Source organism: Mycolicibacterium sp. MU0053 (assembly GCF_963378095.1).
GTDB lineage: Bacteria > Actinomycetota > Actinomycetes > Mycobacteriales > Mycobacteriaceae > Mycobacterium > Mycobacterium burgundiense.
In genome coordinates, this window is the sequence record NZ_OY726397.1 from 1,586,350 (window position 1) to 1,701,692 (window position 115,343).

The window sequence follows — 115,343 nt, forward strand, 5'->3', positions numbered from 1 at the left end:
AGGCCCGCTGGTAATGTCATTACCCATGATCGAGTACGGCACTTGCACGCCGCGGCCGGCGCGGTCCTCGTGCTGAAGTTCTTGGAGAAAACCCTGGTTCGCGCGGCAGTCCCGCAGCGGATGCTGAAGCCCGGAACGTAACGGAAGGTCCATGATGTCCAGTCAGTCCACCGCAGCCACGCTCTACCCGACTGCCGGTTTCGGAGCCCCCAAAGATCGCCGCGGCCACGCGTCCGGCGATCTCGGCCTGCCCGCGGGCACCGTGGTGTTCTCCGCCGACAACCACATCTCGGTGGCCGAGGACATCTTCTACGACCGCTTCCCCGAGGAACTCAAGGGCGCCGCGCCGCGCATCTGGTACGAGGACGGCGCCTACATGGTGGGGATGAAGGGCAAGGCCTGGACCGGCGGCGATTTCGGCCGCGTGCTGATGCAGTACGACGACCTGGCCGGTGCCGCGACCAACAACATCGAAGCGCGTATCCGGGAGCTCAAAGAGGACGGCATCGACAAGGAACTGGCCTTCCCGAACGCGGTGCTGGCCCTGTTCCACTACCCGGACAAGGCGTTGCGCGAACGGGTCTTTCGCATCTACAACGAGCACATCGCCGATCTGCAGGAGCGCTCGAACGGCCGCTTCTACGGTGTCGGGCTGATCAACTGGTGGGATCCGAAAGGCACCCGCAGCACGCTCGAAGAGCTGAAGGCGTTGGGACTCAAGACCTTTTTGCTGCCGTTGAACCCCGGTAAGGACGACGACGGCAACATCTACGATTACGGCAGCCTGGCGATGGACGCGGTCTGGGACGAGATCGAGGCCGCCGGTCTGCCGGTCAGTCACCACATCGGCGAAACGCCGCCGAAGACTCCGTGCGAACACAACAGCGTCGTGGTCGGCATGATGATCAACGTCGACTCGTTCCGCGAGCAGTTCGCCAAGTATCTGTTCTCCGGAATCCTGGACCGGCACCCGCAGCTGAAGGTCGGCTGGTTCGAGGGCGGTATCGCCTGGGTGCCGACGGCGCTGCAGGATGCCGAACACATGCTCGCGTCCTACCGGCACATGTTCAATCACGAACTCCAGCACGATATCCGGTACTACTGGAACAACCACATGAGCGCGTCGTTCATGGTCGATCCGCTCGGCCTGCGGCTGATCGACGACATCGGGGTGGACAACGTGATGTGGTCCAGCGACTACCCACACAACGAGAGCACGTTCGGCTACTCGGAGAAATCGCTGGCGACGGTGGTCGAGGCGGTCGGCCCCGACAATGCCGTAAAGATCGTCAGCACCAACGTCCAGAAGTTCCTGGGCCTGCAATGACCACGTCGACGCACTCGGGCGTGACCTCGATCATCCGGAACGGATTGAGTCACTTCGAAATTCCCGATGTGCCCGACCTGACCCGGATGCGCCGCGAGATCAGCGCCCGGCTGCGCGCCGCGATGGGCGAGCACGGCGTCGACGCGCTGATCCTGCTGGGCAACGGCAACGTCGTGTACGCGACCGGCGCCAGCTGGCCGCTGCTCGATGCCGGGCTGTCCCATGTCGAGCGGCCGGTGGCCGTCGTGCTCGTCGACGACGAGTATCCGCACCTGTTCATGCCGGTGCGCGAGGGTGCGCCGTTGGAGACCGATCTGCCCGAGGACCATCTGCACCCGGCGGTCTACCTCGAGTTCGAAGAGGGAGTAGCGCATTTCGGCCGGTCGCTGACCGAGCTTATCAGGCTCGGCGCCACGGTCGCCGTCGACGAGTTGACCGGCGCCATGCGCCGCGCCGGGGCCGCGCTGTTCCCGGGTGGCCCGCCCGTGGATGCCGCGCCGGTGGTCGGTACCGCCAAGTTGGTGAAGACGCCCGACCAGATCGCGTGCGTGCGGCGCGCCTGCCGGATCACCGAAGATGCGATGATCGACGTGCAGAGGTCGCTGGTGCCGGGGGTGCGCCAGATCGACCTGTCCGCGCAGTTCGTGCGCCGCGCCTTCGAACTGGGCGCCACCGCCAACATGCTCGAGGCCATCTGGCAGGTCATGCCCACCAGCAAGGCGGCCGGCACCTGGACCACCCACGGTGATCTGGCGCTGCCGCTGCTGACCACCGAACGCGAACTGGACCGGGGCGACGTGCTGTGGACCGACGTGTCGATCACCTACAACGGCTACTGCTCGGACTGGGGTCGCACCTGGGTGGTGGGGCAGGACCCCACCGCACGCCAGCACGCCCAGTTCCACCAGTGGCGGGATCTTCTCGAGGCCGTGCTGTCGGTGACCAAGGCCGGCGCCACCGCCGGTGACCTGGCGCGCGCGGCAATCGCCGCCAACGGCGGCCAGAAGCCATGGCTACCGCACTTCTACCTGGGACACGGCATCGGGTCGAATGCGGCCGAAATGCCGATGATCGGAACCGATCTGGGCGCTGAGTTCGACGACAACTTCGTTTTCCCGGCCGGCATGCTGCTGGTGCTGGAACCGGTGGTGTGGGAAGACGGCACGGGCGGCTATCGAAGCGAGGAGATCGTGGTCATCACCGAGGACGGTTGGATGCCGTTGACCGACTACCCGTACGACCCCTACCGGTGAGCCGAACCATGAGCACCGAAGGCGGCGACGAGTGAGGAACGAGCGAGGCCCGGAGCGAGGCCCGGAGCGAGGCCCGGAGCGAGGAGGAGCCGAGCCATGAGCACCGAGGCGAACTCCCGAGCCCGTACCGAGATCGAAGCCGACGACCCCGCCCTGCGCCACGCCCGGCGCAAGCGTGCGCTGGCCCAGATGACCGCCCACGATCTCGACATCCTGGTGTTGGGCCGGCAAGCCAATGTGCGGTATGTGACGGGGGCGCCGCAACTGTGGGTCGCGGGCACCCGCCCGTTCGGCCCGATCTGCAGCCTGGTCCGCGCCAGCGGCGACATTCATCTCAACAGCACCTGGGACGAGGGTATCCCCGAGGAGATCCCGCACGAGAATCTCTACGGTTTGGCCTGGAACCCCATGACACTGATCGAGGTGTTGCAGGCCATCAGGGGTGCCGAGAGCTTCCGGCGGGTCGGGACCGATGCTCTGACACCGACGTTCGCCAAGCTGCTGCCGATGGCGTTTCCCAACGCCGACCTCGTCGACGGCGAGTACGCGATGCGCGAGGCGCGCCGGATCAAGACGCCGGAGGAGGTCGACGCCTTGCGCGCCGCGCTGCGGGTGGCGGAGCACGGTCTGGCGGCGGCGGTCGCCCAAGTGCGCCCGGGGACCACCGAGCGGGCCTTGGCCGGAGCGCTGATGGAGGCCGAGGCCGCCGGCGGGGTCAGCACGCCGGCGACCCAGGATTCGGCCTGGATCACCGCCAAGGACACCGCCTGGCGACGGGCGGCCGGGGACGGTCGGTTGCGCGACGGCGACCTGGTCGCGGTGTCCGCCGGGGTGCTCGCCGGCGGCTATGTGGCCGAGGTGGCCCGCACCTGGCCGGTCGGCGAGGTCACCGACCCGGCGGCCGTCGAGGCGCTGTATTCCCGCCGGAATCGGCTGTGGGACTTGCTCGTCGAGGCCTGTCGGGCCGGCAATCCGGCCAGCGCACTACTGACCGCCCATGCCACAGCCGGTGAGCCGGTGCCGCCGACTCCGGTGGCCCACGGACTCGGACTCGGCTTCGACACCCCGGTGGTCACCCCACAACTGTCGGCCACCGCCGATGCCGAGGTCCTCGAGGAGGGCATGGTGCTGGCGGTGACCGCGCATGTGTGGGAGCCGGGTATCGGCGCGGTGTTCACGCGCGACGCGGTGTTGATCACCGCCGGCGACGCCGAGGTACTGTCCGATAGTCCATCCTGGTCGCACCCCACCAACTGATCACTGAATCGACCCCGGCACAAAGGAGTTCACGCAATGGCGCCGTCTCAGCAGAGACCTGAGCCCGAGGAGATCATCCTCTACGAGAAGGACCCGAAGACCAAGATCGCGACCATCACCTTCAACCGACCGGAGTTCCTGAACGCACCGACATCGTTGGCCCGGTTGCGCTATGCCGACGTGCTGCGCGCCGCCAACGCGGACAACGACGTCAAGGTGGTGATCATCCGCGGTGTGGGGGACAACCTGGGCAGCGGCGCCGATCTGCCGGAATTCATGGAGGGCAACGACAATCCGGCGGTCCGGCTCGCCGAGTTGCGGCTGGAGGACCCGGACATCGCAGGCGAGGGCGGCGTGAGCTATCCGCCGAAGGGCACGTTCCGTAACGGCGCCACCATCTCGTCCTGGTACGCCAACTCGCAGGCCGGCAACCGCGCCTTGCAGGACTTCAAGAAGATCAGCATCGTCGAGGCGAAGGGGTACTGCTACGGCTGGCACTTCTACCAGTGCGCCGACGCCGACCTGGTGATCTCCAGCGACGACGCGCTCTTCGGGCATCCGTCCTTCCGCTACCACGGCTGGGGCCCGCGAATGTGGACCTGGGTGCAGATGATGGGGCTGCGCAAGTTCCAGGAGATGGTGTTCACCGGTCGGCCGTTCACCGCCGCCGAGATGTACGACTGCAACTTCCTGAACAAGGTGGTCCCCCGGGATGAGCTCGAGGCCGAGGTCACCAAGTACGCGATGGCCTGCACCCGGAACCGCCCGGTGGACACCGTCTTTCAGCAGAAGATGTTCTTCGAGATCTTCAAACAGCAGCAGGGCGAGTACATGGGCAGCCTGCTGTCCGCGTTCTTCGAGTCCATGGGCAACGGCGTGGCCAACGACAGCGACGACGATCTGGACATGTTCGAGTCGATCGACAGCGGCTTGTCGGCCGCGGTGAACGACAACGACAGCAAGTTCCCGCCCGAATTCCGGCTCAGCAAGAAGAACCGCAGCAAGAAGGACTAGAACCGGTGCAGTCACCACTTCACGGCTACACCGTCGTCGACCTGTCGTCCGGGATCGCCGGCGGCTACTGCACCAAACTGCTGGCCGACGGCGGCGCCCGGATCATCAAAGTCGAGCCGCCCGAGGGTGATCCGCTGCGCAGGTGGTCGGCCTCGGGTGCGCAGGTCGACGCCGTGGCCGGGGGACCGCTGTTCAGCTTCCTGGCCGGCGGCAAGCACAGCGTCGTCGCCGACCCCGCGGTGGACGCGGATCTTGCGGTCGTCGAAGGGCTGCTGGCGAACGCCGATGCGGTGGTGACCTCGGACGGTTCGCGGCTGGCCGGCGTCGAGGCGTTGTCGGCGCCGGCGATACTGGCCCGCCACCCGCACCTCGTGGTCACCTCGATCACGCCGTTCGGCCTGGACGGTCCGTGGAGCGGCCGGCCGGCAACGGAGTTCACGTTGCAGGCGTGGTCCGGCGGAGCCCTCGGGATCGGCCGGGGTGAGCAGCACCGCGCGCCCGCACACGTGGGCGGACAGGTGGGGGACTGGCTCGCCGGTGCCTACGCCTCTGCGTTGACCCTGGCCGCGCGCGTGGGCGGGGGTGCCCAGCTGGTCGACGTGTCGATGCTGGAGGCCCAGATCGTGGGGCTGACCTACTATCCCGTCACCTATTTCGAGATGTTGGGCCGGCCGTGGCGCACCGAACGCAGGCCGACGGTGCCCGGCGTGGCGCAGGCCGCCGACGGGCTGGTGGCCCTCGGGTGCGGCACCGCCCAGCAGTGGTGGGACCTGTGCTCGATGTCCGGGCACCAGGAATGGATCGACGAGGAATCCACGCTGACCATCACCGAACAGGCCAACCTGCACGCCGAGGAACTGTTCGAATGGCTGCGGCACGAACAGGTCGACGACATCCGCGATCTCGCCTCGGCCTTCCGCATTCCGAACGCGCCGGTCGGCAACGGCGAAAACGTCACGAAGATGGATCATTTCGTCGAGCGGGGCAGCTTCACCCGCAACCCGCGGGACGGCTTCGTGCAGCCCACCCACCCCTACCGCCTGCACGGTGTGGCGCTGCGGGAACCGGAGGCGGCGCCGCGGTTGGGGCAACACACCGCCGACTATCGGGCCGCCGCGGGGTCGACGACCGCACCGTCGCCGGCGGAACCGAATCCGTTGCCGTTCGCCGGCATGCGGGTGTTGGACATGACCACGTTCTGGGCCGGTCCGTCGTGCACCCACATCCTGGCCATGCTGGGCGCGGACGTGATCCATCTGGAATCGACGCCGCGTCCCGACGGCACCCGGCTGATCGCCGGGATCCCGGCCACCGAACCGCAATGGTGGGAGCAGTCGCCGATCTTCTCCGGCCTGAACACCAACAAGAAGAGCGTGACCCTGGATTTCCAGACCGAACAGGGTCGCAACCTGCTGCGTCGGCTGATCGCGACGTGCGACGTCGTGGTCGAGAACTTTACGCCGCGGGTCATCGACCAGATCGGCCTGAACTTCGAACAGATCCGGGAGTTGCGCCCAGACGTCGTCATGGTGCGGATGCCGGGCTTCGGACTCGACGGCCCCTGGCGCGACAACCCGGCGTTCGCCTACATCATCGAGGACGCCTCGGGCCTGAGCTGGCTCACCGGGTATCCAGATCGCACCCCGTACGAACCGTATTCGGTCGGTGACCCCAACGCCGGCATCCACGCGCTCAACGCGCTGCTGCTGGCGTTGGAGCATCGGCGGCGCACCGGCGAAGGCGTGCTGGTGGAGGCGGCCATGGTCGATGCCGCGCTCAACATCGCCGCCGAGCAGGTGATCGAGTACAGCGCGCACGGCGTGCTGTTGCAGCGTGCCGGCAACCGTGGACCGGCGGCCGCGCCGCAGAACATCTACCAGGCCGACGGCATCGACGAGTTCGGCCGCGACGACACCTGGGTCGCCATCGCGGTGGCCACCGACGCGCAGTGGGCCGCACTGCGCGCTGCCCTCGGATCCCCGGAGTGGGCGTTGGATCCGCAGCTGTCGAGCGCGGCGGGACGGCACGCGCAGCACGACGCCATCGACGAACACTTGTCGGACTGGTGTCGCACCCGCAGTGCCGACCAGATCGTCGAAACACTCTGGCCCGCCGGTGTTCCCGTGGCCAAGGTGTTGCAGCCGCACCGGCAGACCGAGATTCCGCAACTGGCGCACCGCGGCTTCTTCGAGGCGGTGGACCACCCGGTCAACGCCACCGCGCCGCACAGCACGATGCCGGCCCGATTCTCCCGGCAGCCGCTGCACCGCGCGTCGGCCCCGCTGCTCGGCGAGCACAACGCCGAGGTGCTGGGTCAGCTCGGCCTCACCGCAGACGAGATCGCCGGCCTCGAGGCCGACGGCGTGATCGGCACCGAACCGGCGATGGGCGGCCGCAAGAAGGCGTCCACTTAGCGCTCCGCCGACCTAGATCCGCCGAGCAGCGAACCTCCGGCCGAGCGTGCGTGTCCCCGGCCGACACACCGCGCAAATCACCGGGGATGCGCCCGCTCGCGGTGGAACTCGCTCAGTGTTCCCAGCCGGTCGCGGCCTGCGCGTCGAAGGTGGCGTCGATGCGGTCGAACCGACGCCGGATCGAGGTGCGGGCCTCCTGATGCGGCAGCACGTACAACCGGTCGGCGAGCACGGCCTCGGCCGTCAGGCGCGCGACGTCGGCGACGTCGAGCACCCCCTCGCCGGTCATCGAGAGGTCCGCCACCTCGTCGCTGTCGCGGTCCAGCGCACGCGCCGAGGTGGCGAACAGATTGGTGGCCACCATCATCGGGCACAGCACCGAGACGCCGATGCCGTCGTCCTTGACCTCGCGCGAGAGCACCTCGGCCAGCGCGACGACGCCGTACTTGGCCACGCAATACGGCCCGAGACCGACATTGGGCACCAAGCCCGCGAACGACGCGGTGAACAGCACGTGCCCGCCCTGGCCCTGTTCGATCAGCCGCGGCAGGAACACCTCGACGCCGTGGATCGGACCCCACAGGTCGATGTCGATCATCGTCCGCCAATCCTGGTGCGACATCGCCGAAATCGGCCCGCCGAGGGCGATGCCGGCGTTGTTGAACACCACTTGGACGGCGCCGAGCAGCCGGAAGGATTCGTCGGCGAGGTGGGTCACTTGATCGCGTTGGCTGACATCGCACTGCACGCCATGAGCGTCGAACCCGTCGGCGCGCAGCGACTCGACCGCGAGATTCAGGCTCGGCGGGTCGATGTCGGCGAGCACCACACTGGCGCCCCGGGATGCGAATTCGCGGGCGGTGGCCAAGCCGATGCCGCTGGCGCCGCCGGTCACCACCGCGCCGCGGCCGTCAAAGGTGTCCATCCCGCAGATGCTAGTGACGCTCAGCGGTGGATCTCGGCGAAATCGCGACTCTGCCAGAGGTGCAGGAAGTTGGTCAGCATCAGCAGTTGGCTGCGGGCGGCCTCGTTGTCGGCGATCCGGGGGTCATCACGGTCGGCGACGACCGCCAACTCGGGTACCAGCGTGCGGAGGTAGGCCGGCGCGTCCAGCAGCCAGGTCACCCCCATCACCAGGGCGTAGGCGGTCAACTGGCGCCGGATCTCGGCGGGGTCCAGCCGGGGTCCGCCCGCCGCCTCGAATTCGGTCGCGAAGTGCGCCAACAGGTGCTCGAGGTGAGCTTCCCACATCGAGGTCTCCGCGCTGCACAGCGCGCCCCACAACGCCATCGCGACGTTCATCTGGCTGACGCACCCCCAGTCCAGCAGGCCGCAGTGCAGCCGGCCGGCCGTGCGCCAGAACCAGGCGTTGTCGACGTTGGCGTTCCAATGGCACAGGGCCACATAGTCCTTCGTCGAGTTCAAGTCTTTTTGCACCGCGTCCGCGGCGGCCGCGATCCCGGTGACCTCGCGCTGCATGCGGTCGACGAATGCCGTCGAGCGCAGGCGCGCGGGGAGCAGGGCCGGGTGTGCGGCGGCGAACGCGCCGTAGTTCGCGACCCGATCCCGTAGTTGATCGGGGGAGTACACCGGTGGCTTCCCCACGGTGACCAGATCGGGATCGAATTCGAACCCGGCGGCGAAGCCCGGCGCCAGTCGGCCGGCCCGCTGCGCCCCGGCCAGTCGCGCGACAGTGGACAGCAGTGCCTCGTAGTGGGCCAACGGGTCGGGCAATCGGTAGTCCAGGCACTTGTCGTAGTGCGGTTCCACCGGTGCGATGCCGTACGGAATGCGTTCGGTGATCAGCACTCCGGTGCCGGAGGCCTCGTGATAGTCGGCGAAGGCCGCGGTGGGGACCGGGATCGGGAAGTCGCCGCGGGTGAGGACGGCGAAGCGCACCTCGCGCGCCATCTGGGTGCGGCCGCGGTCGCGCCGGGGGTCGTCGAAGTCCCGGGAGAACTTGACGAACAGGTCCTCCGGTAGCTGCGCCTCGGGCCGCGCATAGCGCAGCGACAGCAGCAGCTTGCGGCCGGTGCTGCCGCCGGGACATTCCTCGAACTGCGTGATCGCGGTGACGTGATTGTCTGGACTCAGCGCACCGAATCGGTGAAAGGCGCTGTCCAAGAGGGCAACACCAGCGGACTTCAACGCCCCGGCGTCGGCGGGGATCGCCAGCCCGAAGGCGTCTCCGGGCACCCAGCGCTGCTTGTCCACCGCGCGGTCCTTTCCAGCGCTGCGGACAGCCGAGGCGGGAGTACCTCCCGTACCCCCGGCTCGCTGTCGTGATGGCGTTACTTCAGGCAGCTGCCGCCGTCGACCGGCAGCGTGACGCCGGTGATGAAGCGGGCCTCGTCGGAGGCCAGGAACAGCACCGCGTTGGCGATGTCCTCGGGCTCGACCCAGCCGATCGGCAGCGTGTGCATGAGCTGGCCAACGACCTTCATGTCGTCGGGGCCCGGGTTCTCCAGGTCCGGACGGAACAGCCGCATGGTGGGCTCGTTCATGAACAGCGGGGTGTTCACATTCGTCGGGTGCACCGAGTTGACCCGGACGTTCTGGGCCCCCAGTTCGACGGCGAAGGTGCGCATCAGGCCGACGACGCCGTGCTTGGCGGCGACGTAATGGCCGGTGTGCGGGTAGGCCTTGAGGCCACCGACCGAGCTGGTCAGGATGATCGAGCCGCCGCGACCGCCTTCGAGAATGTGCGGCACACCGGCTTTCACGGTCTTCCACACGCCACCGAGGTTGATGTCGATCATCGCCGTCCAGTCGGTCTCGCTGGTCTTGTCCAGCGTCTGACCGCCGTTGCCGATGCCGGCGTTGGCGACGATGATGTCGAGCCGGCCCAACTGCTCGACGCCGCTGTCGACGGCGGACTTGAGCGCCTCGTAGTCGCGCACGTCGACCTCTGCGGTGACGATGCGTCGGCCGAGATTCTTGACCAGGTCGGCGGTCTCGGCGAGGTCCTCCGGGGTGGATTCCGCGATCATGTCGACGGTGTCGATCTTCTTGCAGATGTCGACGGCGATGATGTCGGCGCCCTCTTCGGCCAACCGCACCGCATGTGCGCGGCCCTGACCGCGGGCCGCACCGGTGATGAATGCGACCTTGTCTGCTACGCGTCCTGCCATGGTTCTCCTTGGTTATGTGGTTTGGGTACGGGTGGGTGATCAGGCGATGGTGGTGGGCATGCTGGCCCAGCCGCGCACCGCCGTGGTGGGCGACATTGTGGCGCCGGCGTAGTCGACCTCCCATTCGGGGAAGCGCTTGAGGATTTCCTCGAGCGCGATTTTGCCCTCCAACCGGGCCAGCGCATTACCCATGCAGAAGTGGGTGCCGGCGCCAAAGGTGAGGTGCTGCTTGGTTTCTCGGTGGATGTCGAAGCTGTCGCCGTTGGGCCACCGGTTGTGATCCCGGTTGGCCGCCGCCAACAGGAACATCATCACATTGCCTTCCGGAACCACCTGGCCGTAGTACTCGACATCGCGGGTGACGTAGCGGGCCACCTGCAGTGCCGGCGGCTCCATCCGGAGGATCTCCTCGACCGCCCCCGGGATCAGGGTCGGGTCGGCGGCCAGCTCGGCGCGCTGATCCGGGTGCTCGGCGAGCAGCTTGCCCGCCCAACCGATCAACCGGGTCGTGGTTTCGGCACCCGCGGTGGCGATCACCGTCAGGTAGAGCAGCAGCTCCTCGCGACCGAGCTTGCGCAACGTGCCGGTCTCGTCCTCGAACTCCGCGTTGAGCAGTTCGGTCATGATGTCGTCGGACGGGTTCTTCAGCCGGTAGTCGATGAATTCCGCGAACACCTCTCCGGTGGCCAGCGCGTCGACCTTCTCCTTCTGCAGAGTGGCCTCGCCGTGATCGGTGATGTGGCGCTGGTGCTCCTCGGGAATGCCGAGCAGCATGCCGATCACCCGCATCGGCATCTGCTCGCCGAGGTCCTCGACGAAGTCGAAGCGTCCGGTGCCCAGCACCGGATCCAGGCAGCGTGCGGTGAACTCGCGGATCCGGGGTTCCAGGGCGAGTACCTTGCGCGGGGTGAACATTCGCGACAGCAGGTTGCGGTGGATGTTGTGAATCGGCGGGTCCTCGAAGATCAGTGTGCCGGAAGGAATTTCCATTCCGGACTTGATGATCTCCATGATCGCCCCGCGCGCCGAGCTGAACGTCTCCCAGTCGATCAGACCGCGGTTGACGTCGTCATACCGGCTCAATGCGTAGAAGTCGTGGGTGGCGTTGTAGTAGAGCGGCGCCTCGTCCCGGATCCGCGCGAACATCGGGTACGGATCCTTGTTCAGCTCCAGGTCGTAGGGGTCGTAGTAGACCTCTGCCGTTTCGGCCGTGGTGGTGGTCACGAAGTGTCTCTCTGCTGGGGGTGGAAGCTAGGCGGATGCGGGCGGCCGACTGGGCGTGAACTCGATGTTGATCTCGGTCAGCCCGCGCAGGATGAACGTGGGCTCGTAGTTGAACCGCCGATCGCCTTCGGGGCCGTGCTTGTCCTCATCGAGGCGCAGATCGGCCATCCGGTCCAGCAGGCGTTCGATCGACACCCGCCCCTCGACGCGCGCCAGCGGCCCGCCCGGGCAGGAGTGGGCGCCGCGGCCGAACGCCAGGTGCTCACGCACATTCGGACGGTCGAAGTTGAACTCGTGCGGGTCGTCGAACCGGCGCGGGTCGCGGTTGATGGCGCCCGGGTTGACCATCACCACGGTGCCGGCGGACAGTTCCACATCGCCGAGCGTGGTGTCCTTCTTGACCAGACGGAAGGCCGACTTGACCGGGCTTTCCATCCGCAGCATCTCCTCGACGAAGTTCGGGATTCGGCTGCGGTCCTTACGCAGGCGCTCGACGATGTCGGGCCGCTCCGTCATCAACCGCATAGCGGCGCTGAGCAGCTTGGTGGTGGTCTCCTGACCGGCGGCGAACAGGAACGTCGCGCTCTTGACCACGTCGATGATCTCCGGGGTGTCACCCTCGGGGTACTTCGCGGTGGCCAACCCGGTGAGAATGTCGTCCTGCGGTGCGGCGCGACGCTCCTCGAGGTAAGCGCAGAACTTGTCCTCGAGCCACTGCAGCGGGTTGTGGTCGAGCACCTCGCCTTCCAGGGAGCCGACGTTGGCGCCGGGCCGCGGTGCACCCAGCATCTCGCGGAACTCGTCGTGGTCCTCCTCGGGCACCCCGAGCAGGTCGGCGATGACCAACAGCGAGAACGGCTTGGCGTACTCGGCGAGGAACTCGCACTTCACCGTCCCGGTCTGGTCACCGATGATCTCGTCGAGTTGCTGGTCGGCGAGCCGCCACATGAACTCCTCGTTCTCCTTGAGCCGCTTGGGCGTCAGGAGGCGGTTGAGCAGGGAACGCGCCCGCGAGTGCTGCGGGGGATCCATGGTGACCATGTGGTCGCTCATCGGCAACTCGGCGCGATGCGCCTCGATCTGCTCGCTGATGTCGCTGCCCTCGGGCGTGAAGGGCAACGGCGGGAACGGGCCGCCCACGGCGATGCAGGACGAGTACAGCTCGGCGTCCTTGTAGACGACCGAGGCTTCCTCGTGACCGGTCACCGCGACCACGCCGTAGTTCGACGTCGGCAGCACGGGGCACTTCGACCGCTGATGGTCGTAGTAGGGGTACGGATCAGGGACCAGGGAGGGGTCCGTGAAGTAGTCGAGATTGTCGAAATCTGCCGCGGTACCGGACTGGGACAACACGAACCTCCTGCAAGGGGCTGACAGATGCTGAGCACTTGCTTAGCATGTGGCCTGGCACACGGTCAAGAAAACGTCCCGGCACTACCATGGCCGACGTGCGGAAAAGCACACCCGAACGATGGGAACAGGAAGGACACCGCCGATGGCATCGCCCGCCGGTACGTCGCGCCGATTGGGTGCACCCGATGCAAAGAATCGGGTCGTGCTCCTCGACGCGGCCGAGGAGTTGATGCGTGACGAGGGCTATGCGGCGGTGACCTCTCGGCGGGTGGCGGACAAGGCGGGCCTGAAGCCACAGCTGGTGCACTACTACTTCCGGACCATGGACGAGCTGTTCCTCGCGTTGTTCGGCCGCCGTGCCGCGCAGATGCAGCACTTCCACCAGCTGGCGCTGAACTCCCCGCAACCGTTGTGGGCGCTGTGGGAGCTGAACACCGACCCGGCCGGCACCGGCATGACGATGGAGTTCATCGCGCTGGCCAACCACCGCAAGGCGCTGCGCACCGAGATCGCGCGCTTCGCGGAGATGTTCCGGCGCGAACAGATCAGGACGTTCACGGCCGCGATGGCGCGCTACGACGTGCCGTTCGAGGAATTCAGTCCCACCGTGCTGATGGTGTTGATGACGGGTGCGACGCAGGTGCTGGTGCAGGAGGAGCTCCTGGGTATGACCGTCGGGCACGAGGAGACCCAGAGTTTCGCCGAGCGCTGGCTGACCTTCCTCGAGGGGGAGCGCATGCTCGACGACAACTGGCGGCGCCCGCTCGACGACCCGGACGCGGCGACAGACCCAAAAACCTAGGGGCTCTTGCTCATCACCCGGTCAGCGGCCGCCCAGTGTTCGTCGGCCACCCATAGCCGCGCAAAGGCCGCGATGGCCTCCTCAGGTGGGACGCCGCCGAGGACCCGCTTGATCTCGCCCGCCGGACGGTTCGTCAGCGATTTGGCCACCGCGCGCCAGCCCTCGTCGAAGCTCGCTCGCGGGAGCACCCGTTCGATTAACCCGACGCGCTGCGCCTCGGCGGCGGCCAGCACGGTTCCGCTGCCGGCCAGCAGCAGCGCCTGGCTGCGGCCCACCAGGGCCGCCAGTCGCTCGGCACCGCCCCAGGCGGGCATGATCGCCAACGAAACCTGATTGAAGCCGATCCGGATGTCGTCAGCGGCAATCCGGATGTCGGCGGCCACGGCCACCTCGGCGCCGCCACCGAGCGCGTGCCCGTTGAGCGCGGCGATCACCGGGGCGGGGAATGCCGCGATGCGGTCGCAGACCCCACGCATCCGGCGCGCCATCGAGGCGGCCTGCTCCTCGGTGCGCAGCTTGGCCAACTCTTTGAGGTCACCGCCGGAGACGAACGCGCGGTCGCCGGCGCCGCGGATCACCAGCGTCAGCGCGCCGGCGGCCGCATCGAGCGCGCTGTCGAGTTGGTCCATGGTCTCGGGCGCAATCGCGTTACGGGCCTGCGGGCGATCGATGGTGATCACTGCCAGGCCGTCGTCCAGTTCAAGGTCGACCATCAGCGCGTTCTCCCATTCTGATATTGGCATTCTCCAAAATTGAGAATAGCATCGGGGCAATCGCCGGATCGCCAGGTCGGCGGTCCGTTGGGGCGCGGGCGGTCAGCCCGTGTCATTGCACGCACGGAGTTGTGAGAATATGATTCTCAGCAACTGCAAAGGAGGATTCCATGGGACAACTTTCGCATAGGGTCGAGATTCCGTTTCCGCTGTTCGACGCGGACAACCACCTCTATGAGCCGCCCGAGGCGCTGACCAAGTACCTGCCCAAGGAGTACAAGGACATCGTCCAGTACGTCGAGGTCAACGGGCGCACCAAGATCGCGATCCGCGGTCAGATCAGCAACTACATCCCCAACCCCACATTCTCGGTGGTCGCCAAGCCGGGCGCCTGGGAGGAATACTTCAAGTTCGGTAACCCCGACGGCAAGAGCAAGCGCGAACTGTTCGGCGAGCCGATGAAGGCCATCCCGGCGTTCTTCGAGCCCGAGCCCCGCCTGAAGGTCATGGACGAGCTGGGCATCGACCGTTCGCTGATGTTCCCGACGCTGGCCAGCCTGATCGAGGAGCGGTTGTCCGACGATCCGGTCGCGATCCACGTCCTCATCCACTCGCTGAACCAGTGGCTCGACGAGGTGTGGGGCTTCAACTACAAGAACCGCATCTTCACCACGCCGGTCATCACCCTGCCGATCGTCGAGAAGGCGATCGAGGAGCTGGAATGGGCGGTCAAGCGCGGCGCCCGCGCCATCCTGATCCGGCCCGCTCCGGTGCCCGGTTTCCGCGGCCCGCGTTCGTTCGCGCTGCCGGAGTTCGACCCGTTCTGGGAGCGTTGCGTCGAGTACGACGTGTTCGTCGGCATGCACTCCTCGGACAGCGGCTACTCCCGCTACACCTCCGAGTGGGACGGCGGCGCGCAGGAGATGCTGCCGTTCCAGACCAACGCGATGTCGATCCTCAACGAGTGGCGCCCCATCCAGGACGCGGTGGCGTCCTGGGTCATCCACGGCGCGCTGTTCCGCCACCCGAAGCTGAAGGTCGGCATCGTCGAGGCGGGCTCCAAGTGGATGTTCCCGCTGCTGGACTCCATGGCCGAGGTGTACAAGAAGGCGCCGGAAGCGTTCTTGGGCAATCCGATCGAGGAGATCAAGAACCGCATCTACGTCAGCCCGTTCTACGAGGAGGGCATCGACGACCTGATCAACCTGATCGGCGTGGACCAGGTCCTCTACGGATCCGACTGGCCGCACCCGGAAGGCCTGGCTGAGCCGACGCACTATGTGACCGCGCTCGAGCACCTCTCGGTCGAGGATCAGGCCAAGATCATGGGCGGCAACCTCGGACGCCTCGTCACGGTGTGACGTACCGAGACTCTGACTGTGCGGGGTCATCCGCGGCGCCGGTGCGGCACGGATGAACCCGCACAGTCGTCCCCGTGCCGACCTGCCCTGGCAGACCATCCCCGAGATGGTTCTCAGCGCCGGCGAGCGCTTCGGCGATGCCGAGGCGCTCGTCGACGGCGCATTGCGGTTGACGTTCAGCGACGTGGTCGATCGGGTGCGTCGGGCCGCCGGCGCCTTCCACGCGCTGGGCATCGCCAAGGGTGACCGGGTCGCCATCTGGGCGCCGAATTCGGCCGAGTGGATGATCGCGGCGTTCGGGCTGCTGACCGCCGGCGGGGTGCTGGTCCCGGTCAACACGCGTTTCAAGGCCGACGAGGCCGCCGACGTGATCACCCGCAGCGGTGCCAAGGCCGTCCTGATCCAGCCGGGCTTCCTGGGCATGGATTTCGCCGCTCCCGCCGGAGTGCGGGTCATCGACCTCAAATCGGACTTCCTGAGCAGTGCCGCACCTTTCGAGGCGCCCGGCCCCGATTGGATCTCCGGCGACGACACCGCCGATGTCATCTACACCTCGGGCACCACCGGGCGCCCGAAGGGCGTGATGATGAATCACCGGCAGACGCTGCGGCTCTACGCCGAGTGGTGCGATCTGGCCGATCTGCGTCCGGGTGACCGCTACCTGATCGTGAACCCGTTCTTCCACACGTTCGGCTACAAGGCCGGCGCGATCGCCGCGATGATCCGGGGCGCGGCCGCGTTCCCGGTGCCCGTGTTCGACGTTGACGACGTGGTGAGTCTGGTTCAGCGCGAACGCATCACGATGCTGCCCGGACCGCCGACGCTGTACCACTCGCTGTTGGCGGTCCAGGACAAGACCAAGCTGGCGACGCTGCGCGCCGGGGTGACCGGGTCGGCCGACATTCCCGTCGAGTTGATCCGGCGGGTGCACGAGGAGTTGCCGTTCGAGACGGTGGCCACCGGCTATGGCCTGACCGAATGCGGCACGGCCACGTTGTCGCGGCCCGGCGACTCCTTCGAAGACATTGCCACCACTGTCGGCGTGCCGTGCGACGGAATCGAGGTGCGCATCGCCGAAGATGGGGAGGTGTTGGTCCGCGGCTACAGCGTGATGCAGGGCTACCTCGACGATCCCGAGGCCACCGCCGAGGCGATCGACGCCGACGGTTGGCTGCACACCGGCGACCTCGGCGAATTCACCGCGGGTGGCCGGCTGCGGATCATCGGCCGCAAGAAGGACATGTTCATCGTCGGCGGGTTCAACGCCTATCCGGCCGAGATCGAGGACTTTCTGCTCGAGCATCCCGGTGTTGCGCAGGCGGCCGTGATCGGCGTCCCCGATGAGCGGATGGGGCAGGTCGGCAAGGCGTTCGTCGTCCGCAAGGGCGCGGGGTCCGCGTTGTCGGAGGCCGATCTGATTTCTTGGAGCAAGCAGCGGATGGCCGGTTACAAGGTGCCGAGGGCGGTGGCGTTCGTCGACGCCCTGCCGCTGAACGCCAGCGGCAAAGTGATGAAGGACCAACTGCGGTGAATCTCGCCGAGGTGTATCGGCATTCGATGGTGATCGCCTCGGACTACCGGATCCCCGACCCCTCGCAAGTGGCCGGCCTGCTGGAGCGGCGTCGGGACGCCCTGGCGCAGATGGGTGCTCACCACGTCCTGGTGTATCGGTCGCTGCGGGAGCCCGGCCGGGTGCTGGTGATGATCGGGGTGCGCAGCCGCGAACCGGTGGTCGACCTGTTGCGCTCGCGGGTGTTCTTCGACTGGTTCGACGCGGTCGGGGTCGACGACATCCCGGCCGTGTTCGCCGGGGAGATCATCGACCGCTACGAACTCACCGAGGCCACCCTGGACGACCCGCCCGGCGTGCTGGTGTCCGCCATCGTCGCGGTCGACGACGCCGCCTGGCTGGTCAGCGAATTACACTCGGCCAAGCCGACTTTCAAGGCCGCCGGGGTCCGCAAGGTGTGGGTGTTCCAGGCGTTCGACGACTCCCGCGAGGTGATGGTGCTGCAGGAGATCGACACCGAGGTCAACGCCCGACGCTGGATTCGCCGACACGACGCGTCGGCCGACTGGATGTCAGACACCGGAACCGGCGTGTACCCGCCGTTGTTCATCGGCGAGTTTCTCCGCATGATCCGCATCGACGAGCCCAGCTGATGGGTCTCGGAACCTCATGTATGTCTGCCTGTGCCTTGGCATAACCAGTAGCACCGTCGCCGAGGTGGTCGCGGCCGGAGCGCGCACCGCCAATGCGGTGGCCGAGGCCTGCGGCGCCGGTTCGGAATGCGCGCGCTGCCGGCGCTCGGTCCGCGCGGTCATCGACGCGGCGGCCGAACCGGCGGAGTAGCCGGCGTCAGACCGGATCGAAGGCCGAGATCAGCCAGTCGCCGTCGACCTTGGTCATGGTCACCAGCACACTGCTGGCGGCCATCGACGGATCCGGCCGGTCGGCGCTGACCGTGGTCTGATTGACGAACAGCAGAACCTTGGCGCTGTCCGGGTTCATCTCCGAGACCGCGGCGCGCACCACCTCGGCGTTGGTCGTGACCTTCTTCTCCTCGACCGCCTTACGCACCACATCGTCGGTGAAGGTCGTGTAGTACGACAGGAAGTCGCCGGTCATGTGCGACTTCGCGGTGGCCAGGTCCCCGTCGAGGTCGTCCGGCGAGTACGTCAGCGCGGCCAGGGTGCCGGTCTTGGCGGCCTCGAGCACCTCGGCCTGGGCCGTGGCTCCGGTGAGCTGATCGGGCCGGTACTGGGTGAAGTACAGCCACGCGGTGGCCGCCGCCGATGCCACCAGCAGGACCGCCAGCGTCGCGACGATCAGCACCGTTGCGTTGCGCCGCGGCGAGGTGGCCGATGGTTCCGCCGGGGTGGCGTCCTCGGTGGCCTCGGTGTCCCCGGCATCCTCGGTGACCGCGGCGTCCTCGCCGGTAGGTGCCGGGGTGGTGCCGTCCGCGGTCTCCGACTGCTCCACCCTGTCGCCCTCGGCACCCTCGGCGACCTCGGTGTCTTCGGTGTGCTCGGTGGTCGGCGATTTCTCGTCAGCGCTCACGGTACGAACTCAACTTTCGACATCTTGACCTGGCCGTTGTCGCGTTCGACATCGATACTGAGTCGCCAGGCGCGTGGTTGCTGTTGTGCTCCAGCGGAATTGGTGACCTGCGAGGTTGCGGCCACCAATACCGTGGCGGAGTCGTCGGACTTCTTCTCGACCGCGGTGGCCCGCACGTCGGCCGCGGTGACGACCTGCGATTCGTTCATCACCGTGATGAAGTCGTCCTTGCTGGCCTCGAAGTCGGCGCGGAACTCGCCGGTGGTGCTGTCGATCAACCGCTGCAGGTCGGCCTCGCCCTGGTTGAAGTCGAGCGACATCAGGTTGATCACGCCCTGTCGCGCGGCGGCCGCGTACTCGGCGTCGGCCGAACGCTGCGCGGTCTCGTGTTGGCTCGACCACAGCATGTAACCGCAGGTCGACAGCAGTCCGACGATCGCGACAATGGCGGCGGCGACGGCCAAGACGGGCCAGGCCGGAATCCAGCTCCCACGCTTGCCCGCGGGGGCGGTTTCGGCGGCGTCGAAGTCCTCGGCCGTCTCGGTGTCGGTTCCGTCGGTCTCGGGTACCGGCTCGGGCTCGGCGGTGCGGTCAGCGCGCAACTCGGCGGCCCGGGCGCGCGCGGTGGCGGCTTCAGCCTCCGCGGCTTCGGCTTCGGCCTCGGCCTGCTCGGCGAGCGACAGCGCCGCTTCCCGATCGTCGTTGGTCGAACTGGATGCCATCACTCTCCTGATATCGACGACGGCCACGCCTGGCTCTGCGGTGTCTTCCCGCGCCGCCCAAGTTGAGAATGACGTTACTCCGCAAATCTGAGACCCCAGCCTATCGCACCCACGATGAGGCTTGAAAAGCGCGGGTAGCTGCGGAAACGGCATTTCCATTTTTGGATAGCGCCGCGGGTGCCTCCGGGTGGATGCCGGTGACGCTCCGGTGCGGAGACCGGCCCATGAGCAGGCAACGCACGATGACGATGACGGCCCTCGACGCAAAAGTCAAGGTGTGTGGCGGCCGTCGTCGCCGGCCACGCTCTGGGAGAACAAGCCGATCAGCCCGAGCGGCAGCGAGGTGTCCTCCGGCGCGCGTCCCGCCGCGTTGGGCAGCGCGCCGTCGCGGGCGAGCACCACCAGGCCGTGCGCCAACGCCCAGCTGAGCAGCGCCAGATCGGGGGTCCCGGACGGTTCCAGTTCGCTGGGTGCCAGTTCGGTGACCGCGGCGCTGAGCACGCTAAGGGAGCGTTGCCGGGACCGGGTCAGGGTGGGATCGTCGGGGTGTAGCTCGGCGGGCCGGAACATCAGGTCGAACAGTGCGGGGTGCCGCAGGCCGAACTGCACGTAGGCACGGCCCAGGGCGGCCAACCGCACGGCCGCCGGCGCGGCGTCGTCGTCCAGGTCGCCCAGCGCCGCGGTGAGTGCGGCGGTCAGCGCGTCGAAGCCCTCGGCGGCGACTGCGGTCAGCAGTCCGCCACGGTCGCCGAAGTGGTGCTTCGGTGCCGCATGCGAGACCCCGGCCCGGCGCGCCACCGCCCGCAGGCTGATGCCGGCGTGGCCGTGTTCGGTGAGTTCGTCGCGTGCGGCGGCCAGCAGCGCCTCCCGGACCGGCGGTGACGATGTCATGGGCAGAATTGTCGACCGACTTCCTTGACAGTGTCAACCCCGGGTGGGACGCTGGGATTATCGGATTGACAGTGTCAAGATCGGAGGAGTCATGACCTACCCCGCCCTCGATCGCCGCGTCCGCGTGGGTGATCGCGAACGCGAACGCAGCATCGAACACCTGGGTCTGGCGATGTCGCAGGGCTACCTGACGCTGCTCGAATACGACCAGCGGGTGGCCCGGGCCGTCGCCGCGGAGACCGCCGACGAACTACACGAATTGGTGGCCGATCTGCCGGTCGGCCGGATAGCCCGCGCCGACCCGCGGACCCGCGACCGTCGCCGCGCCGCCGCCCGACGGGGCGTGAGCTGGCATCTCGCGGCCTATGCGGCGATGCTGACCATCTGCCTGACCGTCTGGCTCGCGGTCGGGTTGACCGCCGGGGCGTGGTACTTCTGGCCCGTCTGGCCGATGCTCGGCGGCGCCATCGGCGTGGTCTCGCACGCCCTGCCGGTCCGGCTGTGCGTGCGCTGACCTACGTGGTGTAGCCGTCGGCGACGGTCAGGGCGGCGTCGAGGATGCGTAGCCCCTCGGCGACCTCGTCGTCGCTGACGTTGCACGGCGGCACGGCGTGGATGCGGTTGTAGTTCGAGAACGGCAACAGTCCGCCGGATTTGCAGGCCGCCAGCGTGGCCGCCATTGCCGGGCTGGACCCGCCGTACGGAGCCAGCGGCTCCCGGGTCTGCTGGTTGGTCACCAGTTCGATGGCCCAGAACACCCCGAGGCCGCGCACGTCACCGACCGCGGGGTGCTTGGCCGCCAGCTCACGCAGGCCGGGCCCGAGCACCTGCTCGCCGATGCGGGCGGCGTTGGCCACCATGCCCTCATCGGTCATCGCGTTGATGGTGGCCACAGCCGAGGCGCAGGCCAGGGGGTGGCCGGAGTAGGTCAGGCCGCCCGGGTAGACGCGCTCGGCGAAGGTGGCCGCGATGGTGTCGTTGATCGCCACGCCGCCCAGCGGCACGTATCCGGAGTTCACGCCCTTGGCGAAGGTCAAGAGGTCGGGCACCACCTCGAAGTTGTCGATCGCGAACCACTTACCGGTGCGGCCGAATCCGGCCATCACCTCGTCGGCGATGAACACGATGCCGTAGCGGTCACAGATCTCGCGCACCCCGGCCAGATAGCCCGGCGGGGGCACCATGATGCCGGCGGTGCCGGGCACCGATTCGAGGATGATCGCGGCGAAGGTGTCGGGGCCCTCCATTCCGATGAGCCGCTCGAGGTACTCCAGCGCCCGCTGAGATTCCTGCTCCTCGGTTTCGGCGTGGAACGACGAGCGGTACAGGAACGGTCCGTTGAAGTGCACGACGCCGCTGTTGCCGTAGTCGTTGGGCCAGCGCCGGGTGTCGCCGGTGAGGTTGACCGCGGTGTCGGTCCCGCCGTGATAGGAGCGGTACCGGGCCAGCACCTTGTAGCGGCCGGTGTGCAACCGCGCCATCCGCACCGCGTGTTCGACGGCGTCGGCGCCGGCGTTGGTGAAGAACACCTTGTTGAGGTCGCCGGGGGTGCGTTCGGCGATCAACCGGGCGGCCTCCGAGCGGGCGGCGTTGACGTGCGAGGGCGCCACCGTGCACAGCTTGGCTGCCTGCTCGGCGATGGCGGCGATGACCTTGGGGTGCTGATGGCCGATGTTGGTGTTGACCATCTGCGAGCTGAAGTCCAGCAGCTTGTTGCCCTCGCCGTCCCAGACGTAGGACCCTTGAGCGGCCAGCACCGTCATCGGCGCCAACTTGGCCTGGGCCGACCACGAGTGGAATACGTGGTGGCGGTCCAACTCGTAGGCCCGCTTGCCCTCGGCGATCGCCGATTCCAGGTCCTGGCCGGACGGCAGCACCTGGGGAGTGGTCGTGGTCATGAGTACTCCTAGTAACGAGGGATCACCGAGACTGTAGTTGTCGAGCGCGCCGCGCGCGATCGTGCCTGACCGCGACAACCTCGGCGCGGATCAATTGTTCTGCGGGAAGCCGAGATTGATTCCGCCGTGGGAGGGATCCAGCCAGCGGGTGGTGACCACCTTGCCGCGGGTGAAGAAGTGCACGCCCTCGGTGCCGTGCGCGTGCGTGTCACCGAACAGCGAGCTTCGCCAGCCGCCGAAGCTGTAGTAGGCCATCGGGACCGGGACCGGGACGTTGATGCCGACCATGCCGACCTCGACCTCGTTCTGGAACCGCCGCGCGGCGCCACCGTCGTTGGTGAAGATGGCCGTGCCGTTGCCGTACGGGTTGGCGTTGATGAGCGCCAAGGCCTCGTCGTAGGTCTGCACCCGCACCACCGAGAGCACCGGCCCGAAGATCTCGTCGGTGTAGACGCTCATCTCCGGAGTGACATGGTCGAGCAGTGTCGGCCCGAGCCAGAACCCCCCGTCCGCACCGTCGGCAGTGACGTTGCGGCCGTCGACGACGACCTTGGCCCCGTCGGTCTCCCCGGCATCGATGTACGACGCGACCCGGTCCCGGTGCGCCTTGGTCACCAGTGGTCCCATGTCCGCATCGCGGGTGCCGTCGCCGGTCTTGAGCGTGCGCGCCCGGTCGCTGATCTTGGCCACCAACTCGTTGGCGATCGGCCCGACGGCCACGCATGCCGAGATCGCCATGCAACGTTCACCGGCCGAGCCGAATCCGGCGTTGACCATCGCGTCGGCGGCCAGATCCAGGTCCGCATCCGGCAGGATCACGGCGTGGTTCTTGGCGCCGCCGAGGGCCTGCACCCGCTTGCCGTGCGCGGTTCCGGTGGCGTAGACGTACTGCGCAATCGGTGTTGACCCGACGAAGGACACGGCCTTGACGGTCGGGTTGGTCAGCAGCTCATCGACGGCCACCTTGTCGCCCTGCAGGACGTTGAACACCCCGGCAGGCAGGCCGGCCTCGGCCCACAGCCGTGCCATCCACAGCGCGGCCGACGGATCCTTCTCCGAGGGCTTGAACACCACGGTATTGCCGGCCGCGATCGCGATCGGGAAGAACCACATGGGCACCATGGCCGGGAAGTTGAACGGTCCGATGATGCCGACCACGCCCAACGGCTGACGGATCGAGGCCACGTCGACGTTGGTGGAGGCGTTCTCCGACATGCTGCCCTTGAGCAGATGCGGGATGCCGCAAGCGAATTCGACGACCTCCTGGCCGCGGCTCACCTCTCCGAGCGCGTCGGAGAGCACCTTGCCGTGCTCGGCGGTGATGATCGTGGCGAGTTCGTCCTTGCGGGCGTTGAGCAGTTCACGGAAGTTGAACAGGATCGCGGTCCGCTTGGCCAGCGAGGTGTCCCGCCAGGACGGAAACGCCGTCGCCGCCGAGGCGATGACCGTGCGGGCGTCCTCGGCGGTGGCCAGCGCGACCTGGCCGCTGACCGCGCCGGTGGCGGGATTGGTGACCGGGGCGGTGCGGTCGCTGCCGCCTGCGAAATCGGTGCCGTCGGCCCAGTGTCCGATGGTGCGTGTGCTCGTCATGGGCTCGAGTCTGGGTGTGCAACGCTGCCGCAAGGCCCGACGTGTCGTAACGAATCTGCCATCATGGCTTACGGTATGTAAATGCTGCCGACGGTGGGTGAGGTGCTCGCACTGCCGGTTCTGCAGGCCGGTCGGCCCGAGATCGTCAGCGAGGGACCGCTGGACCGCGCGGTGCGCTGGGTCCATGTCAGCGAGCTGGCCGACCTGTCCAATCTGCTCGAGGGCGGCGAGTTGGTGCTCACCACCGGGCTCGCGTTGACCGACGTAGAGCGCCGCGACGACTATCTGCCCGGGCTCGCTGCCGCCGGCGCGGTCGGAGTGGTGCTCGAACTGGGCGTCCATGTCGGCGCGGTGCCGGACTCGGTGCTGAGCTCAGCGGTCGGACTCGGGCTGCCGGTGGTGGTACTGCACCGCGGGGTTCGATTCGTCGAGATCACCGAGCAGGTGCACCGGCGCATCGTCACCGAGCAGTACGCCGAGGTCGACCACGCCCGTCGCGTCCATCAGACGTTCACCGACCTGAGCATGCATCGACCCGCTCTCGAGGAGATCGTCGCGGTGACCGCCGATCTGCTGCAGGCCCCCGTCGTGCTCGAAGATCTCACCCGCCAGGTGATCGCGTTCGCCGGCGACGTTCCGGCGGCCACGCTGCTGGCGGACTGGGAGCGCCGCTCACGATTGGCCGGCCGCTCTGCGCGGGGTTGGCTGCATCGGCCGGTGGGGCCATACCGCCAGGAGTGGGGCCGGCTCATCGCGCCGACGAGCGAGGCCACCAGCGGTGCGGTGATGATTCTCGAACGCGCCGCACAGGCATTGGCCCTGCGGCGGATGATCGAGCGGGACCGGGTGTCGCTGGAACTGCGGGCCCACAGCGGCCTGGTGGACGAGTTGCGGCGCGGCCGGATCCGCGACGAGGCCGAGGCCACCTCCCGCGCCCATGCGCTGGGCTTGCGACCGGCGCTGACCTACCTCCCGATGACAGTCCGGCTGGCCGAGACCGGGGCGCCGGATCAGGTGGTGGTGCAGCAGCGCCGGGCCCGCGCCGTCGACGCCGTGGTGCATGCGGTGCGCGCCGGCGGTCATTCCGTGCTGGCTGCCGGGCGCGACGACGGGCAGCTCGATCTGCTGCTCGCAGTGCGCCGCGGCGCGGCCGACGATGCGGTCGAGGAGTTGTGCGCGCAGATGCGCCGCGCCGTCCTGCGTCTCGACGGTGTCACCGGGTGCAGCATCGGGGTCGGTCCGGAGTCCGGTCGTCTGGTGGAGGCCGCCGGGGGACTCGCCGAGGCGGCGCATGTCGCCGAGGTCGCCGCGGCCATGCCGAACTCCACGCGGTCGTTTCATCGCGCCGCGGATGTCCGGCTGCGCGGGCTGGTCGCGTTGATTCGATCCGACCCCCGCGTGCAGGCCTTCGCCGAAACCGAGTTGCGCGCCGTGCTGAGCGACCGCGCCGAACACGGCTCCGCGATGTTCGATCTGCTGCGCGCATTCGTCGAGGTCGGCGGCAACAAGACCGAACTGGCCCGGCGGCTACACCTGTCCAGGCCCACGCTGTACGCGCGGTTGGCGACGCTGCAGAGCCTGCTCGGTGTCGATCTGGACGACGTGGAATCGCGGACCTCGCTGCACGTCGCAATGCTTGTCATGCTCAGCGGCGACACCATGATGAGATAGCGGCGTGAGCGAACCTTCACCAGAGCCGCCCGAACTGGCCGTCCACGCAAGCGGTCTCAGGATGCGTGGCCCCTGGGGCCCGGTCTACGGGCCCATCGACCTCGACATCGAGGCCGGCGGCGTGACCGTGCTGGTCTGCCCCGCCGGGTCGGGCCGTACCGCGTTGTTGATGACGTTGGCCGGCCGAATGGCCCCGGACAGTGGTGATCTCACAGTGTTCGACCGCCGGCGCGCCAAGGACATCTTCGACGTGGCGGCGCTGGCGGGTATCGACGAACTCGACACCGTGGCCGAGTCGGTCACCGTGCGCGACCTGATCACCGAGAAACTGCGCTGGGACGCCCCGTGGTACCGGCTGGTCCGGCGCGCCGACGAACGCGATCTGCATGCGGTGTGCGCGCCGGTGTTCGGCGACCTGCCGCTGCCCCCGCTCACCGAGTATGTCGAGGAACTCACCGAACTCGATCGGTTGCTGTTGCGGATCGCGTTGGCCAACACCGCACGTCCACCGCTGCTCGTGGTGGGCAACCTCGACTACGTGACCAGCGACCGCAACCGGGACAGCTTGATCGAGCGCCTGATCGCCCTGGGTTCCCGGCAGACCGTCATCACCGCCACCGTCAACGGTGTCACCGGCCACGACGTGCGCGCTCAACTGCCGGTCGCCAACACCACCCGGGCCGAACTGGCCAGCCACCAGAAAGGTGACCAGTAACCATGCTTGCCGGAATGTCGCTCGGTACCGATCTCAAGCGGTACTCCCGCGGAGCGCTGCCCCGGATCGCCCTGATCACGGTGATCGTGATGCCGCTGTTGTACGGCGCGATGTATCTGTGGGCGTACTGGAACCCGTTCGGCGAGGTGGACAAGGTGCCCGTCGCCCTGGTCAACGAGGACACCGGGGCGGTGGCCGACGGCCGGCCGCTGCGCGCCGGCGATGAGGTGGCACAGGCCCTGATCGATTCCAAACAGCTTGATCTGCATCCGGTTTCGGCCGACGACGCCGCGGCCGGGGTGGCCTCGGGCCGGTATTACTTCTCGGTGACCCTGCCCCAGGATTTCAGCACTGCGATCGCCTCCCCGTCCGGGGGTGATCCCGAGCAGGCCAAGATCCGGTTCACCTTCAACGACGCCAACAACTACCTGGGTTCGATCATCGGCCAGAACGCGGCCCGCGAGGTGATCAACCAGGTCAACGCCAGCATCGGTGAGCGCACGGTGGGTACCGTGCTGACCGGCCTCACCGACGCCGGCGCCGGTCTGCGGCAGGCTGCCGACGGCGCCGAGCAGCTCAGCGCCGGGATGAGCGCCGCCGACGACGGCGCGCAGCAATTGGCTTCCGGCTCGGCCACACTGGCCGGTGGGCTGGTGACGGCGAAGGACGGATCCGCCCAGCTGGCCGCCGGCACCCGCCAGCTCTCGACAGCCGTGGACACCGCCATCGATCCGTTGATCGACGTGCTGGACCAGGTCGGCGGCCTCGGCCTCGATCCCGACGAGGTGGGCCGGGCCGCGCAGCACCTCAGCGGCGCGGTGCGCTCCACCACCGACCGCATCGCCGCGCTGCACCTCGACACCGCACACGCGGCCTCGATCGTCGACCAGGCCGTCGGCGTGCTGCGGGCCAGCCCCGACCCGGCGATCCGGGACCTCGGCGGCTTCCTGGCCGGCGCGCAGCGGCTGTTGGACGCGCGGGGGATCGACCCGACCACCGACGAGGGGCTGATCCGGCTGCGCGACAGCGCCACTCAGCTGGAAAACGACCTCGGCGACCCGAACAGTAAGCTTCGGACCTTCCTGACCAAAGCCCTCACCGGCGGCTTGCGCGCCGACGTCGTCAAGCTGCGCGACGGGGTCGATCAGCTCGACGACGGCGCGCAGCGACTCGCGGCCGGGCTGGTGCAACTGAGCGACGGCGGCAGCCGGCTGGCCACCGGTGCCGCCGAACTGGCTGCCGGGACCGAGCGGCTGGCCGACGGCAGCCAGGAGCTGGCCGGCAAGCTGCGGGAGGGCTCAACCCAGGTGCCGTCGTGGACCCCGCAGCAGCGTGACGAGGTGGCCCGCACGCTGGCCGCACCCGTCGGGCTGGATCTGGTGACCAAGAATCAGGCCGCCACCTTCGGCACCGGCTTCGCGCCGTTCTTCCTGCCGCTGGCGCTGTTCATCGGCGCGCTGATCATCTGGATGTTGTTGACGCCGTTGCAGTCCCGGCCGATCATCAACGGTCTGGGGGCGCTGCGGGTGGTGCTGGCCTCGTACTGGCCGGCCATCCTGATCGCGATCTGCCAGGTGCTGGTCATGTACGTGGTGGTGCACTTCGGGGTGGGACTCAAGGCCATGTACCCGCTGGCGACCGTGGCGTTCCTGATCCTGGTGGCCGCGGCGTTCCTGGCGCTGATCCAGGCCTTCAACGCGCTGTTCGGCGTGGCCGTCGGCCGGGTGGTGACGCTGGCGTTCCTGATGTTCCAGCTGGTGTCGGCCGGCGGCATCTATCCCGTCGAGACCACCGCCAGACCGTTCCAGATCATCCACCCGTTCGACCCGATGACATACGCGGTCAACGGATTACGACAGCTGATCGTCGGCGGTGTCGATTCCCGGCTATGGGTCGCCATCGCGGTGCTGTCCGGGGTGCTGGCGGTGTCGCTGGCGGCCAGTGCGTGGGCGGCCAAACGCAACCGGCAGTACACGATGGAGCGCTTACACCCGCCCATCGAGGTGTGATTTCGGTGCGCGCAGGCGCGCTCAGCGCGCCTGCGCGCACCCAAATCACTGGCTGATCAGGCTGAGCGCCTCGTTCTGCCGGTGCCGGGCGGCGTTCTTGGCCTTCCTTCCGCCGCTGCGGCGTGCCTGCCGACGGAACCGTCGCCGGTTGCGCCAACTGCCCAGCGAGTCCAGCACCTCGCCGTCGACACCGCGCAGCGGTTCGGTGTGGCGGCCCTCGGCGATCCGTCGGCGGACCCGATCTCGCTCGTCGCGGATCAGCAGCAGCGCCGCGGTGAAGAAGATGGCCAGGTTGATCGCGAACTTGGTCAGGACACTGTCGGGTTCGGGGGCGTTCCAGATGAAATGCATGAACACCGCGCCGAACATCAACGCGGTCGCCACGGCCAGCCGGCGGCCGCGGGTCCAACGGTCGCGCCCGGCGAACGACGGCAGGAGCAGCAACACGCCGACGGTGAACAGTCCGGTGTAGGCCCAGTGCGCCGGAATCGCGGTGAGGATCCGGGCCACGAGATTCTCGCCGGCGCCGGCGAGATCGGAGTCCAGGCTGCTGATCGCGGAGCTGGTGGCGTAGGCCAGATCCTCGCTGATGTCGAAGCCGAATCCGACGAACATTCCCACCATCAGGGCGTGCGCGATCCGGTTGTAGACCGCGGCGCACAGCACCAGGATGACGGTCGCGCACAGCCCCTTTGCGCACTCCTCGATGATCGGCGCGGTCAGTGCCGGGGCCCGCGCCGCGAGGGTGTCCGGGTCGAGCACCCGCGACCACAGCTCCGCCATGGCGTCGTTGCCGTACATGGCCAGCACCATCGCCGTGGTGGCACCCAGGGCCGCCCCCGCGACCAAGCCCTGCGGATAGCGGCGCACGCTGCGGTACGGGTCGAATTTCAATATCAGCCACAGCAGAAAAGCGATGAACCCGAGCCAAACCGGTGCCAACGCGAGCTGGGTGTTGAGGGTGTCGCTGATGGCCGGGCCGAAATCCCCCAGCAGCCCGAGGATTCCGACCACCAGGGCCGCGACGAAGAGCCAGAATACCGCGGAGTCCGGCCGATATAGCACGGGCCGGGGTGCGGCCGGGGTCGTCTCGTCGGCGAGTGTCGCGATCACCGTGGGCTCCTCGTCATCGGGCCGACGACGTCGGCGATCGGCGGAGCGGTCAAGCCCAGCGAGACCACGGACACGATCATGTCGTCGTCGGCCAGGAAGGCGCAGCTGCCGGCGACGGCATCGGTGACCGCCAGACAGGTGCTGCCGGCCAGCACCCCATCGGCGGACTCGACCCGACCGCCGTCGAGCGCCGAGCTGATGCCCTGCACCCGGTTGAGCCGGATCAGCCGTCGGGCAACCGCTTCGGGATCGCGGCCCTCGAGGTCGAAGGCGTGGATCAGCACCACGGCGTCCTCGGTGCGCAGCACCGCGCTGTCGCCGAGGTCTTGGGCCAGCCAGCCATCGGGTGCCACGATCGTCATGCTGTGGCCGTCGGGAGTGGAGATGTCGATCTCGCTGATGTCCTCGGCTGCGCGCCAATCCTGTTCCGGCAACGCAGCGTTGGCCAGCATCGGGACGCCGGGAACGGCCAGCAGGCCCACGGTCAAGGCGATTGCGGCCCGCCGCTGAGAAAGCCTGCGGCGCCGCACGGTTGGTTCGGTGACGGTCACGGGAGGAGCATATGGGCGAAAGTGCCCGGCCCGGTGCGATTTCGGTGCGTTCGGTGGCGCTGAGCGCACCCGCGCGCACCGAAGTCACCTGCGATCGTCGAAGAACTCCAGCAGGTATTTGCTCTCGTCGATGTCGCCGATGGTGCGGCGAGCCTTGCGGCGGGTGATCAGGATGGCGGTCGCCGCGACGATCCAGACCACGTACTGCACCGCCCAGGCGTAGCGGAAGGCGTCGAACGAGAAGCCGCCGGCGGCGTCGATGATCATGCCCATCACCTGGATGACGAGCAGCGAGGCGAGGAAGCCGCCCATGTTGACGATCCCGGTGGCGGTTCCCAGCGTGCGACTGGGATTGAAGGTGCGGGCGAAGTCGAAGCCGACCATCGATCCCGGACCGCCCACCGAGATCACCACAATGAGCACCACCAGCAGCCACAGCGGGGCGGGGTCGTCGAGGGCGAGCACCACCGTCCAGATCGCGGCGTTGCTGGCGACGATGCCCAACACGAGGCGGGAGCGCCGGTGTGGATTGCGCGCCGTGACGACGCCGATCAGGACGCCCGAGGCGATGGCGGCGGCCACCGACACGGTGAGCAGGGCGCCGGCGGTGCCGCGGGACAGCCCCTGGGCCTCGGTCAGATACGGAACGCCCCACATGAGCGCGAACGCGGTGACCGAGAACTGCGTGCCCATGTGGGTGAAGAAGCCCAGCCGGGTGCCCGGTCGCAGCCAGACGGTTTTCAGGCTCGTGAACACTTCGGCCAGGTCCGCGGAGCGCACCACTTGGGCGCGCCCGCGCGGGGTGTCACGGACCACCAGGATCGTCAGGATCACACTCAGGACGCCGATGCCGGCCACCGACAGATAGGCGGTGCTCCAACCGGCCCACCCGAGCAGCGTGAGGAAGGGCAGTGCGGACAGCACCTGACCCAGCTGACCGCAGATCCCGGTCAGTTGCGTGACCATCGGGATCTGGCGTTCGGAGAACCAGTAGGGGACCAGTCGCAGTACGGAGATGAACGTGAAGGCGTCACCGAGGCCGAGGACGGCGCGGGCGCCGATGGCGGTGGGCAGCGATTCGCTGAACGCGAGCGTGAACTGGCCGCCGGCCATCAGCAGGCCGCCGGCGACGATCATCGTCCGCGAACCGAAGCGGTCCAGCAGCAATCCGGCCGGCACCTGCGCGGCGGCGTAGACGATGATCTGCAGCACCACGAAGGTGGACAGGATCGCCGGGCTGGCGTTGAACCGGGCTGCCGCGTCGAGTCCGGACACCCCCAGCGTGGTGCGGTCGAGCACCGCGACGATGTAGGCCAGAAGCCCCACGGACCACACGATCCAGCGCCGCACTGTCTGCTCTGCCTCTCCTGGCTCTAGACCCGCCGCATCCGCGATCGGCCTCGTCCGATCATGCCAGCCAGGCGGGTACCCGGCGACGCGGTTTTCACGCCGGGGCGGGTGACCGAGGGCGGCGAGACGACCGTGAGGACGGTCTCGGCGGCGTCGGCGTCGAAAACGTCGCCAGGGGGCACCGGCGACATCGGATCCATTCGCTACGTCTCGGACCGGCGCCGGGCGGACAGTGAATGTTGGGCACGCGATGCAGCTGGTCGACGCCCGCGACTTCGATCAGCCCGGGTTGAAAATCGTCTCGAACTACCAGTACGGAAAGGCCGACACCGCCGACTGGCTCGGTGGTCCCGCCGCGGGTCTCCGGCCCGCCAACCGCGGCTGGGAACTCCACTTCGCCGCGGGGGCTCCTACGGTGCCGCGATCTACGCCTCGATCGACGACGACCCCACCTGTGAGCAGGAGAAACAGCTGGTCGCCCCATACATCCGGGGGTGGGAGTCGGTGCTGGGGCGCCACCGCGTCGGCCGGTACGCCAACTCGAAGGCCATCGAGTCGGCGCTGCAGGACGGTCTGGGGTCGTGGTTCTGGCAGCACAACTGGGGTCCGCCGGGTCGGGTCGCGCACCCGGCCGCGCACCGGCACCAGGTCGAGGTCGACCCGCGCCAGGTGGCCGGGGTGGGGTCGACATCAATCACATCCACACGCCCCGTTTCGGGCGGTGGGACTGCCGAACATTACCGACCAGTAAGATTTGCCAGCAAACTTCCCGTCGCGGCCGCCGCGGCGGGTTGCGTCGGCCCGGCCCGCGCCGGCCCTCGCGTGGACGCGCCGAGATGTCGCTGACGAGTCCAAATTCACAGATAACGATTAGATAACAATCGTGCCGTGATCTGCGAACTTGGAGCTACTCAACCGTAACCACCCGTCAGCAGGACGTTTGTCCTCCATGCTGACATCGCTGGTTCAACGCCACGTTACGGAACCGCGGGTTACTGGTCCGTAGAACTCGTCAGTAACCGATTTGGGCCGAAAAACCGCCCCTGGCCTTATGACACTCTTAGTACAGCCGGTGCAACGCGAACGGCAGTGATCCAATGCCGATCGGCGGCACCAGGCCGGTCCAAAGTCGGACCGGCGCCGGTTCAGCGGGCGCGCTCACCGAGGAGTCGCCGACCACCTCCGCTGGAACCGCGCGGACCACCAGACCCAAGAACACATGCGATGAGCAGTACAGACGATGTAGTACAGACAGGGAGATACAAAACGTGACGATCTTCGAGCACGACAGGGTTTCCAGCGACCAGAATGGCAGCCCTGCCGGGCCGGCAGCGTCCACTCACGCCCTCGTCGACCGGCTGTCCGCCGGCGAGCCCTACGCCGTCGCGTTCGGCGGGCAGGGCAGCGCATGGCTGGAGACCCTCGAAGAGCTGGTGTCCTCGGCGGGCATCGAGGCCGACCTCGCGACGCTCGCCGGCGAGGCCGACCTGTTGCTCGAACCGGTGGCCCGCGAACTCGTCGTGGTGCGTCCCATCGGCTTCGAGCCGCTGCGTTGGGTGCGCGCGCTGGCCGCCGAAGAGCCCGTTCCGACCGGCAAGCAGCTGACGTCGGCGGCCGTCTCGGTGCCCGGCGTCCTGCTCACGCAGATCGCCGCTGTGCGCGCGCTGGCGCGCCAGGGCCTGGATCTGGGCGCCGTTCCGCCGGTGGCCGTGGCCGGGCACTCCCAGGGCGTGCTGGCCGTCGAGGCCCTCAAGGCCGGCGGCACCAAGGACGTCCACCTGCTCGCGCTGGCGCAACTGATCGGCGCGGCCGGCACGCTGGTGGCCCGCCGCCGCGGCATCATGGTGCTCGGGGACCGCCCGCCGATGGTGTCGGTGACCAATGCCGACCCCGAGCGCATCTACGAACTGCTCGAGGAATTCAGCCAGGACGTGCGCACCGTGCTGCCCCCGGTGATGTCGATCCGCAACGGCCGCCGCTCGGTGACCATCACCGGCACGCCCGAACAGCTGTCCCGCTTCGAGCTGTACTGCCAGCAGATCGCGGAGAAGGAAGAAGCCGAACGCAAGAGCAAGGTCCGCGGCGGCGCCGTGTTCGCGCCGGTGTTCGACCCGGTGCAGGTCGAGGTCGGCTTCCACACCCCGCGGCTGTCCGACGGCGTCGAGATCGTCGGGGCGTGGGCCGAGGCCATCGGCATCGATGTGGAGCTGGCCAAGGCGATGACCAAGGCCATCCTGATCGATCAGGTCGACTGGGTCGACGAGATCACCGCCCTCAACGACGCCGGCGCCCGCTGGATTCTGGATCTGGGCCCCGGAGACATCCTCACCCGCCTGACCGCGCCGGTGATCCGCGGTCTGGGCATCGGGATTGTCCCGGCGGCCACCCGCGGCGGACAACGCAACCTGTTCACCATCGGTGCGGTTCCCGAGGTGGCCAAGCCGTGGTCGAGCTATGCGCCGCGCGTGGTGCAGCTGCCCGACGGCTCGGTCAAGCTGTCCACCAAGTTCACCCGGCTCACCGGGCGCTCGCCGATCCTGCTGGCCGGGATGACCCCGACCACCGTCGACGCCAAGATCGTGGCCGCCGCGGCGAACGCCGGGCACTGGGCCGAGCTGGCCGGTGGCGGTCAGGTCACCGAGCCGATCTTCGCCGACCGCATCGAGGAGCTCACCGAGCTGCTCGAGCCGGGTCGCGCCGTCCAGTTCAACTCGTTGTTCCTCGACCCCTACCTGTGGAAGTTGCAGGTGGGCGGGAAGCGGTTGGTGCAGAAGGCGCGTCAGTCCGGAGCACCGATCGACGGGCTCATTGTCACCGCGGGCATCCCGGAACTCGAAGAAGCCGTCGAGCTGATCGGCGAACTCAACGATCTGGGCATCAGCCATGTGGCGTTTAAGCCGGGCACCGTCGAGCAGATCCGTGCGGTCATCCGGATTGCCGCCGAGGTCCCGACCAAGCCCGTCATCGCCCACGTCGAGGGCGGCCGCGCCGGTGGCCACCATTCCTGGGAGGACCTCGACGATCTGCTGCTGGCCACCTACTCGGAGCTGCGTGGCCGCTCCAACATCACCATCTGTGTCGGCGGCGGCATCGGCACCCCCGAGCGCGCGGCCGAATACCTGTCCGGCCGATGGTCGGAGGCCTATGGCTTCCCGTTGATGCCGATCGACGGCATCCTGGTCGGGACCGCGGCGATGGCCACGCTGGAGGCCACCACCAGTCCGCAGGTCAAGCAGATGCTGGTCGACACCAATGGCACCGAGCACTGGGTTGGCGCCGGAAAAGCCCAGGGCGGCATGGCATCCGGGCGCAGTCAGCTCGGCGCCGACATCCACGAGATCGACAACACCGCATCGCGCTGCGGCCGCCTGCTCGACGAGGTGGCCGGTGACGCGGATGCGGTCGCCGAGCGCCGCGACGAGATCATCGCCGCGATGGCCAACACCGCCAAGCCGTACTTCGGTGACGTGGCCGAGATGACCTACGAGCAGTGGCTGCGCCGCTACGTGGAGTTGGCCATCGGTGACGGGAACTCCACCGCCGACTCGCGACGGGCCGATTCGCCGTGGCTGGACATCACCTGGCGCGACCGCTTCCAGGAGATGCTGCAGCGCGCCGAGGCCCGTCTCAACGACGCCGATTACGGCCCCATCGAAACCCTTTACGGCGCAACCGAAGCCGGGGAGGCGCTGCTGGAGAACCCCGAGCACGCCATCGCCGCGCTGCTGAGCACCTACCCGGATGCCGCGACCGTGCAACTGCACCCGGCCGATGTGCCGTTCTTCGTACAGCTGTGCAAGACGCTGGGCAAGCCCGTCAACTTCGTTCCGGTCATCGACAAGGATGTCCGGCGTTGGTGGCGCAGTGACTCGCTGTGGCAGGCCCACGACGCGCGTTACCCGGCCGATCAGGTGTGCATCATTCCCGGCACCGCCGCGGTGGCCGGCATCACCCGCGTCGACGAGCCGATCGGCGAACTGCTGGACCGCTTCGAGCGGGCCGCCGTCGACGATGTGCTGGCCTCCGGCGCCGAGCCGACCCGAGTGATCGCACGGCTGGCCGACGTCACCGGTCTGCTGGCGCTGGTGCTCGACGCCCCGGACGTGCTGTGGGCCGGTCGCATCGCGACCAACCCGGTGCACCGGATCGCCCCGCCCGCGCAGTGGCAGGTGCACGAAAAGGGCACCGCCACCAACCATGCCACCGGGGCCCGCCTTGAAGTCGTGGGCGGCGAGACGGTGGTCCTGAGCCTGCCGCTGTCGGGCACCTGGATCGAGATCAGGTTCAGCCTGCCGGCCACCACGGCCGACGGTGGCGCGCCGGTGGTGTCGGTTGAGGACGCCTCGGCCGCAATGCGTTCCGTGCTGGCCATCGCCGCCGGCGTGGACAGCCCCGCGGACCTGCCCGCGGTTCGCGTTGCCGACGGGCGGGCGACCACGACGGTCACCGTCGACTGGGATCCCGAGCGCGTGGCCGACCACACCGGCGTCACCGCGACCTTCGGCGCGCCGCTGGCACCCACGCTCACCGTGGTGCCCGATGCCCTGGTGGGCCGCTGCTGGCCGGCGGTGTTCGCCGCGATCGGTTCGGCGCTCACCGAGTCCGGCTTCCCCGTGGTCGAAGGCCTGCTGAGCCTGGTCCACCTCGATCACGCCGCACAACTGGTGCGCGCGCTGCCGGAGGACCGCACCGAACTGACCGTGACCGCGACGGCCGCGGTCGCCTATGACACCGAGGTCGGTCGCGTCGTCCCGGTGACCGTCAACGTCTCCGACGCCTCCGGGGCGGTGCTGGCCGCGCTCGAGGAGCGCTTCGCGATCCGCGGTCGCACCGGTGCCGCCGAACTGACCGACCCGGTCCGCGCCGGGGGAGCGGTGTCGGCCAACGCCACCGACACCCCGCGCCGCCGTCGCCGCGACATCACCATCACCGCTCCGGTCGACATGCGGCCGTTCGCGGTGGTCTCCGGTGACCACAACCCGATCCACACCGATCAGGCCGCGGCGCTGCTGGCCGGCCTGGAATCGCCGATCGTGCACGGCATGTGGCTGTCGGCCGCCGCGCAGCACGTGGTCACCGCGACCGACGGCAAGCCGGTCCCGCCGGCCAAACTGCTCGGCTGGACCGCACGGTTCCTGGGCATGGTGCTGCCGGGCGACGAGGTCGAGTTCCGCGTCGATCGCGTGGGCGTCGACCTGGGCGCCGAGGTGCTGGAGATCTCCGCGCGGGTGGGTTCGGATCTCAAGATGTCGGCCACCGCGCGACTGGTCGCCCCCAAGACCGTCTACGCCTTCCCCGGCCAGGGCATCCAGTCCAAGGGCATGGGCATGGAGGTGCGCGCCCGCTCCAAGGCCGCCCGCAAGGTCTGGGACAACGCCGACAAGTTCACCCGCGAAACACTGGGCTTCTCGGTGCTGCACGTGGTGCGCGACAACCCGACCAGCCTGATCGCCTCGGGTGTGCACTATGAGCATCCCGAAGGCGTGCTCTACCTGACGCAGTTCACCCAGGTCGCGATGGCCACGGTGGCCGCGGCGCAGGTCGCCGAGATGCGCGAGCAGGGTGCGTTCGTGGAGGGTGCCATCGCCTGCGGTCACTCCGTGGGTGAATACACCGCGCTGGCTTGTGTTTCCGGCGTCTACCCGTTGGAGGCGCTGCTGGAGGTGGTGTTCCACCGCGGCAGCAAGATGCACGACATCGTGCCGCGCGACGAGCGCGGCCGGTCCAACTACCGGCTGGCCGCCATCCGGCCTTCGCAGATCGACCTCGACGACGACGACGTGACGGCGTTCGTGGCCGAAATCGCCGAGCGCACCGGCGAATTCCTGCAGATCGTGAACTTCAACCTGCGCGGCGCGCAGTACGCGATCGCGGGCACCGTCCGCGGGCTGGAGGCGCTCGAGGAAGAGGTCGAGCGGCGCCGCGAGATCAGCGGCGGCAAGCGGTCGTTCATCCTGGTGCCCGGCATCGACGTGCCGTTCCACTCGAGCGTGTTGCGGGTGGGGGTGGAGGACTTCCGGCGCAGCCTGGAGCGGGTCATGCCACGCGACGCCGATCCGGCACTGCTGATCGGCAAGTACATCCCGAACCTGGTGCCGCGACCGTTCACCCTGGATCGCGACTTCATCGAAGAGATCCGGGAGCTGGTGCCCGCCGAGCCCCTCGACGAGGTGCTCGCCGACTACGACACCTGGCGCAACGAGAAGCCGATGGAGCTGTGCCGCAAGGTCGTCATCGAGTTGCTGGCCTGGCAGTTCGCCAGCCCGGTGCGTTGGATCGAGACCCAGGACCTGCTGTTCATCGAGGAAGCCGCCGGCGGCCTCGGCGTGGAGCGCTTCGTCGAGATCGGCGTCAAGAACGCGCCGACGGTCGCGGGCCTGGCCACCAACACGCTCAAGCTGCCCGAGTACGCCCACAGCACGGTGGAGGTGCTCAACGCCGAGCGTGACGCGGCGGTGTTGTTCGCCAGCGATGAGGATCCGGCCACCGATTCTGATCTCGACGACTTCGGCGACGCGCCCGGTGCCGTCGCGGACGCCCCGGCACCCGCCGCCGAGGCGGCGCCGGCACCGGTGGCCGCCCCCGCGGCGCCGTCCGGTGGCCCGCGGCCCGACGACATCGGGTTCGACGCCTCGGACGCGACGGTGGCGCTGATCGCGCTGTCGGCCAAGATGCGGCTGGACCAGATCGAGGCCCTGGACTCCATCGAATCGATCACCGACGGTGCCTCCTCGCGGCGTAATCAGCTGCTGGTGGACCTCGGTTCCGAGCTCAACCTCGGCGCGATCGACGGTGCCGCCGAGGCCGACCTGGCTGCGCTCAAGGGCCAGGTCACCAAGTTGGCCCGGACCTACAAGCCGTTCGGTCCGGTGCTCTCCGATGCGATCAACGACCAGTTGCGCACAGTGCTGGGGCCCTCCGGCAAGCGGCCGGCCTACATCGCCGAGCGGGTCAGCAAGGTCTGGGAACTCGGACCCGGCTGGACCAAGCACGCCACGGTCGAACTCGCGCTCGGAACCCGGGAGGGCTCCAGTGTTCGCGGCGGCGCCCTCGGGGGCCTGCACGACGGCGCGCTCGCGGATGTCGGTGCGGTCGACAAGGCCGTCGATGCCGCGGTGGCAGCCGTCGGTGCCCGCAAGGGCATCGCGGTCTCGCTGCCCTCGGCCGGCGGAGCCGCCGGTGGGGTCGTCGACTCCGCGGCACTCGGTGAATTCGCCGAGCAGGTAACCGGCCCGGACGGGGTGCTGGCCAGCGCCGCCCGCCAGGTGCTCAACCAGTTGGGTCTGGACAGCCCGGTCACCGCGCCCGAGCAGGCCACCGACGCCGAGCTGATCGACCTGGTGTCCAGCGAACTCGGTTCGGACTGGCCGCGTCTGGTGGCCCCGGCGTTCGACGGCAAGAAGGCCGTCGTGCTCGACGACCGGTGGGCCAGTGCCCGGGAAGACCTGGTCAAGCTGTGGCTGACCGACGAGGGCGATATCGACGCCGACTGGCCGCGCCTGTCGGAACGCTTCGAGGGTGCGGGCCATGTCGTTGCCACCCAGGCCAATTGGTGGCAGGGCCGGGCCCTGGCTGCGGGTCGTAACGTGCATGCCTCGCTGTTCGGCCGGATCGCCGCGGGTGCGGAGAACCCGGGCCGGGGCCGCTACAGCGACGAGGTCGCCGTGGTCACCGGCGCGTCGAAGGGATCGATCGCCTCGGCGGTGGTCGGTCAGTTGCTCGAGGGCGGTGCGACGGTCATCGCCACCACGTCGCGACTCGACGACGATCGGTTGGCGTTCTACAAGGACCTCTACCGCAGCAACGCGCGGTTCGATGCGACGCTGTGGGTGGTGCCCGCGAACATGGCCTCCTACGCCGACATCGACGCCCTGGTCGAATGGGTGGGTGCCGAGCAGAGCGAAAACCTTGGGCCGCAAGCGATTCACATCAAGGACGCGCAGACTCCGACGCTGCTGTTCCCGTTCGCCGCGCCGCGCGTGGGCGGGGATCTCTCCGAGGTGGGCTCCCGCGCGGAGATGGAGATGAAGGTGCTGCTGTGGGCCGTGCAGCGGCTCATCGCGGGCCTGTCCACGATCGGCGCCGATCGCGACATCGCGTCCCGCCTGCACGTGGTGCTGCCCGGGTCGCCCAACCGCGGCACCTTCGGCGGCGACGGGGCCTACGGCGAAGCCAAGTCCGCGCTCGACGCGTTGGTCAACCGCTGGAGTGCCGAGTCGTCGTGGTCCGAGCGAGTCACGTTGGCGCATGCGCTGATCGGCTGGACCAAGGGCACCGGCCTGATGGGGCACAACGACGTGATCGTCGACGCGGTCGAAGAGGCCGGCGTGACCACCTACACCAGCACCGAGATGGCAGCGATGCTGCTCGAACTGTGCACCCCGGAGTCCAAGGTGACCGCGGCCGCCAAGCCGATCCAGGCCGACCTGACCGGCGGTCTCGCCGAGGTCGAACTCGACATGGGTGCGCTGGCCGCCAAGGCCCGTGAGGAAATGTCCAGTGGTGCGGTCGATCCCGACGCCGACGAGGACGACGGCAGCATTTCCGCGCTGCCGTCACCACCGCGCGGCTACACCCCGGCACCCCCGCCGGTGTGGGACGACCTCGATGTCGACCCGGCCGATCTGGTGGTCATCGTCGGCGGCGCGGAACTCGGGCCGTACGGCTCGTCGCGCACGCGCTTCGAGATGGAGGTCGACAACGAACTGTCGGCCGCCGGCGTGCTCGAGTTGGCCTGGACCACCGGGCTGGTCAAGTGGGAGGACGATCCGACGCCGGGTTGGTACGACGCCGACTCCGGTGACCTGGTGCCCGAGGCCGAGTTGGTCGAGCGCTACCACGACGCGGTGGTCGAACGGTGCGGCATCCGCGAATTCGTCGACGACGGCGCGATCGATCCGGATCACGCCTCCCCGTTGTTGGTCAGCGTCTTCCTGGACAAGGACTTCTCGTTCGTGGTGTCCGGGGAGGCCGAGGCCCGGGCGTTCGTCGAGTACGACCCCGAGCACACGGTGACCCGCCCGGTGCCGAACTCCTCGGACTGGGAAGTGATCCGCAAGGCCGGCACCGAGATTCGGGTGCCGCGCAAGACCAAGCTGTCGCGCACGGTCGGCGCCCAGATCCCGACGGGTTGGGATCCGACGGTGTGGGGCATCAGCCAGGACATGGCCAACTCGATCGACCGGGTGGCGCTGTGGAACATCGTCGCCACCGTCGACGCGTTCCTGTCCTCGGGCTTCACCCCGACCGAGCTGATGCGCTGGGTGCACCCGAGCCTGGTGGCCTCCACCCAGGGCACCGGCATGGGCGGCATGACCTCGATGCAGACCATGTACCACGGCAACCTGCTGGGCCGGGCCAAGCCGAACGACATCCTGCAGGAGGTGCTGCCGAATGTTGTTGCGGCCCACGTCATGCAGTCCTACGTCGGCGGTTACGGCGCGATGGTGCACCCGGTCGCGGCGTGCGCGACGGTGGCGGTGTCGGTCGAGGAGGGTGTCGACAAGATCCGGCTCGGCAAGGCCGAACTCGTGGTGGCCGGCGGCTTCGACGATCTGACGCTGGAGGCGATCATCGGCTTCGGTGACATGGCGGCCACCGCCGACACCGAGGCGATGCGCGCCAAGGGCATCAGCGATTCCAAGTTCTCCCGCGCCAACGACCGGCGCCGGCTCGGCTTCGTCGAAGCCCAGGGCGGCGGCACGATCCTGCTGGCCCGGGGCGACCTGGCGGTCAAGATGGGTCTGCCGGTGCTCGGCGTGGTGGCCTACGCGCACAGCTTCGCCGACGGTGTGCACACCTCGATCCCGGCTCCCGGGCTCGGTGGCCTCGGTGCCGGTCGCGGCGGCAAGGATTCGGAACTGGCGCGCTCGCTGGCCAAGCTGGGGGTCGGCGCCGACGACATCGCGATCGTGTCCAAGCACGACACGTCGACGTTGGCCAACGACCCCAACGAGACCGAACTGCACGAGCGGCTGGCCGATTCGATGGGCCGGTCACCGGGCAACCCGCTGTTCGTGGTGAGCCAGAAGTCCCTCACCGGGCACAGCAAGGGCGGTGCGGCGGCGTTCCAGCTGATGGGGCTGTGCCAGATGTTGCGGGACGGCGTCGTTCCGCCCAACCGCAGCCTGGACTGCGTCGACGACGAGTTGGCTCATGCGGGTCACTTCGTGTGGGTGCGCGACACGCTGCGGCTGGGCGAGAAGTTCCCGATGAAGGCCGGTCTGGTGACCAGCCTGGGCTTCGGGCACGTCTCGGGCCTGGTGGCGCTGGTGCATCCGGAGGCCTTCCTGGCCACGCTGGACCCGGCGCAACGGGACGATTACGTCGCTCGCGCCCAGCAGCGGGTGCTGGCCGGGCAGCGGCGGCTGGCTTCGGCGATCGCCGGCGGCCGGCCGATGTACGAGCGGCCCGCCGACCGTCGCTTCAGCAACGACGGTCCGGAGAAGAAGCAGGAAGCGGCCATGCTGCTGAATGCGGCGTCGCGCCTTGGCGACAACGACGTCTACATCCGGTGATGACCCGATGACCGCAGTCCGCGCGATTCGGTTACTGTTCACGCCGTGGCGATAGTCGGAGTGGGGATCGACCTGGTGTCCATCCCGGAGTTTGCCGAGCAGGTCGACCAGCCTGGAACGGTGTTCGCGGAGACCTTCACGCCGGGGGAGCGCCGCGACGCCGCCGACAAGAGTTCGGTGGCGGCGCGGCATCTGGCGGCGCGGTGGGCGGCCAAGGAAGCGGTCATCAAGGCGTGGTCGGGATCTCGGTTCGCGCAGCGACCGGTGCTGCCGGAGGCCATTCACCGCGACATCGAGGTGGTCACCGACATGTGGGGCCGGCCCAAGGTCCGCCTCACCGGCGAGATCGCCACGCATCTGGCCGAGGTCACCATTCATGTGTCGTTGACCCACGAGGGCGACACCGCGGCCGCGGTCGCGATCCTGGAGAGCTAAACAACCCGCGCCGCCGCCCCCCGCCCCCCCACACACACATTGCGCGAGCGGGCGGGTCCCCGGCCGACACGCCGGGCTTTTCACCGGTTCTTCGCACGCTCACACGGGCAACCGGGGCGGCGTTAACCTGGCGGCATGAACGATCTGGAAAACCGTGTCCGCGAGGTGCTCCCGTCGGTGCGTGCCGATCTCGAGGATCTGGTCCGCATCCAGTCGGTATGGGCCGACCCGGGCCGCCGCGACGAAGTACACCGCAGCGCCCGTGCCGTCGCGGACCTGTTCACCGGGGTCGGGTTCGACGACGTCCAGATCGTCAGCGAGGGCGGTGCTCCGGCGGTCATCGCGCGCCGGCCCGGCCCGCCCGGGACGCCCACGGTGCTTCTCTATGCCCATCACGATGTGCAGCCCGAAGGTGATCCGGCACAGTGGATCTCACCGCCGTTCGAACCGACCGAACGCGACGGCCGGCTTTATGGCCGCGGCAGCGCCGACGACAAGGCCGGGATCGCGGTCCATCTGGCGGCGCTGCGGGCGTTCGACGGGCAACCGCCGGTAGGGGTCACGGTGTTCGTCGAGGGTGAGGAGGAGTCCGGCTCGCCGTCGCTGGGGCGGCTGCTGGCCGCGCACCGCGACGCGCTGGCTGCCGATGTCATCGTGATCGCCGACTCCGACAACTGGAGCACCGAGATCCCGGCGCTGACGGTGTCGTTGCGCGGGCTCGCCGACTGCGTCGTGGAGGTCTCGACGCTGGAGCATGGGTTGCACTCGGGGCTGTGGGGCGGGGTGGTTCCGGATGCGATCAGCGCGCTGGTGCGGCTGCTCGCGACCCTGCACGACGACGACGGCAACGTGGCCGTCGCGGGTTTGCACGAGGGCACCGCCGCCGACGTCGACCGCGGACCGGATTGGGTGCGCGCCGAGTCCGGCCTGCTGCCGCAGGTTTCCGAGATCGGCTCCGGCTCTGTGGTGCAACGACTTTGGGCAAAGCCCGCCATCACGGTGATCGGGATCGATACGACGCCGATTGCGAAATCGTCGAACACCTTGGTGCCGAGCGCCCGGGCCAAGATCTCGCTGCGGGTCGCCCCCGGCGGGGACGCGGCGGCGCACCTGGACGCGCTGCGGCGCCATCTGGAAACTCATGTGCCGTGGGGCGCGAAGGTCACTGTGACGCCCGGGGACGTGGGCCAGCCCTATGCGATCGACGCCAGCGGGCCGGTCTACGACGCCGCGCGCGGTGCCTTCGCTCAGGCGTGGGGCAGCGCACCGGTGGATATGGGCATGGGCGGATCCATTCCGTTCATCGCCGAATTTGCCGCGGCGTACCCGGCGGCGACGATTCTGGTGACCGGCGTGGAGGATCCCGGCACCCAGGCGCACAGCATCAACGAAAGTCTGGACCTGTCGGTGTTGGAGAAGGCCGCGATCGCCGAGACGCTGTTCTTGGCCGCCCTGGGCGCTGACTAGACCGAGATGTCGCGTCGCAGCTTGGCGACGTGCCCGGTGGCCTTGACGTTGTACTGCGCCACCTCGATGTTGCCCTGCTCGTCGACGACGAACGTCGAGCGGATCACGCCCTGGACGGTCTTGCCGTACATCTTCTTCTCGCCGAACGCGCCCCACGCGCTCAGCACTTCCTTGTCGGGGTCGGACAACAACGGAAATGTCAGCCCCTCGGCGTCCCGGAACTTCACGAGCTTCTGGGGCTTGTCCGGTGAGATGCCGATGACATCGAGTCCGGCCTCGTTGAGTTCGGCCAGGCTGTCACGAAAGTCACAGGCTTGTTTGGTGCAACCCGGGGTGGAGGCCGCCGGATAGAAGTACACGATCACCTTGCGGCCGCGGTAGTCGGAGAGCTTCACCGTCTTGCCGTCGGCGTCGGGCAGTGCGAACTCCGGTGCTTTGTCACCTGCGGTGAGGCGTGCTGTAGCGGTCAACTTTGTTCCTTCCAGTCCACCGGTGGTGGAAATCGGTCCCGGCTGCTCTAGGGTAATTCGGCAGGTACTGCAGCAGTCAGACTGCCTGGACATGGAGGACAGCGTGGCGGATCGGGATCCGGAAGAGATCATGAAGGAGATCGATCGGGCTCGCGATCAGTTGGCGGCGACGGTCGACTCGCTGGCTGAGCGTGCGAACCCGCAGCGGATCGCCGACGACGCCAAGGCGCGCGCGCTGGCGTTTGTGCAGAAGCCGGCGGTGACGATCTCGCTGGCCGGCATCGGTGTGCTCACCGTGGTGCTGGTGATTCGCAAACTCCGCAACCGGTAGGCCGCGCCGCTCAGCGGCGGAAAAGCCAACCAAACCCGCGGGGCGCCGCCGGGGGGTTTGCCCCCATGCCGAGGCGGCTGCAGTTCAGTACCCGCGTGGGCGCCGTTGCTGTGAGGCGGGCAGGGATCCCGGCGGCGACGTCAGCAACAGGTAGTTCGGGTCGAAACGACAGTTCAACCTTATCCATAGCTAATGCCCTTACCTGCGATATTCCGTCTGTCCGTTAACCCTGCAGCGGCGAAGGTTGCCACAACTGTAGCAGGAAAGTCACCGATTACTGCAGTAAGAACGGCATATTGTGCGCGGAATCCGCGCAAGAACCGGTACCCGAGGGTTCCATTTGGCAAATATGCACAACCGAAAATATCGCTGTGGTCAGCAATCTGGGTGCACCGCGGGAGCTGCAGACTGCGCCCGCGCCCCGAGCGGCACACGAGACCAGTCGGGCATTGCTGCCAGGGATCCGCACCGTCGTCGTGGGGGCGTGGTTTCGCGTGTTGGTCTCCCTACCCGCGCCCTGATTCGCTAACGTCCACAGGGCAACCAACGAATGTGCTCGAGCTCAGGCAACGAGAGGCAACGTGAAGTCGCAAGGTACGCGCAGCGGTCGCGTGGTGTTCAGATCGGTTCTCGTCGGGACGGCGATCGCGTTGGCGGCGACCGGTTGCACCTTCACCGAACCGGGCACGGGCAAGTCCCTCGGCGGCACCAACACGTTGGAGCGCGTCAAGGACGAGCGCAGCATCAACGTCGGTTTCGCCAACGAACGGCCCTACGCCTACCGTGACCGCGGTGACCTGGTCGGTCAGTCTCCGGCGGTGCAGGGTTACATCTTCGAGCAGATCGGCGGAATCGCCCTCAACCCCACGATGTTCGAGTTCGGCTCGCTGATCCAGGCGCTCAACTCCGAGCGGGTCGACGTGGTGACCGCCGGCATGTTCATCACTCCGGACCGGTGCAAGCAGGCCGCCTTCAGCAACCCGGTGTACGTGGCCACCACGTCGCTGTTGGTGCCCGCCGGCAACCCCAAGGGTCTGATCGACTATCGCTCGGTGATCGACACCGGCGCCCGCCTCGCGGTGATGAACGGCGCCGCCGAGGTGGGCCAGGCGACCGGATCGGGTGTGCCGGACGGCCAATTGCAGCTCGTCGCCGATCAGCAGGCCGGTCTGGACGCGGTGAAGTCCGGGCGCGCCGACGCGTTTGCGTTGACCAGCATCTCGTTGCGGGCATTGGCGGCTGGGGACAGCGGGCTCGAAGTGGGCGAGGCCTTTGTCCCTGTCATCGACGGCAAGGAACAAGTCAACGCCGGGGCGGCGGTGTTCCGTCAGCGCGACGTGGCCCTGCGCGAGGCATTCAATGCTCAACTCGCCGAACTGATCAGGAGCGACAAGTGGCTCGAACTCGTGGAACCCTACGGTTTCACCGAGGCCGAACGGCCGGACCCGGGAATCACCGCCGAACAGCTCTGCCGAGGTTGACGCCGTGACCGAACAGTTCGTCGAGACGGCGCCCTTCTTTCTGACGGGTATCGGCGTCACGTTGCTGTACACGGTGCTGGGTGCTATTGCCGCGCTGGTAGTCTCGTTTGTCCTCGGGTTGATGTCGCTGTCGCGAGCTGTCGCCGTGCGCGGGTTCTCCCGGCTGGTGGTGGAGTTTTTCCGCGGTACGTCGCTGGTGATCCAACTGCTGTGGATATTCTTCGTGCTGCCCCAGCTTGGTATCCGCTTCGAGCCAATTGCCGCGGCTACCATCGCATTCGGGTTGAACTTCGGGGCCTATGGGGCCGAGATAGTCCGGGGTGCGGTGATGTCGGTACCCAAGGCCCAGTGGGAGGCGACGGTCGCGCTCGGTATCGGCCGGGTCCGGCGGATGCGTCGCATCATCTTGCCCCAGGCGCTGCCGGAGATGATTCCGCCCTTCGGAAACCTGTGGATTCAGATCCTCAAGAGCTCCTCGTTGCTCTACCTGATCGGGATCACCGAACTGACCTACGAGGTCAAACAACTCCAGTTCGACATCGGCAGCCTGCCCGCGTTCAGTATCGCGCTGGTGGTCTACTTCCTGATCGCCCAGCTGCTCGTCGTGGTGATCCGCGGGGTTGAGAGTCGGGCCGCGGCGCGGGTGGGCCGAGGGCCCAGGGCCGTTGTCATCGAAGGGTCGCAGGCGGTGGGGGCGCCATGAACGGCGATGAGCGGCAGCTGTGGGATTGGGATTACACCTGGGAGGTGCTGCCCGATCTGGTCTCGGCCTTCTTGAAGCTGACGTTGGGCATCACCGCGGCGGCAGCGGTGGTCGCGATCATCCTCGGCCTGATCTTTGCGCTCGGTCGGCGGGCAGAACCACCGTGGGTGTCCTGGCCGACGTACTGGGTGGTCGAGTTCATTCGCAGCACACCGATCCCGATCCAGTTGTTCTTCGTCTACTTCGGGCTGCCCGTGGTCGGGATTCAGCTCAGCGCGATGGTGACCGGCATCGCAGTGCTCGGTGTGCACTACGCCGCCTACATGTCCGAGGTGTACCGCGCCGGCATCGAGGCGATCCCGAGGGGGCAGTGGGAAGCGTGCACGGCGCTCTCGTTGTCGCCGCGTCGAACCTGGATCGGCGTGATTCTTCCGCAGGTGGTTCGGCGCATCCTGCCCTCGACCGGGAACCAGATCATCGCCCTGTTCAAGGAGACTCCGTTCCTCATCGTCATCGGGGTCGCCGAGATGGTCACCGTCGCCAACCAATTCGGCGGACAGAACTACCGCTATATCGAACCGATAACAATTGCCGGCTTGATTTTCCTGCTGGCGAGTTACCCCACGTCGGTCCTCATGAGAAGACTGGAGACCCGCCTTGTCCGCTGACAAATCCTCCGCCGTTGAGCCGATGATCCGGTTCGAGGACGTGGTCAAGCGCTTCGGCGACAAGACCGTCCTGGATGGCATGAATTTCTCCGTCGCGCAGGGAGAGCGGGTGACGCTGATCGGGCCATCCGGTTCGGGAAAGACCACCATCCTGCGCCTGCTGATGACCTTGGAACGGGTCAGCGGCGGTGTCATCTGGGTCGACGGCCGACCGCTGACCCACGAGCGCAAGGGCGATCGGTTGGAGCCCGCGTCGGAAAAGTATCTACGCACGGCGCGTCAACGCATCGGGATGGTCTTTCAGCAGTTCAACCTCTTTCCCAATATGACGGTAATCGAGAACTTGATGGAGGCGCCGGTGTCGGTGCTGGGTCTGAGCAAGGACGAGGCCCGCGCCCGCAGCACCGAGCTGCTGGACAAGGTCGGCATGCTCGACTTCGTCGACGCACACCCGACCAAACTGTCCGGCGGACAGCAGCAACGCGTCGCGATCGCCCGCGCGCTCGCGATGGAGCCCGACATTCTGCTGCTCGACGAGGTGACCTCGGCGCTGGATCCCGAACTCGTCGTCGACGTGCTAGGTGTACTGCGCGAGATCGCCGAGACCACCGATATCACCATGCTGATCGTGACCCACGAAATGCATTTCGCCCGGGACGTTTCGCATCGGGTGATGATGTTCGACCAGGGCGTGATCATCGAGGACGGACCGCCATCGAAGATCTTCAACGATCCGGACAACGATCGAACCCGGACGTTTCTCAAGGCGGTACTGGACGAGCGCTGACGCGCGGACTGCACGGGCCGGGGATAACGGCTTGGGCCATATACATATATGTGCTATGCATATTTGAAGCGGTGACCAACCGGCGTCGAGGCGCGGTCACCGCCGTCGTCGCGGAGCGGCCGAGCACCAGAACGACACCCTGGTCGGGCCGCTCGGCCGACTCGCCAGCGACTCCGAGCGAGGGGGTGGAATCCGTTTGAGCGCCTCCACCGCAGCCGCGACGCGGCCCCGGGGCGCGCTCGGCCTGATGTTCGACCGGGTGTTCGGGACGCTGTTCTGGGGCAAGGTCCTCTCCGTTGTCGGAGTCTGGACGCACGGCATCGTCGCCGCGATCGTGATGTACGACGCCACGGGTTCGGCGCTGATGGTCGGTCTGGTCGGCGTGGTGCAGTTCGCCCCGCAGCTGATCCTGAGCCCCATCACCGGAAAGTGGGCCGACCTGGGCAATCCGGGCCGGCAGATCCTGCTCGGCCGGGTGTTCTGCGTGGCAGGTTCGGCCTCGATCGCGGTGTGGTTCGCGATCACTCCGGACTTGGAGAGCGGCCGTGCCGCGGCCGCGATCCTGCTCGGGACGCTGCTGGTGGGCATCGGCTTCGTGATCGGCGGCCCGGCCATGCAGTCGATTGTGCCCAGCCTGATCCGCCCGGGTGAGCTGTCCACCGCGATGGCGCTCAACAGCATCCCGATGACCGTCGGCCGGGTGGCCGGGCCCGCGGTCGGAGCGTACTTCGCGGCGCACCTGGGGGCCTCGGCGGCGTTCGCGTTCAGCGCCAGCCTGCACTTGATCTTCGCGATTTTTCTTGTCCTGATTCGCTTTCCGGCCCCGCCCGTGCGGCGCCCGAACACCGATTACCGGGTGCGCGCGGCGCTGCGCTACGTCTGGCGCGACCGGCCACTGCTGCTGGCACTGCTGGCGGTGGCCACGGTCGGATTCGCCGCGGACCCGTCGATCACCCTGACCCCGGTGATGGCCGATGCGCTCGGCGGCGGGGCCCAGCTGGTCGGCACCCTGTCGGCGGCCTTCGGCATCGGCGCGGCCGTCAGCATGGTCGTGTTGGCGGTCCTGCGCGGCCGGGTGGTTTCGGCGTGGGTGTCCTCGATCGGGCTGGGCCTGCTCGGGGCGGGATCGGCGCTGCTGGCCGTCGGCAGCGGCACCACCGCGGCGGTGGCCGGGTTCGCGGTGGCCGGTCTGGGCTTCGGGTGGGCGATGACGGGATTGAGCACCGTCGTGCAGGAGCGCGCGCCCGATGAGTTGCGCGGCCGGATCATGGCGTTGTGGCTGGTGGGCTTCCTGGGCTCCCGACCGTTTGCGGCGGCGATCCTGGGCGGCGCCGCGGACTGGCTCAGTGTGCAGGTCGCGTTCGTCATCGCCGCTGCTGCCGTGGGAGCCGTGGCGGTGTTGGCCCGGCCCAGCACGCTGGCGGGCCCGATGCCGGCCCGAAACGACGAAACTCGGCCGGTTCGACGAGCGGTGTAGTTCCGCGAGGAGGAGGCCGGGCGACGACGAGATCGGCCGGTTCGACGAGCGGTGTAGTTCCGCGAGGAAGAGGCCGGGCAAAGAAGAAATCGGGCCGCATGCGACCCGATCTCGGTGAACTGTGCGCCGTCAGGGTTTCGAACCCCGGACCCGCTGATTAAGAGTCAGCTGCTCTACCAACTGAGCTAACGGCGCGTTTGGTGCGTGAGCGACAATAACAGGCGAAACCGCGCGACACGAAATCACCACCCCCGGTCGGTATGCTCGGGGAAGCGACGGCGTGGTCGCGAGGGGCCTCAGTTGCCCTTAGACTATTGCCAAGATTTCGTGTGATCCCCGGTTGTGAGGTGTGCGTAAGTATGTGGCAGGTCCGTTCTGTGGCCCGTCCGCGTGGTTTTCGGTCCTGGTTGGCGGTCCTGCTGCTGATCCCGGCCGTCATCCTGGGAGTCAGCGCGTGTGGTGCCACCACCGATTCCGCGTCCGAACAGCGCATCGCCGACAAGGGCACCCCGTTCGGCGACCTGTTGGTGCCGCGGGTAACCGCCTCGTTCAGCGACGGGGCGGTCGGCGTCCCGGTCGACAAGCCCGTGACCATCACCGCCTCGGCCGGTGTGCTCGACTCCGTGGTGATGACCAACGAGAGCGGCACCGTGGTGGCCGGTAAGTTGAGCTCCGACGGTTTGACCTGGGAGACCGCCGAGCCGCTCGGCTTCAACAAGACCTACACCGTCAACGCGCGCTCGCTGGGACTCGGTGGTGTGACCACCCGTCAGCTCAGCTTCGAGACGCACTCGCCCGAGAACCAGACGATGCCCTACCTGATGCCCAACGACGGGCAGACCGTGGGCGTGGGACAGCCGATCGCAATCCGGTTCGACGAGAACATCCCGAACCGGGTGGCCGCCGAGCGGGCCATCAAGGTCACCACGAAGCCGGCCGTCGACGGCGCCTTCTATTGGCTCAACAACCGTGAAGTCCGTTGGCGCCCAGCCCAATACTGGAAGCCCGGCACCACCGTGGAGGTGGCGGTCAACACCTACGGCGTCGACCTCGGTGACGGTCTGTTCGGCCAGGGCAACGCCAACTCGACGTTCACGATCGGCGACGAGGTCATTTCCACCGTCGACGACAACACCAAGACGTTGACCGTCCGGGTCAACGGCGAGGTGGTCAAGACCATGCCCATCTCGATGGGAAAGAACTCGACCCCGACACCCAACGGGGTGTACATCATCGGTGACCGCTACGAGGAGTTGGTGATGGATTCCTCGACGTACGGGGTCCCGGTCAACTCGCCGAATGGCTATCGCACCGAGGTCGACTTCGCGACCCAGATGTCCTACAGCGGCATCTACGTCCACGGGGCACCGTGGTCGGTGGGCAGCCAGGGCTACGACAACGTCAGCCACGGCTGCATCAACGTGACCACCAGCAACGCGCAGTGGTTCTACAACAACAGCAAGCGCGGCGACATCGTCGAGGTGGTCAACAGCGTTGGCTCCACGCTGCCCGGCACGGACGGACTGGGCGACTGGAACATCCCGTGGAAGCAGTGGCAGGCGGGTAACTCCAGCGCGTGATCGGGACGCTCAACACCCGCGGTTGACCCGCCGCGACACCAACCCACGCCACCGGGCGCGCGGGTTACCGGTACTTCGACGCGCGCTCGTGGCGTGTTGCATCAGCCGGGGCAAGCTACGCTGACCCCGGAATCAACGGCAAGGAAAAGTGCATATGGTCAGGAAATTGTCCGATTTGGCGATACTCGCCGAGCTGGAGCCGATTGCGGAGAGCAATCTCAACCGGCATCTGTCGGTGACCACGGACTGGAATCCACACGACTATGTGCCATGGGATCGTGGCCGCGGCTACGCGGGCGCAGGCGGCAAGGCGTGGTCCGAGGAGGAGTCGCAACTCAGTGCGGTCGCCCAGGCCGCGATGATCACCAACCTCCTCACCGAGGACAACCTGCCGTCCTACCACCGTCAGGCCGGCGCGTACTTCTCGCTGGATGACGCCTGGGGTACCTGGGTGGGTCGGTGGACCGCCGAGGAGAACCGGCACGGCATCGTGCTGCGGGACTACCTGCTGGTGGCCCGCGGTGTCGACCCGGTAGCGCTGGAGCGGGCCCGCATGGAGCACGTCACGAACGGCTTCGGGCCCACCGCCGAGGAGGAGGAGCGCCACAAGACGGACTTCCTGCTGTCCATCGCCTACGTGACGTTCCAGGAGCTCGCCACCCGCGTCAGTCACCGCAACACGGGCAGGGTGTGCAACGACCCGGTCGCCGATCGGCTGCTGCAGCGGGTCGCGGCCGACGAAAACCTCCACATGATTTTCTATCGGAACATGTGCGCCGCGGCCATCGACCTGGTCCCCGATCAGGCCCTGGAGGCCGTTGCGAGCGTCGTGGAGAACTTCCGGATGCCCGGCCAGGGCATGCCGAACTTCCGCCGCAACGGCGTGATGATGGCCAAGCACGGCATCTACGACCCGCGCCAGCATCTCGACGACGTGGTCAAGCCCGTGCTGCGGCAGTGGCGGATCTTCGAACGCACAGACTTCTCGGCCGAGGGTGAACAACGCCGGGAGCAGCTCGCGGCCCACCTCGAAGACCTGCAGCGGCAGGTGTTCAAGTTCGAGGAACAGCGCGACCGGTTGCTCGCCCGTGAGGCGCGGAAGCTGGAAGCCCAAGCCGTCTAACGGTTTCGCGGCATCGGCGTATATCGGCCGCCGAGAGCCGCATGTCATACTTCTCCAGATAGGCGATGACGATGTAGGAAGCCGGTGCGAATCCGGCGCGGTCCCGCCACTGTCATCGGGGAGCGACCCTCAACCGCCACGGCTGCGAGCCGGAAGGCGAGGCGAGCTGTGATCCGAGAGCCAGGACACTCGCGTCGTCGCATCCTGCTACCCGGGGCGGTGCACCCCGAGAAAGCCGATGAGCGCCAGTGTCATCCGATACCTGGTGCGGTCGATGACCGCGCCCATCTACATGTCCTCGCCGCCCGAAGTCTGGTCGGCGCTGTTGTCCGCGGGGCCGGGGCCGGGTCCATTGCTGGCCGCCGGCGGCGCGTGGAGCGCCTTGAGCGCCGAATACGCCGAGGCCGCAACTGAGCTGACAACGGTGCTGTCCGACGCCCATGCCGGCGCGTGGGAAGGGCCGAGCGCCACCGCGTACGTCGGTGCGCATGCCCCGTTTGTGACGTGGCTGCTGCAGCAGAATGCCGAGAGCGCGCTACGCGCGACGCAGCACGAAACTGCCGCCGCGGCGTACAGCACCGCGCTGGCCGTGATGCCGACGCTGGGGGAGTTGGCCGCCAACCATGCCACCCGCGCGGCTTTGGTGAGCACCAACTTCTTCGGCATCAACACCATCGCGATAGCCCTGAACGAGGCCGACTACGTGCGGATGTGGGTGCAGGCCGCCACGGCGATGGCCACCTACGACGGCGTCGCGACGTCGGCACTGGCGGCCTCACCGGAAAGCGTTGCGGCACCGCAGATTCTGCGATCTATCCCGGTGACATCCGCGCGTTCATCGGCGCTGGCCGCTTCCGAACCGCCGCCCGACAAGCAGAACGAATATCTGGATTGGTTCGATCAGATCGGGTATTCCGACTTTTACAACGAGGTTCTGGATCCGCTGATCCAAGGGCTGTACAACGATCCGTTCTTCGCCGACTTGTTTGCCGGCATCGATCCGTACCTGCCTTGGACCGGTAATCCGCTGAGCTTCTTCAGCCCCTACAACCTCGCCTTCGCGCTCGGCTATCCGATGGACATCTCGCAATACGCGCTCTACCTGTCCCAAACCGCCAGCTTCGTCGCGGCGGACATCGGCCTGGCCTTCGCCTCGGGCAATCCGACGGCCATCGCCTACACGCTGCTCTTCGGTGCCGGGGCCATGTTCGTCGCGATCACCACCGATACCATCGCGCTGCTCAAGACGACGCTGCCGCAGGTGCTGCTCGCGGTCCTGCCGGCGCTGCTGCCGATCGTGGCCGCGGCAATGGCCACCGCACCGTTTGCCGCCGGCGGCCTGCTGGGCGCGGCCGCCCTTTCGGGGCTGGAGAACGCCGTACCTGCGGTACCCGCCTCTCCTCCCGTACCCCCGCCCACCGCCCTGGTGCCGACTTCCAGCCCAGCCTCTACGCCGGCGTCGTCACCCACCTCGACCCCGGCTCCGTCGGCTCCGGCACCCGCGCCTACCACCGCCACCGGGGCCCCGCCGCCCACAGCCTCACCGCCGACGCTGGGGAACATGGCCGCCTTCGGTTACCTCGTCGGCGGTGTGGCCGCCGACGCCCGAAACAAGACCAGCACCAGGGCTCGTCGGAAGACCGCCGAACCCGGGGACGACGAACTCCCGGACGAAGCGGCGGCGGCCGACGAAGACCAGCAGCGTCGGGCCCACACCCACCAGCTCGGCCGGGGCTACGAGTACCTCGACCCCGAATCCGGAGCGACGCCGTCGGAACGCGGCGCCGGTCCGATGGGATTGGGCGGTACCACGCCGCGCAAGACCGGCGCCCAGCCCGCCGGGTTGACGGCGCTGGCCGCCGACTCGTTCGGCACCACCGCGATGACGCCCCTGCTGCCGAGCACCTGGGGCGACCAACGCGGCTGACGCGGCACGCCGGTAGCTGAAAGAACACTGCCCCGCCTGCGGCTTGCAGGCGGGGCAGTGCTCATCTCGGGGTGGCTGACGGGGCTCGAACCCGCGACTTCCAGGATCACAACCTGGTGCTCTACCAGCTGAACTACAGCCACCATTGCGGCCCGGTCGGGACGAACCCGGTCAGGCAGCGTGGTCGATCTTAGCCGGTCGGATCCGCTGTCGCCGAATCGGTTTCCCTTGGCGGCCCCAGTTCGGCCGCAATTGCCGCGATATCGCTGGTAGACGGACCGGGCTGGGGCACGAACGCGGTGCTGCGGTAGTACTTCAGCTCCCGAATCGACTCGTGGATGTCGGCCAGCGCGCGGTGCGCCAGACCCTTCTCCGGCTGGCCGAAGTAGATCCGCGGGTACCAGCGTCGGCACAGTTCCTTGATGGAGCTGACGTCGATCATCCGGTAGTGCAGGTAGTCGTCGAGGGCGGGCATGTCCCGGGCGATGAAGCCGCGGTCGGTGGCAATCGAGTTGCCGCACAGCGGAGCCGTCTTGGCCTGCTTCACATGCTGTTTGATGTAGTCGAGGACCATCTTCTCGGCGGTGGCCAGATCGACGGTGGAGGCCCTGACCTCGTCGATCAGTCCGGACCTGGTGTGCATCTGGGTGACGATGTCGATCATCCCGGTCAGCGCATCCTCATCGGTGTGGATCACCACATCGAGGCCGTCGCCGAGCACGTTGAGCTCGGCGTCGGTGATCAGCACGGCAATCTCGATGAGCCGATCCGACTGCAGATTCAGCCCCGTCATCTCGCAATCGATCCACACCAATTCGTCACGCACAGCGAACAACGATAGGCCCACAGCGCCGCGCGGCTGCGACGTGGACCCCTGACAGGCCGTCCGGGGCCGTGGTTCGCCAAGTAGTGTCGTGGGTTGCTGGGCCCGGATAAGTGGCGAGAGGATTTCGGCTGTGAGCACCCCACCGACCGGTTCGACGAGCGGCGTAGTTCCGCGAGGAAGTGCGATGACCCCCGCGCAACACATTGCCGGGGGCTATGCCGTCGACGGCGCGGCTCTCGAACTGGGCTCGGTGATCGTCGACGGCACCGTCGACCCGAAGGCGCGGGTCCGGATCCCGCTGGCGACGCTGAACCGGCACGGCCTGGTCGCCGGCGCCACCGGCACCGGCAAGACCAAATCGCTGCAGGTGATGGCCGAGCAGCTGTCGGCCGCCGGGGTGCCGGTGCTGATGGCCGACGTCAAGGGCGACCTGTCCGGGCTGTCCCGGCCGGGTGCGACGGGGGAGAAGGTGACCCAGCGCGCCGCCGACACGGGCGACGACTGGACACCGACGCAGTTCCCGGTGGAGTTTCTGTCGCTGGGCACCTCCGGCATCGGGGTGCCCATCCGTGCCACCATCACCAGCTTCGGTCCCATCTTGTTGTCAAAGGTGTTGGGCCTGAACCAAACCCAGGAATCGACGCTGGGCTTGATCTTTCACTGGGCCGACCAGAAGGGTTTGCCGCTGCTGGACCTCAAGGATCTGCGTGCGGTCATCCAGTACCTGACCGGCGACGAGGGCAAGGCCGAGCGCAAGGCGCTGGGTGCGGTGTCGACCACCACCGCCGGGGTGATTTTGCGCGCCCTGGTCAACCTCGAGGCCGAGGGCGCCGACACGTTCTTCGGTGAGCCGGAGCTCGATCCCGCGGACCTGATGCGGCTGGACGCGCAGGGCCGCGGCATCGTCACGCTGCTGGAGTTGGGGAACCAGGCCACCCGCCCGGTGATGTTCTCCACCTTCCTGATGTGGGTGCTCGCCGACCTGTTCACCTTCCTGCCCGAGGTCGGCGACATCGACAAACCCAAGCTGGTGTTCGTCTTCGACGAGGCGCACCTGCTGTTCAACGACGCCTCCAAGGCGTTCCTCGAGCAGGTCGAACAGACCGTCAAGCTGATCCGTTCCAAGGGCGTCGGCGTCTTCTTCTGCACCCAGTTGCCCACCGACATCCCCAACGCCGTGCTGTCACAGCTCGGGGCCCGGGTCCAGCACGCGTTGCGCGCGTTCACCCCCGATGACCAAAAGGCGCTGTCGAAGACCGTGCGCACCTATCCCAAGACCGAGGTGTACGACCTCGAGGAGGCGCTGAAGTCGTTGGGAATCGGAGAGGCGATCGTCACGGTGCTCTCGGAGAAGGGCGCGCCGACGCCGGTGGCCTGGACCATGATGCGGGCACCGCGCTCGCTGATGGACACCATCGGCACCGACGCCATTGCCGCGGCCGCCAAGGCCAGCCCGCTGCAGGCCGAGTACGGCCAGACGGTGGACCGGGACTCGGCCTATGAACGGTTGATGGCGACCATCGCCCCGCCGGCCGCCGCGGATGAGCTGCCCGTGCCGACCGGAATCGAGATCCCGCCGATGCCCGCCCCGACCGCGCCGCCGGAGCCCGGTTTCATGGAGAAGATGATGGACAGCCCGGCTTTCAAGAGCGCGATGCGCTCCGCGGGCACCGTGATCGGCCGCGAGATCACCCGCAGCATCTTCGGCACCGGGCGCCGCCGCCGGCGCTAGCCGGCGCTACTCGCCGCCCAACTTCTTGTACACCGCACCGACAATCGGTGCGACGATGCCGCGCGGGGCGTACCCGGCGGCCACCGACATCGCCTTCGAGGTCAGGCCCGGCACGACCCGCATCCGGTTGCGCTCCAGCGCGTCGAGCGACACCTTCGCGGTGTATTCGGTGTTGATCCACAGGAAGTCGGGGATCACCTTCTCGACCAGCGAGCGTTCCGAGGGGTCGGGCAGGTCGGTGCGTACCGGCCCCGGTGCCAGCACGGTCACGTGCACACCGGCCGTCTTCAATTCGCCGCGTAGCGATTCGCTGAACGTGTTGGCGAACGCCTTGCTGGCGGCATAGGTGGCGTTGTTCGGAATCGGCGAGTTGCCCGCGGCCGACCCCGAGGTGAGGATCCCGCCGCCGCCGCGCTCGATCATCCCGGGGAGCACGGCAAGGGTGAGGTCATGCACCGCAATCACATTGAGCTGCACCTGGGCCTGTTCGTCGGCGGGGTCCAGGTCGGCGACCGGCCCGAACGTGGCGGTGCCGGCGTTGTTGCACAGAATCGAGATGTTGCGGCTGCGCAGCTCGTCGGCCAAGGTGGCGCGATCCTCGGCATCGGTGAGGTCCACCGCACGCACCTCGACCACCACCCCGTGGCGCTCGGTGAGGCGGGCGGCCAGGTCGGCGAGCACCTCTTCGCGCCGGGCCGTGATGATCAGGCTGTGTCCGCGGGCGGCAAGTTCGGCGGCCAGGGCCTCGCCGATGCCCTGTGAGGCACCGGTGACGACAGCGCGGGCATCCGGACTGGGAGAGGGTACGGGCATGCGGTCATGGTACGAGGGGCGGGACCGGTCCGCGGACGCGGCCGGGAGCCGTAGAGTGCCGGACATGACCCAGGCGCCGGCCTTGACGAAATCGCGGGTTGCGGCCTGGGCGCTGTGGGATTGCGGCTTCGTCGGCCTGAATGCGATCGTCGTGACCTTTGTGTTCTCGGTGTACCTGACCGAGTCGGTGGGCGAGGGGATGCCCGGCGGTGCGTCGCCGGCGAGCTGGCTCGGGCGCGCGCTGACCATCGCCGGCCTGACCGTCGCCGTGCTGGCGCCGGTGACCGGGGTGTGGGTGCAGGCCCCGCATATGCGACGCCGCGCACTGACGGTGCTCACCGGTCTGGCGGTGCTGTTGACCGCGTCGATGAGCATGATCCGCGACGACTCGTCCTATCTGTTCGCGGGCCTGGCGCTGTTGGCCGCGACCGCGGCGTGCGGCGACCTCGCCGGCGTGCCGTACAACGCGATGCTGCGACAGCTCTCGACGCCGGCCACCTCCGGGCGGATATCCGGATTCGGTTCGGGCGCCGGGTATCTGGGCAGCGTGCTGCTGTTGATCATCGTGTACGTCGGATTCATCATGGGCGACGGACCCACCCGCGGACTGCTGGGGCTGTCGGTCGACGACGGGTTCAACGTGCGCATGGTGATGCTGGTCGCCGCGGCCTGGTTCGCGCTGTTCGCGCTGCCGTTGCTGCTGACCGCGCAGCACATCACGCCCGCCATCGTGGCACCGCATGAGCCCGTCAGCATGCTCGGCGCGTACCGCCGGGTGTGGGCCGATCTGAAGCTGGAGTGGCAGCGCGACCGCAACCTGGTCTACTACCTGCTGGCCAGCGCCGTCTTCCGCGACGGACTCGTCGGTGTCTTCACCTTCGGCGCGGTGCTCGGCGTCAAGGTGTACGGCATCTCACCCGCCGACGTGCTGCTCTTCGGGATGGCCGCGCTGGTGATCGCGGCCTCCGGCGCGGTGCTGGGCGGGCACGTGGATGACCGGGTGGGTTCCAAACCCGTCATCGTGGGATCGCTGTCCGTCATGGTCGTCGTGGGCCTGGTGATGCTCATACTGTCGGGGCCGACGGTCTTCTGGGTCTGCGGGCTGATGCTATGCCTGTTCCTCGGACCGACCCAGGCCGCGGCGCGCAACCTGCTGCTGCGGATGTCCGCGGACGGGCGCGAGGGCGTGGCCTTCGGTCTCTACACGATGACGGGCCGCGCCGTGTCATTCCTCGCGCCGTGGCTGTTCTTCCTGTTCGTGGACGCCTTCGGCACCGACCGCGCCGGACTCGGCGGCATTCTGGTGGTGCTGACGGCCGGTCTCGCCGCGATGCTGTTCGTGCGCACCCCCGGCCGCTACCGGACCGACGCACCCGAGGCCAAGCCTGCCGCACTCGAGGGTTAGCTACCGCACGCCCGCGCACATCGTGATGCCCGAACCGGTGCGCTGCTGCACCCGTTCGCCGTCGACGCTCACCGAACATGTCACGTCCCGGCCCACGTTGAACACCGTCACGCTGGCGGTGCTCGATGCCGGCGAGGACAGCGTGACCTGCTTGCTCCACGGCAACGCCACGTTGAACTCCATCTGCATCATGGCGCCGGAATCGACGTAGGTGATGCTGATGGCCCGGCCTTCGCCGGTGACGCTGTAGGTCACGGTCTCGGTGGCGCCCGACGGCGGCGCGGACGGCGTCGTGGTGGGCGATTCCGAGGGTGTGCTCGGGGGGAACAGCGGTCGGGTGGTGGTGCTCGGCGCCCGCGTCGTCGTCGGCGGGGCGATCCCCGTGGGCTCCGGCATCGGCGGCAGCGGTGCCACCGCGGTTTCGCGCTCGGAGGAACCACCGGCGATCACCATCGCGACCACCAGGCCGATCACCAGCAGGACGGCGGCGCCGGCGAGAAACCACAGCCAGCGCGGTGAGCGCGGCGGTTCCGGCGGCGGTGCGGGGGGCGGGGGTCCGCCCGGGGTCTCATACTGCGTCTGCGTCCAGTACGGGGGCAGCTCGCGGGTGGCGTCCGTCGGCGGGTTGTAACTGGGGTAACTGAACTGACCCGCGTACGCGGGATCGGTGTACGGGGGGTTCCGGTCACCCAGCGGCTCGGTCGGGGGTGACCAGCCGGCTTGGTTCGGGTCGGACCCATAGGGTCGACGGGGATCGCTCATGCCCACCTCATGATTGCAGGTTACCTGCGGAGCCGAAGTTGCCGGGCGCCATGTCGGATCTGAGCGGCGTCCACTGTTTTGCGGAGCCGGTACGCGGGTAGCGTGCGGGACGGGTGGGGCGGCAGGCGGAGGTAGAAGGGATGGCGGTGCGGGCGCAGGTGCGCGCGATCTACGGCGCGTCGCTGTCCCCGGATGCGACGGCGTTCGCCCACATCGTCGACGACGGCGGCTACCCCCGTGCGGTGCAGCGGTTCCTGCGCGGCTGGCGGGCCAGCTCCTCGCGCGATGTCGAACTGCCCGTCGACGGTCCCGTCACCCGCGTGCTGCATTCCGCCGACGGACATTGGCTGGCCTGCGAGGTGGCGCCCGACGGCCGGGAGCGGACCCAGATCTGGGTGGTGACCACCGATCCCGACGACCGCGACGCGCGTCGCATCGACGCCTGGAGCACCCAGACCGACGACAGCCGAGGCGGCACCGCGGAGCTGGTCGGATGGGACGGCACCCGGGTGGCCGCCATTCTGACCGGCGAAGACGGCGTCGGACAGTCGTGTCTGATCGACCCCGCCACCGGGGCGCGGGTGGTCCTGGACCGCCGCTCGGCGGGCCGGCTGGTGGACTCCTGGGCCAACGCCGCGCTGATCCGAGTCGGCCCCCGCGGCTACCGAGAACTGCTGATGTTGCGCGGCGGCACCGAAATCGCGCTGCTGCCCTACGATCCCGGCTCCGTCACCGATGCGGGTGTCATCCTCGACGATCATGCGCCGCGGCGGTTGCGGCATGGTTCCGACAGCGAAGCCACCAAGCTGTACTACCCGGCCAAGCAGTACGGGCCCGACAGCACAGCCGGTTTCGTGCGGGCGTTGATCCGCAGCGACAACGGCACCGGCCATGCGCGCCTGCTCGAAGTCACGGTGACCGCCGACGGCGTCTCCTATCAGGTGATCGCCGAGCGGCCCGGATTCGAACTCGACGAGTTCGTCATCAGCGATGATCTGTCGACCGTGGCGCTGCTGTGGAATCTCTACGGCTGCAGCGAACTTCAGATCATGCGCTACACCGACCGGGTGCTCGGCGACCCGATCCCGCTGCCCGGCCTGGTCGCCAGCCAGTTGTCCATCAGTGCCGGCGGCGCGATGGTGGCGATGACGGTGGAAAGTCCGTCCCAGCCCCGCACCGTGGAACTGGTGGACACCCACACGTTGGAGTGGGAGCCGGTGGATCGGGTGCCGATGTCGGGCCCCGTCGGCACCACGCCGACGTTGGAAACGCTGACCGCCCGGGACGGGCTGACGCTGACCGGCTGGCGCTATGCGCCCCCGCCGGGCGTGCACGACGCCGGGGCGCTGATCTATCTGCACGGCGGGCCGGAGGGGCAGTCCCGGCCCGATTACAGCGAGGTCTTTCCGCCGCTGCTGGACGCCGGCATCACGGTGTTCGCTCCCAATGTGCGGGGGTCCGGGGGCCTGGGCCGGGAATTCATGCACGCCGACGATCGCGAGAAGCGGTTCGCCGCGATTGACGACGTCGCCGACTGCGTGAAATACCTGATCTCGTGCGGGTACGCCGATCCGTCCCGGATTGCCTGCGGCGGCTGGTCCTACGGCGGCTACCTGACCTTGGCCGCGCTGACCTTTCACCCCGAACTGTTCGCCGCGGGCGTGAGTATTTGCGGGATGAGCGATCTGAACAGTTTCTACCGCAATACTGAGGCCTGGATTGCGGCCGCAGCTTATCCGAAGTACGGCCATCCCGTCAGTGATTACGAATTGCTGGAGAGTCTTTCTCCGCTGTCCCGGGTCGATGCGCTGACCGCGCCACTGCTGCTGGTGCACGGCGGGAATGACACCAATGTTCCGGTCATCGAGTCCGAACAGATGTATGAGGCGCTGCGCGAGCGCGGCCGTCCCGTGCGCTATCTGCTCTTCGAGGATGACGGCCATGAGATCGCCAAGCGGGAGAACCGCGCGCGGATGGCCGAGGCTGTGCGGAACTGGTTGGGGGCGGCGTTCTCGCGGCCTCCCGGTGCCTAGTACAGCGGCTATGACGAAATTGTGATGTTTGAGGATTTGTCGGTCGGGTAAACCTGTGTCCGCCAGTTAGTGCGGGATCGGACGGAGGGATCACATGCGATTGCTCACCGTTGTAGCAGTGGTTTGGATGTTGATCGGAGCATTCGCGACCTTCCAGCGCGGGTATTTCGAAAGCAGCGACACCAATTGCGCGACTGCGGGAACTATTGCGTTGACGGTTATCGCTGGGCCATTGAACTATGCCGGCGTCAACCCGAAAGTAGAGGATTGCAGATTGCCGCAACCCAGCCAGTAATCGGTTACATTAAACAACACACCTATCGAATGGAGTTGCCATGATTGTCCTCGGCATTATTTTGCTCATCCTCGGATACGTCTTACATATCAGCATTCTGACCACCATCGGGATCATCCTGCTGGTGATCGGCGCCGTGCTGTGGATCCTGGGTGCGGTCGGTCGCCCGGTGGGTGGTCGAAAGTATTGGTATTAAGTCCCGCGTAGCGCAGCGAGCGTCATAGCCCGCAGCACTGCTCTGGAGCGCAAGCCGGCCGGTTTCCCACCGGCCGGCTTTGTGCTGTACGGAGTCGAGTTCATCAGCCCGAACGCCGCGTGGGCCATCAGCCGGGCATCGGCCTCGTCGAGCGCCGGGTCCAGCTCACGCAGCACTCGAACCCAGATCTCGACGTATTGCCGTTGGCTGCGGCGCACCTGCCGGGTGGCGGCGGCCGGCAGATGAATCAGGTCGCGGTCCTGGATCCGGATCAAATCGGGTTCGCCGAAGGTGAAGTCCAGGTGGAAGTCGATGAGCCCGTCGAGCGCCGCCACGGGATCGCAGGCCGCGGCGACCACCGCCCGTCCGCCGGCCAACAGGCGGGTGCTGATCTCCACCAGCAGTTCCACCAGCAGCGCTTCTTTGTTGGGGAAGTGACGGTAGATGGCCGGTCCGCTGACGTCGGCGGCCGCGCCGATGTCCTCGAGACGCACGGCCAGGAATCCACGTTCGGCGAACTGGCGCTCCGCGGCCGCCAGCAGCTGGGATCGCCGGTCGGACTTCAACCGGGAGCGGTGGCTGGTGGCCGCAGGCTCCTGCTCCTGTGCTGGGGGCACCGGCATCGCAGCCTCCTGGAGCGCGTCTAGACGTTTGAGTTAATCACGACTAACATACCATCAGTTAGTCGTCATTAACTCAATTGATGGGATGCCCCATGACATCCGCGACGTCACACCGCGACGAGCACCTTGCATTGGTGGCACAGCTGCGTTCCAAGCTGGCCGCCGTCGCACTGGGTGGTTCCCAGCGCACCCGAGACCGTCATGTCGAGCGCGGCAAACTGCTGCCACGCGACCGCGTCGACGGCCTGCTGGACCCCGGCAGCCCGCTGCTGGAGATCGCGCCGCTGGCCGCCGACGGCATGTACGACGACGAATCGCCGGGCGCCGGGATGATCGCCGGGATCGGCCGGGTCTCGGGCCGGGACTGCATGATCGTGGCCAACGACGCCACGGTCAAGGGCGGCACGTACTACCCGATCACGGTCAAGAAGCACCTGCGGGCCCAAGAGATCGCGTTGGAGAACCGGCTGCCCTGCCTCTATCTCGTCGACTCCGGCGGCGCGTTCCTGCCGCGTCAGGATGAAGTGTTCCCCGACCGGGACCACTTCGGCCGCATCTTCTACAACCAGGCGACCATGAGTGCGGCCGGCATCGCCCAGATCGCCGCGGTGCTCGGCTCGTGCACCGCCGGCGGCGCCTACGTCCCGGCCATGAGCGACGAGGCCGTGATCGTCCGCAACCAGGGCACCATCTTCCTCGGCGGCCCGCCGCTGGTGAAGGCCGCGACCGGTGAGGTGGTGACTGCCGAGGACCTCGGCGGCGGCGACCTGCACTCGAAGGTTTCCGGGGTCACCGACCACCTCGCCCACGACGACCGCGACGCGCTGCGCATCGTGCGCCGAATCGTCTCGACGCTGGGACCGGTGTCGGCGCCACCCTGGGAGGTGCGGCCCACGGTGGCGCCGATCGCCGACCAGACCGAGCTGTACGACGTGGTGCCCACCGACTCCCGCGTGCCGTATGACGTGCGCGAGGTCATCACGCGGATTGTCGACGGCGGACAGTTCAGCGAGTTCAAGGCCGAATACGGCACCACGCTGGTCACCGGCTTCGCCCACATCCATGGCCATCCGGTCGGGATCGTCGCCAACAACGGCGTGCTGTTCGGCGAATCAGCGCTCAAGGGAGCACATTTCATCGAACTGTGCGACAAGCGCCTGGTACCGCTGATATTCCTGCAGAACATCTCCGGCTTCATGGTGGGCCGGGATTACGAAGCCGGCGGCATTGCCAAACACGGCGCCAAGATGGTGACCGCGGTGGCGTGCGCCCGGGTGCCCAAGCTCACCATGGTCATCGGGGGCTCCTACGGGGCCGGCAACTACTCGATGTGCGGCCGGGCCTATTCGCCGCGCTTCCTGTGGATGTGGCCCAACGCCCGGATCTCGGTGATGGGTGGGGAACAGGCCGCCTCGGTGCTGGCCACGGTAAGCGGCGACATGACCCCGGATGAGGAGGAGGCGTTCAAGGCGCCCATCACCGAGCAGTACGAGCATCAGGGCAATCCCTACTATTCGACCGCCCGACTCTGGGACGACGGGGTCATCGACCCCGCCGACACCAGAACCGTTCTAGGCTTGGCCCTTTCAGCCGTCGGTAACGCACCGGTCCAGCCGGTGTCCTACGGCGTATTCCGGATGTGAGACGCGATATGTCCTTTGACACCGTTCTGATTGCCAACCGCGGCGAGATCGCCGTGCGCGTCATCCGCACCCTAAAGCGGATGGGTATCCGCACCGTCGCGGTCTTCAGCGAGGCCGACGCCGGCGCGCGGCACGTCGCCGAAGCCGACACCGCGGTGCTGATCGGTCCGGCCCCGGCCCGCCAGAGCTACCTCGACATCGAGGCCGTCATCGCAGCCGCGGTACGCACCGGAGCCCAGGCCGTCCACCCCGGTTACGGATTCCTGTCCGAGAACTCCGAATTCGCAGCCGCGCTCGACCGGGCCGGCCTGGTGTTCATCGGCCCGCCCGCCGCAGCGATCTCCACCATGGGCGACAAGATCACCGCCAAGGCAACCGTGTCACGGTTCGACGTGCCGGTGGTCCCCGGCATCGCCCGCCCGGGCCTGGCCGACGCCGACCTGATCGGCGCCGCCGAGGACATCGGCTACCCCGTCCTGGTCAAGCCGTCGGCCGGCGGCGGTGGCAAGGGCATGCGGCTGGTACACGCACCCGCCGAACTGCCCGAGGCGCTGGTGAGCGCGCGCCGCGAATCCGCGGCCGCCTTCGGCGATGACACCCTGTTCCTGGAGCGGTTCGTGCTGCGCCCCAGGCATATCGAGGTTCAGGTGCTCGCCGACGCCCACGGCAACGTGCTGCACCTCGGCGAGCGCGAATGCAGCCTGCAGCGCCGGCACCAGAAGGTGATCGAGGAGGCGCCGTCACCGCTGCTCGACGCCAAGACCCGGGCCCGCATCGGCGCCGCGGCGTGCGACACCGCCCGCAGCGTCGATTACCGGGGTGCGGGTACCGTCGAGTTCATCGTTTCGGCGGACAAACCCGACGAGTTCTTCTTCATGGAAATGAACACCCGACTGCAGGTGGAACATCCGGTGACCGAAATGGTCACCGGCTGGGACCTGGTGGAATGGCAGGTCCGCATCGCCGCGGGGGAACCGCTGCCGGCAGCCCAGGACGACATCCAGCTGCACGGGCATGCGATCGAGGCGCGGATCTACGCCGAGGATGCCGCCCGCGGCTTCCTGCCGACCGGCGGTCCGGTGCTGGGCCTGTCCGAGCCGGTGTCCGAGGGCGTGCGGGTGGACTCCGGTCTGCGGGTGGGCACCGTGGTCGGCAGTGACTACGACCCGATGCTGGCGAAGGTGATCGCGCACGGCCCCGACCGGGCGGCGGCCCTGGCCGGTCTGGATCGGGCACTGACCGCCACGGCGGTGCTCGGGGTCGTCACCAACATCGACTTCCTGCGCTTCCTGTTGGCCGATCCCGAGGTCCAGGCCGGCACGCTCGACACCGGCCTGCTGGATCGCCGCGTCGGTGACTACCACGCCCCGGCCCCCGACGATCAGACACTCATCGCCGCCGGCGCCTACCGCTGGCTGCAGCGCTGGGCCGCCGCCGACGACGACCTGTGGAGCGTGCCCTCGGGCTGGCGGATGGGGGGCCCGGCGCCCACTGTGTTGCGGCTGCAATCCGGGGAGCGCACCGACCACGTCGCGATCACCGGCACCCCCGCGGCCGCCACGGCCACCGTGGAGCACGGCGAAAGGCATTCCCTGACGGCCACCCTCGACGGGGACCAGCTGATCCTGGTGATCGATGGGCTGCGCACCACGTACCGGATCGCCGAAACCGATCATCAGATCTGGCTGGCCGGCGGCGGCGGCGTGACGGTGGTCCAGGAGGTCCGGGAGGCTCCCGTACGTCCCGATGACGAGCACAGCGGCGACGCGGAGCTGATCAGCCCGATGCCCGGTGCGGTCGTCGCGGTCAACGCCGCCAGCGGCGACACCGTCACCGCCGGCACCGTGGTGGTCGCGGTCGAGGCCATGAAGATGGAGCACTCGTTGACCGCGCCGGTCGACGGTGTCGTGGAAGTACTTGTTGCCGTAGGCGATCAGGTCAAGGTGGGTCAGCCCCTGGCCCGAATCTCCGCTACCGAGAAAGAAGCAACCGATGACTGACTATCTGTCCACCGGAAACCTGCCCGGCGACTACGCCGACCTGGCCAAGACGGTGCGCGACTTCGCGCAGAACGTTGTCGCACCGGTGTCGGCCAAACACGATGAGGAGCACAGCTTCCCGTACGAGGTGGTGGCCGGCATGGCCGAGATGGGCCTGTTCGGCCTGCCGTTTCCGGAGGAGTACGGCGGCATGGGCGGCGACTACTTCGCGCTGTGTCTGGCGCTGGAGGAACTCGGCAAGGTCGACCAGAGCGTGGCCATCACGCTGGAGGCCGGGGTGTCCCTCGGCGCGATGCCGGTGTACCGGTTCGGCAACGAAGAGCAGAAGCAGGCCTGGCTGCCGAAGCTGACCAGCGGCAAGGCGCTGGGCGCGTTCGGGCTGACCGAGGCCGGCGGCGGCAGCGACGCCGGGGCCACCAAGACCACCGCGAAGTTGGACGACGGCCACTGGGTGATCAACGGCTCCAAGCAGTTCATCACCAACTCCGGCACCGACATCACCGAGCTGGTCACCGTCACCGCGGTCACCGGCGGAACGCCGGACAAGCCCGAGATCAGCTCGATCCTGGTGCCGGTGCCCACCGCCGGCTTCACCGCCGAACCGGCCTACAACAAGGTCGGCTGGAATGCCTCCGACACCCACCCGTTGAGCTTCGACGACGTCCGGGTTCCGCAGGAGAATCTGCTCGGTGAGCGGGGCCGCGGCTACGCCAACTTCCTGCGCATCCTCGACGAGGGCCGGATCGCGATCGCGGCGCTGTCGGTCGGGGCTGCGCAAGGGTGTGTGGACGAGAGTGTGAAGTACGCCAAGGAGCGGTCGGCCTTCGGTCAGCCGATCAGCAAATATCAGGCCATCGAATTCAAGCTGGCCCGGATGGAAGCGCGCGCCCACGCGGCCCGCACCGCCTACTACGACGCGGCGGCGTTGCTGCTCGCCGGTAAGCCGTTCAAGAAGGAGGCCGCGGTGGCCAAGATGGTGGCCAGCGAGGCGGCGATGGACAACGCCCGCGACGCCACGCAGATTCACGGCGGCTACGGTTTCATGAACGAGTACTCGGTCGCGCGTCACTATCGCGACAGCAAGATCCTGGAAATCGGCGAGGGGACAACGGAAGTGCAGCTGATGGTCATCGCTCGACAGATGGGGATCTGAGATGTCGGAGGAGACCTCGGAGAAGGTCGTCCACCAGCGTGGCCTGTGGTTCGAGGAGTTCGAGATCGGTGTGCGCTACGTGCACGCACCGGGCCGGACCATCACCGAGGCCGACAACGTGCTGTTCACCACGCTGACGATGAACACCCAGGCGCTGCATCTGGACGCGGCGTTCTCCGATGCGCTGCCGCCGTTCAACCAGCGCCTGGTGAATTCGATGTTCACGCTGTCCACGCTGGTGGGCCTGTCGGTCACCCAGTTGACGCAGGGCACCATCGTCGGCAACCTCGGATTCTCCGACATCGCCTTCCCCAAACCGCTGTTCCACGGCGACACCCTGTATGCCGAGACCGTCGTCACCGACAAACGCGAGTCCAAGAGCCGCCCCGGTGAGGGCATCGTGACCTTCGCGCACACCGCGCGCAACCAGCATGGCGACATCGTGGCCACCGCATCGCGGAAAACGATGGTGCGCATGAAGCCACAGGAGGATTAGTGTCACTCGACAACGCCGGACCGGCCTGGTTGTTCTGCCCGGCGGACCGGCCCGAGCGGTTTGAAAAGGCCGCCGCCGCAGCCGATATCGTCATCCTCGACCTCGAGGACGGCGCCGGCGACAAGGCGGCGGCGCGGGACGCGTTGCTCAGCACGCCGCTGGATCCCAGCCGAACCGTGATCCGGATCAACGCCGGTGATTCGCCCGAGCAGAAACTCGATCTCGAGGCGCTGGCCCGCACCGAGTACACCTGCGTCATGTTGCCGAAATGCGAGTCCGCGCAGCAGGTCAGCGCGTTGGCGCCGCTGGAGGTGGTGCTGATCGTGGAGACCCCGCTCGGTGCGCTGAAGGTCGACGAGACGGCCGCTGTCGCCAACACCGTCGGGGTGATGTGGGGCGCCGAGGATCTGTTCGGCTTCCTGGGCGGAACGGCGAACCGGTTCCCCGACGATTCCTACCGCGATGTCGCCGAGTACGTGCGGTCGCGGTCGCTGCTGGCCGCCAAGGCGTACGGGAAGCTGGCGCTGGACTCGGTGTACATCGATATCAAGAACCTCGACGGCCTCCGGGTCGAGGTCGAGGACTCCGTTGCGGTGGGCTTCGACATCAAGGTTGCCATCCATCCCAGCCAGATTGCGGTCATCCGGGAGGGTTACGCGCCGTCCGCCGAACAGGTCGAATGGGCGCGACACGTTCTGGCCGCCGCCGAAGAACAGCGCGGTGCTTTCGCTTTCGAGGGCATAATGGTGGATGCGCCAGTGCTAAGGCGAGCCGAGCGAATCGTGCAGCTCGCGCCCTGACACTCGGACGCTGGCTGGGCAGCCGCCACAAGCGGACTGCTCGACTGGCCCCCGCGCTGGAGCTGACCTAAGGGTCTGACGGCCAAACATGCCGTCGGCGACCTAAAGGAGGCGCTATGGCTGGGTCTGCTCACGCACCGGTGCCGCCCGGCACCGTCGAGGTCGAACCGGTGCAGCTCGTCGCACCAGATGGCGCGCCCACTTCCGAGCGGCGCTTCAGCCGCGATCTTCCGCCGGAGACGTTGTCCTGGCTCTACGAGATGATGGTGGTCACCCGCGAACTCGACATCGAGTTCGTGAATCTGCAACGGCAGGGTGAGCTCGCGTTGTACGCCTCGTGCCGGGGCCAGGAGGCGGCGCAGGTCGGCGCGGCGGCCTGTCTGCGCAAGAGCGACTGGCTGTTTCCGCAATACCGCGAGCTGGGTGCATTCTTGGTCCGGGCCATCACACCCGCGCAGATGAGCGCCGTGTGGCGCGGCAGTTGGCACGGCGGACTCGGTTTCACCGCCAAACAGTGTGCACCCATCTCCATCCCGATCGGCACGCAGCAACTGCACGCCGTCGGTGCCGCGATGGCCGCCCAGCGGTTGGGGGAGGATTCGGTGACGGTGGCCTTCCTCGGCGACGGGGCCACCAGTACCGGCGATGTGCACGAGGCCCTCAACCTGGCGTCGGTGTTCGCCGCGCCGTGCGTGTTCTACGTGCAGAACAACCAGTGGGCCATCTCGGTGCCGGTCGGCCGCCAGTTGAACGCGCCCACCATCGCCCACCGCGCGCTGGCGTACGGCATGCCCGGCATTCGCGTCGACGGCAACGATGTGCTGGCCTGCTACGCGGTGATGGCCGAAGCCGCGCGCCGCGCGCGCGACGGTGGCGGACCGACCCTGATCGAAGCCGTCACCTACCGCATGGGCCCGCACACCACCTCCGACGATCCGACGCGCTACCGCGACGATGCCGAACTGCAGGGGTGGGCGCAGCGCGACCCGATCACGCGGTACCGCAACTATTTGGCGCACGTCGGGTTGTGGAACGAGCGGCTCGAGCGGCGGGTCGACGCCCGCGCCCGGCGGCTGCGCACCGAACTGCGGGAGGCGACCGTGGACGCCCCCGACCTCGACATCACCGAGATGTTCGACACGGTCTACGCCGAGATCACTCCGGCGCTGGCGCAGCAGCGTGAGCAGCTGCGCACCGAATTGGCAAGGGAGGCATGAGATGACCCAGATCTTCGAACGTCCCCCAGCGGCCGGTGACGAGGTACCGGCGCCGCGCGAACCGTTGTTGCGCGCCATGCCCACCGAAGGCGAGGTGCCGATGGTGACCGCCATCAACCGGGCGTTGCACGACGCGATGGCCAACGACGACCGGGTGCTGGTGTTCGGCGAGGACGTCGCCCGGCTCGGCGGAGTGTTCCGGGTGACCGAGGGACTGGCCGAAACCTTCGGGGAGTCACGGTGTTTCGACACCCCGCTGGCCGAGTCCGCGATCGTCGGGGTGGCGATCGGAATGGCGATCCGCGGGTTCGTTCCGGTACCCGAGATCCAGTTCGACGGCTTCAGCTATCCCGCCTTCGACCAGATCGTCAGCCATCTGGCGAAGTATCGGATGCGCACCCACGGCGATGTCGACATGGCCGTGACGATTCGGATCCCGTCCTTCGGTGGTATCGGTGCCGTCGAACATCATTCCGAGTCGACCGAGACGTACTGGGCGCACACGGCCGGACTCAAGGTGGTCGTGCCGTCGACGCCGTCGGACGCCTACTGGCTGCTGCGGCACGCGATCGCCAGTCCCGACCCGGTCATCTATCTGGAACCCAAGCGGCGGTACTGGACTCGTGGCGCGCTGGACACCGCGACGCCGGGGGCTCCCATCGGGCAGGCGGCGATCCGACGGCCGGGTACCGATGTCACGGTCGTCACGTATGGGCCGCTGGTCGACACCGCGGACAACGCCGCGACGCTGGCGGCCGAGCAGTACGGGTGGAGCCTCGAGATCGTCGATCTGCGTTCGTTGAACCCGCTGGACTTCGACACTGTGGCGGCCTCGGTGGGCAAGACCGGCCGATGCGTGATCATGCACGAAGGCCCGCGCACCCTAGGTTTCGGTGCCGAGTTGGCGGCCCGGGTGAGCGAGGAGCTGTTCTACGACCTGGAGGCTCCGGTGCTGCGCGCCACCGGCTTTGACACCCCGTATCCGCCGGCCCGGCTCGAGCGGCTGTGGCTGCCCGGGCCGGACCGATTGTTGGACTGTGTCGAGAAGGCGATGGGCATGCCGTGAGTGAGTTCCTGGTACCGGACCTCGGCGAGGGCCTGGAAGACGCGACGGTGATCGAATGGCACGTCGCCGTCGGCGACGAGGTCGAACTCAACCAGACGCTGTGCACGCTGGAAACCGCCAAGGCCCAGGTGGAGATTCCCAGCCCGTACGCGGGCCGGGTCACCGAACTCGGCGGCGCGCAGGGCGACGTGCTCGCGGTGGGAGCGCTGCTGGTGCGGATTCACACCGAGGCGCCCGCCCCGGGGCCCGCACCAGAACCGACGCGAAACCCGGTCCTGGTGGGCTACGGCGCCGACACCGGCTTCGACACCAGTCGGCGTCACGACGGCAGGCCCCGCGCGAAACCTGCGGTCCGGAAGCTGGCCGCCGAACTGGGCGTCGACCTGTCCGGGTTGGCGCCCGGCGACGACGGCGTGATCTCGCGGGAGGCGGTGCTGGCCGCAGCCGGTAATGCCCCCGAGGGTGAGGCCACCCAGGTGCGCGGCGTCCAGGCCGAGATGGCCAAACGGATGACACTGTCGCGCAGTCAGATTCCGGACGCCCACGGCAGCGTGGACGTCGATTGCACGCGGCTGCTGGAGCTCAGTGACCGGTTGGCGCTGACGCCGTTCGTCGTGACGTTACGGCTGCTGGTGTTGGCGTTGACACACCATCGGGTGTTCAACTCCACCTGGGTCGACGGACCCGACGGGCCGCGGTTGCACACGCACGGCGGGGTGCACCTGGGCATCGGGGTGGCCGCACCGCGCGGGCTGTTGGTGCCGGTGCTGCGTGACGCGCAGCGGATGACCACCCGGGAGCTGGCCGAGGCGGTCCGTCAGCGCGTCGAGAGCGCCCGCGCCGGCACCCTCAAACCCGGTGAGCTGCAAGGATCCACCTTCACCGTGTCGAACTTCGGTGCGCTGGGGCTGGATCAGGCGGTGCCGGTGATCAACTACCCGGAGGCCGCGATCCTGGGCATCGGTTCGATCAAGCCGCGCGCGGTGGTCGTCGACGGTGCGGTGGCGGCCCGCTCGACCACGACCCTGACGTGCGCGTTCGACCACCGCATCGCCGACGGCGCCCAGCTGGGCGCGTTTCTCGGTGAGCTGCGGGAGTTGCTCGAGGCGCCCGAGACCGCGCTGCTGGACCTGTAGCTACTTGCGTTGCGCGGCCTGCAGGCGCGCCTGGAACTCCGGTGACTGGATGGACGTGGCCTGCGGGCCGAGTTCGGTGCGCATCGCGGCGTGGTGCAGGTCGGTGTCGACGGTGCCGGGGGAGAAGGTGGCACGCATGGTCGCCTTGGTCGCCAGCACCACCTCGCGCGGTGCGGCCGCGGGACCGGCGGCCAGCTCCAGGGCCGCGGCGACGGGATCGTCGGCCACCTGCAGGGCCAGGCCGTGCGCGACGGCGGCCTCGGCGTCGAAGCGCATCCCGAACAGCAAGGCGGCCCGGGCGGCCTGAGGCCCCACGCCGCGCTGCAACATCCAGGTGGCGCCGCCGCCGGGATGGATGCCGAGCTTCTGAAAGCGCGGGTCGAAATTGGCGTGCGGACCGGCGATGCGGACGTCGGCGGCCAGCGCGAGGTTGAGTCCGGCGCCGACGGCGGCCCCGTTGACCGCGGCGATGGTGGGCAGCGAGCAGTTGCCGATCGCCATGAAGCCGTCGTAGATGCGCAGCAGGCCCTCCTCGGCGGCCGACCCGAGCGCGCTGAGGTCGGCGCCGGCGCAGAAGGCCTTGCCGGCGCCGGTGATGACCAGCGCGTGCACGCCGGTGTCGGCCTCGGCCTGCTCGACCGCGGCGCGCAGCTGCGCCGACATCGCGTCGGTGACCGCGTTGCGCCGGTCGGGATCGTTGACGGTGACCAGCGCGACGCGGTCGGTGACGGAGTAAAGCACCAGCTCAGAACTCATGGCGGAGACGTTACTCGGGGCGGGTGCGCGCCCAGAGTCGGGTTGTTACCGGGTCCACTCGCGAAACGCATACAACAACACAACTTTCGACCGAAAAATGCGCCCCCGGCAGGAATCGAACCTGCGACCTAGAGATTAGAAGGCTCTTGCTCTATCCAACTGAGCTACGGAGGCAACGTGCAGCTAGTTTAACCAACCGCATGCTCCGGTCCCCGGTCGCGCCACGCGCGGGAGAAATGCGTTTGGAACACAAGATATTTGGATACTGTGTGATGCACGGCACATCGCGATCCGGTAGCTACACCGGAGTCGTAGCGGGCAACGATGCCCAGCCCCGAAGGTGAGGTTGTACTGCGATGACTCTGGTGACGGACGCGGTTGCGGCTGTGCCCCGTCCCGGGCCACTGAAGGCAGCGTTGGGCCTGATCAGCGACCCGGTAGCGACGCTGGGGGCCGCGTCGGTGTTGTTGCGGGGCGGCCCCTCGTTGGCCGGTTGGCTGGCCGGCTGGGCGCTGACCGAGTTCCCGTTGCGGGTCCTGACCGGGCACGCGCTGTCCTCGGTGGACATCGCCCCGGTCAACCGTTTCATCAACGGCCTGGCGGCCCAACGCGCCGACAGCGTGCTGCAGGAGGCGCTCTCCGAGGCCTATGGAACCGACTACTCCGACCACATCAGCCATCCGGTCACCGATCCCGCGGTACGCAGGCACAGCGTCGCCGGGGTGTGGCACGCCGCGCAGCGCAGCCGGTACGCCACGGTGACCCGCAACCTGTCCTACGGTCCGGGCGGACGGGACAACCTGCTCGACATCTGGCGTCGGCCCGATGTGGCCCCGGGCGCCCGCGTCCCGGTGCTGCTGCAGATTCCCGGCGGCGCCTGGGCGCTCAGCGAGAAACGTGGGCAGGCGGTGCCGCTGCTGAGCCGAATGGTCGAACTCGGCTGGATCTGCGTGACCATCAACTACAGCCGCAGCCCGTTCAGCGCCTGGCCGGCGCACATCGTCGACGTCAAACGCGCGATCGCCTGGCTACGGGAGAACATCGCCGACTACGGCGGGGACCCCGACTTCATCGCGGTCACCGGCGGCTCCGCCGGCGCGCATATCGGTTCGCTGGCCGCACTGACCGCCAACGACCCAGCGCTGCAGCCCGGATTCGAGCAGGTGGACACCAGTGTGGCGGCCGCGGTGCCCTACTACGGCGCCTACGACCTGACCGATCCGGACAACATGTGCGAGCTGATGCTGCCGTTCCTGGAGCGATTCGTCATGCGCGCGCGGCTCGCCGACGATCCCGCGCTGTACCGGGCGGCGTCTCCGATCACCCACGTGCACCGGGACGCGCCGCCGTTCTTCGTGCTGCATGGCGCCAACGACGCGGTGATTCCGCACACCCAGGCGCAGGCCTTCGTCGGTGCGCTGCGCGCGGCCGGTGCCCCCACCGTCGCCCACGCCGAACTTCCCAACGCGCACCACGCTTTTGACGCCATCGCCACGGTGCGGTCACAGCTGGTGACCGACACCGTCGCCGACTTCCTCGGTGTCACCTACGGCAATCACCGGATGGGACTCGGCGACCTCGTCCACGACGTCGGGTGAGCGCGGTACACCAACGCGCGCCGCGGCGCGACGATCCATGAATCGGCTGCCGCCGACGCATCGCTGAGACTAGCGTGGGGTGGACGCTTGGGGCGCTGGCAGCGCCGGACGGTATGGAGGGTTGAGGGACCGTGGTGAGTGACTCCTTCGATGCTTCGGCGTTCTCCGACGAACTCAGCGCCGTCGATCAGTTGCTGCACCGCGGGGAGGCCAACCCTCGGACTCGCTCGGGGGTCATGGCGGTCGAACTGCTGGACACAGCACCGGATTGGGAGCGCTATCGCGCCACCTTCGACAATGCCTCCCGGCGGGTGCCGCGGCTGCGTCAGAAGGTGGTCATGCCGACGTTGCCCACCGCTGCGGCCCGCTGGGTGGTGGACCCCGACTTTGATCTGGACTTCCATGTCCGACGCGTGCGCGCGCCCGAGCCCGGCACCCTGCGCCAGGTATTCGACATGGCCGAACTCGTCCAGCAGTCGCCCCTGGACATCACCCGGCCGTTGTGGAGCGCGACGCTGGTCGAAGGACTCGAGGACGGGCGCGCCGCGCAAATCCTGCATCTGAGTCACGCCGTGGCCGACGGGGTGGGCATCGTGGCGATGTTCACCGAAATCTACGACCTGGAACCCGAGGCGGCGCCCCGGCCGCCGGCGCCCCTGCCGATCCCGCAGGACCTCACGCCCAACGATCTGATGCGGGCCGGGATCAATGCGTTGCCCGGGTCGATCGTCAGCGGGGTGCGCGGGGCGCTGCTGGGTGCCATCGGGACGGTCGGCAAGGCCGTCAGCCGTCCCGGCTCGGTGGTCTCCGGCGTCCTCGATTACGCCGGCTCGAGCCGCCGTATCGTGCGCCAGGCCGCGCCGCCGTCGCCGCTGCTGCGACGGCGCAGCCTCTCGACCCGGACCGAGGCCATCGACATCCCGCTTTCGGACCTGCATCGGGTGGCCAAGACCGCGGGCGGGTCGATCAACGATGCGTACCTGGCCGGGCTGTGCGGGGCGTTACGCCGCTACCACGACGCGCTCGGGGTGCCCGTGCAGACGTTGCCGATGGCGGTCCCGGTCAACCTGCGGGCCGACTCGGACCCGGCCGGCGGGAACCGCTTCGCGGGGGTCAACATTGCTGCGCCGATCGGCACCGTCGACCCCGTGGCGCGGATGCAGAAGATCCGCGCGCAGATGACACAGCGGCGCGAGGAGGCCGCCCTCGACGTGTTGGGCGTGGTGGCGCCGGTGCTGTCGCTGCTGCCCGACCCGGTGCTGGAACAGATGACCGGCTCGGTGATCGCCTCCGATATCCAGGCCAGCAACGTGCCGGTCTACCCGGGCGACACCTACATCGCCGGATCACAAGTGTTGCGGCAGTACGGGATTGGGCCGCTTCCCGGGGTGGCGATGATGGTGGTGCTGGTATCGCGCAGCGGTTACTGCACCATTTCGGCGCGCTACGACCGGGCCGCGATCACCGACGAGGCGCTGTTCGCCCGCTGCCTGGCCGCCGGGTTCGACGAGGTGCTGGCGCTGGCGGGCGATCCGAACCTGCGCGCCCAGCCGGTGTCCTTCGCGGGACCCGCGCCGGCTCCTGAACCGACAGACCCCACGGACAACGGATCGGCGGTTTCATGACGACATCACGGGATATGCGGCTGCCCGGCTCGGTGGCCGAGGTCAAGGCCAGCCCGCGCGGCCCCAAGATCGGGGCATTCTTCGACCTGGACGGCACGCTGGTCGCCGGGTTCACCGGGGTGATCCTGACCCAGCAGCAGTTCCGGCGCCGCGAACTCGGACTCGGGGACCTGATCGCCATGATTCAGGCCGGTCTGAATCATCAACTCGGCCGTTCGGAGTTCGAGGACCTGATCATCTCGGCGACCTCGGCGATGCGCGGCCGGTCGATCACCGATATGGACCAGGTGGGCGAGCGGCTGTTCCGGCAGCAGATCGAGTCGCGCATCTATCCGGAGATGCGCGAACTGGTCCGGGCCCACCTCGACCGCGGTCACACGGTATGCCTGAGTTCGTCGGCGCTGACCATCCAGGTGGAACCGGTGGCGCGTTTCCTCGGAATTCCGAACACGCTGACCAACCGGTTCGACCTGGACGAGGACGGAGTGCTCACCGGGGACGTCGTCCGCCCCATTCTGTGGGGTCCCGGCAAAGCGAACGCCGTGCAGAAATTCGCCGCCGACCGCGGAATCGACCTGAAGGACAGCTACTTCTACGCCGACGGCGACGAGGATGTCGCCCTGATGTACCTGGTGGGCCACCCCCGGCCCACCAACCCCGAGGGGAAGATGGCCGCGGTGGCCCGCCAGCGCGGCTGGCCCATCCTGAAATTCACCAGCCGCGGCGGCACCGGGATCACCGGCACGCTCAAGACATTGGTCGGCGTCGGATCCGTCGTCCCGATCGCCGCCGGCGCCATCGGCTGGGGCCTGCTCACCCGCAGCCGTCGTCGCGGCATCAACTTCTTCACCGGTAACTGGGGTGCGATGCTGCTGGCCTCCAGCGGCGTGAAACTCAACGTCCTCGGCAGGGAGAACCTCACCGCGCAACGGCCCGCGGTGTTCATCTTCAACCATCGCAACAACTTTGACCCGGTCATCACCAGCGCGCTGGTGCGCGACAACTTCACCGGGGTGGGTAAGAAGGAACTTGAAAGCGACCCGATTGCCGGCACGCTCGGCAAGTTGATGGACGCGGTGTTCATCGATCGCGACGACACCCAGTCCGCGGTCCGGTCGCTCAAACAGGTCGAGGATCTGGTCCGCAAGGGACTGTCCATCGTGATGGCCCCCGAGGGCACACGGCTGGACACCACCACCGTCGGCCCCTTCAAGAAGGGTCCGTTCCGGCTGGCGATGGCGGCCGAGATCCCGATTGTCCCGGTGGTCATCCGCAACGCGGAGGCCATCGGGTCTCGCGACGCGACGATCATGCACCCCGGCACCGTCGACATCGTGGTCTATCCGCCGATTTCGGTGCAGGACTGGACCGTCGACAACCTCGACGAGCGCATCGCCGAAGTGCGGCAGCTGTATCTGGACACCCTGGCGTCCTGGCCCGAGGGCGAGGTGCCCAGCGTCAAGCTCGGTGCTCCGAAGAAGGCGGCCAAGAAGGCACCCGCCAAGAAGGCACCCGCCAAGAAGTCCGCGGCGAAGAAGTCCGCTAAGAAGGCCACCAAAAAGGCTGCCGCCAAGAAGGTTCCGTCGAAGAAGGCGGCTTCGGCTGAGGCCGGCGAGAACGGCGCGGCACAGCCCGCCCGGGGCCGGCAATGAGCGGTCCCAAAGACGCCGGCGGGCTGCCGGAGGTTACCATCGACGGCGACGCGCTGGTCCTTGCCTCGGTGGCCTCGCCTGCGGAACTCGACCTGCTCACCGACTGGTTGCGCGCGCAGCGTGCGGCGCACCCCGAGGCGCGCATCGAAGTGATCGAACTGCCCGCGGACGAGCCGCCACCCGGGGTGATCGCAAGCCTGGTCGAAGAACTCGAGTCCGGCGACGACCGCGCGGTAGTGCCGGCGCGGGTGTTCTGGGTGCCGGGCGGATTACCGACCCGCGTCAAGATCGTCGGTCTCATTTCAGGGCGTGACACCTACCGCCCACCCGAAATGCTGCAACGACGCATCCTGCGCCGGGACCGATCCCGGGCCAAAGTCGTCGCCGGCGAACCCGCGAAGGTATCCGAACTGCGCCAACAGTGGCAGGACAACACCGTCGGTGATTCCCCGCGCGAGTTCGCCCGGTTCGTGCTGCGGCGTGCGAGCCTGGCCATCGAACGCATGGAGTTGCGGCTGCTCGGACCCGAATACAAGTCGCCGCGGCTGATCAAACCGGAGATGTTGGCCTCCAGTCGGTTTCGGGACGGCCTCGAGCAGATCCCGGGGGCCACGGTCGACAAGGCCGGTGAGATGCTCGACGAGTTGGCCACCGGGTGGAGCCGGTTCTCGGTGGACCTCATGCCCAACCTGGGTCGAGCGATCTTCAGCCGCGGCTTCGACCCCAACGTCGACTACGACCCCGCCGAGATCGAGACGTTGCGGCACGCGTTGGAACGACATCCCGCCGTGCTGCTGTTCTCGCACCGCTCCTACCTCGACGGCGCCATCGTTCCGGTGGCGATGCAGGAGAACCGGCTGCCGCCGGTGCACACGTTCGCCGGGATCAACCTGTCCTTCGGGTTCATGGGGCCGCTGATGCGGCGTTCGGGTGTCATCTTCATTCGGCGCAAGCTCGACGATCCGCTCTACAAGTACGTGCTGCGACAGTTTGTCGGCTACATCGTCGAGAAGCGCTTCAACCTGAGCTGGTCGATCGAGGGCACCCGGTCCCGTACCGGAAAGATGTTGCCGCCCAAGCTCGGTCTGCTGGCCTACGTCGCCGATGCCTATCTCGATGGTCGCAGCGACGACATCCTGCTGCAACCGGTGTCCATCAGCTTCGATCAGCTGCACGAGACCCGCGAATACGCGGCCTACGCCCGTGGTGGGGAGAAAACCCCCGAGGGTCTGAGCTGGCTGTACAACTTCATCAAGGCGCAGGGGGAGCGGAACTTCGGCAAGATCTACGTCCGGTTCCCCGCGGCGGTGTCGATGCGGGAGTACCTCGACGTCCCGCAGGGCGACGGCGATCACGACGAGTCCGTCAAACGCCTTGCGCTGCAAAAGATGGCCTTCGCCGTGGCCTGGCGCATCCTGGAGGCCACCCCGATCAACGCCACCAGTTTGGTCTCCGCGCTGCTGCTGACCACCCGTGGCGTCGCGCTGACACTGAACCAGGTGCATCACACGCTGCAGGACTCGCTGGATTACCTGCACCGCAAGGGCACCCCGGTCACCGAGTCCACCCGCCGGCTGCGCACCCTCGACGGCGTCCAGTCGGCGCTGGACGCGCTGTCCGGGGGCAACCCCGTCACCCGCATCGACGGGGGCCGCGAACCGGTCTGGCGGATCGCGCCGGAGGACGAGCACGAGGCGGCGTTCTACCGCAATTCGATCATCCATGCGTTCCTGGAGACCGCGATCGCCGAACTGGCGCTGATGTATGCCTGCCGCGCCGAGGGGGACCGGCTCGAAGCGTTCTGGTCGCAGGCGATGCGGCTGCGTGACCTGTTGAAGTTCGAGTTCTACTTCGCCGACTCGGGGGCCTTCCGCGAGAACATCGCCGCGGAAATGGCCTGGCTCGACGACTGGGAGGCGCGCGTCTGCGCCGGCGGGGCCGATCTGGACGCCATGCTGCATGAGATGCGGCCGCTGATGGCCCACGCGATGCTGCGACCGTTCTTCGAGGCCTACGAGATTGTCGCCGACGTGCTGCGCGAGGCCCCACCGCAGATCGACGAGAAGGATCTGACCCAGCGCGCCCTCGGGGTGGGCAGCCAGCGCGCCGCGCAGCGTCTGGTGCGCAGCAATGAAGCGGTGTCGGCGCTGCTGTTCGCCACGGCCCGCCAGGTCGCCGCCGACCAGGGACTGCTGGATCCGGCGCCTGATCTGACCGAACGGCGCGAGGCGTTCCTGGTCGAATTGCGCGGCATTCTCGGCGACATGAACCGCGTACACCTGATCTCCCGGCAGCACTTCCTCGAGCGTGAAGCCGCAGCGCAGGCCGCCGCTGACCCGACCGTTTAGCGGCGCGGCCCGGTCGGGCCATACTCTGGTGCGGTGACCTCCTCAGTTACCGGACAGCGCACCGCGGTGTGGCCGGTGCTGCTCGGAGTCGGCCTGCTCGCCGGATGTACCGCCGCCGGTCTGGCCGCACTCGCGCTCGCCGATGCGCTGACCGCGACCGGTCTGCCCGACCCCGGCCCAATCACCACGGTGGGTCTGCCGTTCGTCCGCGCCGCCGGCGAGGTGGCGGCCGTCCTGGCGGTCGGCAGCTTCCTGTTCGCGGCCTTCTTCGTCCCGCCGCAGAAATCCGGGGTGCTCGACGTTGCGGGGTACCGCGCATTGCGCACGGGTTCGGTGGCCGCCGGCGTCTGGGCGGTGTGCGCGGCGCTGCTGGTACCGCTGACGATCTCCGACGTGTCCGGTCAGCGCCTGCTCGATCACCTGGGTCCGATGGAGCTATGGTCGGCGGCCGGCCTGGTCGACACCGCGGACGCGTGGCGGTGGACGGCGTTTCTGGCCGCGGCGCTGACGCTGGTCAGCATTCCGGTATTGCGCTGGTCGTGGACGCCGACGCTGTTCATCGGCAGCCTGGTGACGCTGATCCCGCTGGGACTGACCGGCCATTCCGCCGCCGGCGGCTCACACGACCTGGGCACCAACAGCCTGCTGATTCACCTGGTCGGTGCGGCCCTGTGGGCCGGGGGTCTGCTCGCCCTGCTGGCCCACGCGCTGCGCAGCGGTGAGCACGGTGCGCTGGCCGCCCGCCGGTTCTCGGCGGTGGCGCTGTGGTGTTTCATCGCGATGGCCCTGTCCGGGGTGCTCAACGCGCTGATCCGGGTGCGGCCCGCCGACCTGCTGGACAGCAGCTACGGCGCGCTGGTCGGGGCCAAACTGGTGGCGCTGTGCCTGTTGGGAATCCTCGGCTGGCGCCAACGGCGGTCCGGCCTGGTGGCCCTGGACGCCGACCCCGGGGCGCGCGGACCGTTGATTCGGCTGGCGCTGACCGAGGCCGTCATCTTCGGACTGACCTTCGGGGTGGCCGTGGCGCTGGGGCGCACGCCGCCGCCCCCGCCGCGGGTGCTCAACCCGTCGATCCCGGAAGTCGAGATCGGCTACAACCTGGACGGGCCGCCCACGCTGGCGCGGATCCTGTTCGACTGGCGGTTCGACCTGATCTTCGGCACCGCGGCGATCGTGTTCGCGCTGCTCTACATCGCCGGGGTGTGGCGGTTGCGCAAGCGCGGCGACGCCTGGCCCACCGGTCGCCTGGTGGCGTGGCTGTCCGGTTGTGCGGTGCTGCTCTTCGCGACGTCCTCCGGGCTGGGCCGCTACATGCCGGCGATGTTCAGCATGCACATGGGCGCGCACATGATGCTGTCGATGCTGGTGCCGATCCTGCTGGCGCTGGGCGGGCCGGTGACGCTGGCGCTGCGCGCGTTGCCCGCCGCCGGTAAGGGGCAGCCGCCGGGCTTGCGGGAATGGTTGCTGGGGGCGTTGCACAGTCGGGTGTCGAAGTTCTTCACCAACCCGATCATCGCCACCGCGCTGTTTGTTGCCGGTTTCTACGGCCTGTACTTCGGTGGCATCTTCGACTCGGCCGCCAGCGACCACGCCGGGCACGTGGCGATGAACCTCCACTTCCTGGCCACCGGCTATCTGTTCTACTGGTGCGTCATCGGGGTGGATCCGACGCCTCGGCCGCTGCCGCCGCTGGGCAAGCTGGCGATGGTCTTCGGATCGCTGCCGCTGCACGCGTTCTTCGGCGTGGTGCTGATGGGGATGAACACCGTGCTTGCGGAGCCCTTCTACCGATCCCTGCAATTGCCTTGGCACACCGACTTTTTGGCTGACCAGAAACTCGGCGGTGGCATCGCGTGGGCGGCCGGCGAGGTGCCGCTGGTGATCGTGATGTTGGCCTTGCTGATCCAGTGGTCGCGGACCGACCGGCGGACCGCCAAACGGTTGGACCGCGCCGCCGAACGCGACCACGACGCCGATCTGGTGGCCTACAACAACATGCTTGCGGAGTTGTCGCGGCGGGAGAAGCAGGGGCAGTAAAGCCCTCCATGGTGCAGACCTCGCCAGAGGTGGCGATCGCGGCTCTTCCATCATCATCGATGTCAGACCCCGTGGTTACCCTGATTTCGCCCTGCAGATAGGGCGGTTAAACAGAAAATTGGGGGGACTCATGACACAGCCAACAGCGGGTTGGTTTCCGGATCCATCTGATCCGAGCCGCCAGCGCTATTTCGACGGCACGGCGTGGACCGACAACTACGGCCCAGTCGGCGCACCGACACCAGGCACCGGTGGACAGCCGAAGGCCGGTATGTCCGGAGGGCTGAAGGTCGGACTCGGGGCGGGGGCGGTGGTCCTGGCGCTGGCCACGTTCGGCTCGTTCGGTGACAGTGACACGAGCACCGAGAGCAAGTCCAGCTCAGCCTCTGCGTCCATCTCGTCGTCCGAGCCGCTCACGTCCGATGTGGTAAAGCCGGTGTCCGATGCGGACACCCCGGCGCCCGTCGGCTCGACTGTCCGAGACGGCAAGTTCGAGTTCAAGGTGCTAGACGTCGAGCGCGGGGCCACCACGATTGACGATGTGTTCGGGCCAGAAGTGGCCAAGGGGGAATTCTTCACCGTCAGGCTCCGTGTGACGAACATCGGGGACGACGCACGAAGCTTCTCCGCCACCAACCAGAAGCTGATCATCAACGGCAACGAATACGAGGCCACCAGCATCATGGATGACGGCTGGATGGAGGACATCAATCCTGGCCTCGGGATCGAAGCCTCGGCTACGTTCGACATCCCGCCAGGCACGATGCCGTCGGCCATCGAGTGCCACGACTCGATGTTCTCTGGGGGAGCGCTGCTCGCACTGTGAACCCGAGTTGACGGACCGAACGCCGGGCGCAGTCCTCGGCTGATAGGGCAAAAGATGCTGGGTGGGCTCCCGAAGCGGGGTCCGCCCAGCATCTTTCGATTTTGCAGCAGTGGGTGGTCGCCGAACGCGGCATCCTTCGAGTTCCGCCATCCACAGTTCCGATTTCCTCCACAGCACCGACGCGCGCCGCACGTGCTTCGCTAAAGCTGTCGGTCCGGCAGGGCTAGCTGGGACTCGCACAAACCAGTGCAATCCCGCATCGAAAGGACCCTGCCATGTACGAAACCACGCTGACCATAGTCGGTCGCCTCGCCACCGCACCCGTCTTGAAGCGCGTCGGCGACAGTCAGGTGGCCACGTTCCGGTTGGCCACCAACTCGCGCAAGCGCATGCCGGACGGCAGCTGGGAACCGGGCCGCTCGCTGTTCCTGTCGGTCAACTGCTGGGGCAAGCTCGGCACCGGCGTCGCCGGCAGCCTGGGCAAAGGCGATGCGGTGATCGTCACCGGACACGTCTACACCAGCGAGTACGACGACCGGGAGGGCATTCGGCGCTCGTCGCTGGAGATGCGTGCCAACGCCGTGGGCCCTGATTTGTCCCACTACGTCGTCAAGGTCGGCCGCGTCGTCGACAACGATCGCCCCGGCCTCGACGAGGATCGCGCCGACGATGCGGTATCCGAGGACGCCCAACCGTCGGGCTACGACCTGGACGCCTACGCCGATGACCTCGCGGAGCAGCCGGATCCGGTCCCGGCGTAGCGCCCGCTGAGCCGGCTGCCCACCGGCGATTACCTCGTCATATCGCGGCGCGCCTAGGATGGTCGGGATCGTTGCTTGAAGCAACCAGACAATTTTGCACGACCAGAAAGGCGACACTGCGGCATGGCTGAGTTCATCTACACGATGAAAAAGGTCCGCAAGGCGCACGGCGACAAGGTCATCCTCGACGACGTCACGCTGAGCTTTCTCCCCGGAGCCAAGATCGGTGTGGTCGGCCCTAACGGGGCGGGCAAGTCGAGCGTCTTGCGGATCATGGCGGGACTGGACAAACCCAACAACGGCGAGGCTTTCCTGGCCAACGGCGCCTCGGTCGGCATCCTGTTACAGGAACCGCCGCTCGACGAGGACAAGACGGTGCGCGAGAACGTCGAATCCGGCGTCCCGATCAAGGCGAAGCTCAACCGGTTCAACGAGGTCGCCGAGCTGATGGCCACCGACTACTCCGATGAGCTGATGGAGGAGATGGGCAAGCTCCAGGAGGAGCTCGACGCCGCTGACGCGTGGGACATCGACTCGCAGCTCGAACAGGCAATGGAGGCGCTGCGCTGCCCGCCGCCGGATGACCCCGTGAACCACCTCTCCGGTGGTGAGCGGCGCCGGGTGGCCCTGTGCAAGCTGCTGCTGTCCAAGCCGGACCTGCTGCTGCTCGACGAGCCCACCAACCACCTCGACGCCGAGAGCGTGCTGTGGCTCGAAAACCACCTGGCCGCCTACCCGGGCGCCATCCTGGCCGTCACCCACGACCGGTACTTCCTGGACAACGTGGCCGAGTGGATTCTTGAGCTCGACCGCGGCCGCGCCTTCCCGTACGAGGGCAACTACTCCACCTACCTGGAGAAGAAGGCCGAACGGCTCGAGGTGCAGGGCAAGAAGGACCAGAAGCTGCAGAAGCGGCTCAAGGACGAGTTGGCGTGGGTCCGCTCCGGCGCCAAGGCCCGGCAGGCCAAGAGCAAGGCCCGCCTGCAGCGCTACGAGGAGATGGCGACCGAGGCGGAGAAGACCCGCAAGCTCGACTTCGAGGAGATCCAGATCCCGGTCGGGCCGCGCCTGGGCAACCTCGTGGTCGAGGTCGAGCATCTCGACAAGGGCTTCGACGGCCGCCAGCTGATCAAGGACCTGTCGTTCACGCTGCCGCGAAACGGCATCGTCGGCGTCATCGGCCCCAACGGTGTGGGTAAGACGACACTGTTCAAGACCATCGTCGGTCTGGAACAGCCCGACAGCGGCATCGTCCGGGTCGGCGAAACCGTCAAGCTGAGCTACGTCGACCAGAACCGGGCCGGTATCGACCCGAAGAAGAATGTGTGGGAGGTGGTCTCCGACGGTCTCGACTACATCCAGGTCGGCCAGAACGAGATCCCGTCACGCGCCTACGTGTCCGCGTTCGGGTTCAAGGGCGCCGATCAGCAGAAGCCGGCCGGGGTGCTCTCCGGCGGTGAGCGCAACCGGTTGAACCTCGCGCTGACCCTCAAGCAGGGCGGCAACCTGATCCTGCTCGACGAGCCCACCAACGACTTGGACGTCGAAACGCTGGGTTCGCTGGAGAACGCGCTGGAACAGTTCCCCGGTTGCGCGGTGGTCATCAGCCACGACCGGTGGTTCCTGGACCGCACCTGTACCCACATCCTGGCGTGGGAGGGCGACGACGCCAACCCCGCCAAATGGTTCTGGTTCGAGGGCAACTTCGGCGCCTACGAGGAGAACAAGGTCGAACGACTCGGCGAAGATGCGGCGCGTCCGCACCGAGTGACCCACCGCAGGCTGACCCGCGACTAGTCTGACGGCTGCGTGCCGACGAGCCGCATCAGCGGCCACTTCCAATGGCGGAACGGCACGGCGCTGAGTCAGGAGTGTCCGGATGACGGTGAATCAGCCCCATGACCACGGTGCGAAACCGCACGGCGCTGATTCACCGAGACGGACCCGGCTGGCCCCCGACACCGACACCAACGCGGCGACCTTGCGCGCCGCGTTGGTGCGCACCTATCGGGGCCCGCACGACGAAGCGCCGGTCACCGATCCCGACGTGGCCGATACCGGCGGGCTGCGCCGCGCCGCCGGCCAAGAGGTCATCGACGAGTCGGCGCTGACGGCGCAATTGGAGCTCGGTAGCCAACGCGGCCCCGGCGAAACCAAGGTCGCGTTCAACCCCGGACCGGGCGCTGCTTTGCAGATCGTCACCGACCAGTCGGCCATGCTGATGGATTCGGTCACGGTGCTGATGCACCGGCTCGGCGTGTCTTACACCGCGATCATGAATCCCGTCCTGCGGGTCGAGCGCGACGAGACCGGTCGGTTGCGTCGGCTCGAACTCGCCGACGACGCCGGCGGCGACGACATCGAAACCTGGATCCATATTCAGCTGGCCCCGGCCGTGGACCGCAAGGCCGTCGCCCAGGTCGAAGACCTGATCCCGCGGGTGCTCAACGACAGCCGTCAGGTGGCGGCGGACTCGGCCGCCATGGCCGCCGAATTGAGTCGGCTGGCGGAGAGCCTCAACGACGACGGCCCCGACCGCCGCGACGTCGCCGACCTGCTGCGATGGCTTGCCGACGGTCATTTCGTGCTGCTCGGTTACCAACGCTGCCCGGTCAGCGACGGTAAGTCCTCGGTCGAGGAGTCCAGCCGTCTCGGCGTGCTGCGGTGGCGCAACGAGGTCCTGCCCGAGCTCACCGGCAACGGGGAGCCGTTGGTGTTAGCGCAGGCGACCATGCCCAGCTACCTGCGTTACGGGGCCTACCCCTACGTGGTGGTGGTGCGCGACAGCGCCGCCGACCGCAACGTCGAGCACCGCTTCGTCGGCTTGTTCACCGTCGCCGCCATGAACGACAACGTGCTGGGCATCCCGCTGATCTCCCGGCGCGTCCACGAGGCGTTGGCGCTGGCCGGTCGCGACCCCGGCCGGCCCGGTCAACTGCTGCTCGACGTCATCCAGACCGTCCCGCGCGCGGAACTGTTCGCGCTGTCCGCGCAGCAACTGCACGATATGGCACTGACGGTGATCGATCTCGGATCGCGCCGTCGCACCCTGCTGTTCGCCCGCGTCGACAAGCTCGGTCATTTCGTCACGAGCCTGGTCTATCTTCCGCGCGACCGCTACACCACCGCCGTGCGGCTCGAAATGCAGGACATCCTGGTCCGGGAGTTTGGCGGCATCGGAATCGAGTATTCGGCTCGGGTCAGCGAATCACCCTGGGCCCTGGTCTATTTCACCGTGAAGCTGCCCGACGGTACCCGACCCGGCGACGTCGATGTCTCAGTGCAGAACACCACGCGGATCCAGGGCCTACTGACCCAGGCGGCCCGCACCTGGGGTGATCGGCTGCTCGGAGCCGTGGCCCAGGGCGCCATCGACCAACCCACCGCCGAGCATTACGCGACGGCCCTGCCCGAGGCCTACCGCCAACTCGTCACACCGGCCGATGCGATCGCCCATATCGGCGTCATCGAGGGCCTCGACGACGGCGGGGTCCAATTGGTCTTCGCCGGCGACCCCGAAACCCGCATCCATCAACTGACCTGGTACCTCGGGGGACGTTCGGCCTCACTGTCGGAACTGCTGCCGATGCTGCAGTCGATGGGGGTGGTGGTGCTCGACGAACGGCCCTTCCGGGTCAAGCGCCCGGACGGGCTCCCGGTGTGGATCTACCAGTTCCGCATCTCGCCGCATCCCACCGTCCCGACCGCCGGTCCCGACGAAATCGAGGACGTCGCGGCACGATTCGCCGACTCGGTGACGGCCATCTGGAAGGGCTGGGTGGAGATCGACCGGTTCAACGAACTGGTGTTACGCGCCGGGCTGACGTGGCAGCAGGTCGTGGTTCTCCGGAGCTACGCAAAGTACCTGCGGCAGGCCGGCTTTCCATACAGCCAGGCTCACATCGAGGCCGTGATGAACGACAACGCGCACACCGCGCGATCGCTGATCGAGCTGTTTGAGGCGGTGTTCGATCCGAGTATGGACTCGGCCGGATCGGACAGCGCGAAATCCCGTGCCGCACAAGCTGCCGCGGCGGCCGTGGCCGCCGACATCGACGCCCTGGTGAGCCTCGACACCGACCGGGTGCTGCGGGCCTTCGCCTCGCTGATCCAAGCCACCTTGCGCACCAACTACTTCGTGACCGCCGAGGGTTCGGCGCGCGGCCAAGGCGTGCTGGCCACCAAACTCAACCCGACGCTGATCGACGAATTGCCTTTGCCTCGACCCAAGTTCGAGATCTTCGTCTACGCGCCGCGGGTCGAGGGTGTCCATCTGCGGTTCGGTGCCGTGGCCCGCGGCGGGCTGCGGTGGTCGGACCGTCGCGAGGACTTCCGCACCGAAGTGCTGGGCCTGGTGAAGGCGCAGGCCGTCAAGAACGCCGTCATCGTCCCGGTGGGCGCCAAGGGCGGCTTCGTCGTGAAGCAACCGCCGCTGCCCACCGGCGACGCCGCCGCCGACCGCGACGCGACCCGCGCCGAGGGCGTCACGTGCTACCGGTTGTTCATCGGCGGCCTGCTGGATCTGACCGACAACGTCGACACCGCCACCGGTGCCGTGGTGGTCCCGCCGCAGGTCGTCCGCCGCGACGGCGACGACGCCTATTTGGTGGTCGCCGCCGACAAGGGCACCGCCACGTTCTCCGATATCGCCAACGAGGTCGCGAAGTCCTATGACTTCTGGCTCGGCGACGCCTTTGCCTCCGGCGGGTCCGTCGGCTATGACCACAAGGCGATGGGCATCACCGCCAAGGGCGCCTGGGAGAGCGTCAAACGGCACTTCCGGGAACGCGGACTGGATACCCAGGCCGAGGACTTCACCGTCGTCGGCATCGGCGATATGAGCGGCGACGTCTTCGGCAACGGCATGCTGCTCTCCGAGCACATCCGCCTGGTCGCGGCGTTCAACCACCTGCACATCTTCATCGACCCCGAACCCGAGGCGGCGCGGTCCTGGGCGGAACGCCGGCGATTGTTCGACCTGCCCCGCTCCAGCTGGGACGACTACGACAAGTCGCTGATCTCGGCGGGGGGCGGCGTGTTCAGCCGCCAGCAGAAGTCGATCCCGATCAGCGCCGAGATCCGGGCCGCGCTGGACCTCGCCGACGACGTCACCGAGATGACGCCGCCGGCCCTGGTCAAGGCCATCCTCAAGGCGCCGGTGGACCTGCTCTGGAACGGCGGCATCGGCACCTACATCAAGGCCGAGGCCGAGTCTGACGCCGACGTCGGCGACCGGACCAACGACCTGCTTCGGGTCAACGCAAATCAAGTGCGCGCCAAGGTGATCGGCGAGGGAGGAAACCTCGGCGTGACGCCCCGGGGCCGCGTCGAGTTCGACCTGTCCGGTGGTCGGATCAACACCGACGCGCTGGACAACTCGGCCGGCGTGGATTGTTCCGACCACGAGGTCAACATCAAGATCCTGGTCGACTCGCTGGTCACGCAGGGCAAGGTGCAGCCGGATCAACGCTCGGCGCTGCTGGAGTCCATGACCGACGAGGTCGGAGCGCTGGTGCTGGCCGACAACGCCGCCCAGAACGACCTGATGGGCACCAGCCGCGCCAATGCCGCCAGCCTGCTCAACGTGCACGCCCGCCAGATCAAGGAACTCGTGGCGACTGTCGGGCTCAACCGCGAGCTGGAGGTGCTGCCCAGTGACAAGGAGATTCGTCGACGCACCGACGCCGAGATGGGCCTGACCTCGCCCGAACTCGCCACGCTGATGGCGCATGTGAAGTTGGCCCTCAAGGACGAGGTGTTGGCCTGCGAGCTGCCCGATCAGGATGTGTTCGCCGCACGGTTGCCGTGCTACTTCCCGGCGCAACTGCGCGACCGCTTCATCCCCGAGATCCGTCACCACCAACTCCGGCGCGAGATCGTCACGACCATGTTGATCAACGACGTCGTCGACACCGCGGGGATCAGCTACGCCTACCGCGTCACCGAGGACACCGGGGTCAACTACGTCGACGCGGTACGCGCCTTCGTGGCCACCGACGCGATCTTCGGGATCGGCGACATGTGGCGCTGCATCCGGTCCACATCGCTGGAAACCGGTATGGCGGTGGAGGTTTCCGATCGGATGACGCTGGACCTGCGCCGCCTCATCGACCGCTCCGCGCGGTGGTTGCTGAACAACCGGCCGCAGCCGCTGGCCGTCGGCGCCGAGATCAACAGGTTCGCCGCCAAGGTGGCCGCCCTGACGCCGAAGATGTCGCAGTGGCTGCGCGGCGACGACCGTGCGATCGTGGCGAAGGAGGCCGGCGAGTTCACCGCGCAGGGCGCCCCCGAGGACCTGGCCTACCTGGTGGCCACCGGCTTGTATCGCTACAGCCTGCTCGACGTCATCGACGTGGCCGACATCGTCGACCGTGACGAGGTCGAGGTGGCCGACACCTACTTCGCGTTGATGGACGCCCTGGGCGCCGACGGGCTGCTGACCGCGGTGTCCGACCTGGACCGGGATGACCGCTGGCACGCGCTGGCCCGCTTGGCGATTCGGGACGACCTATACAGTTCACTGCGGCTGCTCACGTTGGACGTCCTGGCGGTCGGTGAACCGGAGGAAAGCGGTGAGGAGAAGATCGCCGAATGGCAGCACACCAATTCCTCGCGGCTGGAACGCGCGCGGCGCACGTTGGCCGAATTGCGGGGTCTCGAGGGGCACGACCTCGCGACGCTGTCGGTGGCCGCACGCCAGATTCGTAATATGACTCGAGGAACTGCGACGGGAGCTTCCGGATAATGGGCGAGCGCTACATCACACCGGTCACGGTGCGCTGGTCGGACATCGACATGTATCAGCACATCAACCACGCCACCATGGTGACCATCCTCGAGGAGGCCCGGGTGCCGTTCCTGTCCGAGGCCTTCGGTCCCACCATCACCACCACCGGGCTGTTGATCGCCGAGGTCAAGGTGGCCTACAAGGGCCAGCTGCGCCTGGTGGACTCGCCGCTGCAGGTCACGATCTGGGTGAACCGGCTGCGCGCGGTGGACTTCACGCTGGGCTACGAGGTCCGCTCGGTCACCGCCGATCCCGATTCGCGGCCCGCCGTGATCGCCGAAACCCAGCTGGCCGCCTTCGATATCGACGAGCAGAAGCTGGTCCGGCTGTCCCCGGACCACCGTGATTATCTGCAGCGGTGGCTGCGATGACGTTGCCCCCGGCGGGCGCGGAGCCCGGCACCGCTGCTGAACAGGAACGTGGCATCTGGCTGACCGGCGCCCACGACCGCACCGACCTGGCGACCTTCGCCGAGCGCGCGCTGCGGCTCGACGACGCTGCGGTGATCCGGCTGCGGACCCGCTCGTCGTCCAGTCTGATCGCCTGGGTGGCAACCGGTTTCGATGTGCTGGCCAGTCGGGTGGTGAACGGTCGGGTGAAACCCGCGGACTTGTCCGCGGGGGCGGATGCGCTGGCGCGGGGTTTGGCCGCCGGGGTGGGCGCCGGCTATGTCGATCCGGGGTTCGCGATGGACTCCGCGTGGCACGGGGTGCTGCCACCCGAGTCCGGATTCGTGCACCTCGACGACGTTCCGGTGTGGGTGATGTTGGAGTTGGCCGACCGCGGTGTCGAGCTGGCGCGCGAACACGGCAGTGCGCACGGCCCGCCGGTATCACTGCTGGAGCAGGATGTGGTCGAGGTGAGCTCCGGTGACCTCACCGTCGGTGTCCCGATGCGCTGCGTTTTCGCGTTGACGGGCATGGGATTTCTACCGCAGTCGGCTCAGGACGTTCCGGAAGACGAGATCGTGCGTGTTCGTGCGTCGCCGACCTGGCTGCGCATCGACGCCCGGTTCGGGTCGGTGTACCGCCGTCGCGGTGACCCGTCGGTGGTGCTGCGCTGACCCGAGCCTGGGTCGCGGCCTGCGGGAGGGCTCAGAACGGGGCGTTGACCAGCGACTCGGCCGCCATCTGCAGATAGTTCAGCAACTGCTGGCGGTGCTCGTCGTCCAGTGTCGTGGAGTCGATCTCGGCGATGGCGATGTGCATGCAGCGCAACCACGCGTCGCGTTCGATGAAGCCGATCTTGAACGGCACGTGGCGCATCCGCAGCCGCGGGTGGCCGCGCTGATCCGAGTAGGTCCGTGGCCCGCCCCAGTACTGCTCCAGGAACATCCGCAGCCGGGTCTCGGCGCCGTCCAGATCGTCCTCGGGGTAGAGCGGCCGCAGGATCTCGTCGTCGCGCACCAACTGATAGAACCGGGAGACGATCGCGTCGAAGGTCTGGTGACCGCCGACGGCGTCATAAAACGACTGTGCTTGTTCCACCTCTCCCATTGTGGCTCAGGACGGAATTCGCGCCAGGACACGGTCCGCGATCACACTGGCCTCCTCGGAGACAGTGGGCGACACCAGGCTGACCTCGATCACCGTCTTGCCCCGCACGGCCATGATTCGCGCCTGCGGCACACCGGGTCCGGTGGTGATGGTGTTCTCCAGGGTCACGCGGTCCGCCGTGCCACCCGGGGTGCCGATATCCCATGTCAGCGAACCGCTGGACGCGGTGACGCTGAACCGTTTGCCGGCGCACTTCTGCCACTGCTCCCGGCTGTCGGCGACGAACGCGCGCGCCGCCGATGCGCTGCGGAACTCGGCGGCCACCTGTTCGACCATGGTGGCGGTGCTCGAATCGCTGAAGCTAGCTCGTTGGAAACCCGACGCGCCGCTGTCGTCGTAGACGGTGTCGATGCCCGGGGCCACCGCGCCCACGCACTCGGCCGGGTCCGCGCTCGCGTCGCCGCCGGCCTCGCCGGAGCCGCCGGAACCGGACTTCGTCTCGGCCAGCCCCGGCATGTCCAGGATGGAGCGCACCTCGTCGAGGCCCAGCAGCACCGGTGTCATCGCCGGCCGCGGTCGCCCGGGTGACGGCGCTGCCGGGTCGGTGGGCGCGACCACCCGATCCGGTGGCGTGGCGGTGACCGACGACCCGTCCCGCGGCCCGGCCGACATGACCAGCGACAGCGTCAAGCCGACGACGGCCACCGCGATCAACACGTACGACAGGGTCAGGCCGATCAGCGCGCGATCACGACCCCGTTGGCCGGTTCGGGCGATCTGACCCAACGCGAGATGGCCCAGCACCGCGCCGGCCGGGGCGAACAGGAAGGCGAAGACGATCGACAGCGTCGCCAACGGGTTGGTGGGGCTGGGCGGATACGGCGGGGGATAGCCACCCGGCACCGGCGGCGGCCCGTACGGGCCGTACCCGCCATACGGCTGATGCGGCTGGTAGGGGGCACCGGCCGGGGGCGGCCCGTACGGATACTGGGGTCCCGGCGGGCCCGTGAAGTCAGACCCTCCCGGGTTGTAATTGCCGTAGGTCATATCCGCCATTCAAGCGGATCGCGTTCCAGCAATCGACACCGGGCGAGAATCTGCGATACCCATTGTTCACTCGATTGACCTGCGAACTCGATTCAAAATGTCGTGCGTTCGGGCCGAATCCATGGTGGACTGTCCGACGGAGGACCTATGGCGCAGCGCAAACGCAACCTGGCTAAAAGAGTGGGCCACCGTTCGTCGGCCGGCTCGACCGGGCCCAGTACCGGTGCGGCGCTGCACAGTGTCGAGACCGCCGCGGCGCCGCCCCGCATCAGCCATGACAGCGTGTCGCTGTGGAGTCGGCGGCGCGTGCTGCTGCTCAATGCCACCTACGAACCTCTGACCGCGCTGCCCATGCGGCGGGCGATCATCATGGTGCTGTGCGGCAAGGCCGACGTGGTGCACGACGATCCGGCCGGACCGATCATCCACTCCGCCACCCGGGCCATCCCCGTCCCGTCGGTGATCCGGCTGCGTAGCTACGTGCGGGTGCCGTATCGAGCCCGGATCCCGATGACCCGTGCCGCGCTGATGCACCGCGACCGGTTCTGCTGCGCATACTGCGGCAGCAAGGCCGACACGGTCGACCACGTGGTGCCACGCAGCCGCGGCGGCCAGCACACCTGGGAGAACTGCGTGGCCTGCTGTTCGACGTGCAATCACCGGAAGGCCGACAAGCTGCTCTCGGAGCTGGGCTGGCATCTGCGGTTGGCGCCGCGGCCCCCGAAGGGGCAGCACTGGCGGCTGCTGGCGACGGTCAAAGACCTCGATCCGGCCTGGATGCGCTATCTCGGCGAGGGCGCGGCCTGACTTTTGCCTGCCTTGCGCAGCCCGGCGAACGGCCGTGGGATAAGTTGATCGGCGTGAGTACCACGCTTACCTTCACGCTCCTGATCGGCGTGCCGCTGGCCGTCTCGGCGTTCTACGCTCTGGTGACGTTGACCAAGAAGGGCCCGCGGCCCCCGTCCTACAAGCTGCCCGACGAGTGGACCCACGGTTCGCTGCTGTGGGCCGCCACCGACGAAAAGGTCGGTAAAGAGGGTCATGGTCACGGCCACGATGCCGAGTTCAAAGTTGGAGGTGGCGCAAGTGGCAAGTGGTGAGCACGGAACGCAGGTAGTCCCGGTCGACCCGGATTCGCTGCCGGTCGGCTGGGTGGTCACCGCCAGCGGGCGGGTCTCCGGTGTGGCGGAGCCGGGCGAGATCTCGCAGCTCGACCCCTTCTCGATCAAGGAACTCGCCGAGGTCGACGAGGCCCTCAAGTGGGGTTCGCGCGCATCGAAGGCCCGGTTCGCGATCTATCTCGGCGATCTGGGAACCGAGCCGGCTGCCGAGGCCCGCAAGATCCTGGCTCGGGTGCCCACCCCGAACGACGCCGTACTGCTGGCGGTCTCGCCGAACCAGAAGGTGATCGAGGTCGTGTACGGCGAAGGTGTCCGGGGTCGCGGCGCGGAGTCTGCGGCGCCCCTCGGCGTTGCCGCGGCCGCGTCGTCCTTCAAGGAAGGCAACCTGATCGACGGTCTGGTCAGCGCCATCCGCGTGCTCAGCGCGGGCATCTCCCGCCCGTAGCCTCCCTTCGCCGCGAGCGTGCGGCTCCCTACGCCGTGCCTCCCTTCGCCGCGAGCGGGCGTGTCCCCGGCCGACACGCCGGGCAATTCACCGGGTCTGCGCACGCTCGGCCAATGGGTGGACGGGCGAGCGGCGCCCGGTGGACGAATCCACCGGGCCGAACATCGCCCATCCGATCTCAGCCCGCGTCGAACCCGCGCGCCTTCAGGGCCCGCACCACACCCGCACGGCCCTCGAGCACCAGTCGGCGCAGCGCCGACGGCAGTTCGGGGTCGGCGAGGAATCGATCCGCGCTGTCGATCGCGTCCTGGCTGATGTCCCAGGCCGGGTACAGCCCGATGACGACGGTTTGGGCCACCTCGCTGGAGCGCCGCGCCCACACACCGCGAATGGCCTCGAAGTAGCGCTGCGTGAACGGTCGCAGCAGCTCAGCCTGCCCGGGCGCGACGAATCCGCCGATGATCGACCGGGCGGTGATGTTGGCCAGGGTGTCGTCCTCGATCACCTGTTGCCACGCCGCGTCCTTGACCGCGGCCTGCGGTCGCGCCGCCGCCGCGGCCGCGGCATTGCGTTGGCCCGCGGCCGTGGGATCGCGCTGCGCCTCGGCGTCGATGAACGGCGTCGCCGGGCCGTCGGCGTCGAGATCGCCGCTGCCCGCCAAGGCGGTCACGATGCGCCAGCGCAAGTCGGTGTCCAACACCAGACCGGGCAGGTTCACCTCGGCCGGCTCGTTGTCCAGCAGGGTGGCCAGCACCGCGACGTGGTTGCGCGAGAGCACCGAGGTGCACAGCGCATTCACGAACGCCAGCTGGTGATCCGAGCCGGGGGCCGACTCGCGCGCCAGGTCCAGTAACCGGTCCCCGAAGGCCGGCCAACCACTGCTGCGGGCCCACTCGGGATCGGCGTAGGACCCCAGCGCGGTCTGGGCCTGCAGCAGCAGCCGTTGGGCCACACCGACTTCGGTTTCGGCGCCCACACCGCCGATCACCAGCTGCACGAAGTCGCGGGCCTTGAGTTCGGCGTCGCGGGTCATCTCCCACGCCGCCGACCAGGCGAGCGTGCGGGGCAGCGGCTCCGCGATGTCGCCGATGCGACCCAGCAGTGTGTCGAGCGACTGCGGGTCGAGCCGCAAGGAGCAGTAGGTCAGGTCGTCGTCGTTGACCAGGATCAGCTTCCCGCGCGAAACGCCTTGCAATGCAGGAACTTCGGTAACAGGACCGGCCACGTCGAGCTCTTCGCGGTGGATGCGCACCAGCTTGCCGGAGTTGTCGTCGTCATAGATGCCCACGGCCAGTCGGTGCACCCGGGTCTCGCCCGCGCCGGGAGCGGCGCCGCTCTGCAGCACCGCGAACCGGGTGAACTTGCCGTCCGCGTCGACGTCGAAGTCGGCGCGCAGCGTGTTGAGCCCGGTGGTCTTGAGCCACTGCTTACCCCAGTCCGACAGGTCGCGTCCGGACGACTTCTCCAGCGCGCCAAGGAGATCGGCGAAGGTGGCGTTGCCGAAGGCATGCTCACGGAAGTACTCCCGTAGGCCCGCCAGGAAGGCGTCCGAGCCGACGTAGGCCACCAACTGCTTGAGCACGCTGGCGCCCTTGGCGTAGGTGATGCCGTCGAAGTTGACCTCGACGGCGGCCAGGTCCGGAATCTCGGCGGCCACCGGATGGGTCGACGGCAGCTGATCCTGACGATAGGCCCAGGACTTCTCGACGTTGGCGAAAGTCGTCCAGGCTTCGGTGTATTCGGTTGCCTCGGCCTGGCACAGCACCGAGGCGAAGGTGGCGAACGACTCGTTGAGCCACAGGTCGTCCCACCAGGTCATGGTGACCAGGTCGCCGAACCACATGTGGGCCATCTCGTGCAGCACAGTTTCGGCGCGGCGCTCGTAGGAGTACCGGGTCACCTTGGACCGGAACACGTAATCCTCGAGGAAAGTCACCGCACCGGCGTTCTCCATGGCGCCGGCGTTGAACTCCGGCACGAACAACTGGTCGTACTTGCCGAATGCGTACGGCATGCCGAAGCTCTTGTGGTAGAAGCCGAATCCCTGTTTGGTCTCGGTGAAGAGCCGCTCGGCATCCATGTACTGCGCCAGTGAGGCGCGGCAGAACAGGCCCAACGGGATTTCGCCGTGATCGTCGGTGTACACGTCGCGCCACACCGCATACGGGCCGGCGATCAGCGCCACCAGGTAGGTGCTCATCCGCGGCGTGGTCGCGAAGCTGTGCACCTTCGCTGCGTCCGCGTCCTCGGTCAAAGTGGTTGCCCCGTTGGAGATCACTTCCCAGTGCGCGGGCGCGGTGACCGTGATGTCATACGCGGCCTTGAGGTCCGGCTGATCGAAGCAGGCGAACATCCGCTTGGCGTCGGCGGTTTCGAACTGGGAGTACAGGTACACCTCGCCGTCGACCGGGTCGACGAAGCGGTGCAGGCCCTCACCGGTGTTCGAGTAGCGGCAGTCCGCGTCGACGACGACGACGTTGTGGTCGGCAAGTCCGTGCAGCGGGATGCCGGTCGACTCGTCGTACCCGGAGACGTCGATCTCGTGGCCGTTGAGGGTCGCGCTGCGAATGGTCTCGGCGGCGATGTCGAGGTAGCTGTCGGCGCCGGCGAGGGCGTCGAACTCGACGGTGGTGACCGACCGGAACGTCCCCTCGCCTGGCGCGCCGTTGCCGTCGGTGAGGTCCAGCGAGATGCGATAGCTGTCGACGGTGATCAGCGCGGCCCGCTCGATGGCCTGGTCTTGAGTCAGATTGGGAAGTGCCACGCTGGCCAACATTAGTCGCCGGTCGGGAACACTGGCTGGGTCCGCCAAGTTGTGTTCAACAGGGGAGTGGCCCCTATCTCGCGGAAAGGATGCTCTCGTGCCTGCCAAAGACGTCGCTGAATTCTGGTTCGATCCGTTGTGCCCGTGGTGCTGGGTCACCTCGCGTTGGATCCTCGAGGTGGAGAAGGTCCGCGATATCGAGGTGAAGTTCCATGTGATGAGCCTCGCGGTGCTCAACGAGGGCCGGGATCTGCCCGAGGATTACCGGGAGGGAATGAAGAAGGCCTGGGGGCCGGTGCGGGTGGCGATCGCCGCCGAGCAGGCCAAGGGTCCGGAGATCCTGAGCCCGCTCTACACCGCGATGGGCACTCTGATCCACAACAAGGACAACAAGGACTTCGACGACGTCATCGCCAAGTCGCTGGCCGAGGTTGGCCTGCCGGCCGAGTTGGCGCAGGCGGCCACGTCCGACAAGTACGACGAGGCGCTGCGCAAGAGCCACCACGCCGGGATGGATCCCGTCGGCGACGACGTCGGCACGCCCACCATCCATGTCAACGGGGTGGCGTTCTTCGGGCCGGTGCTGTCGCGGATTCCACGCGGGGAAGAGGCCGGCAAACTCTGGGACGCCTCGGTGATCTTTGCCTCCTACCCGCACTTCTGGGAACTGAAGCGCTCGCGTACCGAAGCGCCCGAATTCGACTGAGCCAGCCGGCCGCCGGTGCACCAAGCGCCGGCGGCCCGAACTGGTCATTGACAGCCGCAGCTAATTCAGCACACAATCTGACAACTTTGGTTATCAGATTGTGAGGACACCATGAGCGTGCCGATCCGCGACCGTACCGGCGCCCGTGGCAAGCGCCGGGCGCCGCGTGAACTGCGGGATCTGATGACCACGGTGGGTCTGACCAACGGCGTGGCGAACATCATCATGCAGCTGTCGCTGCCACCGGTCGGCCACGGCGTCAGCGAAAGCCGAGTACAATCGGGCAGCCCGCGGCGGTATCCGCTAAAGCGGGCGCGGACCACGGGCCAGTACCTGGCGCTGTCGGTGATGGGTAGCGACGAGGACCGCGACGTCATGCGCAGCGCGGTCGCCGAGGTGCACAAGGCCGTGCACTCGCGGTCCGACAGCCCGGTGAAGTACAGCGGAAACAGCCGTGAGCTGCAGGTCTGGGTCGCGATGTGCCTGTTCAAGTATTACCTCGACCAGTACACGTTCGTGTACGGACCGCTCGAGGAGGCGACGCTCGACCACCTGACCAAGGCGGCCGAACCATTGGCCACCGGCGTCAATGTGGAGGCCGCCGAGTGGCCGCAGACCTGGGCGGAGTTCTGCGCCCGGTGGGAGGCGACGGTCCCGCAGCTGGCCATCGACCCGGTGGTGCACCGCGAGTTCGAAACGCTGTCGGACCTGACCTTCGTCGGCGAAGCCTGGGGGGTCATCGGCTACGCGCTGGCCAAAGTGCCCGGGCCGGCCTACCGGTTCATGACCCGCGCGACGTTGCCGCCCGAGTTTCGCGAGTTGATGGGCTGGGACTGGACCGCGGCCGATCAACGCAAGTTCGATCGGGTGCTGGCGGTCCTGCGCCGGATCGACCCCGTGATCAATCCGTTGGCAATGCAACTGGGTTACCGCTTGCAAGTGGCCGATTTCCGCCTGCGCCGACGACTCGGGCTGCCCGTGTTGGGCACGCTGAAGGTCAGCGCAACCCCGATCCGCGACGGTGGCGGGTTGCGCCGGCTGGCGAGGCGGCGCAGGGCCAGCTGATCTCGAAACGCGGGCGGGGTCGAGCGTGCGCAGATCTGAGGAATTCCTCGGCGTGTTGGCCGGGGACCCGCACCCTCGCGGTTAAGGGGAGGGGCCTGGGGCGGCTGACGGGAGGGCTCAGGGCGCTCGCGCGGTGAACCGTTAGGGTTACCGCCATGCGCGTCTACCTCGGTGCCGATCACGCCGGATACGAACTCAAGCAGGCCATCATCGATCACCTCAAGACCAACGGTCACGAGCCGATCGACTGCGGTGCCTTCGACTACGACGCCGAGGATGACTATCCCGCGTTCTGCATCGCGGCCGCGGTCAAGACCGTCGCCGACCCCGGCAGCCTGGGCATCGTGCTCGGCGGTTCGGGCAATGGCGAGCAGATTGCCGCCAACAAGGTGCCCGGCGCCCGGTGTGCGCTGGCCTGGAGCGTGGAGACCGCGGAACTCGCGAGGCAGCACAACAACGCCCAGCTGATCGGGATCGGCGGACGCATGCACACCGAGGAGCAGGCGTTGGCGATCGTCGACGCATTCCTTGCCACACCGTGGTCGGAGGCCGAACGCCACCAGCGTCGCATCGACATCCTGGCCGACTACGAAAAGAACCACGTGCCGCCCGCAGTCCCCGGCGCCTGACCTCACTCCATGCCCGAGGGCCACACCCTGCACCGGCTCGCCCGGTTGCACCAGCGCCGGTTCGGTCGGGCGGTCGTGCGCGTCAGCAGCCCGCAGGGCCGTTTCGCCGAGGGTGCGGCGCTGGTGGACGGCCGGGTGCTGCGCAAGGCCGACGCCTGGGGCAAGCACCTGTTCCATCACTACGCGGGCGCCAAGGTGGTGCACGTGCACCTCGGCATCTACGGCACCTTCACCGAGTTTCCGGCCTCGGACCCGCTGCTGATCCCCGAACCGGTCGGCCAGGTCCGGATGCGGATGGTCGGCGCCGAATACGGCACCGATCTCCGCGGCCCGATGATCTGTGAGGTGATCGAGGAGGCGCAGGTGGGTGACGTGGTGGCCCGCCTCGGCCCCGACCCGTTGCGCCCCGACGCCGACCCGTCGTCGGCGTGGGAGCGAATCAGCGAGTCCCGCAGGTCTATTGCGGCGCTTCTGATGGATCAGTCGGTGTTGGCCGGGGTGGGCAACGTGTACCGCAGCGAGCTGCTGTTCCGCCATGGCATCGACCCGTACCGGTTGGGCACGGCGATCACCCCCGACGAGTTCACCGAGATGTGGGCGGACCTGGTCGCGTTGATGAAAATCGGGGTGCGGCGCGGCAAGATCATCGTGATCCGGCCCGAGGACGACCACGGCGCACCGGCCTACGGCCCGGGCCGGCCACGGACCTACGTGTATCGCCGCGCCGGGGAGGCCTGCCGGCTCTGCGGCACCAAGGTCCGCACCGCGGTGCTCGAGGGCCGAAACCTGTTCTGGTGCCCGACCTGTCAGAGCTGACGCGCCCTCCCAGGATCAGTAGCGAATATCACTCTGGAGCAGCGGCGGATACACGGCCGACGGTTGACCGTCCACGGTGGTGCCGGCGAACTGCAGCATCGTCCTCAGATCGCCGTGCATGGGAGCCGGATAGTTCAGCGTCGGAGCCGACACCTCGTCGAGGACCTGCAGGTCTTCAGGCCGCAATTGCACGGCCAGGGCGTCGAGGTTGGTCTCGAGATGTTCCAGCCGCCGCGCGCCGAGAATCGGGATCACCGTGCCCTCCCGCGCGCGTAGCCACGCCAGCGCGACCGCCGACGACGTCGTGCCGAGGTCCGCGGCGACGGCGGCGACGGCATCGATCACCGTGAACTGCTCCTCGGACGGGCCGCCGACGAAGGCGGCCCGCGCCGAGTCCGTGACCGCGGCCCCGCGCCGGTACTTGCCGGACAGGAAGCCGTTCTTCAGCGGACTCCACGGGACCAGCGCCATGCCCTGGTCGTGTGCCAGCGGCGCGAGTTCACCCTCGACGGTGCGGGCCAGCAGCGAGTACTCGACCTGCAGGGCCACCAGCGGTGTCCAGCCCCGCAGCGTCGCCATGGTCTGCGCTTGGGCGGTCACCCACGCGGGCGTGTTGGAGAAGCCGAGGTAGCGAATCTTCCCGGCCCGCACCAGGTCGTCGAGGGTGCCCATGGTCTCCTCGATCGGGGTGTGACGGTCCCAGTTGTGCAGCCAGTAGAGGTCGATGTAGTCGGTTTGCATCCGGCGCAGGCTCTGATGCAGCTGGTTGACGATCGACGAGCGACCCGCGCCGCCGCCGTTCGGATCCCCGGGATAGAGGTTGGTGAAGAACTTCGACGCCAGCACCACGTGCTCGCGCCGACCCGGCCGGTGGGCGAAGTAGTCACCGAGGATCTTCTCCGAGTGGCCGTTGGTGTAGAAGTTGGCGGTGTCGATGAAGTTCCCGCCGCGATCCAGATACGTGCTCAATATTTTTTCGGATTCCTCGATGCTGCTGCCGGCGCCGCCGGCGTCCTCACCGAAGGTCATCGCACCCAGGGCGAACGGGCTGACCCGCAGGCCGGAGTGGCCGAGGGTGCGGTAGTGGTCAAGTTGCATTGATCTGCCTCTGATCTGGTGAAGATGGTTGAATCTGACGGTTCAATACAACCCCGAGTAGCTGCTCAGCGGTAGATCGTTTGAGCCGCGGTCTTGCCTGATTCTCTTGGATTCGCCACTAATGCCTTGCTTGGGATCGGTCGGAGTGTTCTGCTGGGCTATGCGCACCCAAGGCCAACTGCTCGAGGAGATCCGCGGCCACATCGCCGCACACGCCCGGCCGGACATGCGCACGTCGATCGACGGGTTGCTGTTGTCGAAGACGGCCGGCGGGCCGTCGAGCCCCGACCATTCGCTGACCGAACCGCTGCTGGTGGTCATGGCGCAGGGCGGCAAGCGGCTGCTGCTGGGGGAGCAGACCTATGAGTATCGGGCGGGTCAGTGCCTGGTCGTCACGGCGAGCCTGCCCGTGACCGGGCACTACATCGACACCGACCCAAGCACGCCGGCGCTGGGGTGGGGGCTGGTGCTGCGGCCCGAAGCCGTCGCGGAACTGATGCTGACGGCCCCGGCCCCGGCCCCGCGCCGGCCCGGTCCGTCACGCCCGCCGGCGATGGCGACCGCCGCGGCCGATGTGGAACTCCTGGACGCGGCGGCCCGCATGCTGCGACTGCTCGACAGTCCCGCGGATGCCTCGGTGCTCGCTCCGCTGATCGAGCGGGAGATCCTCTGGCGGTTGCTCACCGGCCCGATGGCCGACACCGTCCGCCAAATCGGGCTCGCCGACAGCGACTTCTCGCATATCAGCCGGGCGATCGGCTGGATGCGCGAGAACTACGCGGAACCGATGCGGGTCGATGACCTGGCCGGGCTGTGCGGCATGAGCACCTCGGCCTTTCATCGACATTTTCGGTCGATCACGGCGATGAGCCCGCTGCAATTCCAGAAGCGCATTCGGCTGCAACAGGCCCGAACCATGCTGGCCGCCCGTCCCGGGGATGTCGCCGGCGTCGGGCACCGCGTGGGCTACGACAGTCCCTCGCAGTTCAACCGCGAGTATCGGCGCCTATTCGGCGACCCGCCGGGTCGCGATACGGCCCGGTTGCGCGAAGTGGCGATGTCGGCCCACGGCCCGCTGTGAGCTGCGGGTCAGAAGTCGAAGCCCCCGAAGTCGCCGCCGCCGAAGTCACCCCAGCCGCCGCCGTCGCCGCCGCTGTCCCAGCCACCGCCGCCGTCGCCACCGAAGTCACCGCCGGCGTCGCCACCGAAGTCACCGCCCTGATCGACACCGGATCCGGCGCCGCTCTCGAAGGCCTGGGCGTCGTAACCCACCCCGCTCATACCCGAGAACATCGCGTTGAACAGCAGCACCGAACCCATGCCCCAGGCGCCGGCCACGAGCGCGGGCTTCCACCACGGCTCCGAATACCACCCCGCCGGCACCGGCCGACCCGCCACGCGCCCGCCGGGGTAGTAGTTCGGGGTGCGGGGCGTCGGGCCCGGGGACGCCTCGATCTCGCGGCCCTCGACCTGCACGCGGCGGTCCTCGGTGACCGCGCCCGCCGCGGCCTGCCCATCCAACCTCTCCAACTCCGGACCGGGATCCATGCCCATCGCCACCCGCGCGGCGCGCACGTAATACAGCCCCTCCAAAGCGCTTTCCTTGGCCAGCATCGCCTGTTTGGGCGTGGTGGACTGCTCGATCGCCGACGAGGCGGCGGTGTAGCGCTCGGAGGCGTCGGCCATGGCCTGCTTGGAGGCGTCGTCGTTGCCGGACAGGTTCAGCACCTGCCCGCCGAGGCGTTCGATGACCCGGCGTGCATCGGCCTGGGCGTCGGCCAACGTGGTGGCGGTGCGCTTGCCGGTGGCCTGGGAGGAGGTGTAAACGACCAGCCCGATCGCAGCGACGACAACAAGGATCAGGATCAGCAGGGCGCCGTTCATGGGTCCACACTACCGAGCGCCGCCGTCGGTTCGCTGACCGCGAACACGGTCTCGAACGTCAGTCCGGGGTGACGCCGAGCGCGGCGTAGACCTCGTCGGACAGCGCCACCGCGCGCGGATCGGCATTGCACTTGGTGGCGTCGAAATGGTTCATCACGTACGCAAAGCCGATCCGGTGTTCGAGATCGACGAACGCCAACGAACCACCCGATCCGCCGTGGCCGAAACTCAAGCGGTTGGGGCCCGCCACACCGCGCTGGTTCAGCATGTAGCCCAGTCCCCAGCCGTGGTCTGCCACCCGCGGGCCGAGCACCACATCCGAGTCAAACCCGCCCTGCGACAACCGAACTCGGTGCATCAGTTCGCGGCTGAGCAGCTTTTCGCACGCCAGCGCGTTGTAGAACGTCGCCATCCCCAGCGCCGACACGTGCGCATTGGTGCTCGGGAATTCCGCGCTGCGCCACACGTCGAGGGCGCGCGCGCCCAACTCGTCGTCGGGCAGGAAGTTCATCGACACCGCCCAGCCGGCCATCGGATGGTCATCGACGGAGCGGGGCGGATCGGACACGCCGGCGTCGGCCAGCAGGTCGCGCACCGTCGGCTTGTTCACCATCTCGGCGCAGCGGTGGTGCTCGCGGGGCGGCAACCCGATGTGCACGTCGGCACCGATCGGTTCGGCGATCTCGGTGCGCAGGTACTGGCCCAGCGTTCGGCCCGTCACCCGCCGCACCACTTCGCCCAGGATGAAACCGAACGTCACCACCTGGTAGCCCTGCGCGGTGCCCGGCTCCCACCACGGTTCGGCGGCGGCGATCCGCGCGCAGACCGCATCCCAGTCACCGACCTCGTGCCAGTCCATGGGCTCGCGCGGGCCGATCGTCCCGGAGCGGTGGGCGAGCACCATCGCGATGGTGATGCCGTCCTTGCCGGCCTGGCCGAACTCCGGCCAGTACCGGGCCACCGGGGCATCGAGGTCCAGCTCGCCGCGCTCGGCCAGCAGGTGCACGCAGGTGCTGGTCAGTCCCTTGCTGCCGGAGTACACGCTGGCCAGGGTGTTCTGCTGCCAGGGCCGACGGGCGGCGGCATCGCAGTGCCCGCCCCACAGGTTGACCACGAGTTGACCGTCGACCCACACGGCGACGGCCGCGCCGAGCTCGTTGCGCTGGGTGAAGTTGCGTTCGAAAGCCGCACGGACACCTGCGAATTCAGGTGCGCAAGCGCCGGCCGTGCTGACTGGGTCAGGCATCCCACCGAATGTACGGGTGGTGGCGGCGGTACACGACTGCTCGCAGCCAATCGCAAGCGTTTCGAGACGCCGCCGTGACCGTGTCGAGCGGGATCGGAGACCGCGCCCGATGACCGGCGCGCGGAAAACCCGGGCATTCGGCACGGTGTTGATCACGAATTCGGCGCGCGCCGCACAAGACATTGCTCTAAATTCAGCGAGTGATTTCTGGTGTCCCGCCGGCGAGGATAGCCCGGCTAGCAGAGCGTTTCCGGCACGTGTTGTCCCGCTTGCATCAACGCAGCGCACCGGCACCGGCGGCGATGTTGGAGTTGATCTTCAGCGCCTGGGTAGCCCAGGGCATCACCGTGGCCGCCGAGTTGGGTGTCGCCGACGCACTGGCCGACGGACCGCTGCCGATCGACGAGTTGGCCCGCCGCGTCGAGGCGGACCCCGACGCGTTGGGTCGGTTGCTGCGGGCCCTGATCGGCGAGGGCATCTTCAAGCAGCGGCGCGACGGTCGCTACGCCCTCAACCCACTGGCCGACGCACTGCGCCGCGATGCGCCGGTGTCCGTCGCCGGAATGGCGCGGTTCGTGGGGTCGCCCGAACACCGCGAGCACTGGAGCCATCTCGCGACCGCGGTCCGCACCGGCGACGCCGTCGTTCCCGCGTTGCGGGGCAAGCCGAGCTTCGAGTACCTCCTGGAAGAGCCCCGACTCTCGGGGATCTTCAACGACGCGATGACAAGCATCTCGGAATTGGCGATCGCGCCCGTCCTGGCGGCCTACGACTTCACCCCCTACCCGACGATCGTCGACGTCGGCGGCGGCCACGGCCGACTGCTGGCCGCCATCCTGGCCGCGACACCGGCATCCCGCGGCGTGCTCTACGACCTGCCTTCGGTGGTCGACGGCGCGCCGGCCCTGCTGCAGGAACACGGTGTGGCCGACCGGGTCCGCATCGAGGGCGGATCCTTCTTCGAGGCCGCACCCGGGGGCGGCGACCTCTACGTGCTGAAGAGCATCATCCACGACTGGCCCGACGACGAGGCCGTCACGATCCTGGGCAACGTCCGGGCCGCGGTTGCTGCGGGAACCACGCTGGCCTTGGTCGAAGCCGTGATCCCGGCGCATCAGCGGGCATTTCCCGGAAAGTGGACCGATCTGGAGATGCTCGTCAATCTCGCGGCGCGCGAGCGGACGGCCGACGAGTACCGGGCGGTGTTGCAGCGCGCCGGATTCCGGATGACCCGGGTGGTCCCGACGGCCTCGCCGTTCAGCGTGGTCGAGGCCAAGGCGGTGTAGCGCTGCCAATCCGGCCCGGCAAAACAACAGGTCAGGCCGCAAAAACGGCCTGACCTGTTGGTTTCCTGGAGCGGGCGACGGGAATCGAACCCGCGTAGCTAGTTTGGAAGACTAGGGCTCTACCATTGAGCTACGCCCGCGTGTACTGCTCGAGCCAAAACTGTACGGCCCGGCCAAGATCATATCCAATCCGGTCCAGGACAGATCCCGGCTGTCCGCTGTGACTTGGCCTTGGCCCGCATGTAGGCCGTAGGATGCCGAGGGCTTTTGACTACGTTGAAGGCCGGATCGGGGTGTAGCGCAGCTTGGTAGCGCATCCGCTTTGGGAGCGGAAGGCCGCAGGTTCAAATCCTGTCACCCCGACCAGAGCACCACCCGGAAGAACACAGACGTTTTAGGAGCACCCGTGAAGAGCACCGTCGAGCAGTTGAGCCCCACTCGGGTACGCCTGAATGTGGAGGTGCCGTTTGCTGAGCTCGAACCCGATTTCGATCGCGCGTTCAAGGAGCTGGCCAAGCAGGTCCGGATGCCGGGCTTCCGGCCGGGCAAGGCGCCGCGCAAGCTGCTGGAGGCCCGCGTCGGCCGCGGCGCGGTGCTCGAGCAGGTCGTCAACGACGCGCTGCCGAGCCGCTACAGCGAAGCCGTCACCACCACCGACCTCAAGCCGCTCGGCCAGCCCGAGATCGAGATCACCAAGATCGAGGACGGCGAAGAGCTGGTCTTCACCGCCGAGGTCGACGTCCGTCCCGAGATCACGCTGCCGGACCTGAGCGCACTGAAGATCACGGTGGACCCGATCGAGATCACCGACGAGGACGTCGACAAGGAACTGCAGTCGCTGCGTGCCCGCTTCGGCACGCTGACCGGCGTCGAGCGTCCCATCGCCGAAGGTGACTTCGTCTCGATCGACCTGTCGGCCACGGTCGACGGCGAGGACGTCCCCGAGGCCAAGACCGAAGGGCTGTCCCACGAGGTCGGTTCCGGACAGCTCATCGAGGGCCTCGACGAGGCGCTGATCGGGCTGTCGGCGGGGGAGACCAAGACGTTCACCACGACGCTGGTCGCCGGGCCGCACGCCGGCCAGGAGGCCGAGGTCACCGTCGCCGTGGGGTCGGTGAAGGTGCGGGAGCTGCCCGAGGCCGACGACGAGTTCGCGCAGCTGGCAAGCGAATTCGACACCATCGACGAGCTCAAGGCCGACCTGACCGAGCAGGTCAAGCGGCTCAAGCGCATCCAGCAGGCCGAGAAGATCCGGGACAGCGCGCTGGAAACGCTGCTCGAGCAGGTCGAGGTGCCGCTGCCGGAGAACATCGTGCAGGCCCAGGTCGACGACACTCTGCACAGCGCGATCCACGGACTGGACCACGACGAGGCCAAGTTCGAGGAAGCGCTCAAGGAGCAGGGCAGCTCGCGCGAGGAGTTCGACGCCGACACCCGCACCAACGCCGAGAAGGCCGTCAAAACCCAGCTGCTGATGGACGCGCTGGCCGACGATCTGGAGATCCAGGTCGGCCAGAACGACATCACCGAGCGGCTGGTGCTGATGTCGCGTCAGTACGGCATCGAGCCCCAGCAGCTCATCCAGGTGCTGCAGCAGAACAACCAGCTGCCCGCGATGTACGCCGATGTCCGCCGCGGCCTGACCGTGGCCGCGGTGGTCGAGGCGGCCACCGTCACCGACACCGACGGCACCGTCATCGACACCACCGAGTTCTTCGGCACCGCGGACGGCGAAGAGGACTCCGAGGACGTTTCCGAGGACGACTCGGCGGCGGCCGAAAGCGCTGACGCCGACTCCGAGGACGCCGAGGCGAAATAACGCCCACAGCGAAAGGGCGCCTCCTGCGGAACGCGCGGCGCCGCTGGTTGGTTAGTGTCGTGCAATACCCCTACGAGAAAGCAGGTAACCCGTCGTGACTGACATGCGTTCCGGTGGCATGGGGCTGAACCTCACCGATTCGGTCTATGAGCGGTTGCTGGCCGAGCGGATCATCTTCCTGGGCACCCAGGTCGACGACGACATCGCTAATCGGCTCTGCGCGCAGATTCTGCTGCTTGCGGCCGAGGATCCGACCAAGGACATCAACCTCTACATCAACTCGCCGGGCGGCTCCGTGACCGCCGGCATGGCCATCTACGACACCATGGTGCTGGCGCCGTGTGAGGTGGCCACCTATGCGATGGGGCTGGCGGCGTCGATGGGGCAGTTCCTGCTCGCGGCCGGCACCAAGGGCAAGCGCTTCGCGCTGCCGCACGCGCGGATCATGATGCACCAGCCGTCGGCCGGTATCGGTGGCAGCGCCGCCGACATCGCCATCCAGGCCGAGCAGTTCGCGCTGACCAAGAAGGAGATGAACCGGCTCAACGCCGAGTTCACCGGCCAGACCCTGGAGCGGATCGAAACCGACGCCGACCGCGACCGGTGGTTCACCTCGCAGGAAGCCCTGGAATACGGCTTCGTGGACCACATCATCACCCGCGCCCACCTGAACGGGAGTGCCTCATGACCCAGTCTGCCCACGGCGCCGCCGTGCACCAGCCGCAAGCCCGCTACATCCTGCCGTCGTTCATCGAGCACTCCAGCTTCGGCGTCAAGGAGTCCAACCCGTACAACAAGCTCTTCGAGGAACGCATCATCTTCCTCGGCGTGCAGGTGGACGACGCGTCGGCCAACGACATCATGGCCCAGCTGCTGGTGCTGGAGTCGCTGGATCCCGACCGCGACATCACCATGTACATCAACTCCCCGGGTGGCTCGTTCACCTCGCTGATGGCGATCTACGACACCATGCAGTACGTCCGGGCCGACATCCAGACCGTCTGCCTGGGCCAGGCGGCCTCGGCGGCGGCGGTGCTGCTGGCCGCGGGTACCCCCGGCAAGCGGATGGCACTGCCGAACGCGCGGGTGCTGATCCATCAGCCGGCCGTCGGTGGAGCCATCCAGGGTCAGGTCTCCGACCTGGAGATCCAGGCCGCCGAGATCGAGCGGATGCGCAGCCTGATGGACACCACGCTGGCCCGCCACACGGGCAAGTCCCCGGAGCAGATCCGCAAGGACACCGACCGGGACAAGATCCTCACCGCGGCGGATGCCAAGGAGTACGGGATCATCGACACCGTGTTGGAGTACCGCAAGCTCTCCGCGCAAACTGCCTGACCCCGGGCGCGCGCCGCTCATCCCATTCGGATAACTGCGGCGACACGCCAGGGACACGGCAGCGCGTTGCGCACCCCCCGGGGCACTCGAGGCGCTATGTTTCGTGCCACAGAGGAATCCCACCGGCGCTATTCGCTTTATCGGTCGCCCCTTACCAGTCGTAGCGGGTAGCGTCGGGATGAAGACCTACCGACATTCGGCTACAGGAAGTAGGACACCACCACTATGGCGCGCATCGGAGACGGCGGTGATCTGCTGAAGTGCTCGTTCTGCGGAAAGAGTCAGAAGCAGGTCAAGAAGCTCATTGCGGGGCCCGGCGTCTACATCTGTGACGAATGCATCGACCTGTGCAACGAGATCATCGAGGAGGAACTGGCCGACGCCGACGACGTCAAGCTCGATGAGCTGCCGAAGCCGGCCGAGATCCGCGACTTCCTCGAGGGTTATGTGATTGGCCAGGACACCGCCAAGCGCACGCTGGCGGTGGCCGTCTACAACCACTACAAGCGCATCCAGGCCGGCGAGAAGGGCGGCCGCGACTCGCGGTCCGAGCCCGTCGAACTGGCCAAGTCCAACATCCTGATGCTCGGCCCGACCGGCTGCGGCAAGACGTATCTGGCGCAGACGCTGGCCAAGATGCTCAATGTCCCGTTTGCCATCGCGGATGCGACGGCGCTGACCGAGGCCGGCTATGTGGGCGAGGACGTCGAGAACATCCTGCTGAAGCTGATCCAGGCCGCCGACTACGACGTCAAGCGCGCCGAGACCGGCATCATCTACATCGATGAGGTCGACAAGATCGCCCGCAAGAGCGAGAACCCGTCGATCACCCGCGATGTCTCCGGCGAAGGCGTCCAGCAGGCGCTGCTGAAGATCCTCGAGGGCACCCAGGCTTCGGTGCCCCCACAGGGTGGACGCAAGCACCCGCATCAGGAGTTCATCCAGATCGACACCACCAACGTGTTGTTCATCGTGGCGGGTGCGTTCGCGGGCCTGGAGAAGATCGTCTCCGACCGGGTCGGCAAGCGCGGACTGGGCTTCGGCGCCGAGGTGCACTCCAAGGCCGAGATCGACACCCAGGACCACTTCTCCGAGGTGATGCCCGAGGACCTGATCAAGTTCGGGTTGATTCCGGAGTTCATCGGCCGCCTGCCGGTCGTCGCGTCGGTGACCAACCTGGACAAGGAATCCCTGGTGCAGATCCTGTCCACCCCGAAGAACGCTCTGGTCAAGCAGTACACCAGGCTCTTCGAGATGGACGGCGTCGAGCTGGAGATGACGCCGGAGGCCCTCGAGGCCATCGCCGACCAGGCGATCCTGCGGGGCACCGGTGCCCGTGGTCTGCGCGCCATCATGGAAGAGGTGCTGCAGCCGGCGATGTACGACATCCCCAGCCGTGACGATGTCGCCAAGGTCGTGGTGACCAAGGAGACCGTGCAGGACAACGTGCTGCCGACGATCGTGCCGCGCAAGCCCCCGCGGGCCGAGCGTCGCGAGAAGAGCGCCTAACCGGCTCTAGCCCGCGAGTTTCAGCCGCGTTCGATGCGATCGGGCCGGCTGTAGATGTTCATCGAGTCGCCGCGCAGGAACGCCACCAGGGTCAGCCCGGACTGCCGGGCCAGGTCCACGGCCAGCGACGACGGCGCCGAAACCGCGGCCAGCAGCGGCACCCCGGCCATCACCGCCTTCTGCGTCAGTTCGAACGAGGCGCGGCCGCTGACCAGCAGAACCGTGCCCGACAGCGGAATCCGGTTCTGTTCCAAGCCCCAACCCAAAACCTTGTCGACGGCGTTGTGCCGGCCGATGTCCTCGCGGACGGCCAGGAGTTCCCCGTCGGCGGTGAACAGTCCCGCCCCGTGCAGGCCGCCGGTGCTCGCGAACACCTTCTGCGCGCGGCGCAACTGATGGGGCAGATCGGCCAGGGTGGCACTGGCCACGACGGTGGGATCGTCCCCGGGGCCGTGCCTGCTCACCGTCGCGATCGCGTCCAGTGCGGCCTTGCCGCAGACCCCGCACGACGAGGTGGCGTAGAAGTTGCGGCGCATGTCCACCTCGGGCAGCGGCACTTCGGGCGCCAGGGTGACGTCGAGAACGTTGTAGGTGTTGGCGCCGTCGACCTCGCCGCGGCAGTACCGCACGGTGGCCACGTCGTCGCGGCCACCGATGATGCCCTCGGTGAGCAGAAAGCCCTGCGCCAGTTCGACATCCGAGCCGGGGGTGCGCATGGTCACCGTCAGCGGCGTGCCGTTGAGCCGGATCTCCAGCGGCTCCTCGACGACCAGCGTCTCGGGCCGCTGGGTGCTCTGCGTCGACGACAGGTGCGATACCCGTCGCCGGGTGGTTACCCGTCCCATGACGTTCCCGCCGCCGGTTCCAGCCGAATGACGACGGCCTTGGACACCGGGGTGTTCGATTTGGCCGCGGTGTGATCCAGCGGTACCAGCGGGTTGGTCTCGGGGTAGTACGCGGCGGCGTTGCCCACCGGCGTCGAAAACGGCACCACCAGAAAATCTTTGGCGTGCCGCTCCTGCATCGTGCCGTCGGCCCCGGTGAACTCCGAGACCAGGTCGACGCGGGCGCCGTCGTGAATGCCCAGCGCGGCGATGTCGGTCGGGTTGACGAAGACGACCCTGCGCCCGCCCTTGACGCCGCGGTAGCGGTCATCGAGACCGTAGATGGTGGTGTTGTACTGGTCGTGGCTGCGCAGGGTTTGCAGCACCAGCCGTCCCGGCGGGACGGGCACCCATTCGAGTGGATTCACCGAGAAGTTGGCTTTTCCTGTGGCGGTGTGGAATTCGCGGGAGTCCCGCGGTGGGTGGGGGAGCTGGAAACCGTCGGGTTGGCGGACCTTGGTGTTGTAGTCGGCGCAGCCGGGCACCACGTCGGCGATGGCGTCGCGGATCACGTCGTAGTTGGCGATGAACGATTCCCACGGCACGGGATGGTCAGCGCCCAGCACCGTGCGGGCCAGCTGGCAGACGATGGCCACCTCGCTGCGCAGTTCGTCGCCGGCCGGGCGCAGGCGACCCTGGGACAGGTGCACCACGGACATCGAATCCTCCACGGAGACCAGCTGTTTGCCGCTCAGCTGAATATCGCGGTCGGTGCGGCCCAGGGTGGGCAGAATCAGCGCGGTGCGGCCGTGGACCACGTGGCTGCGGTTGAGCTTGGTGGAGATCTGCACGGTCAACTCGCACCCGCGCAGGGCGGCCTCGGTGACCTCGGTGTCGGGGCTGGCGGAGACGAAGTTGCCGCCCATCCCGATGAACGTCTTGGCGCGCTTGTCGCGCATCGCGCGGATGGCATCGACGGTGTCGAAGCCGTCCTTGCGCGGTGTGGTGATGCCGAACCGGGCGTCGAGTGCGTCGTGGAACGCCGCGGGCATCCGTTCCCAGATGCCCATCGTCCGGTCGCCTTGGACGTTGGAATGTCCGCGGACCGGACAGACCCCGGCGCCGGGCTTACCGATCATGCCGCGCATCAGCAGCACGTTGGTGGCCTCGCCGATGGTGGCCACCGCATGCCGATGCTGCGTGAGACCCATGGCCCAGCAGAACACGGTGCGCTCGGAGTCGATCAGCATCTGGGCGACGCGTTCCAACTGCGCGCGCGGTACCCCGGTGGCCTCGGTGACCGTGTCGAGGTCCACGGCCCGGGTCTGGGCCGCGTACTCGTCGAAGCCCGCGCAGTGGGCGTCGATGAACTCGCGGTCCAGGACACTGGAGGCGGCGCCGGCCTTTTCGTCGGCTTCGAGCAGCAGCCGGCCCAGCCCGGCGAACAGCGCCATGTCGCCGCCGAGGCGGATCTGCACGAACTCGTCGGCGATCGACACTCCGTGCCCGACGACCCCGTGGACCTTCTGCGGGTCCTTGAACCGCATCAGTCCCGCCTCCGGCAGCGGGTTCACCGCAATGATCTTGGCGCCGTTGGCTTTTGCCTTCTCCAGCACGGACAGCATGCGCGGATGGTTGGTGCCGGGGTTCTGGCCGGCGATCAGGATGCAGTCGGCGTGCTCGAGGTCGAGCACGCTCACCGAACCCTTGCCGATCCCGATCGATTCGGTCAGGGCCGTCCCGGAGGACTCGTGACACATGTTCGAACAATCCGGCAGGTTGTTGGTGCCGAAGCTGCGCACCAACAATTGATAGAGGAACGCGGCCTCGTTGCTGGTGCGACCGGAGGTGTAGAACACCGCCTGATCCGGGTGGTCGAGGGCGTTGAGGTGGTCGGCGATCACGCGGTAGGACTCGTCCCAGGTGATGGGTCGGTAATGCGTATCGCCGGGCCGCAACACCATCGGATGGGTGATCCGGCCCTGCTGGGACAGCCAGTACTCGGGCCGGTCGGCCAGGTCGGCCACCGAGTGCCGGGCGAAGAACTCGGGGTCGAGGGTGCGCTTGGTGGCTTCCTCGGCGACGGCCTTCGCGCCGTTCTCGCAGAACTCGGCGAGCTTGCGGCCACCGGGTTCTTCGGGCCAGGCGCAGCCGGGGCAGTCGAAGCCGTGGCGTTGGTTGAGTCGGAACAGCGTCGCGGCCGTCCGCGCCAGCCCCATCTGCTTCCAGGCCCGCTGCAGGGACACCAGCACCGCCTTGACGCCGGCGGCCTCGCCCTCGCGCCCGGAGATGACAACGTCGGCCTCGTTGAGGTCGGCTCGGGCATCGAGGTGGGAGTGTTTCGGCAGCGTCATGGGTCCAGCCTAGGGTGCCGAAGTTCGGTGGGGTTAGGGACACAGCACTGGGTTAGGCAAGCTAAGATCAACCGCATGAAGGCAGTCACGATAGCGTTTGCCGCTGTTGCTGTGGCGGTGGGTTTGGCCGCGCCGGCGCACGCCGATCCCGATACCGACTTCACCAATGCGCTGCATATTCACGGCATCTACGGGCAGAAGGACTACAACGCCTGGATCGCTAAGATTGCGTGCAAACGGCTGGACCGCGGTCTGGACCCGGACGCGTATGCGTCCGCGGAATTCGTGTCGGAGCAGCTGAAGCGGGACAGCACCACCGAGCAGGCCTGGCAGTTCCTGGGCTTGGCCATTCCGATCTACTGCCCGGCCAAGCAGTACGTTCTGCAGCAGGCTGCGGGCCAACCCGTGCCGCCGCCTGCCGCTCCGTCGGGGCCCGGCCTGCCGGCTGAGCGCGTCGGCTGATCCTCCACCCCTAAATCGTCTGGAGACGTGATGTTCAACCTCAAGCGATCCAAGGTCATGCTGCGCGCGGCGGTGGCCACCATGGCCGCCGGTACCGTCCTCGCGACCGCGCCGGGTCTGGCCACGGCCGACTCCACGGACAACTATCCGATCCCGAACCGGATCCTCAAGACGACATGCACGGTCGACCAGTACATGGCGGCGGCGCGCGACACCAGCCCGGTGTACTACGAGCGCTACATGATCGACTACAACAACCGCCCGCTGGACGTTCAGCAGGGCGCGCGGGATCGCATCTACTGGTTCTTCTCGCTCGATTACCCGGGCCGCCGGCAGTATTCGGAGAACACCGCGACCAACGTCTACTACGAGCAGATGGCCACCCGCTGGGGTAACTGGGCGAAGCTGTTCTTCAACAACAAGGGTGTCGTGGCGCACGCGACCGATGTGTGCAACGAGTAC

At 67.8% G+C, this 115,343-nt stretch carries 94 protein-coding genes, 5 tRNA genes, 2 pseudogenes and 1 riboswitch (1 of these 102 running past the window's edge); of the genes and pseudogenes, 68 read left to right on the plus strand and 33 right to left on the minus strand.

The window, feature by feature from the left end; translation table 11 throughout:
• The first annotated feature begins 154 nt into the window (after nt 1-154).
• From RCP80_RS07575 to RCP80_RS07595, 5 genes are all read left to right on the plus strand, one after another.
• Nucleotides 155-1,327 carry an amidohydrolase family protein gene (locus tag RCP80_RS07575; protein WP_308482740.1) on the plus strand — a complete coding sequence of 391 codons (1,173 nt, stop codon included), beginning with the start codon at nt 155-157 and terminating at the stop codon, nt 1,325-1,327.
• Nucleotides 1,324-2,580, plus strand: coding sequence for a M24 family metallopeptidase (locus RCP80_RS07580; protein WP_308481750.1), 1,257 nt, complete (start codon nt 1,324-1,326; stop codon nt 2,578-2,580). The genes RCP80_RS07575 and RCP80_RS07580 overlap by 4 nt, the downstream gene beginning before the upstream one ends.
• 96 nt (nt 2,581-2,676) lie before the next feature.
• The gene (locus tag RCP80_RS07585) at nt 2,677-3,837 is read left to right on the plus strand and encodes a M24 family metallopeptidase (RefSeq protein WP_308481751.1); all 1,161 of its coding nucleotides are present in this window, start codon (nt 2,677-2,679) and stop codon (nt 3,835-3,837) included.
• Between the two features lie 36 nt (nt 3,838-3,873).
• A complete protein-coding gene (locus RCP80_RS07590) occupies nt 3,874-4,851 on the plus strand; it encodes an enoyl-CoA hydratase/isomerase family protein (RefSeq protein ID WP_308481752.1) in 978 nt (325 codons plus the stop codon).
• A gap of 5 nt (nt 4,852-4,856) precedes the next feature.
• Complete coding sequence (locus RCP80_RS07595; protein ID WP_308481753.1) at nt 4,857-7,265, plus strand: CaiB/BaiF CoA transferase family protein; 2,409 nt, start codon at nt 4,857-4,859, stop codon at nt 7,263-7,265.
• A gap of 112 nt (nt 7,266-7,377) precedes the next feature.
• Here the strand turns inward: RCP80_RS07595 and RCP80_RS07600 are convergent, their stop codons facing one another.
• From RCP80_RS07600 to RCP80_RS07620, 5 genes are all read right to left on the minus strand, one after another.
• Nucleotides 7,378-8,190, minus strand: a complete 813-nt coding sequence (locus RCP80_RS07600; RefSeq protein ID WP_308481754.1) for an SDR family NAD(P)-dependent oxidoreductase — start codon at nt 8,188-8,190, stop codon at nt 7,378-7,380.
• A gap of 20 nt (nt 8,191-8,210) precedes the next feature.
• On the minus strand, nt 8,211-9,479 hold the full coding sequence (locus RCP80_RS07605) for a hypothetical protein (RefSeq protein ID WP_308481755.1): 1,269 nt from the start codon (nt 9,477-9,479) through the stop codon (nt 8,211-8,213).
• Nucleotides 9,480-9,556: 77 nt separating this feature from the next.
• Complete coding sequence (locus RCP80_RS07610) at nt 9,557-10,396, minus strand: mycofactocin-coupled SDR family oxidoreductase (RefSeq protein WP_308481756.1); 840 nt, start codon at nt 10,394-10,396, stop codon at nt 9,557-9,559.
• Between the two features lie 39 nt (nt 10,397-10,435).
• Nucleotides 10,436-11,620 (minus strand): cytochrome P450, encoded by a 1,185-nt coding sequence (locus tag RCP80_RS07615; RefSeq protein ID WP_308481757.1) that lies wholly within the window; start codon nt 11,618-11,620, stop codon nt 10,436-10,438.
• 27 nt (nt 11,621-11,647) lie between these two features.
• Nucleotides 11,648-12,973 carry a cytochrome P450 gene (locus RCP80_RS07620; RefSeq protein WP_373693466.1) on the minus strand — a complete coding sequence of 442 codons (1,326 nt, stop codon included), beginning with the start codon at nt 12,971-12,973 and terminating at the stop codon, nt 11,648-11,650.
• 142 nt (nt 12,974-13,115) lie between these two features.
• On the opposite strand from RCP80_RS07620, the gene RCP80_RS07625 reads away from it, so the two are divergent.
• Entirely contained in the window at nt 13,116-13,775 is a 660-nt protein-coding gene (locus RCP80_RS07625; RefSeq protein ID WP_308481758.1) for a TetR/AcrR family transcriptional regulator, read from the plus strand.
• On the opposite strand, the gene RCP80_RS07630 is transcribed toward RCP80_RS07625, so the two are convergent.
• Nucleotides 13,772-14,488 (minus strand): enoyl-CoA hydratase/isomerase family protein, encoded by a 717-nt coding sequence (locus tag RCP80_RS07630; protein WP_308482742.1) that lies wholly within the window; start codon nt 14,486-14,488, stop codon nt 13,772-13,774. The two genes, RCP80_RS07625 and RCP80_RS07630, sit on opposite strands and share 4 nt — an antisense overlap.
• A 170-nt stretch (nt 14,489-14,658) precedes the next feature.
• Between RCP80_RS07630 and RCP80_RS07635 the strand changes: the two genes are divergently transcribed.
• The 4 genes from RCP80_RS07635 to RCP80_RS07650 are packed head-to-tail and all read left to right on the plus strand — an operon-like array spanning nt 14,659 to nt 18,202.
• Nucleotides 14,659-15,849 (plus strand): amidohydrolase family protein, encoded by a 1,191-nt coding sequence (locus tag RCP80_RS07635; RefSeq protein WP_308481759.1) that lies wholly within the window; start codon nt 14,659-14,661, stop codon nt 15,847-15,849.
• A 52-nt stretch (nt 15,850-15,901) separates the two neighbouring features.
• The gene (locus RCP80_RS07640; RefSeq protein ID WP_308481760.1) at nt 15,902-17,380 is read left to right on the plus strand and encodes a FadD3 family acyl-CoA ligase; all 1,479 of its coding nucleotides are present in this window, start codon (nt 15,902-15,904) and stop codon (nt 17,378-17,380) included.
• Nucleotides 17,381-17,406: 26 nt separating this feature from the next.
• The gene (locus RCP80_RS07645) at nt 17,407-18,012 is read left to right on the plus strand and encodes a fatty-acid--CoA ligase (protein ID WP_373693509.1); all 606 of its coding nucleotides are present in this window, start codon (nt 17,407-17,409) and stop codon (nt 18,010-18,012) included.
• Between the two features lie 16 nt (nt 18,013-18,028).
• Nucleotides 18,029-18,202 (plus strand): (2Fe-2S)-binding protein, encoded by a 174-nt coding sequence (locus RCP80_RS07650; protein WP_308481762.1) that lies wholly within the window; start codon nt 18,029-18,031, stop codon nt 18,200-18,202.
• Between the two features lie 6 nt (nt 18,203-18,208).
• On the opposite strand, the gene RCP80_RS07655 is transcribed toward RCP80_RS07650, so the two are convergent.
• From RCP80_RS07655 to RCP80_RS07665, 3 genes are all read right to left on the minus strand, one after another.
• On the minus strand, nt 18,209-18,832 hold the full coding sequence (locus RCP80_RS07655; protein WP_373693510.1) for an Rv1363c family protein: 624 nt from the start codon (nt 18,830-18,832) through the stop codon (nt 18,209-18,211).
• A 74-nt stretch (nt 18,833-18,906) separates the two neighbouring features.
• Nucleotides 18,907-19,632 (minus strand): Rv1363c family protein, encoded by a 726-nt coding sequence (locus RCP80_RS07660; protein ID WP_308481764.1) that lies wholly within the window; start codon nt 19,630-19,632, stop codon nt 18,907-18,909.
• 270 nt (nt 19,633-19,902) lie between these two features.
• Nucleotides 19,903-20,523, minus strand: a complete 621-nt coding sequence (locus RCP80_RS07665; RefSeq protein ID WP_308481765.1) for a TetR/AcrR family transcriptional regulator — start codon at nt 20,521-20,523, stop codon at nt 19,903-19,905.
• A 91-nt stretch (nt 20,524-20,614) separates the two neighbouring features.
• Between RCP80_RS07665 and RCP80_RS07670 the strand changes: the two genes are divergently transcribed.
• Nucleotides 20,615-21,037, plus strand: coding sequence for a DUF1707 domain-containing protein (locus tag RCP80_RS07670; RefSeq protein ID WP_308481766.1), 423 nt, complete (start codon nt 20,615-20,617; stop codon nt 21,035-21,037).
• 1 nt (nt 21,038) lies between these two features.
• On the opposite strand, the gene RCP80_RS07675 is transcribed toward RCP80_RS07670, so the two are convergent.
• A complete protein-coding gene (locus RCP80_RS07675) occupies nt 21,039-22,421 on the minus strand; it encodes an aspartate aminotransferase family protein (RefSeq protein ID WP_308481767.1) in 1,383 nt (460 codons plus the stop codon).
• Nucleotides 22,422-22,511: 90 nt separating this feature from the next.
• Nucleotides 22,512-24,011 (minus strand): CoA-acylating methylmalonate-semialdehyde dehydrogenase, encoded by a 1,500-nt coding sequence (locus RCP80_RS07680; RefSeq protein ID WP_308481768.1) that lies wholly within the window; start codon nt 24,009-24,011, stop codon nt 22,512-22,514.
• Between the two features lie 81 nt (nt 24,012-24,092).
• Here RCP80_RS07680 and RCP80_RS07685 point away from each other — a divergent pair, with 81 nt between their 5' ends.
• From RCP80_RS07685 to RCP80_RS07695, 3 genes are all read left to right on the plus strand, one after another.
• Entirely contained in the window at nt 24,093-25,682 is a 1,590-nt protein-coding gene (locus tag RCP80_RS07685; RefSeq protein ID WP_308481769.1) for a PucR family transcriptional regulator, read from the plus strand.
• A 61-nt stretch (nt 25,683-25,743) separates the two neighbouring features.
• A complete protein-coding gene (locus RCP80_RS07690; RefSeq protein WP_308481770.1) occupies nt 25,744-26,397 on the plus strand; it encodes an ATP-binding cassette domain-containing protein in 654 nt (217 codons plus the stop codon).
• Between the two features lie 14 nt (nt 26,398-26,411).
• On the plus strand, nt 26,412-28,406 hold the full coding sequence (locus tag RCP80_RS07695; protein WP_308481771.1) for a YhgE/Pip domain-containing protein: 1,995 nt from the start codon (nt 26,412-26,414) through the stop codon (nt 28,404-28,406).
• A gap of 45 nt (nt 28,407-28,451) precedes the next feature.
• On the opposite strand, the gene RCP80_RS07700 is transcribed toward RCP80_RS07695, so the two are convergent.
• The 3 genes from RCP80_RS07700 to RCP80_RS07710 all read right to left on the minus strand — a co-directional run bounded on the left by RCP80_RS07700 (nt 28,452) and on the right by RCP80_RS07710 (nt 31,420).
• Complete coding sequence (locus RCP80_RS07700; RefSeq protein ID WP_308481772.1) at nt 28,452-29,519, minus strand: PrsW family glutamic-type intramembrane protease; 1,068 nt, start codon at nt 29,517-29,519, stop codon at nt 28,452-28,454.
• Nucleotides 29,516-30,070: a hypothetical protein gene (locus RCP80_RS07705; protein WP_308481773.1), complete on the minus strand. Its 555-nt coding sequence runs from the start codon at nt 30,068-30,070 to the stop codon at nt 29,516-29,518. The genes RCP80_RS07700 and RCP80_RS07705 overlap by 4 nt, the downstream gene beginning before the upstream one ends.
• Nucleotides 30,071-30,154: 84 nt before the next feature.
• A complete protein-coding gene (locus RCP80_RS07710; RefSeq protein ID WP_308481774.1) occupies nt 30,155-31,420 on the minus strand; it encodes an MFS transporter in 1,266 nt (421 codons plus the stop codon).
• 189 nt (nt 31,421-31,609) lie between these two features.
• On the opposite strand from RCP80_RS07710, the pseudogene RCP80_RS07715 reads away from it, so the two are divergent.
• Nucleotides 31,610-32,148, plus strand: a pseudogene (locus RCP80_RS07715) (DUF1906 domain-containing protein); the annotation flags it as partial.
• 332 nt (nt 32,149-32,480) lie between these two features.
• On the opposite strand, the gene RCP80_RS07720 reads toward RCP80_RS07715, so the two are convergent.
• Nucleotides 32,481-32,633, minus strand: coding sequence for a hypothetical protein (locus tag RCP80_RS07720; RefSeq protein ID WP_308481775.1), 153 nt, complete (start codon nt 32,631-32,633; stop codon nt 32,481-32,483).
• A gap of 55 nt (nt 32,634-32,688) precedes the next feature.
• Between RCP80_RS07720 and RCP80_RS07725 the strand changes: the two genes are divergently transcribed.
• From RCP80_RS07725 to RCP80_RS07735, 3 genes are all read left to right on the plus strand, one after another.
• Entirely contained in the window at nt 32,689-41,937 is a 9,249-nt protein-coding gene (locus tag RCP80_RS07725; RefSeq protein ID WP_308481776.1) for a polyketide synthase, read from the plus strand.
• Between the two features lie 45 nt (nt 41,938-41,982).
• Nucleotides 41,983-42,372 carry a holo-ACP synthase AcpS gene (gene acpS, locus RCP80_RS07730; protein WP_308481777.1) on the plus strand — a complete coding sequence of 130 codons (390 nt, stop codon included), beginning with the start codon at nt 41,983-41,985 and terminating at the stop codon, nt 42,370-42,372.
• 135 nt (nt 42,373-42,507) lie between these two features.
• Complete coding sequence (locus tag RCP80_RS07735) at nt 42,508-43,839, plus strand: dipeptidase (RefSeq protein ID WP_308481778.1); 1,332 nt, start codon at nt 42,508-42,510, stop codon at nt 43,837-43,839.
• Here the strand turns inward: RCP80_RS07735 and bcp are convergent.
• On the minus strand, nt 43,836-44,309 hold the full coding sequence (gene bcp / locus RCP80_RS07740; protein WP_308481779.1) for a thioredoxin-dependent thiol peroxidase: 474 nt from the start codon (nt 44,307-44,309) through the stop codon (nt 43,836-43,838). The two genes, RCP80_RS07735 and bcp, sit on opposite strands and share 4 nt — an antisense overlap.
• Before the next feature lie 103 nt (nt 44,310-44,412).
• Here bcp and RCP80_RS07745 point away from each other — a divergent pair, with 103 nt between their 5' ends.
• The 6 genes from RCP80_RS07745 to RCP80_RS07770 all read left to right on the plus strand — a co-directional run bounded on the left by RCP80_RS07745 (nt 44,413) and on the right by RCP80_RS07770 (nt 49,756).
• Entirely contained in the window at nt 44,413-44,640 is a 228-nt protein-coding gene (locus RCP80_RS07745; RefSeq protein WP_308482743.1) for a DUF3618 domain-containing protein, read from the plus strand.
• 581 nt (nt 44,641-45,221) lie between these two features.
• The gene (gene ehuB / locus RCP80_RS07750; RefSeq protein WP_308481780.1) at nt 45,222-46,121 is read left to right on the plus strand and encodes an ectoine/hydroxyectoine ABC transporter substrate-binding protein EhuB; all 900 of its coding nucleotides are present in this window, start codon (nt 45,222-45,224) and stop codon (nt 46,119-46,121) included.
• Between the two features lie 4 nt (nt 46,122-46,125).
• A complete protein-coding gene (gene ehuC / locus RCP80_RS07755; RefSeq protein ID WP_308481781.1) occupies nt 46,126-46,824 on the plus strand; it encodes an ectoine/hydroxyectoine ABC transporter permease subunit EhuC in 699 nt (232 codons plus the stop codon).
• On the plus strand, nt 46,821-47,492 hold the full coding sequence (gene ehuD / locus RCP80_RS07760) for an ectoine/hydroxyectoine ABC transporter permease subunit EhuD (RefSeq protein WP_308481782.1): 672 nt from the start codon (nt 46,821-46,823) through the stop codon (nt 47,490-47,492). Before ehuC ends, ehuD begins: the two co-directional genes overlap by 4 nt.
• Before the next feature lie 22 nt (nt 47,493-47,514).
• On the plus strand, nt 47,515-48,279 hold the full coding sequence (gene ehuA, locus RCP80_RS07765) for an ectoine/hydroxyectoine ABC transporter ATP-binding protein EhuA (protein WP_308482744.1): 765 nt from the start codon (nt 47,515-47,517) through the stop codon (nt 48,277-48,279).
• 196 nt (nt 48,280-48,475) lie between these two features.
• Nucleotides 48,476-49,756 (plus strand): MFS transporter, encoded by a 1,281-nt coding sequence (locus tag RCP80_RS07770; RefSeq protein WP_308481783.1) that lies wholly within the window; start codon nt 48,476-48,478, stop codon nt 49,754-49,756.
• Between the two features lie 122 nt (nt 49,757-49,878).
• Here RCP80_RS07770 and RCP80_RS07775 read toward each other — a convergent pair.
• Nucleotides 49,879-49,951, minus strand: a tRNA-Lys gene (locus RCP80_RS07775).
• 164 nt (nt 49,952-50,115) lie between these two features.
• On the opposite strand from RCP80_RS07775, the gene RCP80_RS07780 reads away from it, so the two are divergent.
• From RCP80_RS07780 to RCP80_RS07790, 3 genes are all read left to right on the plus strand, one after another.
• Nucleotides 50,116-51,336, plus strand: coding sequence for a L,D-transpeptidase (locus tag RCP80_RS07780; protein ID WP_308481784.1), 1,221 nt, complete (start codon nt 50,116-50,118; stop codon nt 51,334-51,336).
• 154 nt (nt 51,337-51,490) lie between these two features.
• Nucleotides 51,491-52,459, plus strand: a complete 969-nt coding sequence (locus tag RCP80_RS07785) for an acyl-ACP desaturase (protein WP_308481785.1) — start codon at nt 51,491-51,493, stop codon at nt 52,457-52,459.
• Nucleotides 52,460-52,509: 50 nt separating this feature from the next.
• Nucleotides 52,510-52,651, plus strand: a riboswitch (cobalamin riboswitch).
• A gap of 82 nt (nt 52,652-52,733) precedes the next feature.
• Complete coding sequence (locus RCP80_RS07790; protein WP_373693511.1) at nt 52,734-54,386, plus strand: PPE family protein; 1,653 nt, start codon at nt 52,734-52,736, stop codon at nt 54,384-54,386.
• Between the two features lie 70 nt (nt 54,387-54,456).
• On the opposite strand, the gene RCP80_RS07795 is transcribed toward RCP80_RS07790, so the two are convergent.
• Both RCP80_RS07795 and orn read right to left on the minus strand, forming a co-directional pair.
• Nucleotides 54,457-54,529: transfer RNA gene (locus RCP80_RS07795), tRNA-His, on the minus strand.
• A 47-nt stretch (nt 54,530-54,576) separates the two neighbouring features.
• Nucleotides 54,577-55,212 carry an oligoribonuclease gene (gene orn / locus RCP80_RS07800; protein WP_308481787.1) on the minus strand — a complete coding sequence of 212 codons (636 nt, stop codon included), beginning with the start codon at nt 55,210-55,212 and terminating at the stop codon, nt 54,577-54,579.
• Nucleotides 55,213-55,396: 184 nt separating this feature from the next.
• Between orn and RCP80_RS07805 the strand changes: the two genes are divergently transcribed.
• A complete protein-coding gene (locus RCP80_RS07805) occupies nt 55,397-56,944 on the plus strand; it encodes a helicase HerA-like domain-containing protein (protein WP_308481788.1) in 1,548 nt (515 codons plus the stop codon).
• A gap of 6 nt (nt 56,945-56,950) precedes the next feature.
• Here the strand turns inward: RCP80_RS07805 and cmrA are convergent, their stop codons facing one another.
• A complete protein-coding gene (gene cmrA, locus RCP80_RS07810; RefSeq protein WP_308481789.1) occupies nt 56,951-57,757 on the minus strand; it encodes a mycolate reductase in 807 nt (268 codons plus the stop codon).
• Nucleotides 57,758-57,821: 64 nt separating this feature from the next.
• Between cmrA and RCP80_RS07815 the strand changes: the two genes are divergently transcribed.
• Nucleotides 57,822-59,162: an MFS transporter gene (locus RCP80_RS07815; protein ID WP_308481790.1), complete on the plus strand. Its 1,341-nt coding sequence runs from the start codon at nt 57,822-57,824 to the stop codon at nt 59,160-59,162.
• Here RCP80_RS07815 and RCP80_RS07820 read toward each other — a convergent pair whose 3' ends face one another.
• On the minus strand, nt 59,163-59,924 hold the full coding sequence (locus tag RCP80_RS07820; RefSeq protein WP_308481791.1) for an MmpS family transport accessory protein: 762 nt from the start codon (nt 59,922-59,924) through the stop codon (nt 59,163-59,165).
• Between the two features lie 140 nt (nt 59,925-60,064).
• Between RCP80_RS07820 and RCP80_RS07825 the strand changes: the two genes are divergently transcribed.
• The 3 genes from RCP80_RS07825 to RCP80_RS07835 all read left to right on the plus strand — a co-directional run bounded on the left by RCP80_RS07825 (nt 60,065) and on the right by RCP80_RS07835 (nt 62,448).
• Nucleotides 60,065-61,957 carry an alpha/beta hydrolase family protein gene (locus RCP80_RS07825; RefSeq protein ID WP_308481792.1) on the plus strand — a complete coding sequence of 631 codons (1,893 nt, stop codon included), beginning with the start codon at nt 60,065-60,067 and terminating at the stop codon, nt 61,955-61,957.
• 94 nt (nt 61,958-62,051) lie between these two features.
• Nucleotides 62,052-62,252, plus strand: a complete 201-nt coding sequence (locus tag RCP80_RS07830; RefSeq protein WP_308481793.1) for a hypothetical protein — start codon at nt 62,052-62,054, stop codon at nt 62,250-62,252.
• Between the two features lie 40 nt (nt 62,253-62,292).
• Nucleotides 62,293-62,448 carry a DUF6131 family protein gene (locus tag RCP80_RS07835; RefSeq protein WP_308481794.1) on the plus strand — a complete coding sequence of 52 codons (156 nt, stop codon included), beginning with the start codon at nt 62,293-62,295 and terminating at the stop codon, nt 62,446-62,448.
• Here RCP80_RS07835 and RCP80_RS07840 read toward each other — a convergent pair.
• The gene (locus tag RCP80_RS07840) at nt 62,445-63,071 is read right to left on the minus strand and encodes an SACE_7040 family transcriptional regulator (protein ID WP_308481795.1); all 627 of its coding nucleotides are present in this window, start codon (nt 63,069-63,071) and stop codon (nt 62,445-62,447) included. The genes RCP80_RS07835 and RCP80_RS07840 overlap by 4 nt on opposite strands.
• Nucleotides 63,072-63,163: 92 nt before the next feature.
• Here RCP80_RS07840 and RCP80_RS07845 point away from each other — a divergent pair, with 92 nt between their 5' ends.
• The 8 genes from RCP80_RS07845 to RCP80_RS07880 all read left to right on the plus strand — a co-directional run bounded on the left by RCP80_RS07845 (nt 63,164) and on the right by RCP80_RS07880 (nt 72,582).
• Complete coding sequence (locus RCP80_RS07845; RefSeq protein WP_308481796.1) at nt 63,164-64,714, plus strand: carboxyl transferase domain-containing protein; 1,551 nt, start codon at nt 63,164-63,166, stop codon at nt 64,712-64,714.
• 8 nt (nt 64,715-64,722) lie between these two features.
• On the plus strand, nt 64,723-66,714 hold the full coding sequence (locus tag RCP80_RS07850) for an acetyl/propionyl/methylcrotonyl-CoA carboxylase subunit alpha (RefSeq protein WP_308481797.1): 1,992 nt from the start codon (nt 64,723-64,725) through the stop codon (nt 66,712-66,714).
• Entirely contained in the window at nt 66,707-67,867 is a 1,161-nt protein-coding gene (locus RCP80_RS07855; RefSeq protein WP_308481798.1) for an acyl-CoA dehydrogenase family protein, read from the plus strand. The genes RCP80_RS07850 and RCP80_RS07855 overlap by 8 nt, the downstream gene beginning before the upstream one ends.
• Nucleotide 67,868: 1 nt before the next feature.
• Nucleotides 67,869-68,363 (plus strand): MaoC family dehydratase, encoded by a 495-nt coding sequence (locus tag RCP80_RS07860; RefSeq protein WP_308481799.1) that lies wholly within the window; start codon nt 67,869-67,871, stop codon nt 68,361-68,363.
• A complete protein-coding gene (locus RCP80_RS07865; RefSeq protein WP_308481800.1) occupies nt 68,363-69,163 on the plus strand; it encodes an HpcH/HpaI aldolase/citrate lyase family protein in 801 nt (266 codons plus the stop codon). The genes RCP80_RS07860 and RCP80_RS07865 overlap by 1 nt, the downstream gene beginning before the upstream one ends.
• Nucleotides 69,164-69,279: 116 nt before the next feature.
• The gene (gene pdhA / locus RCP80_RS07870) at nt 69,280-70,380 is read left to right on the plus strand and encodes a pyruvate dehydrogenase (acetyl-transferring) E1 component subunit alpha (protein WP_308481801.1); all 1,101 of its coding nucleotides are present in this window, start codon (nt 69,280-69,282) and stop codon (nt 70,378-70,380) included.
• Between the two features lies 1 nt (nt 70,381).
• Complete coding sequence (locus RCP80_RS07875) at nt 70,382-71,446, plus strand: alpha-ketoacid dehydrogenase subunit beta (RefSeq protein WP_308481802.1); 1,065 nt, start codon at nt 70,382-70,384, stop codon at nt 71,444-71,446.
• Nucleotides 71,443-72,582 carry a dihydrolipoamide acetyltransferase family protein gene (locus tag RCP80_RS07880; protein WP_308481803.1) on the plus strand — a complete coding sequence of 380 codons (1,140 nt, stop codon included), beginning with the start codon at nt 71,443-71,445 and terminating at the stop codon, nt 72,580-72,582. Before RCP80_RS07875 ends, RCP80_RS07880 begins: the two co-directional genes overlap by 4 nt.
• Here RCP80_RS07880 and RCP80_RS07885 read toward each other — a convergent pair whose 3' ends face one another.
• Both RCP80_RS07885 and RCP80_RS07890 read right to left on the minus strand, forming a co-directional pair.
• Nucleotides 72,583-73,338: an enoyl-CoA hydratase gene (locus tag RCP80_RS07885; protein ID WP_308481804.1), complete on the minus strand. Its 756-nt coding sequence runs from the start codon at nt 73,336-73,338 to the stop codon at nt 72,583-72,585. It lies immediately after the preceding gene.
• Between the two features lie 100 nt (nt 73,339-73,438).
• Nucleotides 73,439-73,512: transfer RNA gene (locus RCP80_RS07890), tRNA-Arg, on the minus strand.
• Between the two features lie 182 nt (nt 73,513-73,694).
• Here RCP80_RS07890 and RCP80_RS07895 point away from each other — a divergent pair.
• The 12 genes and pseudogenes from RCP80_RS07895 to RCP80_RS07950 all read left to right on the plus strand — a co-directional run bounded on the left by RCP80_RS07895 (nt 73,695) and on the right by RCP80_RS07950 (nt 92,035).
• Entirely contained in the window at nt 73,695-74,936 is a 1,242-nt protein-coding gene (locus tag RCP80_RS07895; RefSeq protein WP_308481805.1) for an alpha/beta hydrolase, read from the plus strand.
• A 134-nt stretch (nt 74,937-75,070) separates the two neighbouring features.
• Nucleotides 75,071-76,561 carry a wax ester/triacylglycerol synthase family O-acyltransferase gene (locus RCP80_RS07900; RefSeq protein WP_308481806.1) on the plus strand — a complete coding sequence of 497 codons (1,491 nt, stop codon included), beginning with the start codon at nt 75,071-75,073 and terminating at the stop codon, nt 76,559-76,561.
• Entirely contained in the window at nt 76,558-78,213 is a 1,656-nt protein-coding gene (locus tag RCP80_RS07905; protein ID WP_308481807.1) for an HAD-IB family hydrolase/lysophospholipid acyltransferase family protein, read from the plus strand. Before RCP80_RS07900 ends, RCP80_RS07905 begins: the two co-directional genes overlap by 4 nt.
• Entirely contained in the window at nt 78,210-80,561 is a 2,352-nt protein-coding gene (locus RCP80_RS07910) for a glycerol-3-phosphate 1-O-acyltransferase (RefSeq protein ID WP_308481808.1), read from the plus strand. The genes RCP80_RS07905 and RCP80_RS07910 overlap by 4 nt, the downstream gene beginning before the upstream one ends.
• Before the next feature lie 33 nt (nt 80,562-80,594).
• Entirely contained in the window at nt 80,595-82,598 is a 2,004-nt protein-coding gene (locus RCP80_RS07915; RefSeq protein WP_308481809.1) for a bifunctional copper resistance protein CopD/cytochrome c oxidase assembly protein, read from the plus strand.
• Between the two features lie 130 nt (nt 82,599-82,728).
• Nucleotides 82,729-82,830 (plus strand): annotated as a pseudogene (locus RCP80_RS07920) (DUF2510 domain-containing protein); the annotation flags it as partial.
• Nucleotides 82,831-82,908: 78 nt separating this feature from the next.
• Nucleotides 82,909-83,424 carry a DUF4352 domain-containing protein gene (locus RCP80_RS07925; protein ID WP_308482745.1) on the plus strand — a complete coding sequence of 172 codons (516 nt, stop codon included), beginning with the start codon at nt 82,909-82,911 and terminating at the stop codon, nt 83,422-83,424.
• Nucleotides 83,425-83,699: 275 nt separating this feature from the next.
• Nucleotides 83,700-84,185 (plus strand): single-stranded DNA-binding protein, encoded by a 486-nt coding sequence (gene ssb / locus RCP80_RS07930; RefSeq protein ID WP_308481810.1) that lies wholly within the window; start codon nt 83,700-83,702, stop codon nt 84,183-84,185.
• A 123-nt stretch (nt 84,186-84,308) separates the two neighbouring features.
• On the plus strand, nt 84,309-85,982 hold the full coding sequence (gene ettA, locus RCP80_RS07935) for an energy-dependent translational throttle protein EttA (protein ID WP_308481811.1): 1,674 nt from the start codon (nt 84,309-84,311) through the stop codon (nt 85,980-85,982).
• An 82-nt stretch (nt 85,983-86,064) separates the two neighbouring features.
• On the plus strand, nt 86,065-90,930 hold the full coding sequence (locus RCP80_RS07940) for an NAD-glutamate dehydrogenase (protein ID WP_308481812.1): 4,866 nt from the start codon (nt 86,065-86,067) through the stop codon (nt 90,928-90,930).
• A complete protein-coding gene (locus RCP80_RS07945; protein WP_308481813.1) occupies nt 90,930-91,343 on the plus strand; it encodes an acyl-CoA thioesterase in 414 nt (137 codons plus the stop codon). The genes RCP80_RS07940 and RCP80_RS07945 overlap by 1 nt, the downstream gene beginning before the upstream one ends.
• Nucleotides 91,340-92,035, plus strand: coding sequence for a DUF8185 domain-containing protein (locus tag RCP80_RS07950; protein WP_308481814.1), 696 nt, complete (start codon nt 91,340-91,342; stop codon nt 92,033-92,035). Before RCP80_RS07945 ends, RCP80_RS07950 begins: the two co-directional genes overlap by 4 nt.
• 31 nt (nt 92,036-92,066) lie before the next feature.
• Here RCP80_RS07950 and RCP80_RS07955 read toward each other — a convergent pair whose 3' ends face one another.
• On the minus strand, nt 92,067-92,468 hold the full coding sequence (locus RCP80_RS07955) for a globin (protein WP_308481815.1): 402 nt from the start codon (nt 92,466-92,468) through the stop codon (nt 92,067-92,069).
• Between the two features lie 6 nt (nt 92,469-92,474).
• The gene (locus tag RCP80_RS07960; RefSeq protein ID WP_308481816.1) at nt 92,475-93,515 is read right to left on the minus strand and encodes a sensor domain-containing protein; all 1,041 of its coding nucleotides are present in this window, start codon (nt 93,513-93,515) and stop codon (nt 92,475-92,477) included.
• Between the two features lie 147 nt (nt 93,516-93,662).
• Between RCP80_RS07960 and RCP80_RS07965 the strand changes: the two genes are divergently transcribed.
• From RCP80_RS07965 to RCP80_RS07975, 3 genes are read left to right on the plus strand one after another with little or no spacing between them, the layout of a single operon-like run.
• Complete coding sequence (locus RCP80_RS07965; protein WP_308481817.1) at nt 93,663-94,322, plus strand: HNH endonuclease; 660 nt, start codon at nt 93,663-93,665, stop codon at nt 94,320-94,322.
• A gap of 53 nt (nt 94,323-94,375) precedes the next feature.
• The gene (gene ctaJ, locus RCP80_RS07970) at nt 94,376-94,615 is read left to right on the plus strand and encodes an aa3-type cytochrome oxidase subunit CtaJ (protein ID WP_308481818.1); all 240 of its coding nucleotides are present in this window, start codon (nt 94,376-94,378) and stop codon (nt 94,613-94,615) included.
• The gene (locus tag RCP80_RS07975; protein ID WP_308481819.1) at nt 94,602-95,081 is read left to right on the plus strand and encodes a DUF5130 family protein; all 480 of its coding nucleotides are present in this window, start codon (nt 94,602-94,604) and stop codon (nt 95,079-95,081) included. Before ctaJ ends, RCP80_RS07975 begins: the two co-directional genes overlap by 14 nt.
• A 178-nt stretch (nt 95,082-95,259) precedes the next feature.
• On the opposite strand, the gene pepN is transcribed toward RCP80_RS07975, so the two are convergent.
• Nucleotides 95,260-97,845 carry an aminopeptidase N gene (gene pepN, locus RCP80_RS07980; protein WP_308481820.1) on the minus strand — a complete coding sequence of 862 codons (2,586 nt, stop codon included), beginning with the start codon at nt 97,843-97,845 and terminating at the stop codon, nt 95,260-95,262.
• A gap of 97 nt (nt 97,846-97,942) precedes the next feature.
• Here pepN and RCP80_RS07985 point away from each other — a divergent pair, with 97 nt between their 5' ends.
• The 4 genes from RCP80_RS07985 (at nt 97,943) to RCP80_RS08000 (ending at nt 101,061) form a co-directional block, all read left to right on the plus strand.
• The gene (locus RCP80_RS07985; protein WP_308481821.1) at nt 97,943-98,551 is read left to right on the plus strand and encodes a mycothiol-dependent nitroreductase Rv2466c family protein; all 609 of its coding nucleotides are present in this window, start codon (nt 97,943-97,945) and stop codon (nt 98,549-98,551) included.
• A gap of 111 nt (nt 98,552-98,662) precedes the next feature.
• Nucleotides 98,663-99,616, plus strand: coding sequence for an oxygenase MpaB family protein (locus tag RCP80_RS07990; RefSeq protein ID WP_308481822.1), 954 nt, complete (start codon nt 98,663-98,665; stop codon nt 99,614-99,616).
• Nucleotides 99,617-99,771: 155 nt separating this feature from the next.
• On the plus strand, nt 99,772-100,245 hold the full coding sequence (locus RCP80_RS07995) for a ribose-5-phosphate isomerase (protein ID WP_308481823.1): 474 nt from the start codon (nt 99,772-99,774) through the stop codon (nt 100,243-100,245).
• A gap of 9 nt (nt 100,246-100,254) precedes the next feature.
• Nucleotides 100,255-101,061: an Fpg/Nei family DNA glycosylase gene (locus RCP80_RS08000; RefSeq protein ID WP_308481824.1), complete on the plus strand. Its 807-nt coding sequence runs from the start codon at nt 100,255-100,257 to the stop codon at nt 101,059-101,061.
• A gap of 15 nt (nt 101,062-101,076) precedes the next feature.
• Here RCP80_RS08000 and RCP80_RS08005 read toward each other — a convergent pair whose 3' ends face one another.
• On the minus strand, nt 101,077-102,159 hold the full coding sequence (locus RCP80_RS08005) for an aldo/keto reductase (RefSeq protein ID WP_308481825.1): 1,083 nt from the start codon (nt 102,157-102,159) through the stop codon (nt 101,077-101,079).
• 160 nt (nt 102,160-102,319) lie between these two features.
• On the opposite strand from RCP80_RS08005, the gene RCP80_RS08010 reads away from it, so the two are divergent.
• The gene (locus RCP80_RS08010; protein ID WP_308481826.1) at nt 102,320-103,240 is read left to right on the plus strand and encodes an AraC family transcriptional regulator; all 921 of its coding nucleotides are present in this window, start codon (nt 102,320-102,322) and stop codon (nt 103,238-103,240) included.
• Nucleotides 103,241-103,248: 8 nt separating this feature from the next.
• Here RCP80_RS08010 and RCP80_RS08015 read toward each other — a convergent pair whose 3' ends face one another.
• The gene (locus RCP80_RS08015; protein WP_308481827.1) at nt 103,249-104,043 is read right to left on the minus strand and encodes a DUF1542 domain-containing protein; all 795 of its coding nucleotides are present in this window, start codon (nt 104,041-104,043) and stop codon (nt 103,249-103,251) included.
• Nucleotides 104,044-104,101: 58 nt separating this feature from the next.
• A complete protein-coding gene (locus RCP80_RS08020; RefSeq protein ID WP_308481828.1) occupies nt 104,102-105,289 on the minus strand; it encodes a serine hydrolase domain-containing protein in 1,188 nt (395 codons plus the stop codon).
• 257 nt (nt 105,290-105,546) lie between these two features.
• On the opposite strand from RCP80_RS08020, the gene RCP80_RS08025 reads away from it, so the two are divergent.
• The gene (locus RCP80_RS08025; RefSeq protein WP_308481829.1) at nt 105,547-106,575 is read left to right on the plus strand and encodes a methyltransferase; all 1,029 of its coding nucleotides are present in this window, start codon (nt 105,547-105,549) and stop codon (nt 106,573-106,575) included.
• A gap of 66 nt (nt 106,576-106,641) precedes the next feature.
• Here RCP80_RS08025 and RCP80_RS08030 read toward each other — a convergent pair.
• Nucleotides 106,642-106,715: transfer RNA gene (locus RCP80_RS08030), tRNA-Gly, on the minus strand.
• 149 nt (nt 106,716-106,864) lie between these two features.
• Between RCP80_RS08030 and RCP80_RS08035 the strand changes: the two genes are divergently transcribed.
• From RCP80_RS08035 to clpX, 5 genes are all read left to right on the plus strand, one after another.
• Nucleotides 106,865-106,941 (plus strand) — tRNA-Pro (locus tag RCP80_RS08035).
• Between the two features lie 40 nt (nt 106,942-106,981).
• Nucleotides 106,982-108,394, plus strand: coding sequence for a trigger factor (gene tig, locus RCP80_RS08040; protein WP_308481830.1), 1,413 nt, complete (start codon nt 106,982-106,984; stop codon nt 108,392-108,394).
• A gap of 103 nt (nt 108,395-108,497) precedes the next feature.
• Nucleotides 108,498-109,082 (plus strand): ATP-dependent Clp protease proteolytic subunit, encoded by a 585-nt coding sequence (locus RCP80_RS08045; RefSeq protein ID WP_308482746.1) that lies wholly within the window; start codon nt 108,498-108,500, stop codon nt 109,080-109,082.
• Nucleotides 109,079-109,732, plus strand: a complete 654-nt coding sequence (locus RCP80_RS08050; RefSeq protein ID WP_308481831.1) for an ATP-dependent Clp protease proteolytic subunit — start codon at nt 109,079-109,081, stop codon at nt 109,730-109,732. Before RCP80_RS08045 ends, RCP80_RS08050 begins: the two co-directional genes overlap by 4 nt.
• 225 nt (nt 109,733-109,957) lie before the next feature.
• Nucleotides 109,958-111,241 (plus strand): ATP-dependent Clp protease ATP-binding subunit ClpX, encoded by a 1,284-nt coding sequence (clpX, locus tag RCP80_RS08055; protein ID WP_308481832.1) that lies wholly within the window; start codon nt 109,958-109,960, stop codon nt 111,239-111,241.
• Nucleotides 111,242-111,261: 20 nt separating this feature from the next.
• Here the strand turns inward: clpX and fdhD are convergent, their stop codons facing one another.
• Together fdhD and RCP80_RS08065 are read right to left on the minus strand one after the other, a co-directional pair.
• Nucleotides 111,262-112,086: a formate dehydrogenase accessory sulfurtransferase FdhD gene (gene fdhD / locus RCP80_RS08060; RefSeq protein WP_308481833.1), complete on the minus strand. Its 825-nt coding sequence runs from the start codon at nt 112,084-112,086 to the stop codon at nt 111,262-111,264.
• Nucleotides 112,074-114,419 (minus strand): FdhF/YdeP family oxidoreductase, encoded by a 2,346-nt coding sequence (locus tag RCP80_RS08065; protein WP_308481834.1) that lies wholly within the window; start codon nt 114,417-114,419, stop codon nt 112,074-112,076. The genes fdhD and RCP80_RS08065 overlap by 13 nt, the downstream gene beginning before the upstream one ends.
• A gap of 75 nt (nt 114,420-114,494) precedes the next feature.
• On the opposite strand from RCP80_RS08065, the gene RCP80_RS08070 reads away from it, so the two are divergent.
• Together RCP80_RS08070 and RCP80_RS08075 are read left to right on the plus strand one after the other, a co-directional pair.
• Complete coding sequence (locus RCP80_RS08070; protein ID WP_308481835.1) at nt 114,495-114,881, plus strand: DUF732 domain-containing protein; 387 nt, start codon at nt 114,495-114,497, stop codon at nt 114,879-114,881.
• A 57-nt stretch (nt 114,882-114,938) separates the two neighbouring features.
• Nucleotides 114,939-115,343, plus strand: the 5' portion of a protein-coding gene (locus tag RCP80_RS08075) for a DUF5078 domain-containing protein (protein ID WP_373693512.1). 39 nt of this gene lie beyond the right edge of the window; only the first 405 of its 444 coding nucleotides appear in the window; the start codon lies at nt 114,939-114,941; the stop codon falls past the right edge of the window.

What these genes read in the sequence shown, in the direction of transcription:
- RCP80_RS07575 (WP_308482740.1), top strand. Translation starts at nt 155, where the DNA reads ATGTCCAGTCAGTCCACCGCAGCCACGCTCTACCCGACTGCCGGTTTC.
- RCP80_RS07580 (WP_308481750.1), top strand. Translation starts at nt 1,324, where the DNA reads ATGACCACGTCGACGCACTCGGGCGTGACCTCGATCATCCGGAACGGA.
- RCP80_RS07585 (WP_308481751.1), top strand. Translation starts at nt 2,677, where the DNA reads ATGAGCACCGAGGCGAACTCCCGAGCCCGTACCGAGATCGAAGCCGAC.
- RCP80_RS07590 (WP_308481752.1), top strand. Translation starts at nt 3,874, where the DNA reads ATGGCGCCGTCTCAGCAGAGACCTGAGCCCGAGGAGATCATCCTCTAC.
- RCP80_RS07600 (WP_308481754.1), bottom strand. Translation starts at nt 8,190, where the DNA reads ATGGACACCTTTGACGGCCGCGGCGCGGTGGTGACCGGCGGCGCCAGC.
- RCP80_RS07610 (WP_308481756.1), bottom strand. Translation starts at nt 10,396, where the DNA reads ATGGCAGGACGCGTAGCAGACAAGGTCGCATTCATCACCGGTGCGGCC.
- RCP80_RS07625 (WP_308481758.1), top strand. Translation starts at nt 13,116, where the DNA reads ATGGCATCGCCCGCCGGTACGTCGCGCCGATTGGGTGCACCCGATGCA.
- RCP80_RS07630 (WP_308482742.1), bottom strand. Translation starts at nt 14,488, where the DNA reads ATGGTCGACCTTGAACTGGACGACGGCCTGGCAGTGATCACCATCGAT.
- RCP80_RS07635 (WP_308481759.1), top strand. Translation starts at nt 14,659, where the DNA reads ATGGGACAACTTTCGCATAGGGTCGAGATTCCGTTTCCGCTGTTCGAC.
- RCP80_RS07640 (WP_308481760.1), top strand. Translation starts at nt 15,902, where the DNA reads ATGAACCCGCACAGTCGTCCCCGTGCCGACCTGCCCTGGCAGACCATC.
- RCP80_RS07645 (WP_373693509.1), top strand. Translation starts at nt 17,407, where the DNA reads ATGGTGATCGCCTCGGACTACCGGATCCCCGACCCCTCGCAAGTGGCC.
- RCP80_RS07650 (WP_308481762.1), top strand. Translation starts at nt 18,029, where the DNA reads ATGTATGTCTGCCTGTGCCTTGGCATAACCAGTAGCACCGTCGCCGAG.
- RCP80_RS07660 (WP_308481764.1), bottom strand. Translation starts at nt 19,632, where the DNA reads ATGGCATCCAGTTCGACCAACGACGATCGGGAAGCGGCGCTGTCGCTC.
- RCP80_RS07665 (WP_308481765.1), bottom strand. Translation starts at nt 20,523, where the DNA reads ATGACATCGTCACCGCCGGTCCGGGAGGCGCTGCTGGCCGCCGCACGC.
- RCP80_RS07670 (WP_308481766.1), top strand. Translation starts at nt 20,615, where the DNA reads ATGACCTACCCCGCCCTCGATCGCCGCGTCCGCGTGGGTGATCGCGAA.
- RCP80_RS07675 (WP_308481767.1), bottom strand. Translation starts at nt 22,421, where the DNA reads ATGACCACGACCACTCCCCAGGTGCTGCCGTCCGGCCAGGACCTGGAA.
- RCP80_RS07680 (WP_308481768.1), bottom strand. Translation starts at nt 24,011, where the DNA reads ATGACGAGCACACGCACCATCGGACACTGGGCCGACGGCACCGATTTC.
- RCP80_RS07685 (WP_308481769.1), top strand. Translation starts at nt 24,093, where the DNA reads ATGCTGCCGACGGTGGGTGAGGTGCTCGCACTGCCGGTTCTGCAGGCC.
- RCP80_RS07690 (WP_308481770.1), top strand. Translation starts at nt 25,744, where the DNA reads ATGCGTGGCCCCTGGGGCCCGGTCTACGGGCCCATCGACCTCGACATC.
- RCP80_RS07695 (WP_308481771.1), top strand. Translation starts at nt 26,412, where the DNA reads ATGTCGCTCGGTACCGATCTCAAGCGGTACTCCCGCGGAGCGCTGCCC.
- RCP80_RS07735 (WP_308481778.1), top strand. Translation starts at nt 42,508, where the DNA reads ATGAACGATCTGGAAAACCGTGTCCGCGAGGTGCTCCCGTCGGTGCGT.
- ehuD (WP_308481782.1), top strand. Translation starts at nt 46,821, where the DNA reads ATGAACGGCGATGAGCGGCAGCTGTGGGATTGGGATTACACCTGGGAG.
- ehuA (WP_308482744.1), top strand. Translation starts at nt 47,515, where the DNA reads ATGATCCGGTTCGAGGACGTGGTCAAGCGCTTCGGCGACAAGACCGTC.
- RCP80_RS07780 (WP_308481784.1), top strand. Translation starts at nt 50,116, where the DNA reads ATGTGGCAGGTCCGTTCTGTGGCCCGTCCGCGTGGTTTTCGGTCCTGG.
- RCP80_RS07785 (WP_308481785.1), top strand. Translation starts at nt 51,491, where the DNA reads ATGGTCAGGAAATTGTCCGATTTGGCGATACTCGCCGAGCTGGAGCCG.
- RCP80_RS07790 (WP_373693511.1), top strand. Translation starts at nt 52,734, where the DNA reads ATGACCGCGCCCATCTACATGTCCTCGCCGCCCGAAGTCTGGTCGGCG.
- RCP80_RS07805 (WP_308481788.1), top strand. Translation starts at nt 55,397, where the DNA reads ATGACCCCCGCGCAACACATTGCCGGGGGCTATGCCGTCGACGGCGCG.
- cmrA (WP_308481789.1), bottom strand. Translation starts at nt 57,757, where the DNA reads ATGCCCGTACCCTCTCCCAGTCCGGATGCCCGCGCTGTCGTCACCGGT.
- RCP80_RS07815 (WP_308481790.1), top strand. Translation starts at nt 57,822, where the DNA reads ATGACCCAGGCGCCGGCCTTGACGAAATCGCGGGTTGCGGCCTGGGCG.
- RCP80_RS07820 (WP_308481791.1), bottom strand. Translation starts at nt 59,924, where the DNA reads ATGAGCGATCCCCGTCGACCCTATGGGTCCGACCCGAACCAAGCCGGC.
- RCP80_RS07825 (WP_308481792.1), top strand. Translation starts at nt 60,065, where the DNA reads ATGGCGGTGCGGGCGCAGGTGCGCGCGATCTACGGCGCGTCGCTGTCC.
- RCP80_RS07830 (WP_308481793.1), top strand. Translation starts at nt 62,052, where the DNA reads ATGCGATTGCTCACCGTTGTAGCAGTGGTTTGGATGTTGATCGGAGCA.
- RCP80_RS07835 (WP_308481794.1), top strand. Translation starts at nt 62,293, where the DNA reads ATGATTGTCCTCGGCATTATTTTGCTCATCCTCGGATACGTCTTACAT.
- RCP80_RS07840 (WP_308481795.1), bottom strand. Translation starts at nt 63,071, where the DNA reads ATGCCGGTGCCCCCAGCACAGGAGCAGGAGCCTGCGGCCACCAGCCAC.
- RCP80_RS07845 (WP_308481796.1), top strand. Translation starts at nt 63,164, where the DNA reads ATGACATCCGCGACGTCACACCGCGACGAGCACCTTGCATTGGTGGCA.
- RCP80_RS07850 (WP_308481797.1), top strand. Translation starts at nt 64,723, where the DNA reads ATGTCCTTTGACACCGTTCTGATTGCCAACCGCGGCGAGATCGCCGTG.
- RCP80_RS07855 (WP_308481798.1), top strand. Translation starts at nt 66,707, where the DNA reads ATGACTGACTATCTGTCCACCGGAAACCTGCCCGGCGACTACGCCGAC.
- RCP80_RS07860 (WP_308481799.1), top strand. Translation starts at nt 67,869, where the DNA reads ATGTCGGAGGAGACCTCGGAGAAGGTCGTCCACCAGCGTGGCCTGTGG.
- pdhA (WP_308481801.1), top strand. Translation starts at nt 69,280, where the DNA reads ATGGCTGGGTCTGCTCACGCACCGGTGCCGCCCGGCACCGTCGAGGTC.
- RCP80_RS07875 (WP_308481802.1), top strand. Translation starts at nt 70,382, where the DNA reads ATGACCCAGATCTTCGAACGTCCCCCAGCGGCCGGTGACGAGGTACCG.
- RCP80_RS07885 (WP_308481804.1), bottom strand. Translation starts at nt 73,338, where the DNA reads ATGAGTTCTGAGCTGGTGCTTTACTCCGTCACCGACCGCGTCGCGCTG.
- RCP80_RS07895 (WP_308481805.1), top strand. Translation starts at nt 73,695, where the DNA reads ATGACTCTGGTGACGGACGCGGTTGCGGCTGTGCCCCGTCCCGGGCCA.
- RCP80_RS07905 (WP_308481807.1), top strand. Translation starts at nt 76,558, where the DNA reads ATGACGACATCACGGGATATGCGGCTGCCCGGCTCGGTGGCCGAGGTC.
- RCP80_RS07910 (WP_308481808.1), top strand. Translation starts at nt 78,210, where the DNA reads ATGAGCGGTCCCAAAGACGCCGGCGGGCTGCCGGAGGTTACCATCGAC.
- ssb (WP_308481810.1), top strand. Translation starts at nt 83,700, where the DNA reads ATGTACGAAACCACGCTGACCATAGTCGGTCGCCTCGCCACCGCACCC.
- ettA (WP_308481811.1), top strand. Translation starts at nt 84,309, where the DNA reads ATGGCTGAGTTCATCTACACGATGAAAAAGGTCCGCAAGGCGCACGGC.
- RCP80_RS07940 (WP_308481812.1), top strand. Translation starts at nt 86,065, where the DNA reads ATGACGGTGAATCAGCCCCATGACCACGGTGCGAAACCGCACGGCGCT.
- RCP80_RS07945 (WP_308481813.1), top strand. Translation starts at nt 90,930, where the DNA reads ATGGGCGAGCGCTACATCACACCGGTCACGGTGCGCTGGTCGGACATC.
- RCP80_RS07950 (WP_308481814.1), top strand. Translation starts at nt 91,340, where the DNA reads ATGACGTTGCCCCCGGCGGGCGCGGAGCCCGGCACCGCTGCTGAACAG.
- RCP80_RS07955 (WP_308481815.1), bottom strand. Translation starts at nt 92,468, where the DNA reads ATGGGAGAGGTGGAACAAGCACAGTCGTTTTATGACGCCGTCGGCGGT.
- RCP80_RS07960 (WP_308481816.1), bottom strand. Translation starts at nt 93,515, where the DNA reads ATGACCTACGGCAATTACAACCCGGGAGGGTCTGACTTCACGGGCCCG.
- RCP80_RS07965 (WP_308481817.1), top strand. Translation starts at nt 93,663, where the DNA reads ATGGCGCAGCGCAAACGCAACCTGGCTAAAAGAGTGGGCCACCGTTCG.
- RCP80_RS07990 (WP_308481822.1), top strand. Translation starts at nt 98,663, where the DNA reads ATGAGCGTGCCGATCCGCGACCGTACCGGCGCCCGTGGCAAGCGCCGG.
- RCP80_RS07995 (WP_308481823.1), top strand. Translation starts at nt 99,772, where the DNA reads ATGCGCGTCTACCTCGGTGCCGATCACGCCGGATACGAACTCAAGCAG.
- RCP80_RS08000 (WP_308481824.1), top strand. Translation starts at nt 100,255, where the DNA reads ATGCCCGAGGGCCACACCCTGCACCGGCTCGCCCGGTTGCACCAGCGC.
- RCP80_RS08005 (WP_308481825.1), bottom strand. Translation starts at nt 102,159, where the DNA reads ATGCAACTTGACCACTACCGCACCCTCGGCCACTCCGGCCTGCGGGTC.
- RCP80_RS08010 (WP_308481826.1), top strand. Translation starts at nt 102,320, where the DNA reads ATGCGCACCCAAGGCCAACTGCTCGAGGAGATCCGCGGCCACATCGCC.
- RCP80_RS08015 (WP_308481827.1), bottom strand. Translation starts at nt 104,043, where the DNA reads ATGAACGGCGCCCTGCTGATCCTGATCCTTGTTGTCGTCGCTGCGATC.
- RCP80_RS08020 (WP_308481828.1), bottom strand. Translation starts at nt 105,289, where the DNA reads ATGCCTGACCCAGTCAGCACGGCCGGCGCTTGCGCACCTGAATTCGCA.
- RCP80_RS08045 (WP_308482746.1), top strand. Translation starts at nt 108,498, where the DNA reads ATGCGTTCCGGTGGCATGGGGCTGAACCTCACCGATTCGGTCTATGAG.
- RCP80_RS08050 (WP_308481831.1), top strand. Translation starts at nt 109,079, where the DNA reads ATGACCCAGTCTGCCCACGGCGCCGCCGTGCACCAGCCGCAAGCCCGC.
- clpX (WP_308481832.1), top strand. Translation starts at nt 109,958, where the DNA reads ATGGCGCGCATCGGAGACGGCGGTGATCTGCTGAAGTGCTCGTTCTGC.
- fdhD (WP_308481833.1), bottom strand. Translation starts at nt 112,086, where the DNA reads ATGGGACGGGTAACCACCCGGCGACGGGTATCGCACCTGTCGTCGACG.
- RCP80_RS08065 (WP_308481834.1), bottom strand. Translation starts at nt 114,419, where the DNA reads ATGACGCTGCCGAAACACTCCCACCTCGATGCCCGAGCCGACCTCAAC.
- RCP80_RS08070 (WP_308481835.1), top strand. Translation starts at nt 114,495, where the DNA reads ATGAAGGCAGTCACGATAGCGTTTGCCGCTGTTGCTGTGGCGGTGGGT.